Origin of the sequence: Rubritalea squalenifaciens DSM 18772 (assembly GCF_900141815.1) — a bacterium.
Classification (GTDB): domain Bacteria; phylum Verrucomicrobiota; class Verrucomicrobiia; order Verrucomicrobiales; family Akkermansiaceae; genus Rubritalea; species Rubritalea squalenifaciens.
On record NZ_FQYR01000003.1, the window covers coordinates 115,344 to 230,686 of the forward strand.

Here is a 115,343-nt window from a genome sequence, read left to right on the forward strand (position 1 = left end):
TCACTCATACTAGGGGTGCGTTGGTTGTTGCCTTTGTTACCGCAGAGAGCGCTATATAAGTTAGACAACGGTTTTTATTAGGTTCAGGTGGTTTAAAAACTCCCACTTCAAGTCGAACCAGAGCCCCGAAGGTGGCCTCCGGGGTGTTCGTAAGATCGAGCAAGCACGATCCGCGCACACCTTTACCACTGGGGCTCTTGTATGCGAGTGCGCCACCCCAAGAGACCGCATGGTCTTGGAGTGCCGTTTATCGACTGGCACAGTCGACTTGCTCGACAGACTTACGAAGGTCTGGCTCTCTATTTGGTGAGAGCGGAATTAATGTAAGACGGCATGGACGATATGAAAAGCTCAAACCATGTCGCCGATGTCGTGTTGTGGTCGTAACTGGGGAAATCCGCGTTTTTTTGGGGCAAAATGAGCTGGTTTATCCTACTACGGGGAGACGGAGCTTAGATTTGTTTGCGGACAACATTAGGAATGTGCGGCTCGTGATAAATTTGAGAGACTTTTTTCAGGATGGTCTTCAGGTAGTAGAGTTGTTGTGTTGTTGGCGTGAAGTCAGGGCGACCTGATAGGAGTACGTCTTCCAGTGTGATGTCGGCTTGTTTAACTGTGTTGCTCGCCCATTTTTCCTTTGGGCACCAACCGCTGACCATGAAAGTTAGGTCGTTGGTATAGTGGGCGTAGCCAAGGCCGATGACATCGTCTTGAAATTTCTGAATGAGGGGTTGGCGGGAAACCGTATGAGCTTTCCCCGCGTAATGCCTCCAGCGAGGGTCAACGGTTTCGACTAGGGATGGGATATGTAGCAGTGAGTTATGGTCTTTCATGCTTTGTGTGGAGTATTAGGTCTATTAGTTGCTTGAACGAGGGGCTGACGGTGGATCACGTGTCATTCTCGCTTATAAGGTTCTGAGATTGTGAGACGCAGGTGGGGCAGGGTAGGCTAGAAAGCCGCCTACCCGCCCCAGCCCCAATGCAACGAGACGTTTGAGACTGGTGATTTGAGACGCTACAAGCCTTGATAGATATAGCTTTGCGGCTTTTGTCTCAAAATCTCGTTGCATGAGGGGTGATTATGAGACGTTGTCTTTAGGCGGGACGTCATCCAACCTTTCGGCGATCTTCAGAAGCCCGTCTTCGGATTCTTCAATGTGTCCTGTTTCTGTGGCTGAAGTGACCGCCCTGTATGCGGTAGACTTACTGATACCTAATGCGCTCTGAAGCTCTTTGCTGAAGTCTGAGAGTTTCATTTCGCCGTGCTCTTCCATAATGCGCAGAATGTCTTCTGTGGTCGCTTTCTTTGGAGCTCCGCTAGCGCCTTTGAGGTCGCTGGGATCTTCGTCTACTTGGACGAAGGCGGGGAAGTCGAAACGCCAGACTGTGCTGTCGGGCTTTGGGTAATGGCGCAGTGTTGATTCTAGGGTGTAGTGGCGCTCGGTCTTGTGCTCCGTGAGCGTAAGAAGTGCGTCTGGGTCGCGAGCCCACGCTCCCGCACCTGAAGCCCTGTCGATCTGCGCGGTGTTCGCCTTTGAGCCTTTCGAGAAGTGATGGGCAAAGGCAACCAAGGCGTTAGTCGTGCGTGCGATCTCGGAGATATTGAGGAGCATGTCTGCTACCTGACCGTTAGAGTTCTCGTCGACGTCACCAAGCATCCTGTAGATGGGGTCTAGAATAATGAGGTCGTAGTCGCCAAGACCTTGAATGTGGGTGGAGAGGTCTTTCCAGTTGAGACGGTGGCCAGCAAGGTTCAGGAAGTCGATGTTAGGTGACGTTGCCTTGGAGATCCGGCAACGGTCACGCATGCGCCAGTCGCTAATCTCCATATTTACGATCAGCACTTTTCCCTTTTTGCAGCGGAAGTTGAACCAAAAGCCGCCCTCGGCGACGGCGATTGCCAACTGAAGCATAGCCCACGTTTTACCAGCCTTGCTCCCACCGGAAAGCATTAGCTTTTCACCTCTTGCCGCGACATTCTCGATTACGTCCTCCGCGTGCTCGGGCTGTGACCTAAGCATTTCGGCATAAGTCACAGGTTGAGGAAGTGTCGCCCGGGGCTTCAGCTTCCTACTGGGGTCTGGGGTGTAGTTGGCAAGGGTGCGAGCGTAATAAAGCACAGTGCCGAAGCTGTGCTGCTCGGTGCGATGTCTTGCCTTATCCGTGTATTCTCCTGGGCTTTGTTCAGGAAGGTGCTCGTGAAGTAGCTCCCGTCCTTGTTCCCCGTAGGAATTAAGCATGCCGGATGTGATGACGAGCCAGACAGGGTAGTCTAACTGTGTACCTCCTGCTGTTGCTTCGGAGATCGCTTGAAGTGCCTCATTGCCTACACTCAGCGGGTACTCTGGTGGATGCGTGATGGAGAGCAGGGCTGCTGCGGGCTGTGAATCCTGCTGTGGGGCTTCTGTTGCCAAGGTTGGGTCAATCTTTAATGCGGGGAGAGACTGGTCAATCCAAGCATCAGGGTCGTGGGCGAGAAACCTAAGTCGCGTGGGCTCACTGGTGCAGCTTTTGTCTGTGACGATTCCAACCTCTTGCAAGAGAGCTTCTGCTGTGCCGTGGGCTGCCCTATGGTTGCGGTCTGAGTTTACCTCAGGGCAATAAAAAAGCACCGCAACACCTTCACCACCCACAGAGCGGAAACTTCCGCAACACTGAGGCATGCTGCGTACCTTCGCTTTGATCTCTTCGACTGTTAGGTCTGGGTTGTCCTTTCCGTCTACGTCCAAGCAGATGATGCCTGTGTACGCAACGATATCACCTTTTTTGTTGAGGTGAACGGCGGGCGTAATAGCTGGCATTGCCTTTTTCTTGAGAGTTTTGCGTTCGTCATCTGAAAGGCTCTTATTGCGGACTTTCCGGGTTTTTCTCTCCAAAGGTTCAGAGGTGCGAATCTCATGAATGGAGTCGGCTAGCGTGTACGTTTTAGGCGTCCTGTTATTCGCGGACGGAAAGCGGGTGACTTTGAATTCTGATAGATTATTATTCGTTTTCACTTTAGGTAAATAGATGTGAAAACGCCTCTTGCCTGTTGAGGGTGAATGTACTACGCTACGGTTATATTGAGACTAACCAAAAAGCGCGTTCGCCTTCACGGGCAAGCGCGTTTTCGGTTGTTAGGCATTTGAACCAAAGCGTTTGATAAGAGCTTTGCGGACTGCTTGAGGGTCTAGGAAGACGCGCCTACCCACTGTGATTTGTGGGATGAAGCCACGAGAGCGCCACTCGTCAAAAGTACGGCGACAAGGGCGGCCTTCCTTGTCAGGGAAAACGGCTTCGATACAGGCGTTGATGCCTAGCAATACAGGCTCATGTGATTGATTATAATTTTGGTCATTGTTCATTTTGTAAGTGCTCTACGGAATGATGTAGTGAACAGTGCACTTACCCTAGAGTGTCTTAAGAGATACTGGACCTCAGCACTTTTGGCTGGCGTGTAACCAACTTGATGACCTTTCAAGCCTGCGGATGTTGCAACAAACTTCTAACTGTTCGGTTTTGAAGTGTGCGAGATGCTGACGAATACATCACATCTCTCAACGGATGCTTGAGGTTGCATGTAAAAGCAAAATCAGTCAACATTTATATTTGTAACTGGCTTATATTTAGTTGACTATGCAAAATCTGCATTATTTTTAAAGGATTGTGAGTTAGCAAGTTGTACCTTTGATGGATGAGTAGGCGATAGACCGCATTTTTTTAGATAGCTCTGTACCTAAAGTTGTCTAGACGCAGATTTGACTGAATGGCCGAGTTGGTTTTTGAACATGGAATTAGTGAGAAGAATTCATTGCCGTCTTCTGCGGGACTGTGCCTGAGATAGTGCTTCTTCACGATACTCTCTGAATTGCCCGCTTGTAATGCTGCGTCACCTGCTGAGCGGTGTACGGCCACATGGTATGATATGAAGCTGTGTCTGGTTTCGTCGTGCTGGAGTTTGAACTTGGCTCTTACGGCTTTGTTCATCCTGTCGAAATTTTTTGGAATGATAGGGTACTCGGCAAAAGCAGTAAGCCACTGGGCAAGGTTCTCTGAAATGTGGACTTTGCGCTCTTCCTTGGTTTTCGAGATCTTGGCGGTGATATTGATCGTTCTGGTTTTCAGGTCGATTAAGCCATCTTCCTCGGCGTACTGATCGAGGGCTTTCATTTCTCCAGATGGGCGGATACCTGCAAAATAGGCTAGGGCATAGTATTTCACGAGTTCGGGGCAATCTTCCATCAGGTGGGTGAACAAGGCGGCTACCTGCTTAGGATCGGTTGTAGCAATGGGTTTGCGCTGTTCCGCTACCTGCTTGGCTGTAAAGATGCGGACGCCCTCAACGGGATTTACGAATAGCCACGGGCGATTAGTGCTCATGTCCTTTTCTCCTGACCATGCGAAAAAGTGGTTCAAGTCGTTTCGGTAGTTGTTCCATGTCTTACGGGAGGCCTTAGAGATGCCGTCTTTAGCTCTGAGAGCTTTAAGGAAGCTAAGAACTTTTTGCTGGGTGCATTCGTGCACAGGAACATCACCTACGTGTTCATAGAAGAGTTTAAGGGAACTGCGCTTCTGGATGAGCGTACGCGGGCGCAGTGTCTCGGCTTGGTCTTCGAGATAGATTTCAATGGCTTCAGTCAAGGGGAGGGCGAACTCTGGCGGGCGGTGGTTGTCTAGAAAGAAGGATACGACCTCGGAGAGGTTATATGTTGAGCCTAGAGCTTTGAATGCCTTCTCGGCTTCGTCGAGCTGCTCTTCTGTTAGCGTGGTTTGACGTGATCGCTTGGCGGCTTGGTCGTTGTTCAATTCAAGTGTCTTGTCGGCGATGAATACGTCGGCGTCTTTCTCGCTCTTAAACTGTTTGCGCTGCCACTTGCCGTTCTCTTTCCAGCCCTGAACGATAAAGGTGGTGTAGTACTTACCGTTGGCCGCTTGGTATTGATAAGGACGTTTCTTAAGGGTTATTTTGGAGGCTTCGCTCATGCTTGCAGGCTATTGCATTTTACACCATTTACAAGCATTCATTGCATGAATAACTACATGAAGTTCTGTGATCCCTTTAAGTTGTGTTTATGATGTCAGGCTCATAACCTGAAGGTCGTAGGTTCAAATCCTACTCCCGTAACCAATTTAAAACGCTGTAACTCTAAGGGTTGCAGCGTTTTTCTTTGCCCGTCTTGCTTGGTTGGCAAGTGGCCCAATCTGGTCTGAAATGCACCAAAATGCAGGTTTTTGGCGTTTCTATTGCCCCCCTATAAACATGGGATTTTAACCCGCTATTCTGTCAGAAGATTCCCTCACGCGCGTAGGCGCGTTCGGTTTTGGGATGCTGATAATGGGGCAAAAGGCCTGTTCACTCTCGTGAAGCAAACTCAATTCGGGCTCTATAACTGCTCTAGAATAGGGCCGATGAGACTGTCAGAATGGGCTGGGGTAGCTCTTAAGCTTGGCTCCGAAGCTGTCTAGTTTCGCCTTTCTCTCTTTCCAGTCGGGTTGGATCTTGTCCATGAGCTGATAGAATGACTTGCTGTGGTTTGGGTGCTTCAGGTGGCAGAGTTCATGCACGATGACATAGTCGATCAAATCTGATGCAGCCAATACCAGCAACGGGTTGAGAGTAATGGTGCCACTCGCAGTGCAGCTGCCCCACCTTGTTTTCATCAAGGTGACACGTAGGTGTACCTCAGGTAATTTGAGGTGCTGGTGATTGCTGAGCACTTTCTCAAAGCGCTTGCTTAGATAGTCTTTGGCCCTGGTGCGGTACCACTCGGTGATTCTTATCCGAGCGATTTCGTGTTCCTTGGCATCTGGTACTGGCACCTGCAGGTATCGACCTTGTAGGCTGGCATGGCGGTCTTGGTCGCATGGATAGATCTTTATCCGGTATTGCTTGCCCAAGTAGAATGTCTCGGCTCCATTGAGGCTAAGTTGTGGCTCCGCCAGAGATTGAAGCTTCTTGAAGTAGGCCTGTTGCCTGAGGATCCATCTACGCCTTTTCAGAATCTTCTCGACGATGTCGCCAGTACTGCTGGCTAAGGGCGATATGGCTTCGACGCTCAAATCCGGATAAACTGAAATGGCCAGAGTCTTTCTCTTGGAGCGCACTAAGCTCACCTGCAGCGGGGCAGGTGTGAACTCTTTGATATATAATGTATCCGCTTCAGGCATGGTGGGATTTCATGATCGTGACACATTCATGGCAGACACGGTCCATTTGCTCCGTCGTTAGATCGAGGCCATTATCGTCATTGAGTTGGTAGAGCACGTCGTCCACCACATTGAACATCGCCTTCTGGATGTCCGGGTTGTTGGTGAAATTGACGATGGCCAATGCTATCAGGCGTTCATCGATTTCCGTGACTGCCGACACTAGCTTATCGGTCTCCAGCTCGGCTCCGTTCAGAGTGTCCTGGATCGTATTAAAAATGGGCCCAGCAGAGGCCGTGGAGGGCAGGTCTGGTGGTAACTGGTCTTTTCCTTTATGGAGCACTTGCTTGTAGGCATCCTTGACCTTGGCCAGATATTCTGTGTCCGAGATTCTTTTCTGTCTAAATGCCGCGATGGCTTCCTCGAGGATTTTAGAGAATTTCCGGTAGAAGGTCGGATCCTCTTCCATTCTCTCGGTAATTGTCCTTTTGGTACGGTGTGCAATGGTATCGGCTTTGGCTGCAGGTGTGATTTGCTTGTCCACCTCTTCCTCGAAGGCCTGGGTGTCGAAGATGTCCACTGGCTCGGTAATCTGGATGACTTCGTGAGAGGTGACGTGCTCGTGGAGGAGCTTCTGCACCTTGGATTCGTATTCCGAGAAATCAATCGCCTCTGCATAGCGGATTTTTACAGCAGCTCGTAGTTTGAGATAGAAGGCCAGATCGCCTTTGTAGCGGTCGATGAGTTCGGGCTTGGTGTCGGTCGAGAACTTGAAGCTGGAGAGCGCCACGGCAAGGCAGCGATGATACTGGTTCAGAGCATCGTAGAAGTCCTTTCGGATATCTTCGTCTGCAAGGTGCTGTTCATAGGCTTCCTCGTCCTGCTTGTTCGGAAGTGTCTTGAAAATATCCAGCAGGGCGCTGTGGTGCTGAGGGAGAGCTTTTAGCTCCTCTGATATATCTATCAGTGCTCCCTCGATATCAGCCGCATCGTAATCGGAAAATGAACCGTAAAGGTCCATGGCTTCGTTGAGCTGCTTGAGTACGCCATAGTAGTCCACGATGTACCCAAAGTCCTTGCCGTCTGCGATACGGTTCACTCGGGCAATCGCCTGCAGGAGTGTGTGCTCCTTCAGCGGTCTGGTGATGTAAAGGACGGTATTGTTCGGTGCGTCGAACCCAGTCAGGAGTTTGTCGACTACGATAATGATCTGAGGGTGGGGGGAGTGCTGGAATTTGGCGATGAGCTGTTTGTTGTATTCCCGCTCATTGCCGTAGCGGTCCATCATCTCTTCCCAGAAGGTTTCGATTTCCTTCTGCCCGGCCTTGTAGTTGCTTTCTCCTTCGCCCTCAGATTCCGAGGGGCCGGAAATGAGGACTGCTGAGCTTACCAGCCCTAGCTCCTGTAAAAACTCATGATACTGGAGTGCCGCAAGTTTGCTCGGGGCGGTCAGCTGGGCCTTGTATGGGGTGCCGCTCCAGTTCTTTTTGTAGTGCTGGCTGATATCGAGGGCGATCTCCTTGATCGTGCCTCTCACCTTGTTGAGCTGACCGGTTGAGGAGAATTTTCGTTTCAGGTCCGCCTTTTGCTTTTCCTCAAGCCCTTCGGAAACGACGTTGAACCACTTGTCGATAGCGGTGGTATTCACATCTTGCTCTGCCAAGCGGCTTTCATAGAGCAGGCGCACCACAGCCTTGTCTTCGACAGCTTCATTGATGGTGTAGGAGTCGATCAGCCCTCCGAAGCGCTGGGCTGTATTTTTGTCCTGCTTCATCAGAGGCGTACCCGTGAAGCCGAGATAGCAAGCGTTGGGAAGAATGCGCTGCATCGCGATGTTCGCCTCCCCGTACTGGCTGCGGTGGCCTTCATCCACGAGCACGAAGATGTTGTCGTCCTCGTTCTTGAAATCGGTTTTCTTGATGGCAGCGGCGAACTTGTTGATCAGTGAGGTGATCACTGGTGTGTCAGAGTCGATTAGCTCTAGCAGGTGCTTGCCTGTTTTCGCCTGGACTGGCTCAAGTCCGCAATGCTTGAAGGTTTTCTTGATCTGCTCGTCAAGATCCACTCGATCTGTCACTAGCACTACGCGGGAGTTCAGTAGGCCTGGCATCATAGCCAGATTCTTGGCGGTCATCACCATGGTCAGTGACTTGCCTGATCCCTGGGTATGCCAGATCACACCACCCTGGCGGCGTTGACTGCCGTTATCTCTGTCTTGCACTCTCTGGAGAATCTTTTTGACGGCGAAATACTGCTGATAGCGGGCAATCTTTTTAACACCGGCATCAAAGATGATGTAGCCACGGATGATGTCCAGCAGGCGCTCTGGGGAGCAGAGTGAGATTAGAGTATTGTCCTGGCTGGTGGGGAGTCGGTCTCCTTCGGCTTCGAGCTGGTCAAAGTACTTCCGAGTGTAGGCGTAGTTACTGGCGAAGAGCTGCTGCTTATCCGCAGTCTCCATCGGGCGGTTCACCAGCTGATCAATATCCACCTCGGGCATGCTCTTTTCTCGCCACTTGGCCCAGAAGGAATAAGGGGTCTTGGTCGTGGCGTAGCGAGCCTCGTTCTTGTTGATGGCTAACAGCAGTTGGCTATAGGCAAACAGGGAAGGGATCTCTCCGGGCTTCTGGTTGCGCAGGAACTGCTTGTCGATGGCCTTACGCGCCCAGTCCTTGTCGTCTGGCCTCTTGCATTCAATGACGACCAGCGGGATGCCATTGACGAAGAGTACGATGTCAGGACGCCGTGTCTGCGCACCTTTCAAGCTTGCCGTATTCTCGCAGCTCACACTGAACTCGTCAGTGACATGAAAGACGTTGTTCTGTGGGTTATTCCAGTCGATGAACTGCAGTTGCGGGCTGGTGAGGTTACCGTCCAGATTCTCTTTAAAGCTCTCTCCTAGGTTGAGCAGGTTATAGAGCCATTCACTTTGCTGCACGAGTCCTACGTCCCTAGGATAGTCTCTCAGCAAGCGTATGGCCTTTTGGATGTTATCTTCGGAAAACTGATAGATTTTCCCTTTGTAGTTGATCGTATTGATCTTCCGAAGCTGAGTCTCAAGCACCTCATCCAATAAGACGTTCGATAGCTTGCCTCCGCGTAATCGAAGAGCCTCTGCTGGTGGCAGATAGCGATACCCCATCTTCACCAGCAACTGGAGTGCCGGGATCTGGGAGATGTGGTTCTCGAGGAAGGATGGGGTCATCGAATGTTGCAGGCTATGTTATCGGGAGGCTTGACCGGATCTCTTTTTAATCTCTTCAAAGATCGAGGCTTGAATTTTCGATGCCATGTCACGAATTTCTTCCTGAAGCAGGGGCTCGGAATAGAGTCGTGTGTCCATTACAGAGTTTTGGTGATGTATACTGTATTCGAACTGAGTGAAGTTGAAGATTAATTGATGCTGTAAGTCAAAGGGAGTTGGAGCTTCTCCTTTAAAACCATTCATACGCATGATCACGGTAAAATTATTTTTAGCTCCTTGGCTGATCCAATAGCGCATTGCTTTTTCAAGATCTCCATTTTCTCCAGGAGTGGGCGGGTTAGAGGTGATCATAGTACTAACAAAGATAGGAGAAAATTTCTCCAGCTTGTCAGTCAGGAGATTTAAAAATGGGATCAGACTGGTTTCAGCCAGTGTTTCGATAGCTTCTTTACTGCGGGGGACGACGTCTTTTGCTGTGTCGGTTTGGTTTTTGACGAAGATGGCGATTTCCTTGTCTAGATCGTCTTCGTCTGCGATGCTTGCTCCTTTGGCAGCCTTAATGGATACGTCGAGAGACCAGTCCAGTTCTTTGGCCAGAAACTCGATAAGCCGGGCAGGTTCTCCGGCGTCGGCGAGCTGAAGGGCGGCGAGGTATTCAGGTTTTGTCTCAGTTTTAACGATGACTGGTGGGTATCCTGAGCGAAGTAGTATGTAGTTCATCAGGAGCCTCGCTGTACGTCCATTTCCGTCATCGAAGGGGTGGATGAGGACGAAACGGTGGTGGGCGAGAGCTGCTGCCTCGATTGGGTGAAATTGAGGGTTCTCCAGCTCCTCGCGAATCCATGTGATTAGTTCATGGATTTTTTCCGGTACTTCTGCTGGAGGTGCAAATTCAAAGATACTGCCGTCCTTTTGGATGACGTTGTTCGGTGTGGTCTTATATTCTCCAGGATCAATGCGTTTCTTTGTGGGTTTGCCATCTGCAGTCATCGCGTCCTTATAAAAAGGTTCCTTGAGCAAGGTTGCGTTCAGCTGCCGAATATCGCTTTCAGTGATTGGCCGCTCATCTGTAGCGAGGGTTCTTAGTTGGCCGATGGCGACATCGTGCGCTTTCATTTCCTCGATGTCCCGGAGACTATGTGTGCCTGTCACCTTGTCGTGATTGAAAAGAAGCTCGGTCTCTCCGTAGGTTAGAGTATTGCCTTCAATGTGGTTCGAGTGGTAATTCCATTCGAGCTGAAATTTTTTCCAGAGTCGCTTCTCGTCGGCAGGACTCATCTCAAGGGTCTGAAGTTCGGCGAGTTTGTCAGTAAGGTCGGAGGTTTTCATGTTATAGGTGAAATTTGGTTGAGAGTCTCGGCATGCGTCTGATTTTTTTGTATGTTCACATGCAGTGATTTCTGGGGGAGGCTTATCGTCATGATACGGTTACTCGGGTTTTTCCTGTTAGGAGTTGTTGCATGAGGCCGCGTTTTTGTTGGCGGAGTTGGTCTAGGTATTGGGATTGGAGGGTGATTTCCTGGTCGGCGGCGGTGAGGACCTTGGCGATGGCTTGTTGCTCTTCTACTGTCTTGGGAATTTGTATTTTTTCTTTTAAATAAACTTTGGGATCGAAGATTAGCTTCTCGATATGTACGCCAGTGCTGGCAACTCTGGCTCTATGAATTAGTCTGGGGGTTTGAGCCAATCTCGCAAAGAATGGCATGTGGAGAAGGTTTGGGGCTTGGTTTTCGAATATTGCATATTCCTTGGAAACATGACCTCCAGCATGTTCGGGGGTCACAAGTGCGAGGGCTCCATGAGCCACTTGACGTTTTGATACTAGAAAGTCGCCAGCACAAATTTCATGTAGATCCTTGGTTTTGTATTCAGAACCTAGAAGAGGGGGGCGAAGAAAAACTCCTCCGCATCGGCGTCTTAGACTGACAAGTGTCAGCTCGATAGTTGGGCTCCAGTCAATAGGGCGGAATACTCTTCTAAGAGCTTGATTTATCCTAATAGTTTGCCATTTGCCTTCAAACTCTGGCAGTCTGGTTTTTCCTGTGAGGAGTTGTTGGGCGAGGGCTTGCTTGCGGCGGGTGAGGGCCTTGACGAGCTTGTCTTGGGTCTCGATGGCCCTATCCCAAGTGCCGAGGATCTCAGCAATCTTCCGCTGCTCGGGGATTGGGGGGGTTACGATTGGTAAACTATCTAGAAATTCTACGTTAATGTTCTTTTGCGCTCCTTCAGGTGCTATGTAACGAAAGACTGCTTTTCTGTCGTTGAGATAATAATTAAAGAAATTAGCATCATGATTAGCCCTTGGCGTAATTCCCACTACGCTATCCGTGCACGCGCAGTCATATTGAAGGATAGCGCAATCCCCAATGTTGGCAGCAATAGCCATCATGATCGTTCCTGCAGGAAAGACCTTACTTACTGATACACCCAGATCATTGAGGCTTTGGCTGTGATGAGTTACTTTTCCATTTCCAGAGACGATGTCGCCAGTTTGGATAAATGGAGTCTCTCCTCCGAAAAACTTAGGGTCATTTCTTGGCCTATGAGAAAATTTTCCTCTTTTGATAGAGGTAACGTCTCCAAGTTTTTTAGATTGCCAGCCAGCAGGGAGTGTATTGTGGTGTCTGGTAAGAAGTTTCTCAGTTAGTGTTATTACTTTCATTTAGAACCTCCTTTCTCTCTGTTTTCAAGAGCCTTGATAGAGGCTCGTTCTGCTTCGGCTTCTAGTAGTCGACGGCGTTGTTCGGCGTAGATCTCGTACTGGGCTTCGGCATGGTTCTTGGCCTGGGTGTGGCTGCGCTTGCCGGGGGATTGGAGCACATTGCGCTCGTTGAACTCGAGGAAGCCGTCGAGTTTTTCCAGCCAGTTTTTGAGAAAGACTTGCTTGCGGCGTTTGGCCTGATCCTCAGCGTAGTCCAGCCACATGGTGACGATGCGGTTGAGACCGTTGATTTCCTCTTCGCTGAGGTAGTTTTTGGCGGTCGCCACATCGGATTTGTTGATGCGCCCATCCGGGGCATTCTTCCAAGTGGTGAGGCCCATGTTCGGCTGGCTGGCATCTGCCCTGCCGAGGATGATCTCGGCGGCGGTGAGGCCTGTGGAGGCGAAGTGGAGCTTGTTCTGGATCGTCTTGAAGAAGACATTGGTTTCCTTGGTGGACGGTGTGTAGTCCGCCGCGAGGGCGAAGATCTCCCTGACGCGAAGATAGACGCGCCTCTCGCTGGAGCGGATGTCACGGATGCGCTCTAGAAGCTCGTCAAAGTAGTCCGGGATGCCGGAGCCCTCGACGGGTGGGTTCTTCAGCCTATCGTCGTCCATGGTGAAGCCCTTCACGAGGTATTCCTGCAGGCGGGTATTCGCCCATTTACGGAACTGGGTGCCCCGTGGTGATTTCACCCGGAAACCAACGGCCAGAATCGCCTCGAGGTTGTAGTGTAGAGTATCGTAGGTTTTGCCGTCGGCGGCAGTTGTCCGGAAATTCCGGACAACTGAATCCGGGGCAAGCTCACCCTCCGTAAAGAGGTTGGTCAGGTGCTCGCTGATGGTTTTTTTGGATCGATCAAAGAGTTCTCCCATCAGGGCCTGTGATAGCCAGATGGTCTCGTCTTCAAATCGGCACTCTACGCGGCTTCGTCCATCCTCTGTGGTGTAGAGGATGAATTCGCCGACTGATTTTCCAGAATCAGGGAGGTTGTTGTCAGGTTGTTCAGTCATCAAATCTAATTGGGTGGATGATCGTTTCCGGGGGAGGCGGGTATGATCTGGGGATTAGGCTAAGTTGAGTTCTTTGAGGTGCTGGGCCATTTCTTCCCGGACATTGGAGAGCTTGGTTTCCAGTGCGTCGATTTCCTTCTGCACCTCAGCGATGTTGATGTCTTCCTCTTCTTCGAAGGTGTCGACGTAGCGGGGGATATTGAGGTTGAAGTCGTTTTCCCTCAGTTCGTCCACCGTGGCGCGGTAGGCGTACTTCTCGACGGTCTTGAAGTCCTTGAAAGTTGAGACGATGCGGTCGAGGTGCCCTGGATCGAGACGGTTCTGATTGGTGCCCTTGGTGAACTCCTTGGAGGCATCAATGAAGAGCGTGTCGGTGTGCTCCTTGCCCTTGTTGAAGATGAGGATGGCTGCAGGAATCCCGGTGCCGTAGAAGAGGTTCGCTGGTAGGCCGATCACAGCTTCCAGCATGTTTTCCTCGATCAGCCGCTGCCTGATCTTTCCTTCACCGGCACCACGGAAGAGAACGCCGTGGGGTACGATGACTCCTACCTTACCCGTGCCTTCGACTGTGGTCTCGATCATGTGGGAGATGAAGGCGTAGTCGGCTTTGGACTTGGGTGGAACGCCCCTGTGGAAGCGCTGGAAGGAATCGGTAGCCGCATCTTCCGCTCCCCATTTATCCAGAGAGAAGGGTGGGTTTGCCACGACGATATCGAACTTACGTAAGCGTTCTTCGTGGAGGAGTTTCGGGTTGTTGATCGTGTCGCCCCATTCGATCTGGGCGCCATCCATGCCGTGAAGGAAGCAGTTCATGCGACCGAGCGCCCATGTGGAGCCGTTGCTCTCCTGGCCGAAGAGGGCGAAGTTGCGGTCGCCCACTTGCTCGCCTGCCTTGATGAGGAGGGAGCAGGATCCGCATGCTGGATCGCAGATGGTTGCACCTGGCTGTGGATCTACCAGACGGGCGAGGAGGATGGATACTTCCTCCGGGGTGTAGAACTCTCCACCTTTCTTGCCTGAGTCTCCGGCAAAGCGCTTGATCAGGTATTGGTAGGTGTTGCCGATGATGTCTTCCGATTTCACTCTGCTAGGGGAGAGGTCCAGCTCAGGCTTAGCGAAGTCTTCTAGCAGGTTCTTCAGGCGGCGGTTGCGGTCCTTGGTCTGGCCGAGGGCGGATTCGGAGTTGAAGTCGATATTGCGGAAGACGCCGTTGAGCTTGCCCTTGTTCTCTTCCTCGATGTGGTCGAGCACGATGTTGATGAGTTCGCCGATGTTAGAAGCATTGCGGCGATCATAGAGGGCGTAGAAATCTGCAGTGAAGGAATCGAGGATCTTGCCTTCTTCATCCTTCAGCTCCACGTGGGGCAGGATGAAACGCTCCCTGGAGAGGCGTCGGTTGACGCGGGTTTCGTCTCCGTTGAATTCCTTCATGAAGGCTTCGCGGTGCTCCTTCCAGACATCGGACATGTACTTGAGGAAGAGTGTAACGAGAATGTAGTTCTTGTACTCGGAAGGGTCGACGACTCCACGGAAAGTGTCGCAGGCGGCCCACGCCGCGCGGTTGATGTCTTCTTGTCTAATGCTCATGGCGATGAATCTTTTTGGGTGGTGATTAAAGTTTGTTGAAGCACTGCTGCACCTGGAGTTCGTGGAGCTGGTGAATGCGGTTTTGAAGGTCTTTCTCGGTTTCGAGTAGCTGGTGGAGTCTGATCAGCCTGGCTTGTGTCTCCAGTGAAGGGAGGGAAATGGGGAGCTCCCCCAGTGATTTCTTGGTGATCAAGGGGACAGCGCTGCCTCGGCGCTTTTCATGGAAGTAGCGTTGAGATGGTTCCGAGAGTAGGTAAATGGCGAGATACTCAGGAAGTAGTTTCTCCCGGTCATTCGGAGTCAGGATGCAAAGGTGGGAGGGGGCGACGAAGGTCTCCGGGTGCTCCGGCATGACGGAGGCTTTGAGGTGGGTGCCCCTGACTGAGAACAGGACATCGTTCGGTTGCGCTACGTAGCGGTCGATCTTGGTGGTGAAACGTTGCGGGAATCTTGTGGAAGGAGTGAGATGGATAAAATCCATGTCGGCCACACTCAGAAGGTGGGTATGCCCGTCTTCGGACGGCTCGCAGCTGTCCTTGCGCAGAGTGATCCCGCTTTGGATCGTGCAGACTTGTTGCAGTGTTTGACTCACGAATACGAATCATGCATAAAATTTAGCTCAGTACAAGCCAAAGTTGCATGAAATGCATTCGTGATTAATTTATTACACATTCCGGCCTCTTTCAGCAGCTCGCTGGGACTGGTGCCCAGAGCCTCTGCAAAGAGCTTGAGGGTGTAGAAGATGATGTCTCGCGCAGTGTTGGCTGAGGATTTAAATCGTGTTCTTTTCTGTACCTGCATTCGGATCGTATCTATGCGTTTCAGGTGGTATTGACCCGGAAGTAGGAATGGGTTATACTATCTCTCCTTCTAGAGGATTCTAGATGAGTGTTTTACTGGCTTATGAAGTGCATCATGGTCATGGCTATGCCGCTGTTGTTGGTTGCTTGTTCAAGTACAAGTGAGCCGGTGGATGTGGCTACCCTGCCAGTACATGAGGTGACGGTGAAGGTGGATGGTGTGGAGCGGGGAAGTCCGGACTCACGATTCACGCTGGATCATCAGGATGCCAGGGTGGTGCGTCTGGTCTTGGCGGGTACACAGCACCAGAATGGAGATGTGGCCACTGTGGAGAGGACGGATAAGCCGAATGCCGCCGGTCTCTCGGTGGTGGATTTTGGCAGGGACAAGTTCTACGTTTACCAGAATCTCCATGTCCATGGACTTGATGTGGGGAATGAAGACAAAGAGGTGCTGTACGGAGTGTTCTCCAAATACACCGCGCATTTCGTTCAGCCCAGGTAATGGTCTGAAAAAGGGTTTTTAGAGATCGTGGATGACTTTTGGCGGGACTGCTGCGCGCAGGGCATTGAGAATCGCAAGGACATCGATGACTTCCTGGATGATGGCGCCCTGTACCGGGCTGAGGCAGCCGGCTGCCGCAAAGGCCATGCCGATGAGGCTGAGAGCCATGCCGCCGACGGCGCTCTGGAGCGCGATGGTACGCATCCGTCGGCTGATGTGCATGAACTCATCCACACGGGTAAGCGAGTTGTCCATGATGACGACGCTGGCGGCTTCGGTAGTGACTTCACTGTTTTGACCTATGGCGATACCTACCGTGGCGGCCATCATGGCTGGAGCATCATTGATGCCGTCGCCAACATAGAGTGTTTTGGCTTCGGAGGTGAGCCGGGTCACGATATCGAGTTTCTCCTCCGGGCTTTGCTGGGCGTGTACTTCAGTGATGCCAACCTGCTTGGCGAGGTAGCTGACCTCGGAATTCCGGTCGCCCGAGACGATCATGAGGCGCTTGAACTGGTGCTTGGAGCCCAGGTGGCTGATAAAGGGTTCCGAGTCAGCCCGTGGTGCATCATGGAACCTGAGGGTGGCGGCGTATTGGTTATCGATGGCGACGATGCACTCCAGTCCGCTGCTGATAGGCGGGATGTTTTCTAGGCCGGAGAATTGGGCCTGCTGGGCTATCTTGTTTCTGCTAGAGATGAGTATCTGATGGCCGTCGATGGTGCCGCGCAGGCCTTTGCCGGGTTGCTCGCTAAGTTCTTTGACCTCAGGGATGGCCAGTGAGTGCTCATTGGCAGCTTGCAAAACGGCGTGAGCTAACGGGTGCTTGGAATAGGTTTCCAAGCCAGCGACCAATGCTAGGATCCTGTCATGGTCAAAGGAAGGTGAGGGGAGTAGCTCAGTTAGGGTAGGTTCCCCATAGGTGAGTGTGCCAGTTTTATCGAAGATAGCAGTCTGGCAGGAGCTTATTTGCTCCAGTGCCGTGGTTTTCTTTACGATGATGGATCTGCGAGCGCAGAGGGAAATGGATCCAATGACGGCGATCGGTATCCCTATCAGCAGTGGGCAGGGCGTGGCGATGACGAGGACTGAGAGAAAGCGCAGGGATTCTCCGCTGATGAACCAGGCCAGAAGTGCAATGGTGAGGGCGACCGGGGTATAGAGGGCGCCCAGCTTGTCGCCCAGTCTTCTGATGTGTGGGCGTTTTTCCTCAGAGGCACGTATTACCTCCATGATTTTTGCGTAGCGTGAATCGGCTGGGATTTTGGTGGCTTTGATGGTGAGGGCGGATTCTCCATTTACCGCACCTGAAATCACGTCTGAACCGATAGTTTTGGTGATGAGGAAGGGTTCTCCTGTTAGGTAGGACTCATCCATGACTCCGTGGCCTTCGGTGACAGTGCCGTCTGCCGGGCATATTTCGTGGGGATAGATGACCAGCAGGTCGCCGATCTGGATGTCTTCTAGATTTGCCTCGTGAATCTTATTTCCCACCTTCCGGTGAGCCTTGGACGGCATGCGCTTGGCGAGAGCCTCAAGCACAGAAGAGGCGCTGCGCAGAGCATAGCTCTCCAGGGCTTCTCCACCGGAGAGCATGAGGACAATGATGGAGCCCGCCAGATACTCGCCGAGAAAGATCGAAGTGATGATGGATATCCCACCTAGCAGGTCTGAGCCGAATTCCCCTTTGAGAGCTTTCACCAGTAACTCGAGAATCAAGGGAATGCCGCCGATCACGATCACTGCATAGAGCGGGGCGAGTACGCTGGACTCTGGTAGGGTGGTGGCAAATTTAAAGATCAGGTGAAGGGCGATACCTGCTATGGCCAAGGCAACAATGATGGTGGACTTCCTTTGCCAGAGTTTCTGCGGCAGGGAAATCTCAGGAGCCTTGTCTTGGGGCGGGGCTGGAATAGCGGGGTGGGGTTTGTATCAAGAGAGTGGGAACTTACTTGGGTTGTAGATCGGTTACTTTCTCGATGATGATATGCGCCAGGTGGTGCTTGTCAGCTTTCGGGATGGATTCTGTTGTCTGAGGGTACACGAGAAGTAGTTCGTTCTCGTTGGAGTCAAAACCGATGTCCTTGCGAGACACGTCATTCGCGATCACGAGGTCACATTGCTTGCGCATGAGTTTCGCGCGGGCATTGGATTCTACGTTTTCAGTCTCTGCGGCAAAACCGACGAGAACGCCCTGATAAGAAAATTTCGAACGAGCTGAGCCCAGGATGTCCGGATTCTTGATGAGCTTCAGCGTGAGAGTGTCCTCTGTTTTTTTGATTTTCTGCTCGGCGATGGATGCAGGGCGATAGTCGGAGACTGCCGCCGCGAAAATGGCGGCGTCCATTTTGCCGATGTAGTTTTGCACTGCCTGGTACATTTCCTCGGCGGTTTCTACCGGGATGTAGTCTATCCCATCTGGGACCTCTTCGTTAGAAGGACCTGAGATGAGTGTGACGTGATGGTTTGCCACCGCAGCGGCATCCGCAATGGCGTAACCCATTTTGCCTGAAGATCGGTTAGTCAGGTAGCGAACTGGATCCAATGGTTCGCGGGTAGGGCCGGCGGTGATCAAGATTTTCATGAAAAGCGGAGAGAAAGTACTGCTGATGTTAGAGGATGGCCCTGATTGCATCAAGGATGGAATCAACGGGCATCAGGCGGCCCTTGCCCTCGTATCCGCAGGCCAGCATGCCCTCGGAGTCCGGGCCATGGAAGGTACAGCCATCACCTTTGAGGATCTCTACGTTCCTCTGTGTGGCGGGGTGATCCCACATCTTGCCGTTCATGGCGGGTGCGATGAGTACCTTGGCTTTTGTGGCCAAATATATGCTAGAGAGTGGATCTGGTGCTAGACCGTTGGCAAAGTTACCAAGGGTGTTCGCGCTGGCAGGAGCGATGACCAGCAGATCTGCCCGGTCTGCTAGATCGATGTGACCCGGTTTCCAAGATTGCTTTTCATCCTCCAGGGTGACGAGCACGGGATTACGTGAGAGTACCTGCAAGGTCAGGGGGGTAATGAACTCGGTGGCCGCCTGGGTCATCACGCAGTGAACTTCGTGTCCCTCCTTGACCAGTTGGGATGTCAAATCAGCCGCTTTGTAAGCGGCAATAGAGCCTGAGATGCCTATGACGATGGTTGCCATGGCTGGATCTTAACCTCAGTGTTGAGCAGCTTAGAAGCTCATTTTTTTATCCGTGAGGTGTTTTTTTGAACATGGGTTGTTTTTGGTGTTGTGACTGCTAATATTGTGCTATTAATAGGATCTAGTCGGCACAAAAATAAAACATAAGCAAATCCCCTATAGCATAAGTGTAGCGCAATTTTAAACGGTTGTTTGTTACTCAACTACGATAAATAACAAATCTCTACACTCAATGTCCCCCTTGAAAAAGCTGCTGGAGAAAGGCTCTGGCAGCTTTTTATTTTGCAGAATAATGGGCGCAGGACGAATGCTAGTTTGACGTTGGGGCTGTTAGTTTTTAGATTGGGTGCATGAATTGGGAAGATGCGTCAGAAAAGATACTCGTGACTATGCTAGGTCAGTTAGGCTTTTCGATTGAGGTTGAGAGAGAGAATACGGAAGACGGCCTATGTCTTCAGATCAAATCTGAGCACAATAAAACGATCATTGGGCGCAATGGAGACCGCCTGGAAGATCTCCAGTATCTAGTCAACCGGGTGCTGAACAAGCACTTCCCTGATGCCCCACGAGTCAAAGTGGATTGTGCTCACTACCGTGATGAGCAGGAGAAGAAGCTCGTGGAGAAAGCTCGTGTGCTTGCTGATAGAGTGAGGGCTGACGGCAGATCGATCAGAACTCGCCCTCTTAATGCATACTATCGCCGAATCGTTCACAATGCTCTGATGGATGTAGAGGGCGTAAGTACAGTTTCTCCTAAAGGTGATTCCCGTTTCAAGAGAATCGAGATCAAACCTGCCTAGGTGCCATGGAAACTCATCGTCTGGTATTTACTGAAGACCTGAATCCCTATGGCTTCCTATTTGGTGGACGGCTGTTAAGCTGGGCTGATGAGGCCAGCTATATCGCTGCCAATCAGGATTATCCCAAGTGCCGGTTCGTGACCATCGGCATGGACAAGGTGGAGTTCCGGCATTCTGTGAAGAATGGGGCGATACTCACGATTGTCAGTGAACAGGTGAGAAAGGGGACTACCTCGATCACCTACAGTGTGACTATCTACTCCAGCCACGAGTCGCCTGATATGCCCATATTCACGACGAATGTGACCTTCGTGAACGTGGATGAGTCCGGGAATAAGAGACCGCTTTAAAGCTCGCTTCCTATTACAGGATAAGAAAATCGGCTGAAATTTCTGTATGACAGGATAGTTGCCGATCTGAGTTGACCAAGGCGATTTCTGTGGAAATGATCGTGCTCATGATCAAGCTGGCAAAGTGCGGTTTATTGGTATTGGGTGCTCTTCTGGGCAGCCCGTTATTGGCTGAGACAGGGACCTTTTCCTCGGAGGCGAGACTGGATGCGATTGAGAAGGTGACTGAAGCGGTCGCACGCTGGCAGCTAGCGAACCAGCCCAAGCCGACACGTCTGCATGACTACTTGCCGACCGACTGGACCATGGGGGTGATGTATACAGGTTATGTGGCGCATGCACACACCATGGGAAGTGAAGAATGGTATGAATACCTGCGTGATGTCGCCAAGAAGTGCCAGTACAAGTTGGGAGAGCGAGAAGCGTTTGGGGATGACCATGTGGTAGGGCAGCTGTATCTCTCCCTTTATTTGCGCGATGAGATGCCCAAGTACTTGCAGCCCAGCTATGAGGTACTGGAGCATTTCGTGGAGAGACCTCATGATGAGTCTCTTGACTGGACCAGCAAGGTGCACCTACGTGAGTGGGCCTGGTGTGACTCCCTTTACATGTCACCACCTACCTTGGCGATGATGTACGCCGCGACTGGTGAGAAGCGCTTTCTTGATACCATGGATGAGCTGTGGTGGAAGACCACGGATTATCTCTACAACAAGGATGAGAAGCTGTACGCAAGAGATCAGCGCTACCTGACGAGGAAGGAAAAGAATGGTGAGCTTGTCTTCTGGGCGAGAGGAAACGGCTGGGTATTCGGGGGACTGTGCAACTTACTCAAGTACATGCCTGCGGATTATCCTAGCCGGGCGAAGTACGAGCAGTTGTTTCAGGATATGGCTGGCCGTCTCAAAGAGATTCAGCAGGAAGACGGTACCTGGCATGCGGCACTGCTGGATCCAGAGACCTACTCAGCTCCAGAGAGCAGTGGAACGGGTTTCTATGTGTATGGGATGCTCTGGGGGATCAATAATGGTCTGTTAGAACGCGAGGTCTATTTGCCTGTGGCGATGAAAGGCTGGAATAGGCTGGTCCATAACGTCCATGAGAATGGCAAGCTGGGCTTCGTGCAGGCGATTGGCAAGGATCCGCAGCAAGTCTCGGCTGATGAGACGGATGTCTATGGCACTGCCAGTTTCCTTCTTGCAGGGCATGAGCTGCATAAGATGGTCACGATGGAGGGCGCCAAGAAGTCTGAACTGAGTGTGGTAAATCCGGGTAAGCTGAATAGGCTGAATGAAGTTATTGAGCTAGACTGGAATCATGTGGCGAAATCCCTGCCTGGCCTGACGATCGAGAATGCCGCCGTGCGTGACGGGGTGACCGGGATGTTTCTGCCAACGCATGCATGGGATGAGGACAAGGATGGTAAGATAGATCATCTGCTGGTGCAGGTGAGCCTGCGCCCGAAAGAGAAGAGAAAGCTCGAAGTAATGGCTCTTGCTGAGGGCAAGAAGGTAGCCCAGTTCCCATCACGTTTGCAGGCCCGCTTCGTGCCAGAGCGGAAGGATGACTTCGCCTGGGAGAATGACCGCATGGCTTTCAGGGCTTACGGTCCGGCCTTGGCTGCTGAAAATGCCACAGGAGGTCTCGATGTCTGGACCAAGAAAGTGCGCTATCCTGTGGTAGACAAGTGGTATGCCAAGGGGCCCGAGTTTTACCATGAGGATCATGGGGAGGGCATGGATGCCTATAAAGTGGGTCAATCGCTTGGGCTGGGTGGCACTGGCTATCTGGACAAAGAGGGGAAACTCTCATTCAGCCCGGAATACGCCAAGTGGGAGGTGATGGATCTCGGACCGCTGCGTTTGAGATTCAAGCTAAGCTACCGGCCGATTGAAGTCGGGGCTGCTCAAGTAGCGGAGGAGAGAGTCATTAGCATGGATGCTGGCAGTTACTTTTTTGATGTGCATTCCAGCTTCCAGACGACAGGGGATGCAGAGGGTGTGCGCCCGGTGACTGGTATCCATTTCCACAGCAAGGAGAATAATGAGCATGAGCCGCTGTTTGAGTATGAGCAGCAAGTATTTCAGACCAGCCATGCTGTCGGAGGCTGGGAGATGCTGGGCAAGCCAGAGGATCAATCTGGACACATAGGCCTGGCTCTGGTGTTCCCGGAAGGTGGGCTGTTCCGTAGGGAATTTGATTTTAAAGAGGATTTAGAGGATTTCGTTGCCAAGGGGGAACCCCAAAGGGGGACCAAGGAGGTATTCAAGCGTGATGGGCACACACTCTTTGCGGTAGCTGAAGACCTGTCTAAGCCAGTCTCTTGGCAGGCGGGAGCTGCTTGGGATCAATGCGATATACCTCATTATCGCGACTTTCAGGATGAAATTTTACGACAAGCTCATGAGACGATTTTCAAGCCAATCAAGGTCCTCTACTAGTGGACGATGAAGCCAAGCTTTTCTAGGTAAGTAAGTAAAGCCCGTGAGGATTCGTCCTTGCGGGCTTTTGCCATAGCGTGTCATACTAGTTGTGGCAAAAATTTTTGCATGGACGCGTGTAAGTTTTCTGCTTCGATGCAAGTAAAGTAAGCAATCATGTCAAAAGAACCATACTGTTTCCGCTCACTGCAAAAGAAGTTCTATCTTCCGGTTCTCATAGCCGGGGTGATAGCCATCATCCTGACATCCATCATGCCCACGATTGGCGAGGTGGGAATGGCTAGTGAGAAAGCCCAGACGGTGATCGGGCAATGGGTTGCCTTTTTCGGTGAATTTCACCCACTTTTCCTGCACCTTCCGATTGGTGCGCTGATGCTGGTCTTTTTGATGGAAGCAGCCGGGTTGGCTAGTCGCGGGCGTTATAAGCCGAATACAACGCTCGGTCTGTTCTTTGCCTCCGTGACTGGTTTGTTTGCGGTACTCTTCGGTTACTGCCTCTATTTGACGGGTGAGTTCAGTGGTGAGCTTGTCGAAAGCCACAAGCGTGACGGTATCATCTTTACGGTTCTATTGATTGGCAGCTTCTTGCTTCGCTACACCACTGACGTGAAGGGCAGTGGCGGACTCTGGAGACCTGCCTACTACATGGCTCTCGGGGCTACTGGCGTGATGATGATGAGTGCCGGTCACCACGGTGGTGAAATGACTCACGGTGATCCCATGGACAAAGCTCCTTGGAATAAGGAGGAAGAAGACAAGCCTTCTCAGGAAGAGCTTGCTGACCCTGTAGTCTATACACACATCATTCACCCGATTCTCGATGCGAAGTGCATTTCCTGCCATGGTGAGAACAAGCAAAAGGGCGGCCTGAGAATGGACAGCTATGCTGCTCTTCTTGACGGTGGCAATGATGAGGTTTGTCTTGAGCCTGGTGACTTGAAGAAGAGTGCTATGATTTCATTCCTCCATCTTCCGATGGAAGATGATCTGCACATGCCACCAGAAGGAAAGACCCAGCTCACCAAAGAGGAGATTCAGATCCTGGAATGGTGGGTAGCCATGGGTGCGCCTGAGAAGGCGAAGCGTAGTGAGGTGGAGGTGACTCCTGAGATTGCCAAGGCTCTGGAGAGTCTGATGACACCTGAGGAGATTGCTGCCATGGAGAAGGCCCAAGAGGAAGCAAGACTCAAGAAAGAGAAGGAGCTCGCGGCGACTCGTGAGCGCTTGGCTAAGGGGCTTGAGAAGGTGAACCACAAGTATCCAGGTTCCCTGAAGTACATTTCCCAGGAAGGTACGGATCTCAGTTTCTCTGTCGTCAGCTACCGCAAGACTTTCAATGATGATAACATGGAGATTATCAACTCCGTTGCTAGCGAGATTGCTGAGCTGGATCTGGGGGCCTCTATGGTGACTGACAAAGGCTTGTCCAAGATTGATCAATTCACCAAGCTGAAAGTCCTTAAGCTGAATGAGACTGGTATCACGGATGCTGTCCTACCTCAGCTAGCCAAGCTCAAGAATCTCGAGGTGCTCAACCTCTATGGTACGCCAGTTACTGACAAGGGTATCAAAGTGCTTCATGGTCACACAGGTCTCAAGAAGGTTTACCTCTGGAATACTAAAGTGAGTGAAGCCGCTGCCAAGGAGCTGGAGAAATCCCTGCGAGAGGCATTTTCTAAGAACCCTGAAGGGGGGATTGAGCCTGAAGTGATTCTCGGAATCACCGGTAAGGAGTAAGTTCAGCTTCAAGTGTAAAACAGATCTAATGAAAAGGCCGTGCAGTGATGCGCGGCCTTTTTGTTTATCGTCCCATGCATGGCCCGGCATACGGTCAGGAAATGCTCACGCTGTGGTTGGGTATTCAGATAAAAAATCCCCGCAATCTCAAATTGCGGGGACCGTAAAGAATAGCTCTTAGTGGGGACTAGGAGGCGGTGACGGCGCTGCGGTCGTCGTTGAGTCCGGACTTCTCGAGGAAGTAGTCGTAACCTCCGGCGTACTTAGTGAGTGTGCCGTTGTTTACGTGGATGGTGGTCTCAGCGAGGTTGCGGATGAAGTGAACGTCGTGAGAAATGAAGAGGAGAGTGCCCTTGTACTGCTTGAGGGCTTGTACCAGAGCCTCGATAGATAGAATGTCGAGGTGGGTGGTAGGCTCGTCCATGAGCAGGAGGTTTGGCGGGTTCACGAGGAACTTCACCAGGTTTAGGCGGGACTTCTCGCCACCGGAGAGAACGCGTACGCGCTTCATGACGTCGTTTCTGCGGAAGAGGAAGGAACCGAGAATGGAGCGGGCCTCATCTTCACGTAGGTCAGGAGCGGACTCCATGACTTCATCAAGCACGGTGTTACTCTCATTGAGGGAGAGGGCGCGGTGCTGTGAGAAGTAGCCCATCTTGGTGGCGTAGCCTAGCTCACAGGAGCCACCCTGAATGTCTACATAGCCAGCAATGATCTTCATGAGTGTAGATTTACCGGCACCATTTGGTCCGACGAGGACAGTGCGGTCGCCACGCTCGATGATGAGGTCGATGCCGTCATAGATCACTTTCTCGCCGTAGGCTTGCTTGACTTGCTTCAGCTCTGCAACGATCTGGTTGGAACGAGGTGGATCAGGGATGTTGAACTTGAAGATCTTGCGTGGGGCCTGAGGTTTGACCAGCTTGGCTTTGAGCTTTTCGATCATCTTCATGCGCTCATTGACCTGAGAGGCCTTGGAGCCCACGTTGCGGAACTTGTCCACGAATTCCTGGATTCGCTCGATCTCCTTCTGCTGGGAGCGGTATTTGGCCACTTTTTGCTCGTAGCGCTTCTCTCGCTCGACTTCGTAGGCGGAGTAGTTGCCTGTGTAGTTGATGAACTTCTGCTCGTCGATTTCGTAGACGGTCTCGATGATCTCGTCCATGAAGTCACGGTCGTGGGAAATCACGAAGAGAGCGCCTGGATAGTTCTGCAGGTAACGCTGCAGCCAGATGAGGGAGAGGAGGTCAAGGTGGTTGGTAGGCTCGTCAAGCATCAGGAGATCTGGCTCCTGGACAAGCAGGCGGGCGAGATTCGCACGCATGATCCAGCCACCAGAGAATTCCTTGGCTGGCTTGTTAAATTCTTCTTCCTTGTAGCCGAGGCCAGCGAGGATCTTTTTGGCCTTAGGTTCGAGAGCGTAGCCATTGGCTGCGTCGAAGGTATCCTGGGCATCGGCAAATTCCTTGGAAGTGTGGTCTCCCTTAGCTTCGCACTCGCGCATGACCTTCATGGCATTGGCGACTTCTGGAGTAATGCCGGTAGCGAGCTCCATGATGGTTTCTTCACCTGGATCGCCGGATTCCTGGGAGAGGTAACCTACGATGCCGTACTCATCCATCTCGATGGTGCCAGCGTCTGGCTCGTCCTGTCCGAGGATGAGGCGGAAGAGGGTCGACTTGCCTGCACCGTTGGGACCGACGAGAGCGACGCGCTCACCCCAGTTTACTGTAAGCTTGGCGTCTTCAAAGAGGGTGCGGCCGCCGACTGTTTTGGTGAGTTGGTGGATGTTTAGCATGCGGTTTGTTTGGAGGTAAGTGCTTTAAGTTTCAAGTGCTAAGTTGCTTGTTTTCTGTCTCCTAAGATACAACGGAAAAATCCGCATCCCAGTAGAGATGCGGATTTTTTGAAAAGGAACCAGTGGTCGTTCCAATGTTCTCTGAGGCGGATTAACGCTTGGAGAACTGGAAGCGCTTGCGTGCGCCTGGCTGACCGTACTTCTTACGCTCTTTCATGCGTGGGTCGCGGCGAAGAAGGAGAGCTGCCTTAAGTGCTGGGCGAAGCTCTGCGTCGTGCTTGATAAGTGCACGAGCGATAGCGAGTTTGATAGCGCCTACCTGGCCTGTGACACCACCACCCTTAACAGTGACTTTAACGTCGAACTTGTTGAGGAGTTTGGTTACTTGGAATGGCTCGAGTACTCCGTTCTGAAGGGAAAGAGTAGGAAGGTAGTCTTCGAAAGCACGCTTGTTGATGGTGATTTGGCCGGTGCCCTCTTGTACCCAAGCGTGGGCGATAGCGTTTTTACGACGGCCTGTAGCACTGTTGGTTGTTGCTGCGCTCATAATATAAAATCTTCTGTGTTAGGACTAAACTTCGTAGTTTTCTGGGTTCTGAGCAGTGTGTGGATGCTCGGCACCGTTGTACACGTGAAGCTTCTTGTAAACTGCGTTACCGAGCTTGTTGTGTGGAATCATGCCACGAACTGCGCGCTCAACGAGGAGCTCTGGCTTGCGGGCTCGAACCATCTTAGGGTTCTCGACTTTCTGATTACCTACGTAGCCTGTGTAGTGTGTGTAGATCTTCTGTACTTCTTTGTTGCCTGTGAGGCGAACTTTCTCAGCGTTGATGATGATGACGTTGTCACCAGTGTCTACGTGAGGAGTGAAGATTGGCTTGTGCTTGCCACGAAGAAGAACTGCAGCTTCGCGAGCGACCTGACCGAGCACCTTGTCAGCTGCGTCGATCACATACCATTTGCGCTCTACGTCCTGAGCTTTAGCGGAGAATGTTTTCATTGTTCCTAAATCTGGTTCCTTGTTTTCCTAGGTTGTAGGCACAGGAGAACGAATTCCCTATGCCGTGAAAGGGCGGGCAAACTAGGAGCGAGAACGCCGAGTGTCAATCGAAATCTCGCCGACTTTTTGGTTTTTTCAGCTTTGTTAAGTATTCCGAAGGAATATCAAGCGTTTGCGGCGTTTTGCTAGCTTGTCAGAAAGCTGTCTAGCAGGCTAAATGGGCTTTGTGAAGATGGATATTGAGTGGACGAAGCTAATTCCGAACGGTGGACGTGTCTTTATTGGTGGGGGAGCCAGTGTTCCCTTGAAGTTGGTGGAGGATTTGCTGGCTCAGCATGAGAGTTTTCAGGATGTGGAGCTCATCCATATTCATACTCTGGGGGAGATGCCATGGGTGGATGAAAAGTATGAGGGCAGTTTCCGGCCTAATAGTTTCTTTCTTTCCCGGAAGATGTTTGATGCTGTGGACCAAGGCAGGGCGGATTATACCCCTTGCCCGATGTCTGAGATTCCCCGCTTGTTCAGTACTGGCGTGCTGCCTCTGGACGTAGTCTTGGTGCAGGTGAGTCCTCCGGACGAGGAGGGGATGGTTTCACTGGGGGTCAGTGCCGATGTGGTCTGTGCTGCGGTGAAAGGAGCCAAAAAAGTGGTGGCTCAGGTAAACAAGCATGTGCCGCGCACCTTCGGGGATACTCGTATTCCACTGAAGAAGCTTCACAAGATGATCGAGCATGACGCCCCGTTACCAGAGATTGAGCAATGGGAGTATAAAGAGCATCACCGCAAGATCGGGGAGTATGCTGCCCAACTCATCGATGACGGTTCCATTATTCAGGCGAGTATGGGAAATAGCCCTCAGGCGGTGTTGCATTCGCTCAAGAATCATCGGAATCTGGGTATTCACACAGGTTGCTTCACAGATGCGATGATGGAGCTGACCAAGTCTGGTGCCGTAGATAATAGTCTGAAACTGGCACAGAAGGGGCTCAGTGTGGCGTCTCATTGCCTGGGATCCCAGGCTCTTTATGATTTTGTCAGGGATAATAAGGAACTGGCGCTCTATCGCAGTGATTGGGTGAATAATCCTCATCGTATCGGGAAGCTTAAAGGGATGGTAGCCATCAACGGTGCGCGAGAGATCGACCTTACCGGGCAGGTGGTTCGTGATTCCAGAGGGCATCGCTTCTATGGGGGGATCGGAGCTACTCAGGACTTTATTCGTGGGGCGGGTATGAGTAAGGGCGGCTGCCCGATTATTGCACTAGCTTCTACAGATGATGATGGTGCCTCTCGCATCGTGACCGGTCTGACATCTGGTAGTGGGGTCTGCAGCTCCCGGGGGGACGTGCATTATGTTGTCACCGAGTACGGGGTGGCTAACCTAGTAGGGCAGACGATTCGTCAACGGGTGCTGCGCCTGGTGGAGATTGCTCATCCCAGTGCTCGCGAAGGGCTCTTGGAAGGGGCCAGGATGCAGGGCTGGATTCCCAAGATCTATGGATTTAATCCGAAGGGAATCAATGATGCTACCCAGGAGATCGATAGTAAGAGGATCACCTTTGATAATCTGACTTATATTCTGAGGCCTCTTCACCCGAGTGATGTGCGTTCGCTGCAGATGTTCCTGTTTGCTCAGGACGAAGAAACGATCCGCCTTCGCTACGGCTATGCAGCTCCTGCGCTTGATGAGCGTTCCGCCTACCGAATGGCGTCAGTGGATCAATCTAGGGATCTGGCTCTGGGGATTTTTTACAAGATCGGCCACAGGGAAGAGCTTCGGGCGGTCGGACGTTTCTACTTGGATCGGGACAAGACCTCGGCTGAAGTGGCCTTTCTCGTGCACGAGAAGGCAAGGCGTAAAGGAATCGCCAACTACCTTTTGTCTGAGATGTCGGTGATCGCAAAGGCGAGGGGAGTGAAGCGTTTCTGGGCCAGTGTGCTCAGAGAAAATAAACCCATGGCTCAGTTGTTTTTCAGCCGTGGCGCGGAGAGGGAGAGGATTCCTGAGGATGACAGTGATGAGTATGTCATGAGCGTCGCTGAATTGGTGCGTCAGTATCAGAAGTGGCAGGCGAGGCAGGAGCTCAAGGGGCAGACGGTGGCGAGTATTGCCATGGAACTTCAGTCAAAGAAGAAGGCACCTGCTCGTGTCAAGGATCGTGGATTGGGGATTTATAAGTCCGAGTTTCTACTCAAGCACCAGCCTGGGCCTGAGCACCCGGAGTCTCCGGAGCGATACCAAGCCGTGCTTGAGGCAATCGGAGAGGTCGAAGGGGATGTGACTTGGATTGCTGAGCGTAAGGCGGAGGTGAAGGAGGTTCTCTTGGCGCATTCTGCCAGCTACCATGATCTGGCGAAATACGACATCGAGCACTTTGCCGATCAATTAAGAACGGGGGATACGATGGTATGCATGGATTCTTATGATGTGGTGATGGCCGCGGTGGGTGGAGTCCTTAATGCGGTGGATGAGGTGATGGAGAACAGAGTCAGCCGTGCTTTCTGCGCTGTGAGGCCGCCCGGACATCACGCCACGGAAGACAGAGGAATGGGGTTCTGCATCTTTAATCATGCCGCGATAGCTGCCAGGTATGCACAAAGCCGCCACGATGCGGATAGAGTGGCGATACTCGATTGGGATGTGCACCATGGTAACGGGACCCAGGATATCTTCTATGAAGATGGGACGGTCTTCTATTTTTCAACGCATCAAGACGGAGTGTTTCCATTCAGTGGCAGCGCCAATGAGACAGGCATTGAGGATGGGGCTGGATCTAACTGGAATGTTCCCTTGCCTGCTAGCTCTGGTGATGATGCCTATGGTGAAGCTTGGGGCAAAGCTCTCGAAGCACGGCTGAAAGAGTTTGCCCCTGATTTGATTATTATTTCCGCTGGTTTTGATGCCTCCGCGTCTGACCCTTTGGCGGACATGTCTGTCACTCCCTCTGGATTTGCCAAGCTCACCAATCTGGTGAGGGGTTATGCTGACCAGTTTTGCGGAGGAAAATTGATCAGTGTGCTTGAGGGGGGGTATGACCCGAAGTCTCTGAAAGAGTGTGTCCAGCAGCATCTGGTCTCTCTGAAATGACATTAAAGTGAAAAAAGATTCATTTTATGCTTGTCGAATCTGAAATTTCGGGGTATTTCATTAATCACCATTTGGGGGGTATAAGGGGCTGTAGATGATCTCGATCGTCTGCAGCCCTTTAATTTTATAGCATAGGAGTGCGTTCTCCTGATTGGGAGAGACTGTGTGGTTAAAATTAATTCATCAAACTAGAGTGTGGAAATGTGGAGCCTCTGTCTGATACGGTTCAGAGTTTTAAGCTGTCTACGGCTGAATCTTCTGTGATTGTGAAGATGATTCTAGCTAGTGAGAGAATGTACATGAAAATTATTTCATTTAATTCTTGTCATGTGCCAGGAATGCGCTATTACTTCGTTTAACCATTTGGGGGGTTAACGAGCTGTAGGATGATTCATTTCACCTGCAGCTCTTTTTTTACAGGGGAGGCACCCATACTTTTGGGGTGTTTTTGCGCTTTATCGATTAGATTTACAAAAATGAAAATAAATTCATTTATTGGGTTGACGGATCGCGTTTTCTGACTACAAACAGAGTCACCATTTGGGGGGTATTGGGGCTGTGGATGGAATGAATCCGTCTGCAGCCCTATTTTTTTGGAGTTTTTTGACAGGTTGTTTGAATGAGGGTCGATGAGAAATAAAATGAGCAAATAATGAAAATAAATTCATTTAATGATTGACGAATTGCATTTTCTGAGTAAAAACAGAATCACCATTTGGGGGGTATTTAAGGGCTGTGGACGCACAATGTGTCTGCAGCCCTTATTCTTTTTCTGTATTCGTTCAGCGGCGTAGACGGTGCCAGGCCGATGTGTCAGGTGAGATCAAGCTGCTAAGTGGAGAATGGTGGAGCTCGAAGGTGTTGATGATGTGCTCGAGCAAGACGATAGAAGCAGCGGCGTCATAGAGGGCATCGTGCCAGGTTCTGTCTGGAACGATTTTACCCACGCTATGGTGAAGGTTGTGAGTTTGGCAAATGGCCCCCAGTGAGTGGTCGGAAATTTCGGGCCAAGCAGCACGAGAAAGTTGCAGTGTATCGATCCAGGGGCCAAACCCGTGTCCCGGGAAGGCGTTAAGAAAGCGTTTCTCGGTGCCATGCCCATGAGCGACGACTGCTCTGGAAGCCAGTCGGCGTTTCAGGTGAGGCCAGAGCAGCATGAGTTTAGGGGCATCCTTCAGATCATCCCGAGTGATGCCGTGTACCTTCTGAGCCGACCAAGTGATATCCTGATCCGTATGAATGTAGGAAGTCCAGGTGTCTGAGATTCCATCATCCAGTGACCAGGAGGTGGTGCCTACTTGCACGGGGGCGTCAGTCTTTCCGCTGGCAGTACCTGCGGATTCAAAATCAATAGCCGTGAATATCGTCTCTCGGATCACCGTTCGAGTCATGCCTGTTGCACAGTCAGTGATCAACCTGGAAATCTCTGAGAGTGCAAAATTTAAGCTCGCAGATCTAGTGGGAGATTAGAGGTCTGCTCATTGGAGTCTGCTGGGATGCGGGGAATCATCTTGCTGAGATTGGTGGAGAAATGCTCAATGCCAGATGCTAGCTTGGATATTTGCTTGGATCGTTCGTTGATCAGCTCCGTGCCAGACTCACTAATAGTGTGAAGTGAGATGGAAATTTTCTCCTGATTGATAGGCAGGCTGTTGATAGCAAGTTTGACTTGAGAAAGGTCTTTGGGCGTAGCTTGCTGTTGATGACTAGTCTGAGTCTCTTGAGTATATGCGGTTGGAGATTGAGCGTGTGGCTGCGTTTCTGGCTGAATGGCGATGAGTAGCCCGATGCAGGCCGCGACAGCGAGTGGTATCCAGATTTTTAGGATACTAGTCTTGTCTGATGGCTTCGGCTCAGTCTGGCGTGTGTTGATCTCAGCCATGATTGTGTCTGCCAAGTCTGCAGGCGTTTCCGCAAATTGCGTGATGCTGGCTAGTTCGGAGAGTGAGCCAGCAGGTCCCCACTGTTGATGGAACTCGGCACATTCCGGGCAGGCGGAGATATGTTGCACAAGGTCACTTGTCAGCGTATTCCCTTCATCGTAATGATCTGAGAGGCGCATCATAGTTTGTTCACAGGTGTCTTTCATGGTGGGAATAGTTTAGTGGTTCACAGTGGCAGCTAGCTCGTGCTGTTCAGCAAGAAGGCTGGATTGAGCGAGCGCTTTGCGGCCGCGGAATAGGTGGATTTTTACATTGGAGGGACTTTGCTTCATAGTCTCGCTGATCATTTTGACCGGCATCTCTTGCTGGTAGTGGAGCCAGAGAGCTGTGAATTGGTCGTCTGATAGGAGGCGTCTGGCTTCGTCCCAGAACACTTCTGCTTGCTCATTGGAGTCCAGATCGGTTCTAGGGGTTGTGCTAAGAATGTCTGAGGCATTGGCAGGTTCGGGGAGAGGCTTGAGCTTACGAAAATGGTCGTTGGCTTTGTTGCGGGCTATTCCGTAGATCCAGGCGCTAAAAGACTTCTCCGTGTCAAAGGACTCCAGATTGCGATAGATTGCGATGAAGGTCTCTTGGCATACGTCTTGGGCATCAGACCTCTCATTCAGGCGCTTGAGGAGGAAGGCCATGAGCTTGTTCTCATAGCGTGCAATAATGGAGCGATATGAGTTTGTGCAGCCAGCCAGAACCATGCGGACGAGTTCTTCGTCTGTGGTTTCGGTGGGGAGACTCATGTGGTGTATGTCGCTCATGGTGAGATTGTGCATGGCACTTGGCGAAGCCGGAGGTGCCATGCACAGGGTGATCTAGTCTATAGGAGGTTTATTCTTCGTGAGAGTCCTTGTCCTTCTCGCATTTTTCTTTCTGGAATTTCTCGATGATAGGCATGGCGGACTGGAGGTAGCGGCCATACTTGGATGGGAATGCTGTTTTGTTGGCGAGATGGATGCCGCTGCCGTCATTACCAAAAGCGAAGACGTAACCAGTTTTTGGTTTGGTAAGATCTTGGATCAGTCGGTCGATGAGAGGTTTGGCTTTCTGGAAGTCCTCATCATTCAGAAGGCCTTCTTTCTCAGCTGTTTTATAAAGTGTTTCCAGTTGGTTGACGAGTTCCTTCGAGATGTATGCCATGGAATTGCCTGTGGCGGGCATGCCTGCCCAAGCTGCTTTGAAGGCAGGGTCGTCTGCGAGTTGCTGGCCTGAGGTTTGAGACTTGGCCAAGAAATCGGCTGAGCTCGCTACCCAGATTTGATCCTTGTTCTTATCGACGACCAGTAGCGGGGCGTAACCTTGGAGAGCTGGGGCCATATCTTCCGGAACAGCGTAAGTGATGACTCCATCTTTTTCGGTTTTTTTCAGAGGCATTCCTTGGCTTTGAATTAGTTCATCGCCAAATTTGTCCCAGAGCCAGACTAGGCCGTCTGCACGGGCTACGAGATTGGGTCTCGGCATTTTGTTCTCGCCGAGAGCGATGGTCTTGGTGGGATCCAAGTCGATGGCGAGGTTGAGGACGGTGTGAGATTTCTTGAGGCTGTCCTCGATGGAGAGTCCCAAGTCTGGGAGCTCCATGGTGATCTGGGATTCCAATGTGTCTTTCTTGCCTACCGACTCGGCTACCTTACGAGCAATTTCTGGTGCCTTTCTCAGGTCCAGGGTCAGCTGGAGGGCGAGGTCTGTGCCGGCAGGGCACATGGTAGGGGCGGTGTACTGTTTGTTGGTTTCACCGACGATAGAAAAGATACCGCTACCATCAGTCTGGAGGTAAGCTTGGTTCAGCCAGATGTCACCTTGTTTGGTGTTGCTCATGGCTGTGGCCTTGAGGGAATCCAGTCCAGTCGCCGTCATGAGTTTGGCGATATCAAAATTCTCTGGTATGTCCTCGCCGTTCTTGCGGGCGACTTCGACTATGAGTTGCAGGTACTCAGTGAGAAGTTGGATGTCGCCATCGACTCGGTTTAGCTCCACATAGCTGCCGGAGAGGTCTACCTTGCTGGCCGCCTGATTAAGGTCGGGGTTGACGGATTGGGCATTGAGTGTGCTGCCTGCGATGAGGGCGGCTGCTGGGAATGCGATAAGGTGTCTTTTTTTCATGGTTGTCTAAGAGGGATTGTAATTGGTGAACACGAGCGAGAGTGGTTCTCTGAAGTGTTATTCTGCAGAGGATTCTCCAAATACAGAGTCTAGGTTACACAAATCTCAGTATAATTGAAAATGTGCCTGTGTATGCCGCGAATTCGATCTTGCATGTTAAGCGAGGTGAATCATTGTCTCTGGCGTGAACGGATGTCCGGTAAAACCGAGTATTGAAGAGTTTCGCAGCCTCGCGATGCAGGGCAATGTTGTCCCTGTCTACGCGCAGCTTGCTGCGGATTTCGAGACACCTATGTCCGCCTATGTCAAAGTGGCGGATGAGACGGGTGCGTTTTTGCTAGAGAGCGCCGAAAGTACAGACGCAGGCGGTCGTTATTCCTTTGTGGGTAGCAGACCAAAGGCTGTATTTCAGGCAAATGGTAAGGAAATCAGCTGGCGAGAGGGCAGCGATACTCAGTTCATTACCGCAGAGACAGACGTGCTTGCTGAGCTGGAGAAGCTGATGGCGAAGTACAAGCCGGTCACGCACGGCGATGCTCCTCCATTTTATGGCGGCATGGTCGGTTATCTTTCCTATGATGCGGTCCAGCAGTTCGAGCCATCCATCACGCAGACACCAGAGGATGATCTCGGTCTGCCGGATGCGGTCTTCATGCTGGCGGATACGCTAATCGTCTTTGACCAGAAGCTGCGCCGCATGCTGGTGGTGGCGAATGCCTTCATTGATGAAGCTGAGAGTGTGGACGCTGCCTATGAGCAGGCTGTCGCCAATATCGAATCGATGATTGCCAAGATCGATGAGCCGCTTCATGTGGAAGCTCTCAATGGTCTGGCTGATTACGACCAGCCGGAGCTGAAGAGTAATACTTCCCAAGCTGAGTATGAGCAGATGGTTCTTAAGGCGAAGGAATACATCGCCGCTGGAGATGCCTTCCAGGTTGTTCCCAGCCAGAGGTTTGAGGCGGATTACCATGGTAGCCCGGTAGATCTCTACCGTGCTCTGCGCCATGTGAATCCGTCTCCCTACATGTTTATTTTGCAGCTGGAAGGCTTCTCCCTGGTGGGGAGTTCTCCGGAAGTGCACGTGCGTTCCATCGGTGGTCGTATCGATATCCGCCCGATTGCGGGCACGCGCTGGAGGGGCAAGACCAAGGAAGAGGATGATGCTCTTGCTGCGGATTTGCTGGCCGACCAGAAGGAGTGCGCCGAGCACCTGATGCTGGTGGATCTGGCTCGTAACGACGTAGGTCGCATTGCCAAGCACGCCAGCGTGCGGGTGGATGACTTCATGATCGTGGAACGCTACAGCCACGTGATGCACATTGTGAGTAACGTGCATGGTGATCTAGCCGATGGCTACAGCGCCTATGATGTGCTACGCTCGACTTTCCCGGCAGGTACCGTGAGTGGTGCGCCGAAGATTCGCGCTATGCAGATCATCAACGAGCTGGAGAAGAACAAGCGCTGCACCTACAGTGGTGCGGTTGGTTACTTCGGCTGGGATGGGGGACATGATTCCTGCATTACTCTGAGAACCTGTTTGGTGAAGGACGGCAAAGTCTATGTCCAGGCTGGTGCCGGAGTCGTGGCGGATAGTAATCCCACCTACGAGTACAACGAAACCTGCAACAAGGCCAAAGGGATGCTCCGTGCAGTGGGGCTTGCTAAGACAATTACCCCGGCTCAGTCCAAGTAGAACCCTAGTAGTAGAAGCAAATTTACCATGTTGTTAGTCATCGATAATTACGACTCCTTTACCTACAACTTGGTCCAGTACTTTGGTGAGCTGGGTCAGGAAATGAAAGTTGTCCGCAATGACAAGATCTCACTGGAGGAAATCTCTGAGCTGGCTCCAGACCACATCTGTATTTCTCCGGGACCATGTACGCCGAACGAGGCGGGCGTGAGCTGTGATGTTATCCGTGAGTTCGGAGGGAAGATTCCAATTTTTGGAGTCTGCCTCGGTCATCAGAGCATTGGCCAAGTCTATGGCGGAGACGTCATTCGCGCTGAGCAGTTGATGCACGGAAAGACCAGTAAGGTCTTCCATGAAGGAAAAAGTGTATTCCGCGGCTTGCCAAACCCTCTAACAGCGACACGTTATCACTCACTTATCGTGAAGCGTGACACTCTGCCTGACTGTCTTGAAATTACAGCCGAGACTGAAGACGGGGTGATCATGGGGCTGAGACACAAAGAGCTGGAAGTGCACGGAGTGCAGTTCCACCCGGAGTCCATCCTCACGGAAAGAGGGAGAGAGATGCTCCAGAACTTTCTGGATATCAAAATCTCCTAACGAACGAGTTAGATTACATTTTGGAACTTCAAGAAATCAAAGCCGCGATACCGGAATATGGCCTGAGGCAAGGAGCTGACTGGCTGTATTCTCCCGAGCCCTTCAAGCTTACCAAGCGTGAAGCACGCATGGTGAAAAGTCTTGGGCATCCGCTGGCGCAGTTCCAAAAAGCTTCGGATAATATTTATCAGCGCTCCGCAATGGGGCGCTTGCCCAAATGGATCTCTGGGGTTCTTGACGCCGGCAAGCCGGAATGGATGGTTCAGCACCAGCAGCAGGTTGGAATGCGCGAGGTGGTGCCGCGCGTGATCCGGCCGGACTTGATTCTTACTGAGGATGGCTTCGCCCTTACCGAGCTGGACAGCGTGCCTGGTGGTATGGGGATTACGACTTGGCTCAGCCAGATGTATTCTGATGCTGGCTTTGAGATCTTTGGTGGTCGCGATGGTGTGCCCCAGGGCTTCCGTAGCCTGATGCCTGACGGTGGCCGTATCCTCGTGAGTGAGGAAAGTGCGGATTACCGTCCGGAGATGGAATGGCTGGCTCAGCAAGTGGGGAACGATATCTTTGTAGAGACAGCTGAAACGGCGACTTCTAGCGAAGCGGATACCTACCGGTTCTTTGAGTGGTTTGACTGGGAGAATATTTCCCATGCCAAAGACCTGGCGGGTATGTTGAATCTCACAAGTCCGTGTAAGCCGCACCTTGAAGAGAAACTCTGGCTGGCTCTGCTCTGGACGCCAGCTTTGCAGGGACTCTGGCAAGAGGTGATGCGCGGCAAGCATCTCCAGCGAGTAAAAGACGTCGTGCCATTCGGCTGGATGATGGATCCTCAGGAGCTTCCGCCGCATGCCGCACTGCCGAGCCTCGGAGTACATTCTTGGAATGAGGTGAAGAAATTCAGCCAGACTGAGCGTCGCCTAGTCGTGAAGATCAGCGGATTCAGTGAGCTCGCCTGGGGATCGAAGAGTGTGCAGATTGGACACGATATGCCCAGGGACGAGTGGGCTTCTGCCATCGAGACGGCAGTTTCCCAGTTTAATACCCAGCCATGGGTCATGCAGGAGTATCATGCTGGCCGTATTGTGGAGCATCCGTACTACGATCCTGAGTCTGGAGAGCTTCGCATGATGAAGGGGCGCGTGCGTCTCTGCCCATACTACTTTGTAGATGGCAAAGGGCAGACCTCGCTAGGGGGGACTCTGGCGACGATCGTACCTGCGGATAAGAAAAAGATCCATGGTATGAAAGACGGTATTCTTTTGCCCTGTGTGGTAGAGGAATAGAACTGCCAAAAGCTAAAAAAGCGGAAGCAATGGTTTGCTTCCGCTCCTGAGATTAAAAGGTAAGAGTGCTGCTGTCTTACTTGCGGCGTCTCATGATGAGTGCCAGTCCACCTAAGCCGAGTAGAGCGGATGAAGAAGGCTCAGGAATGGCGCTTAACGTGCCAGTTCCATTCACCGTGAAGTAGTCGTCGAAGTTGGAATCATTGATCTGGACGCCGCCCACAGTGAGGGTAGTGGATTCGATTTCAGTAACCCATTCCGTTCTGCCCCAAGCTTCATTGGTCATGCTGCCTGTCCAGTCAGCTGCGATGGTCCATTCGGAAGCTGTAAAGAAGTTGTTGTTGTTGCCTACAGCTGTGCTGGCCATGCCATTGATGGAGAAGTCACCGCCGATGTTCAAGATGCCGCCATTGTAGGTTCTTATTACGGTATTGCTGACCAAGTTATCGATAGTTCCACCGAGAAGGTTGATGGTGCTGCCGTCGGCCCAGAATCCCATGCCGGAGAATGTGCCGCCAGTGATGTTTGCGACTGCACCAGAGGCGACTTGGAGCCGAGTACCGCCAGTACCTGATCCTGCAAGGATGCCATCGGTGACGTTCAGGGTGACGCCCGAACCGACCGTGAAGACGCGGAATTCAGCGTAGTTTCCTCCATCCACCTGCCAGGTGAGTGAACCGCCGCCAGAGGTACTGATGGAGAAATCCCTGTAGTTGGTAATTTCATCATTTGGGTCCCCAATGGTTCCACTGGAATGAGTGACGGTGACACTGGAGCCTCCGTTGGCGATGGAGATGTTGCCGAGTTCTCCGTCAGTGGAGATGGAGCCATCGTTGCCTGATCCAGGAAGGCCATTGTCCCAGTTGCTGGCTATACCAAGGCTGTCATCGGTTCCTATTGGGTCTCCAATGAAGCTGGTGGCAGCGTGTGCATGGATTGCAGTGAGGGTGATTATGGGTATGAATTTTAGTGCTTTCATTTTTGCGTGTTGGGTTATGCGTGTCCCGAAATAGAGAGATGATCTGTCTTTCAGCCTTTTAGGACTGGATAGAAATTTCAGGATGCTAGAAACACTAGTTACTGCTGAGTAAGGAGGTAAGGCCTAAACGTGCATAATTGTACGCGCATTTGTGTACTTGAGATCCAAAAAGTCAGAGAGCACTGAACGGAACCACTTCAAGAAGAGGTGCACCGCAATAGGAGGACTGGAATAGGCCGGATTCTTATTGGCCGGACTGACGATGTTTCTTGATAGCCCGCCATTTGGCGTAGGTCTGATACTGTACCGTATTCAGTTTAAAAGCCCGGTCAAAAATTTTAGCCATCAAGAGAGAGAAGGCCTGCCAGAGTAATCATGAGCTGCGGATCCAGAGCGATACCGAAGGCAAAAATCCCAATGGATGTTCCAAAGGCGATGACTGTGGAAATGATGGTAATGGAGCCCCAAAGGTAACGTCTAGCTCTCAGGGCTTTGACGTAATCTTTCTCGCTGACACCTTTTGCCAGATGATAGATGTGTGGAATTTCCTCCTCTTCGCTCATCTCTAACATATAGCGAAATGGCGAAGAGGGGGATAGTGCAAACACAGAATGCAAATTATTTGTCGAGGCCGGGCAGCTTCCAGATCGGGTGGGAGGTGTGCTCCTTGGCCATAATCTCCTCGATCTTCTTCACGATATCAGGATGCTCCGCAGCGAGGTCTTTGGTTTCCCCGATATCAGTATCTAGATTGTAGAGTTCGGTTTTCCCTTTGAGCCCGTCTCGTCGGTAGCCTTTCCATTTGCCCATACGGACTGATTGCTGTCTGCCAGTCTCGTAAAACTCGAAGTAGATGTAATCTCGATTGGTTTGCTTGTTAGGCTCACCGGCGAGTGTGGGGAAGATAGAAATGCCGTCCATCTCTTTGGTGACATGGTTTCCTCCGGCTTCGGCCACGGTGGGTATGACGTCGACCTGGGTCGTGATGAGTGCTGAGCTGCTACCTGGCTTGATTTTATCTGGCCACACAGCGATCATCGGGGCTCGGATGCCTCCCTCGTAGAGGGAGCGTTTCATGGCGCGGAAAGGCCCATTGCCGTCGAAGGTTTTGGTGCGTCTGTAATAGGAGTTTTCGTCGCCATTGTCAGATGTCCAGATGATGATGGTGTTGTCGGCGATTCCAAGCTCGTCCAGCTTGGCGCGGATCTTGCCAAGGCTGCGGTCATGCCAAGTAAGCAGGGCGCAGTAGAGTTTTTCGTACTTGGTGAGCTTCGGGTTGTCTTTGTAGTCCAAAAGGTCTGGAACGCGCATGCCGCCGGGAGGACCTCCATGCGGGACGACTGAGGCGAAGTAGATAAAGAAGGGTTCCTCTTTGTTTTCGGTCATGAATTCGCAGATCTTATCTGCGTAAAGTTCCTCGATGAAGGTGCCTTTTCCCATGCCGACAACTCCGGATCCTTTAGGCTTTTCCAGAGTGCTGGTACCTTTCAGCAGTTCAGGAGCATTCGCTGGCAGAGTGATCTTCTTGCCGTTCTCCCAGATGTAGCTGGAGTAGTAGTCTCTGCAGTCAATGTGACCCAGGAATCCCATCCAGTAGTCCCATCCTGTGGCGGTGATTTCCTCAGGTGTAGAAGTTCCTCCGTGGCAGAGCTTGCCAAATGCGGCTGTTTTGTATCCTGCCTGTCTGGCGACTTCTCCTAGCATCGGGGTGTCGATGGGCCAGACGGAGCTTGGAAGAGTCTTACGATTGGCTCTCCAAGCGGCATTGCCTGGGTGTTTACCAGTGAGAAGGGTGCAGCGGGAGGGACCACAGACCGCATTACCAGCATAGGCATTGGTGAATGTCATGCCATCGGCCTTCAGCTTATCAAGGTTTGGAGTCTTGATGATGCTTTGACTGGCAGGATCCATCTCAAGGGACGGGACTTTGCCGATGCCCCAGTCATCTGTGTTGATGTAGATAATGTTTGGCTGCTTGGCTTGGGCATGTGTGAAGGCCAGCTCTGCTGAAAAAACGCTTAGGGCGAGAATGGAAGTCTTTAATAGCGAACGCTTCATTGGATGATTATAGATGATAAATGACTTTGTTGGAATGATGGGAGAGAAAAATTGGGGGCTGGGTTTTTATTGGTAGAGGGTGTTGCCTGATGAGAGGCAGAGATGTGGAGGCTGAAATCTAGCGTCTGCGTCTGAGGATCAATGCTAGGCCTGATAGACCAAGTAGAGCGGTTGAGCTAGGCTCAGGTACAGCGGTAAGGCCACCATTCATCGCGATCAAGTGACCGCTATCCAGGCTGGCTTTGTCTGTGCGGAAGTGCAGGTTGGTGCCTTCTGTGCCAGCGTCAGCCGCGTCCCAGTAGCCATACAGTCTGTAAGTGACATTTCCGGTGAGGTTGGACTGATTGATGTCGAAAGTGATGACTCCCAAGTCGCCGGAGCTCGTGCCCTGTTGTATAGTCCCGAGGGTGGATGCGAAACCATCTACACTTGAGCGCAGCTCGAGTTTGAGGGTGTCAGCTGTATTCAGGTTCGCCGTAGCGATTTCCAGATTGGTGACATCCATAAGGAAGCCTCCGGCTACAGTGACACTCCATTCGAAGTATTCGCTCTCTGTCTCAGAAACGGCTTGGGTAGTTGTCGTGGTAGCAAAACCTTCGTATTTCATGGCGACAGTGTTTCCGGGGCCACCACCTGGGCCGGCTACGAGACCATCGCTCATATCGATGCTGCCGCCGCTTAGACTGGCATCCAGATAAGTCGCTGCCCAAGGATCATCTCCTGCGGTAGCTGTGTTGTTATCCCAGCCGACCAGTACTGCGGCTTGGCTTGTGCAGAGTAGACATGCAATGGTGCCGGACACCACGCCAAGGGATTTGAGTTTAGTGTTTATCATGTTTTCTTACGTTTTGATCGAGACTTTGGTCTAAGAGTGATTGGAAGACCTCAGTACTTTCATCCTAAGTCTGCTGGCTACACTGGATAATACGTTAACGTGCATAATTGTGTGAATTATCGTGTACTTTGAGCTGGGCGTGCTTATGCTTACAACATGTCTCGAAAGAATGTCCTTCTATCGCTGCTGTGGTATCACCCCAAGATTCACGAGGGGGTGGCGCACTATGCTGGTGAGCAGCATTGGAACCTTCACTTTCAGCGGGTCTCAGCAGGTGGGCATATCCCTGCTTCATGGACAGGAGATGGGGTGATTACAGGAGGGCAGTTGGTGGATGATGTCATCCAGAACATTCCGCGGTTGAAAGGGAAGGTGGTACAGTTGGGGCATGCCTCAAATGAGGATATGAAAGTGCCCAGTGTCTCAGATGATCATGAGGGGGTAGTGGATGCCGCGATTGACTATTTCCTGGAGAATGGATTTCGCACATTTGCGAGTTTCAGTCCCTTGGCAGACAGTGAGTCGGTGAGGATGAGACATTTTAGGAAGCGAATATCCGAGCTAGGTCATGATAGCATCTGCTTGGTTTGCGAGTACGAAGACTGGAGAGAGAGGCATGATTGGCTGGTAGAGGGGGTGAGGGGATTACCCAGCTCAACCGCTGTATTCTGCCAGAACGATGAATATGCCTCAGAAGTTCTTCAGGCAGCTATGGATGGCGGGGTGCCAGTGCCTAGTCAGATCTCTGTGATGGGAGTGCGGAATGATGCACTCATCTGTGAATACCTGAGGCCCAAACTCAGTAGTGTGGATAATAATCTCTTCGGAGTCGGCTACAAAGCCGCATCTTTGTTAGATCAGTTGATGAATGGGGAAGAGGTGAGTTGCGAACCTCATGTCATTAAACCTTTGGGGGTGGTGGAGCGGGAGAGTACCTCGATGTCTGTGGCTGAGCAGAAAGACCCGGCCTATCACCGTGCTATGCTTGAACTTAAGGCGAACTACCTGGATCAAAACTTTAGCTGCAATGCCTTGGCGGATTTGGCAGGAATGAGTCTGAGGAATCTCTATAAAGTGTTTGAGCGGCATGCGGTGGCTAGCCCGGCCACAGAGATCCAGTTGATGAGATTACGTGAGGCCAAGCGTTTGTTAGAAAAAGGAGGCCTGACGATGGAAATCGTGGCCGAACGCTCAGGCTTTGGCAGTGCACGAGCCCTCTATAAAGTCTTTCGCCAGCATGAGGGGATGTCTCCAGGGGAATATCGGAAAAGGCTGAAGCTTTGAGAAACCCAGTCTTAGGACTTGAGTATTTCTTCGAAGTCGGAGTTCAGTAGATCAAAGAGGTTGCCGTCAGGATCGGCAATGGTGACTTGCCTGCCGCCCCATGGCTCATCCCGGACTTCTCCGCTGAACTTCACTCCCTGGGATTTGAGTTCAGCATGCAATTGGTCCACATCATCGACATAGATTTGAAGACCAGTATGAGCGCGGTTGAATGGCTTCGTCCATTCGTAAACATGGATGCCGAATCCGGAGCAGTCGAAGTGAGCGAACCTCGAAAAGTCATCCTTCCCTTCCTTTACAAGAGGAAGCCCAAGTAGATCACGGTAGAATCTGAGCGAGACTTCAAAATCAGATGCCGGGAATGCGATGAAAGCAGCTTTCTGTAGTTTCATGAGGAAGGTGTATCAGGTCAGGTTAAACTGGGCTAATGGAATACACTCCAAGGTATCGTTGTTCAATTCAAGAAATCTGATGGAGGTAATAAGAAAGGACTCTTGAGGAAAAGGGGTGCTATCAATGGAGTGCAGTGCTTCCTGCGACCAAGGGCTCCCAATGGTGCAATGAGGCTTGTAAGGAAATTCAATCGGGAAAAGGGAGTCGTGGACTCCTTGGATTTTTCATGCAGTGTGTCGAACATGAGCCGGCACCTTGGTTCAAGGTAGGCGAGGGTCGTATTGGGGAACACCTGCCACTCTTTGAAGCTCACAGATAGCGGGTTTTTCTTAAACGCGTCAGTTAAGCCCCCCCCTGTACTCTATGTCCTGTCGCACATGGTCGATCTAGTCGGTATTGATGAGTTAATTTGCAGGAGATTTTATAGGAGTCATTTTACTCAAACTAGAATATCTATGAAGAAAGCCATACTACAGCGATGAGTACCCCCGATGGGGCCTTTGTTGATCCCTTTAGTTTATCACTCCGCATAGTCGACTGAAGCTTCAACGCTGAAGAAGCGAGGAGTGGATTGGAGTGGGAAGGTTAGGCTCACCCGTTGGTAGCCATCGCCGAGGTCTTCGGTGGTGGTGTTGGTGGGGAGTTCACCGAGTTCGGTGGGTGTTTGCCAGGTGCTGAGCTCGGTGGAGGTGACGGGGGTAACGCTGATGCCAGTGCCAGTGGCGATGGGTTCGATGTAGCTGAAGGCGAAGTTGTCGCTCTCTTTCGAGCCTGCGGGCAGACGGCTGCGGTCGATGTTGGCGTTGTTAGGATCGCCGAGGCCGAAGGCGTAGTAGAGGATGTTTTTTATCCCATTGTTCGACCAATCGAGGAAGTCATCGGAGCCGTCGACAGCCATTCCGTAAGTGCTGCGGAATTCATCGAGGGCGGGTTCTTCACGGTTGGTGACGGTGATGAGGAAGGTCTCGATGATACTGGAGCTGTTGTCGGTGATGCGAATGGCAATCTCGTAGATGTTGTCGCCATCGCTGTCGGTTGGGGCCTCAAAATCTGGTGCGTAACGGAAGCTTAGGACGCCGGTGGTGTAGTTGACCGTGAAGAGCGAGCTATCGGCACCACCGGCGCCAGTGTAGAAGACGCGACTGCCTTCGGGGTCGCTGGCGGTGATGGTGCCGACGGTGGTCAGACCTTCCTCAATGCTGGTGCTGCTGAGCTGGATGTCGGTGGGGCTTTCGTTCTCGTCGAGGACAGTGATGGTGAAGTTTTTCTGTATACGCGTTTCGGAGTTTTCGACAAGGATGGCTATCTCATAGGCCCCATCACGATTGGAGTCGTGCGGATTCTCGAAATCCGGTGCGTTCCGAAAGCTGAGGACACCAGTGTTGCTGTCTAGAGTGAATAGGTCATTGTCGGCTGTGTAGAAGATTGAATACCTGAGTCCTCCGCCAGATGGATCCTCTGCACTGACGGTGCCGATGGCAGTGGTGTTCTCGAGAACCTGATTGTAGCTGAGCGTGACGTTCCGTGGGGCCTCCAGCTGGTTGTAGACTTCGATGGTATAGCGCTCGAAGACGTGGCCTTCGTCGCCTGTGATGCGGATGGTGATCTCGTAGTGGTTGTCGCCATCGCTATCGGCGGGAGATTCGAAATCTGGTGCTGAGATGAAGGAGAGGGCACCAGATTCTTCATCGAGTGTGAATAGGGAGCGGTCGTCGCCGCCTGCAAGTGTGAAGCGGGGTGTGCCGCCTGCTGGATCAGTGGCGGTGATGGTGCCAATGGCGGTTTTTCCCTCGGCGACGTAGTCTTTGCTCAGTTCAATGTCCGTAGGACCTTCGGAGCGATCCACCACAGTGATGGCGAAGAGAGCTGAGGTGGTGTTTTCGCCATCGGAGACTGAAAGAGTCACTAGATAGATGTTGTCGGTATCGGCGTCGCTCGGGTTTTCAAAATCCGCAGCGGTGATGAAACTGAGCGCGCCAGATGAGGGATCAATGGCGAACCGGGCGGAGTCGCTCCCAGGGGTAATGCTAAAGGTGAGGCCGAAACTTTCTGGATCGGTGGCGCTGAGCGTGCCGATGGAGGTTTCATTCTCGGCGATGCTTTGATTGCTGAGGGCGAGGTTGACGGGGGCTTCGTCAACATTGGTAACAGCGATGCCGGAGCTGCGGGTGGTGGTGCCGTCCGTATTGGTGACTGCGACGACTACTTCGTAAGTGTTGTCGGCATCCGCTCCGCCGACATCCCTTGGATCTTCGAAATCTGGGGCCTGAAGGAAGCTTAGAGCGCCGGTGGCGGGGTCGATCAGGAACAAGGCATTGTCCTCGCTGCCCTCGGGGAGCGAGTAGGTGAGCGTGCCGCCCAGCGGATCATTGGCGATGACCGTTGTGGCGGTGGTGGTATTCTCGGCGATGGAAGCGGTGAAATCCCTGATGAAAGGAAGATCTGGGACGTTGAGGATGGTGATGGTGAAAATGCGGGCCTCGGAGGCTCCGTAGTCTGGGAGGTTCTCGTCGTCGATGCCGATGACGGTTACCTTTGCCGTGCCGTGGGCATCGTCCCTGGTCTCAAAGGTGAGCTGACCGCTGGCATCGATCCATGGTTGGATCTCGAAGAGGTCGTTGTTGTCGTTGGTGACGTCGTAGCGGACGAAGGATTGGCCTTGGTCATGCGTGTTGAAGTTGGTGGCGAAGTTGTGAATGCGGGACTTCCCGGAGTCTTCGTAGGCTGTTTGGTTGCCCGCGATCCTGAAGGTGGGTTTGGTCGGCGCGAGCAGGGTGATGGTCTGGCCGACGATGACGGAGCTGCCGAACTGGTCGGTGGCGCCGTAGGAGGCTCCGTAGCTGCCAGGGATGCCGCTGAGCATCTGGGTGTTGTAGCCGGGCGTGACCGTCACCGAATTTCCATAAACATCGGTGGCCGAGAATTCTGGCAGGGCCGCGCTGAAGTCGGCGAGATATTGCGAGTAGGCAATCTCGACCGTGGTGCTCGGGCTGAGGGTGATCACGGGGGCGGCCAGTGAGGTGTTTTCCGAGCCGGGGAAGCGCTTGCTAGTCATGAGGATGAAGCCCTGCTGGTTGTCGCCGTTGCGGGTGAAGAGGGCGCGCACGATCGCGCGTGAGTCGACGTAGCTGCCGCCGCCTCCGCCTCCGGCCAGGCTGCTGTTGCCGGTGTGACTGCCCGCGCCGCCGCCGGAGTATCCTCCTCCTCCGCCACCACCGGAGCCGTAGATGCCATTGCCGTCGTAGCGGTAGCCGGCCCCTCCGCCTCCGCAGCCGTGGCCACCGTCGGAACCAGTCTCGATGGGAGCGCCGCCGAAGCCCCCTATGGGGTTCTCAACATCGTTACGGCCGGCATTTCCTTCGACTGTGCCGGTGATGCCATTCAGCCAACCACCACCGCCTCCCGCGCCGTCGCTCACTCTGGTGGCGGAGTTGACGTAGCTGCCGCCGGAGGTGCCGTTGTCGCCGCCATTGAGTGAGGAATCATCGCCAGAGATCTCGAGGTTAGCATTGCCCCCGTCCTTGCCGAAATTGGATGAGGCGCCGACTTTTGTGACCGCTGCCGCACCGCCGCCACCTCCGGCGATGATGAGTGGCTCCCATTGTGCATTTTCCAATGGAGCGCGGTAGAAGACGCCGCTGCCGCCGCCCCCGCCCCCGGCAGCGATCTCGGATTTGTTCTGAGTTTCGCCCTTGCTGCCGGGGATGAAGCGCAGCTGCCCTCCTGGCCTTAGGGCTCCTTCGTCTGCGGGGTCGATGTTGAAGCTCACCTGGAAATGTGCCCCGCCACCGCCAGCGCCTGATTTGTCCGGTGTGTCGTTGTTGGTGGCCTTGGCGCGGCCGCCGTCGGCCCCTTGGACGGTGAGGGTGATGCGATCAGGCCAGTCGGTGATGGGGATGTTGTAGGTCTCCACGACTCCCTCGGTGCGCGAACCTGCCCCGGTCACGGCCACATTGCTCGGTAGGTCGTCCTGGGAGCTATCGAAGGGAAAGGCGGAGGCAGCGGTTGCGGTCAGCAGCAGGGTGAGAAGTGAGCGGAGTTCCATATTGCCGTTTTAGTCAGTGGAGTGTTAAGAAACCGTTAAGATTGGGAAAATTCTTTAAATTTGCCTTTTTGTACTCGTCTTAAGAAAAGATTAATCTTCATCTTGCTAGGGTGTTGGGCATGCTGCTGGAGAAGACCATGAAAGTGCTAGTTATTGAAGATGATGCAGATGTGCGCCAAAGTTTGGTGCAAACCTTGGAGGAGGAACTATTCGTCGTCGATGCAGCGGTGGATGGAGCAGAGGGGCTCTATCGGGCGAGTGAGTGGCAATACGATGTGATCGTGCTGGATGTCATGTTGCCTGAGTTGGATGGCTGGAAAGTGATCGAACGCCTGCGTGTAAAGGGGATATTAACGCCTGTGCTAATGTTGACAGCGCTGGGCGAGATCAATCATCGTATCCGCGGGCTGGACAGCGGGGCGGATGATTTCCTAAGTAAGCCCTTTGATGAGCGCGAGCTGGTGGCGCGGCTGTATGCGCTTCACCGGCGGGCGACGGGGCGAGCGGCGCATTGCATCGAGCTGGGCCAAATAGTAGTAAATACGGTGGACCAGACGGTTTCCCTGCGGGGCGAGCAAATATCTCTGACAGCTTCGCAATATCGGATTGTGGCGCATTTGGCCACGCGGGCTGGGCAAGTCATTTCGCGTGAAGAGCTTGCGGAAGCGATCATCAGCGAGGATAATGACCGGCTTTCGAACGTGATAGACGTGCAGATTCATCATATCCGGCGCAAGCTGGGCAAGGATTTCATCGTGAGCCGACGTGGGCTCGGCTACGTCATACCTGTGGAGTAAGTGTTCATGAAATTGACTTTAAAAGCGAGCATCCAGGTCTGGCACGGACTGATTTTGTTCTTGGTATTGCTGGCGCTGGGGCTGGGATTTTATTTTTATGAGAAGGATCACCGGTTGACCCAGTTGGACACGCAGATTGACCAATTCGCGCCGATGATTGTCGGGGCCAAGCTGCACGAGGAGCGCTTGCACGAAAGGCGGGGTCCGCGCGGGAGAGTCGGTCGGGAAGGAGGGCCGCCGCCGGCAGCGGAGGAACCGCTTGATGAGCACGGGGAGGTAGATGGCTGGGTGCGGCGCGAGAGCTTATCCGGTTCGCCGGTGACCGAGCTGGATGGGCCGCAGGCGACTGCACGAGGATTTGAAATCTTCGAGGAGGTGCTGGTACCGCAGGGTTACTACTATAGAGTGGCGAATTATCGAAATCCGGAGGACGTGCAGGAGTCGTCGAACTTTCCAGCAGTGGGTTTCCCGGAGGGTCTGGGGGTCGGGTATTTTGTGCGGTTTCGGGAGGTGGATGTGAATGAGTTTCGCGAGCTGTATCATGGGACCTCACGGTTCCGAGTGTTGATCGGGCGTGATATGGAAGGGTTTTATAAGGGTTTGAATTTACTTAGGTTGCAGATAGTTGGAGGGGTTGTTGGTGTGTTTTTACTTGGGACGGGTGTGGGCTGGCTGATGGTCTCACGCTGCCTGAGTCCGCTACGGGAGATCGAACGAGCCTCCTCTGAAATAGCCGACGGCAAGCTCGGAGTCAGAATTTCGCCGATGGCGATGGGTAGAGTCTCGGAGTTGGGTGAGCTGGCGGAGAATCTGAACGAAACCTTCGGTAAGCTCGAGGGGGCATTTCAGCGGCAGATCCGCTTCACGGCGGATGCTTCTCACGAGCTGCGAACTCCTCTAACATCGCTAATGGCGCAGCTAGCTTTGGGGTTGAAGCGTGAGCGCAGCGTGAAGGAATATGACCAGATTCTAACGATCAGTCAGCGTTCAGGTAGGCGAATTCAACGCATCACCGAGCAGCTGATCGAGCTCACGCTTTATGATTCCGGTGCGGTAGATCTGGATTATGAGATTGTCGAGCTGCGAACCCTCCTGACGGCACTACAAGAGGAGCTAACGCCCTACGTGTTAGAGCAAGAGTGCACACTTAAGGTCCAACTTGGGGGGGGCGATATCGAATGTGATCCCTTCCGCTTGGAGCAGGTGGTGACGAACCTGATCAATAATGCGATCCAGCACAATGGGGGAGGGATTGCCATCCTATTGCGGTGTGAGGTAAGGGAGCAAGAAGCGATCATCGAGGTGAGCGACAACGGCAAAGGAATTCAGCCGGGTAATCTGGATCGTTTGTTCGACCGTTTTTTCCAAGAGAGCAGTTCCCGCAGCAATGAAGACGGGCGGCAAAATGTGGGGCTAGGGCTCTCGGTTAGCCAAGCCATTGTGCAAGCACACGGCGGCAGCTTTGAAGTGTGTAGTAAGCCTAGTGTGGAGACGGTATTTCGGGTGATATTACCGGTGGAAAGGATTTTAGGTCGGTGTCGTTCGTAAATTGCTGATAATCAATAGGTGTTATTTTCTGGTGACTTCGATTTTGATCGTGAAGAAGCGAGGAGTGGATTGGAGTGGGAAGATTAGGGTGTGGCGTTGGTAGCCGTCGCCGAGGTCTTCGGTGGTGGTGTTGGTGGGGAGTTCACCGAGTTCGGTGGGTGTCTGCCATTGGTCTAGGTTGGCGGAGACGACAGGGGTGATGGTGACGCCGGATGCGCTGTTGGTAGGTTCGAGGTAGGTGAAGACGAAACTATCAGCATCTTGTTCTCCGCTAGGCAGGCGGGAGCGGTCGATACTGGCGTTGTTCGGGTCACCGAGTCCGAAGGCGAAGTAGAGGATGTTTGCGATACCATTGTTGGACCAATCGAGGAAGTCGTCGGAGCCGTCTGGGTTGAGGCCGTATCTGGCTCGGAATCCGTCTAGGTCATCGGTGAAGTCTATGGTAAGGGTGATGCTGGTTGCAGTTTCCGTGACTTCCCATTCCAGCCAGCTGTTAGGGAGTGCGGGTAGATTGATGGTGTAGCCGTTGTCGGTGAGAGTGTTGGCGGAGAGGATGGTGAAGGATTCGCCGCCGCTGGGGGAGTAGTCATCTAGGTAGGTGACGTCGATGGTTCCGGCGAGGCTGGCGTTTCCTGAAATATCGAGGAAATCGTATTCGGATCCTTGGGTGGTGCCGGCGAGTTCGATTTCGAGAGTTCCGGCGGCAAGTTGGGTGTAGTCGCCGGTGATGGTGGTGTGGGCGGGGGAGTTACCAGGGGAGAAGGTGCCGGAGGTGTTGGTGAGATTACCACTGATTGCCGCAACCTCCAGTGTAGCTCCAGTGAGCAGATTGAAGGTGTCGTCGTTGCCGATCTGGAGGGTTCCGGCGATGCTCATCGTGGCCTGATTCTGGAGGGTGGCGGTATTGAGACCGGCATTGTTGAGGTCGAAGTTTCCGCCGATGTGGACGCTTGTGTCGGCGTCCTCGGCAAGCATGGTGCAGCCATTGCCCACTTCGAGCAATCCAGCAGTGCTGAAGTGTGCGCCCTGACGCACCTTTAGGCTGGAACCGGCGGCGGTGGCGGTGCTGCCTACTTCCACATCTCCGGCAAACTGGCTGGTGCTGCCAGCCCCTGTTACCGTGTAGTGACCGATTCCGCGTTCGCCGATTCTCACGTTGTTTGTGTTGAGCTCCTGGAAGAGATGGGTGGCTCCGTTCTGGACGGTCACACTGCCCGATCCACCTTCCTCCAGAGCGATTCTCAATTGGCTGAAGTTGTCGTAATGCGTGAAGGTTGTGGCTGCGCCGTCAATGATCATGGTGGCAGTTCCTTGTTCACCTACCCACACGCGTTCGATCGCCACTGTGGAGCCATTTCTGACCGTCATGGTGCCGCTGGCGGTATCATCGTTACCTATGTAAAGCCGGGCAATGTCACCGTTTTCTGTGACCCACGTGCTGTTGTCCAGGGTCAGGCTTCCGATGCCGTAGTCTCCGACGGAAATTGATCCGGGGCAGTCGAGGGCGCTTCCGTTTGTTAGGGTAACAAATCCTTCTCCATCTTGCGTGGCACTCCCGTCTCCGACATCCATGCCTGTAACCCCGAGGGTGGAAGCGTCGACGTTGATTCGACCAACTGATTCATCGTCGCCTAGCACTAGGAAGCCCATGTCTATTGAGCTGCCGGAGAACAGGTCGATGGTGGCCTGGCCTGAGCCGTCGCCGACAAACATGCTCTTGCCGCCAGAGAGTTTCGCTCCGTTTTGCAGGGTCATGGCAACGGTGCCTGTTTGGTCGGCGAAATCAATGTATTCGTGGGTGATCCATTGCGCGCCGTTGTCCAGGCTGACATTAGCATTGCCATTCTCCCCTAGTCGCGCGCCTAGGCGAGTGGTGAGGACGGTGCCGCTTCCATCGAGAATGATATTTCCCGTCTCGCCCGCATTCCATCCGGCGAGAAGCTGGCCGTTGAAATCCGTGCTGACCGGCTCGCCGTCGCCCGCCAGTGTCAGAAAGCTGCCTTCGCCAGACGTGTCAGACACGAGATTGTAACCGCCGAAAGTGATGGTGCTTGTGTCGCCATTGCCGATGCGCACGACACTCTTGAGGTCAGTGATCCAGCTGCCGTGATCTCCGAGCCGTGCGTTGCCAGTGATATCCAGGGAACTTGGGTTCTGAGAGCTGGATGAGGTCAGGTTCAGAACTCCGGACTCATCGCTTGCAAGATTGTTGCCGACAATGAGGTCCCCGGCGATGCTGACCTGGGCACCGTCTAATAAGTTTGCCTTGCCATTGCTCAGGTGTCCCACCGTTAGGTCACTGCCCGTTTGAAAGGATCCGCCGACGATATTCATGTGACCAAAGTCACCGGCTGAAGTTGACCCGCTATGGCCCAAGGTGACTTCTTCTGTAAGCATCACGTTTGAATGTGTGCAATTGACTGTTCCCTGACCATTTAAGCCAATCAATAGGTTCGATCCTGTGATTTGGCTGTTGGTCGCGCTGAACGCGCCATTCGACCCTCCAACCCTGATAGGGCCAGCATCGAGGCTGGCATCCTGCATGGCGAAGACTCCAGAGCTCCCAGAGAAGTAAGAGACACGCAGCAAATCGATATCCAAGGTATCACCTGCGGCCATGCTCAGGTATCCATCACCATTAAACCCTACATAGAGGTTTCGGAGCGAGCCGTTGGCTCCGGTCCAAGTACCCGTGGAACCGCTGGAGTTTGCTAAATACATATGTCCAATACTGGTGCGCAGGGCCAGTTCGGCATTGCCTTCCATCGTTAAGGTGCCATGCCCTTGGTCACCGATGTAGATAGTCTCGCTAGCTGTGAGGGTAGAGCCGTCGCCCATTGAAATAGTTCCGTATTCCCCTTCATAGTAGCCAACAAATAAGCGTGTTCTGCTGCTGTCTAGATCCAGATCGGCACCCCCTTGAAGTGTGAGGACTCCACCGTCATTAGTGCTATTCGAAAGAATCATCCAGTTTTTCCTGCTGTCTCTATCGCTCAAGAAATCGGCGTCTCCGACACCGATGAAAGCTCCATCATAATATGAATTTCCATGATCGAAGTATTGGATGTCGAGGATCCCCGTGCCTCGGGCAGAAGACTCATCCCCAAGGGTGATGTTGTCAGATAGAAGGCGTGGTGTGGTCGTGGTTCCGAGCCTCCCACCAATTTCGATCACTCCGTAACCGCCATCGCCTGAGCCTAGGTAGAGATCTCCGGTGCGAAAGATCGTGCTTTGGTTCAAGACCAGCTTGCCGTTGCCAGTTTCGCCGATGGTCATGCTTTGGGAGCTGTGGTCGATGGTGCTTCCCGTGTATTCCATGATGGCATTGCCTGTGCTATCGGCGGATTCCAGCAGCCAGGGTGCGGTGTTTTCGTAGTCCCAGTTTCCACCGGTGAGGTGGATAGAGCCGTCGTTGAAGACCAGGCTGCCGCCACCCGCGCTGGTGGAGAGACTGGGGGTGGTGAGGCTTCCGCCGTCGATGGTGATCCGGGCCGAGTTGGCGGCGATCACTCCGGTTGTGGCCGTGAAGGTTCCGCCGTTCAGAGCAAGTTTTCCTCCATTATCGACGGTGGCAGTAGTGCCGACTTTTACGGTGCCCCCGGACTGGGTGAATGTACCGGAGTTGTTCAGGCTGTTGGTTTCGAAGTTCCCGCTAGTGAGATCGAAATCAGCCCCACTGTTGAAGGTGGATGTTGTGGTTGTGGTGAGAGTTCCTCCCTGCTGGTCGATCCGGCCGGAGCTGGTCAGGCTGTTTGTCGTGAAGTTTCCGTTGCCGAGACCGAAGACCGTGGCTCCTCCGAAGGAGGATGCGGTGGAGACAGTGAATGTCCCGCCGCTTTGAGCCATGTTGCCGGTGGCGGAAAGGCTTTTTGTGGTGAAAGAACCGTCTCTCAGGTCGAAGTTGGAGTGTCCTGTTAGAGTAGAAATGCCGTTCGCGGAGAAGCTGCCACCGGACTGGTCGTAAATGCCGGAGCTAGTGAAGTCGGTCGTGTTGAATACACCACCATCCAGGTCGAAGCTTCCGTTCTGGTGGACGACTGTTCCGTTCGTGATGGTCGTTGTACCCGAACTCTGCGTAAAGGAGCCGTTTCCACCGCCTGCTGCGGAAGATCCAGCGATTGCAAAATTCGCAGCATTGAGCGTGCCGTTAGAGAGTGTCAGAGTGCCGGTCGATCCTGGATTCCGCGCGACTTCCAGTTTGTTGGCCACGCTGAGGCTGGAGCCGCTGCCCGTGACCGTCAGCGTGCCTCCTCCGTTGAAGCCGACGAACAGGTTGTCACCCACTGTCGCCGGGCTAGCGTTGACCTGCCAGGTGCCATGACCCGTGCTGACATGCCCCATATAGACCTCATCGGTGACGTTCAGCGTCGCGCCAGCGCTTTGGTTGATCCATCCCGTGCCAGCTCCGAAAAGGAGATCGTCGAGCACAGCGATTCCGGTTCCTGCGCCGAGGTTCAGTGTTCCCGTCGACCCGCTGTTGTGGCCGACCCGCAGATCGGTCCCGACCGATCCGGTGGCGTTGTTACTGAAGGTCAGTGTACCTTCGCCGTCCAGACCGAGGTTGATGACACTGGTTGTGGACAGGCTGCTATCCGCCCCATCCACCAGCAAGGTTCCGATTCCTGAACTATCGTCGCCGAGGGTAAGATAGGAACCGGTACTGAGAGAACTCCCACCTTTCACTTCCATCTCGCCAGTCCCCGGGCCTCCCAAAATTATTGAGCCAGAAGTAAACTCGCTGTCATTGTTTAGGTAAACGCGTGTTGTCCCGTCTTTCTCGTTCCCCAGCAGGGATTGGCCAGACACCGTGACGTTTCCGGGTGAACTTTGGCCGATGCTCAGAACTTGTGCCGGGCCTCTCGCACCCATTTCGAGCTTGGCGATATCGATGGGAAGAAACACTTGCGTTGAGCTGCTATGGAATAGGAATGAAGCAGTGTCGTTAGGTCCCGGTCTCTGATTGTTCACCCAGTTGAATGGCAGACTCCACGTATTGTTGGTCCCACCGCCGCCACTCCAAATCGCCGTCGCAGCCTGAGCACTGATCGGACTGGTGAGAGTTAGCAAAATGAATGTTTTATAAAGTCTCGGTTTCAAGTTTAGTAATGGCGGGTGAGGTTATGGGGGCAACTTGAGTTCTCATTCGGCGTTCGGAGCCGAGGGCGGTGGGGGGTGTCAGTTTGTTAGCGCCTGCGGCGAAAGATGAGAGTGAGGCTGGCGAGACCGATGAGGGTGGTGGATGTGGGTTCCGGGACCGAGGTGGTCTGGATGAGTTGGAAGGCAAAGGAGCCATTCGGTTCGATCCTCCAATTTTCAAGATTTACTTCGTCGGGTTCAACGGCGTAGTTGCCAGAGGAAGATGAGAATGCCCAGAAGGCATTGCTGCCGTCACCAGTTTGGCCAATTGCATTTTCGTGAATTTGGAGCCAGTAATTCCCAGCGTTTAGGTCGACAGATCCTGTATCGATGTCCACCTGCAGATAGTTTCTTCCGGAGTTGAATTCGATGCCTGAGTCGGAAGAGGTGGGGGCATTGTCGGCCCCTGAGTGGAGGATGGATCCTGGCAGTCCGGTGTCGTCTGTCCAGATTGCCCAGCCGAGGTCACCGGAGAACCCACCGTCGGAGATATCGCCAATCCAGACGCGAATGGTGTTGAAGCTTAACGCTTGGTTGAGGGTGAAGTAATCAGCATGTGCAACACCGGCGATGTTTCCATAGAAATTGTTGGGAGTGCCGTTGTTATAAACAATGGCTGCAGGTGCGATGCTGGTGAGGGCGAGAGCCAAGGTGGCTGTTAGGATGCTGTGTTTCATGAGTGTGTTTGGGTAAGAATGGTCGGGTCTTTAGCGGCTTAGTCACCGACGGTGACTTCGACGGTGAAGAAGCGAGGGCTGGTTTTTATCGGGAAGGTGAGGGTGTGGCGCTGGTAGCCGTCGCCGAGGTCTTCGGTGATGGTGGAGGTGGGGAGTTCGCCGAGGGCGGGGGGTGTTTGCCAGGCGGTTAGGTTGGTGGAGATGACGGGCGTTATACTGATTCCTGTGGTCGTGGCGATGGGTTCGAGGTAGGTGAAGGCGAAACTATCGCCATCTTGTTCTCCGCTAGGAAGACGAGAGCGGTTTATGCTGGCGTTGTTCGGGTCGCCGAGGCCGAAGGCGTGGTAGAGGATGTTTTTTGTCCCATTGTTGGACCAATCGAGGAAGTCGTCTGAGCCGTCTGGGTTGAGGCCGTATTGAGCGCGGAAGCCCTCAATGTTGTCGGTGAATTCGACGCTGAGGGTGAGGCTGGTGGCGGTGGTTCCTACTTTCCATTCCAGTCCGCTGTTGGCGAGGTCTGGGAGGTTGAGGGTGTAACCGTTGTTAGTGAGGGTGCCTGCGGAGAGGATGGTGAAGGATTCGCCGCCGCTGGGGGAGTAGTCGCCTAGGAAGGTGACGTTGATGTTACCGGCGAGGTTGGCGGTGCCTGAGATGTCAAGGAAGTCGTATTCGCTGCCCTGAGTGGGGCCGGCGAGTTCGATTTCGAGGGTGCCAGCGGCTTGCTGGGTGTAGTCACCGCTGATGGTGGTGTGGGCAGGGGAGTTGCCTGGGGAGAAGGTTCCCGAGGTGTTGGTGAGGCTGCCTGAGAGATTGTCGGTTTTCAGCGTGCCCGCTTCAATGATCGTGGTGCCCGTGTAGCTGTTGTTGCCCGCTAGGATGACGGTGCTATTGCCGGTCTTAGTGACGGAGCCAGGCCCGCTGGTGTGATCAACGATGGTTCCGGCAAAGGTGCTGAGGCCGCTATTCTTGCCGATTGTTAGTGCGGTGCCGTCAGTCGGGTCGGTGATGGCGATGGTTCCTTCGCCATTACTGAAATTTGCAAACGTGAAGGAGGCCTCGTCAACTATGATAGCGGCTCCAGACCTCTGGAATAACCCCCCTGTCACCGTGATACTCGCACCGGAGCTAATTCTCACCTGGTCTTCATTGTATAAGTCACCCTGTATCGTTAGCCCGGTGTTAGAGCCAGTGACCGTTAAGGTCTTAAAGTTGCTAATATCACTAATCCCGAGGTTAGAGTCCACATTCCGGAATGTGATACTTCCTTTTACGGATCGAATTGAGCCAAACTCACCGCTAGTTCCATCGAAGATCACTTCACCTCCGAAGCTTTCTAATCCACCGACCAAATGTCCCGAACCAGTCAGAGTTAATGCGCCGCTGCCGCGCTTCTCCATACGCCCTGAGCCGTTCAAGGTTTCATGCGTGAAGCTCCCATCGAATAGGGTCGATGAGTTATCGGATCCGACTTGAAGCTCACCCACTCGGTAATTCACCGTGCCACCACCTGCGATTGAACCCATCTGGTATTGGGCTCCAAAATCGTCATCATCAAAAGTCAGGGTGGCTCCCGAGGCTACAATCACAGAACTCTTGCTCAGGGCTGTGGTGTTACCTTCGCTGATGATGAGGTTGCCCGCCTCAATCGTCGTGGCCCCGCTATAGGTGTTCGCTCCGCTTAAAGTGATGGAGTTGCTGCCCGTCTTAGTGACCGAGCCTGGGCCGCTGGTGTGGTCGACGATGGTACCGGCGAAGGTGCTGTTGCCACTGTTGGAGCCGATCGTTAGGGCGGTGCCATTGGTCGGATCGCTGATCGCGATGGTGCCCTTATTCGTAAAGCCAAATTTCGGGACGACGAGGCTCGCCCGATCCACGGTAGTGGTGGCTCCGCTGTCATGGATGAACTCATTCAGTGGGCGGACGGTAGCTCCATCTTCGACCAGGAGCGTATTGAAGTTCTCCACATTTCCCGTGGTTTCGACCAGCGTCCCGGCGCCCGTGATCGTCAAGGTGTTAAAGCTGCGCAGTTGACCAACAACAAACGCGTTGTCGGTATTTCGAATGGTGGTGGAGGCCAGGGCATCGACCCGATCAAAGCTCCCCACCGCCCCGTCAAGGGTCACGCTTCCAGATTGAACTTCCAGCAATCCCACATCATGGCCGGAACCGGTCAGGGTCAGCATGCCGCTGCCGTTCTTTTCGACTTGTCCACTGGTCGTGGTCTCAGTCAAACGAAAGGCCCCGGAGAAGGTCGTGGAGGCATTGTCCCGGCCAATGTCCAAAGTGCCAGTGCCCACATCAATCACCCCGGCACCCGCTACGGAGCCGATTCGGTATTCCCATTGGTCGACATCATCAAAGGTGAGCTGCGCGCCCGAGGCCACAGTCACGGCGGAATTTGCAAGGGTAGTCACGTTTCCGTTGCTGATAGCCAAGGTCCCCTCACTGATCATCGTCGCCCCGCTATAGGTGTTCGCCCCGGAAAAGATGACAGTGCTATTGCCGGTCTTGGTGACAGAGCCCGGGCCGTTGGTATGGTCTTTGATGATTCCGCTGAAGGTGCTGGTGCCGTTGCTTGAGCCTACTGTTAGGGCGGATCCAGCATTGGGATCCGGGTCGCTGATGGCGATGGTGCCTGCAGTGTTATCAAACTTGGCAAAGGTGAAGGACGCTCTATCAACCGTGAGTGTATCTCCCGTAGATTGAAAGAAATCACCGCTTGTGACGACTCGGGATCCTGATGAGATCGTTAGCTGATTTTCATTGGTGAAATCACCCGTAGAGATGACTTCGGTTCCACCTCCAATGATGTTGAGAGTTCCAAAGTTTAGCAAAGAGTTCACTTGAAAAGTCTCATCAACATCTTGAATGGTCATTGTTGAATTTGAACTTTGTATTTTAAGTGCGCCAAAGTTGCCACTCGCACCGTCGATCAAGATGCCTCCCTCAAAGACCTCAAGCTCCCCAATCGAATGATTTGAACCATTTAGTGTGAGCGTACCGCCGCCACGTTTTTCAATTTCGCCAGGGCTGTTAAGAGTATCATAGGTAAACGCTCCTGAAAATGTGGTTGAAGTGTTGTTAAGGCCTACGTCGAGTTCGCCAAGCCTAAAGTCGACCGTGCCCCCTCCAGCAAGCGAACCGATCTGATAGGATGATCCAACCCCATCATCATCAAAAAGTAGCGTGGCTCCCGAGGCCACGGTCACCGCACTGTTGCGTAAGGCGGTGGTGTTTCCCTCGCTGATGATGAGTGTGCCATCACTGACCGTCGTTGTGCCGCTGTAGGTATTGGCTCCGGAAAAGATGACGGTGCTATCTCCGGCCTTGGTGATGGAACCTGGGCCGCTGGTGTGGTCGACGATCACTCCACTAAAGGTGCTCGTGCCGCTGTTGGTACCGATGGTGAGAGCGGTGCCGTCTGCCGGGTCACTGATGGCGATGGTTCCTAGTGCATTGCCATATCGAGCTAGGGTCAGCGATGCCCGGTCGATGGTGGTAGTGTCTGAGGCATTTTGCTCGAAGACGCCAGTTGCTGTTAGGCGTGCTCCGTTCGATAGGGTGAATTGGTTAAAGTTTCTCAAATTCCCCTGAACGGTCAGGTCTGTGCCTGCTCCCGTAACTAACAAGGAACTCGCATTGTAGATTGAATCTATGCTGAGAGTGCTGACATTCTGGAGCGTAAGTTGGCTGCTTTCAGGGTGGTTCTGAATATCCCCTAAGTATCCTGCTGCGCCATCTATGATAAGCGAGCCATCTTTGATTTGCAGCTCTGATATGGAATGCCCGGAGCCGGTCAGAGTGAGTGTGCCCGAACCAAACTTTTTCACGACCCCCCCACCGAGATGAGGGGCGTCAACCAGAGCACCTGCAAAGGTGGTGGAGCTGTTGTCGAAACCAAGTTTCAATTCACCACCACTGAAATCCACCGTGCCACCCCCTGCTAGAGAACCGATGTTATAGTCAAATCCATCTCCCTGATCGTCAAATTTTAGAGTCGCTCCTGCGGCCACGGTCACCGCACTGTGATGCAGGGCACTGGTATTCCCCTTACTGATGATGATCTTGCCAGCTTCGATCTTGGTCGGTCCGCTGTAGGTATTGGCTCCAGTGAGGGTGAGAGAACCTGTGCCTTTTTTGATCAGCCCACCAGTTCCGCTGATGATTCCTGCAAAGGTAGAATCGCCATCGCCATTTCCGAGCGTGAGCGTGGAGGTGCCGAGGGCGAGATTTCCGACGCCTGATAGACTCGCGAATGTGGGGTTGAAGCCGTTGATGTCCAGGATGCCATTGGCACCTACGATGACGTGCGCGTTTTGTAGGGCAAGAGGATGACCCAGACGCACAATACCCTCCTCGATGCGGATGGTTCCGCTAAAAGTATTGGCTGCGGATAGGATGATGGTGCTATTGCCGGTTTTGATGATTGAACCAGATCCGCTGGTGTGATCGACGATGGTTCCGGCAAAGGTGCTGGTGTCGCTGTCGGTGCCGATGGTGAGCGCGGTGCCGCCTGCGGGGTCACTGATAGCGATGGTGCCTTGGGCATTGCCAAATCGAGCGAGAGTCAGCGATGCCTGGTCGATGATCGTAGTATCTGAGTCACTTTGCTCGAAGACGTCAGTCGCTGTGAGGCTGGCACCGTTCGACATGGAGAATTGGTTGAAATTTCTCAAGCTGCCCTCAATGGTGAAATCTGTGCTCGATCCCGTGACTAACAAAGTTCCCACGTTATAGAGTGAAGCTATGCTGGGGGTACTGCCATTTTGGATCGTGAAATGATTTTCAGAGTTGATCTGGATCTCCCCAAAATCTCCCGCGGCTCCGTCCAGGATAAGCGAGCCATCTCTGATTTGCAGAACTGTCACGTGATGCCCGGAGCCTGTCAGGGTGAGTGTGCCGGAACCAAACTTTTTGATCCCATCCCCATTAAAGTTAGGGTCATCCACAAGAGCGCCTGCAAAGGTGGTGGAGCTATTGTCCCAACCAATCCCCAGATCTCCTCCGTTAATATCTACTGTGCCGGCCCCAGCAAGAGAACCGATCGAGTAAACAAAGCCATCCCCCTGATCGTCAAATCTCAGAGTTGCCCCCGAAGCCACCGTCACCGCACTGTTAAGCAGGGCATTGGAATTACCCTGACTGATAGTGAGGCTGCCTGCTTCGATCGATGTCGCACCTGAGTAGGTATTGGCTCCGGAGAAAATGACCGTGCTGTTGCCTGTTTTTTTGACCGAGCCAGAACTGCTGGTGTGGTCGACAATGGCCCCGGCGAAAGTGCTGGTTCCGCTGCTAGAGCCGATGCTGAGTGCAGTTCCGCCCGTCGGGTCACTGATGGCAATGGTTCCCTGAGCGTCGCCAAATCGAGCGATCGTGAGCGACGCCTGGTCGATGGTGGTGCTGTCTGACGCACCTTGCTCAAAGCTGCCTGTCGCTGTTAGGAGGGCTCCGTTTGAAAGGGTAAATTGGTTTTTATTATCGAAGTCTCCCTCTGTCGTGAGGTTCATGTTTGCTCCTGTGACTAGCAAGGTTCCTTCATTGTAGAGTGACTCTGCGCTGAGGGCATTGACGTTGCGGAGGGTGAGTTGCGTATTACCAGCCAAGTTTTGGATATCCCCCAAGTCACCCGCAGTCCCGTCCAAGGTGAGCGAGCCTTCTCTGAGCTGCAGGCCATCTACCGAGTGGCCAGAGCCGGTGAGTGTGAAGGTGCCGGAACCATATTTGGCGATGACTCCAGCACTGAACGCAGCATCCTCAATAAAGGCACCAGCAAAGGTGGTGGAGCTGTTGTCGAAACCGAGTTCCAAACGGCTACCCTCAATGTCTACCGTGCCGCCTCCGGCAAGCGAGGCAAGACGGTATTCTGAGCCATCACCATTATCGTCAAATCTAAGAGTCGCTCCTGCGGCCATGGTCACCGCGCTGTTTTGCAAGGCATTGGTATTCCCCTGGCCGATCACGAGGCTGCCTGCCTGAACCGATGTTGAGCCTGTGTAGCTATTGGCTCCGGTGAACGTGAGTGAGCCGGAACCCGTTTTCACGACCTTGCCCGTGCCGCTGATCACGCCGGCAAATGATTTATTTTGATTGCCGGCTGCTATGGTGAGCGTTGCTGAGCCGAGGCCGAGGCCGCCACTACCGGAGATGCTGGTCAGGTTGGTATTGAAGTTATTGAGGTCGAGTGTGCCTGCCGAGCCGATCGAGACATCTGCATTTTGCAGAGCCGACGCATGAGCCAGCCGGAGCGTTCCCGCATTGACCGTGGTGTTGCCGCTGTAGGTGTTAGATCCAGCAAGGGTAAATACGCCGCTGCCGATTTTTGTGAGCTTGCCGCTGCCGCTGAGGGTCCCCGAGTAGGATGTGTTGGCGTTGTTGTTTCCTACGGTGAGTGTGGAGGAACCTAAGCTGAGGTTGCCATTGCCGCTGAGGCCGCCGAGTGTTGCGCTGAGGTTATTGAGGTTGAGTCCATTGTGGGTATTGATAGCGACCGTGGAATTCTGCAGAGCCATGGTGTGGTATAGTCGCAGGTTGCCAGAATTAATGATCGTCGCTCCCGTGTAGGTGTGCGCTCCGCCAAGGTTAAGGGTGCCGCTGCCGTCCTGGGTGAGTGAGCCTGTGCCCGAGATGAGGTTTCCTACGGTAATCGTGTTCGACCGATCAAAGATAAGGCTGCCGTTATTATTGACATTGCCACTGCCGAGGCTGCCGCTGGTCGAGTTATTACCAATCCTCAAACTCCCCAGAGAGATGCTCGTGGCTCCTTGGTAGGTGTTGTTCGCGGTGAGAATCAACTCGCCGGCCCCAGCTTTGGTAATCGAACCACCTCCATAAATGATACCGCTTTGAGTCGCGATGCCAGATGGTAGGTTTAAGAGAGCGTTATTGCTGGTTGAGACCGGTGCCTGGCGGTTCTCGCCGTCCCTGTAGCTGATGATCTGCCCCCAGCCGGATGTGGTAAGTAAGCCAGTGATTAATAAGGCTGCGGGCGAGAGACGTAGATGCCGAGAGGCAATCCATGAGAATTTGAGATTTGAGCTGTTTAACTCCATAGCATCTTCGGTTGTCGTTGAATGATTCGAGAGACGAGCGAAGCTTTATTCCGCGATTGGAGTCGTGGCGGTCACACTGGCAGTATAGAAGCCAGGGATGCCGGAGATGGCAGCTAAAGTGCTGGTCGCGGTGAATGAGGATTGCATCGTTTCTCGGGAATGGGTAGGTCGAGAAACGGGCAGGGGTTTTGATGATCGGAGCTGTCCTGACGTTATTCGACAGCGCGATTGGAGTAAAAGAGTTTGAACCTAAGTTGAACGGCGGGATTATTTCTGAATAAAATCAGTTTTGGTCCGTTGGAGGAAGGGGCAGCAGCACTGTGACGGTGGTGACTTCATTCGCGCTTTCAGCGGAAATGCGGCCGCCGTGGGCTTCGACGATGGACTTGGTGATGGCGAGGCCAAGACCAGCGCTGCCTTCGCGAGACTTGGTGCGGGATTTGTCAACCCGGTAGAAGCGGTCGAAGAGATGGGGCAGGTCGATAGCCGGAATGGTTTTGCCAGAGTTCGTGCAGGAGAAGTGGTAGTGATTCGCTTCAACTCTTCCTGTCACTTCTATCCAGCCATTGGTTGGCTGGTTATATTTGATGGCGTTGCTGAGGATATTAATAAAGACTTGGCGGATGCGCTGCTGGTCGAAGTCACTTGGAGCGCTCGTCAATTTCGCCCGCACTTTTATATTTTTTTCTTCAGCAAGGGGATGAATAAAATCGATGGCAGCCTGTGCCATTTCCGCGAGGTCTCCGGGGGTGGTGAGCAGTTCGAATACCCCGGAGTCCAGGCGTGATAGATCGAGCAGGGATTCAATCAGGTCTCGCATGTGTTTAGCTGCGGTTTCACAAGTGGCTAGCGCTTCGGTCCGGCTTTGCGGATCGGTGTAATGCTGGCCGAGGTGTGCTTTGGCGAGAATGATCGCAAGGGGAGTCCTAAGTTCGTGTGAGGCGTCTGCTAAGAACTGCACTTGTTGGTCGAAGGCGGCGTCCTGGCGTTCGAAGCTCTCGTTGAGCACTATGGCCAGGGAGCCGAGTTCGTTTTTCGTTTCGTCGACGTTGATGCGCTGGCCGCGCTTGCCTGAGGAAATCGAGCGGGCAGTTTGTGAAATAGTTTTGAGAGGGCGAAGGGCTCGGAGTGTGATGATGTATCCCACAGTCCAGCCCATGAAGATGAGACCTGCACCTAGGCCAAAGAGCTGCCATCGCAATGTGTTGAGCTGATGTGACAATGCTTCACAACTACTGCCGAGAGCGACAACATAGGATTGCGGCGTATGTTGGATGGCCTCGCGGTATTCTCCCGTGGTGTAAATGTTAGTTCCCTTGTGTGGGGACTGGACGTCTGGATTCGGTAAATCAGGCGCTCCGTCCGATTTCCATAGCAGTCTGTTATCGCTGGAAAAGATACGGACGTATAGGCCAGCGTCCAAGGCCTCGGCAACAGGGGCATCCGGGGTGACCGTGAGTTGTGTTTGGGGCGAGGTGGGGCTTTCTCCGGCCTCAGCTGAGTTTTCGTGATCCAAAGAAGCAACCACTTGATGCGCGAATGGCAAGATGCCTGAAATGCGAGACTTGAGCTCAATATCAATATTTTCTGTGAGAGCTTTCTCCTGATTTTGATAAAAAAGAATGAGTAAGAGATTCAGGAGCAGCGAAGGCACTGCACAGTGCCAGAGCTGTAGTTGGGTTGCTATTGAGCGAAAAATCATAAGATCCTACTGTTTTGATTCCAACTTACCTCAATGGTTCAGGCCAGCCATTGCGTTTTGAGATATTAAAACCAGAGTCATACTTGCGATTGTTTCAGATCAAGAGCTGGGTTGTGAATACTGGTCAACTTGCTACTGGTGAGAAAATTTAGGGAGTTCGAAACCAAGTCCACGCCTTGTTTTAATGGTGTTTGAACCGAGTTTTTTCCTCAGACGGTAGATGAGTACACTGAGCACGTCACTTTCGGCATCAGAATAGTCGATAAATCTCTCGTCTATCATGGTTCTAGTAAGTGTTCTTCCTTGATTTTGAATGAAATACTCTAATAGCGCGAGTTCCCTGCTAGTAAGGCTGACCTCCTCTCCATCTTTGGTTACTTTACGTTCTTTTTGGCAGAAGGTTAGTCTTGGTGCGAACTCGATCTTGGTTGTCGATGAACCAGTCTTTCGCCGGAGAAGCGCTCTGACACGTGCCTGGAGTTCCTCGACTTCAAATGGTTTTGTTTGGTAGTCATCAGCACCAAGGTCCAGCCCGCGTACGCGATCTTGTGTGGCGTCCATTGCTGTTAGCATGAGTACGGGGACATCGCTTTTGCGGCGCAGGGCCTTTAGAACCTCCCAACCGTTCAACTCAGGAAGCATGACGTCAATGAGGACAAGGTCCGGCTGGGCGTGAAGTGCCAGATTAAGGCCGTCACGTCCATTGGTCATCAGTTCTACGTGATGGCCCTCCATTTCGAGGATCTCCTTTAAAATGGATCCTAGATCTGGTTCGTCTTCGATGACTACGATGTGCATGAAATACAGATATCAGATAACCTTGAAAGTGCCTATCACATCTCACTTTGGTGTAGACCAAAAAAAGGCCTGAGTTCTAGTTGAGAAACTCAGGCCGTATTGGACCAAAATGGCAGAGGGGGTGGGATTCGAACCCACGAAGCCTTTCGGCTTGCCGGTTTTCAAGACCGGTGCATTCAACCGCTCTGCCACCCCTCCGTGTTGCAATTTGGTTGCTGGGAGGGAAGAAAGCGTGGTGACGAGATATTTGCAAGAAAACAGTGGAGTTTTTTTCGGATTTTTTCAGATTGGTACCATGAGAATTCTAGTTGCGTGTGATAAGTTTAAAGGCTCGCTGACTGCGACGGAGGTTTGTGAGGCGATTGCTCAGGGGCTATGGGAGGCCAATCCGGGGATGGTGGTGGATCGAGTGCCCATAGCGGATGGAGGTGAAGGGTTTTCTGAGACAATGATGCAGGCCCTTGGCGGTGAGTGGGTAGAGTGTGTGGCGAGTGATGCACTGGGGAAGATCAGAGAAGTAAAGTATGCTCTGTGTGGTCATGTGGCGGTGATTGAGATAGCGGCGGCTGCCGGGCTGGCGATGCTGGAGGAAGGGGATCGGGATATCTGGGCAGCGTCCACCTTCGGTGTGGGGATGATGATGCGGCATGCCGTGCGTGAAATGGGCGCTACGAAACTCGTGATTGGCCTCGGAGGTAGTGCCACCAATGATGGTGGAGTGGGGATGGCGGCGGCGCTCGGGATCAAATTTTTAGATTCAGATGGTAATGAGCTTGAGCCGAATCCGCGTGAGCTTTTGAGGTTGGATCGTATCGATGAGAGTGGAGTGATCGATCTACCTGAAGTGTTGGTAGCTTGTGATGTGGAGAATCCTCTTCTCGGGGCCCGCGGGGCCAGTGCCGTCTACGGGCCTCAGAAAGGAGCCAGTCCGGAGGATGTGGTGCAGCTGGATGAAGCGCTGGCCCAGTTGGTCTATGCCGCGGATGCTGGCAAATTGAGTACAATTCCGGGAGTGGGAGCGGCAGGAGGCATGGGCTTTGGGCTGATGCGCTTTGCTGGCGGCAAGCTGGTGAAGGGATTTGAGTTGGTAGCCAAGGAACTTAGGCTGGAGGAAAGAATAAAGGAAGCTGATCTGGTGATCACTGGAGAAGGTAGCCTAGATGCCCAGACTGAGGAAGGAAAGGGGCCGGCTGGTATTGCCAAGTTAGCCAAAGAGGCTGGCAAGCCAGTGATTGCGATTGCTGGTAGGGTGGAAGACGGGGCTGAAAAGATGTTCGATCAGTGTCTCAGCCTATGCAGTCTGGGGCTTGGTCCTTCCGAGTGCATGGCGCGTGCCGCAGAATTGGTCCGCGGCAGGGCCAGGGAATTGGCTGGCATGTAGTGGTGATGAGGGCTTGCCCTCAGGGGTACTTGAGGTTAGGAACGGCGCATGAGTAAAAAAGTAGTCATTCTTTTCTCAGGACAAGGTGCCCAGAAAGTGGGCATGGGTAAGGATCTCGTGGAAGCGTATTCGGTAGCCAAGGAGTTGTTCAGCAAGGCTGATGAAGCTCTCGGTTTTTCTCTTTCCGAGATCATGTTCGATGGTCCGGATGAGGAACTCACCAAGACATCCCGCTGCCAGCCTGCGCTGTATCTCCACGGTTTGGCTTGCTTGGCTGTTCTCAAGGAGAAAGTGGCAGACCTCAAGGTGACTGCAGCGGCTGGCCTTTCCCTTGGCGAGTTTACCGCCCATGCAGCAGCTGGGACTTTCAGTTTTGAAGACGGACTGAACGTAGTCGCCCAGCGCGGCCAGTTCATGGAAGAAGCTTGCGAAAGCACCGAAGGTAGCATGGCTGCCATGATCGGTGGTGATGAGGAAGCGGTGAAGCAATTGGCTGCCGATAGTGATGTGGATGTAGCCAATTTCAATGCGCCAGGTCAGATCGTACTTTCAGGTACTGTGGAAGGTATCGACAAGGCGGTTGCTGGTGCCAAGGAGCGCGGTATCCGCATGGCGAAGAAGCTTAATGTTGCTGGTGCCTACCACTCCCGCTTGATGCAGAGTGCTCAGGACAAGCTTTCTGCTGTTTTGGCCGATACTGAGATCGCTACTCCAAACGTGCCTGTGTACTGTAACTTCAAGGCAACTCAAGTGGCTGATGCCGCCGAGATCCGTGAGACTCTGGAGAAGCAGGTGACTGGTTCCGTACGCTGGACGGAGAGCATGCAGGCTCTGATCGCTGAGGGTAACACGACATTCGTGGAGCTTGGCCCAGGCAAGGTGCTTGCTGGTCTGATGGGACGTATCGACAAGAGTGTCGAGGTGATCTCAATCGAGGATGCCGCTTCACTTGAAGAGGCTATCCAGAAGCTTGCATAAGCTCAGGGAATCCCCATTTTTTTGATAACGGCACATCTTCGGAGGTGCCGTTATTTTTTTGGAAGGTGAGGGGAGTGATTGAAGTTTTTCGAGGTGAATGCCAGAAAGACAAAGACCCAAAAACAGATGATACCGTAGCTCAGTCCGAGCACGACTCCCACATCAATGATACCTCTCCAGGGTTGTGGGCAGTAGTTGCGCATCAAGAAGATGACGCCGAGGATGAGCAGTGAAATCGAGATCGCGATGATCTTGGTTTTCTTGTCCGCGTGGAAATAGCCCATGCAGAAAAAGGGAGCGAGAATGACGTGTAGCGGACGAGGGTTATCGTAGAGATACTTTACACGAGCTGCGGTACGCGGGCAGAATTTCTTCTGGAAGCCCCGGTAGCCCTCGCAAACGAGCATGAAAATGGAATAAAGGATCAAGAAAACCCACTGAAAGGTACTTAGTTCATAATCAAGAGCTTCTTTGGCATAGCCTGAGAGGGTGGTGATGGATTTACCGATAAGGTAAGTTACCCCAATTGTTCCCCAGATGGCGCCGATCAACTTCATCGCGGAGACATTGTACGAATCTCGACAAATGTAAAGGGGGAGATCCGTATGTGACTTGGAAGTTGAATGCTGGAGGATTGGATGCCAGTTTGTCCGTAATGAGTAAGGCTGATTCCCACATTATCGAACCACCACGCCTGATGGCGGGGGCCGCGGTAGTTTTCTGGGGGGCCTTGAGTGGGAATGCGCTGGCTGGTTTTGTGATCGCTGTGTTGCTGGAGGCGAGGAATTGGGTAAAGATCCGATGGGATTTTGGGGAGAAAGGGCATGTGAAAGCCTATCAAGTCAGCCTGTTTCTCTTGTTGATCGGCATGGTGATGATCTGGATGGATGGGGCGGGGCATTACGCCTTACTGAAGATCGTGCAATGGATGCCACTCTATGCCCTGCCGGTGGAGCTGGCTCAGCGCTATGGGCGTCAAGATAGCATGTATTTGAATACCTTCTTCTATTTCAGCAGGAGACGCATGATTCAGGACCGCAGGGAGGGCAGAGAGGTTTCCCCCTTGGAGATCAATACAGGCTATCCCTATATCGGGCTGGTCTTACTGGCAGCTGCATGTGCCACGCAAGCCAGCTGGACCTATATGGCTGGAATTATTCTGTTTACGCTAGCTGTTTTTATGGCTGTTGGCAGGCAGAGGGGGATGAGGTCACTCGGGGTTCTTTATCTTGCGCCCTTGGTGATCATTCTGAGTGCCTTGTTTCAGTGGGGGCTGGTGAGACTGAACAATTATTTTCGTAATCCTGGAGCTCAAAATGCTGAGAATCTGGAGGCAGGTGGCGGTGCCATCAATGCGCAGTATGCGCGGCTCGGTGGCCTAGGGAAAGTGAAGCAGAGTAAGGAGGTGATGTGGCGTGTCTGGACAAGTATGACTCCCGGGTATTTGAGGGTAGCGAGCTACGATACTTATTGGGATGGCTTATGGACCTACAACTACCGGGCGGATGGTTTTGAGGATGCCGTGGAAGCCTTTGAGCAGGATGGCTCTATTACGGTGGGTGATGTAGATCACTTAGCTGAGGTCTATAGAGAAGAAGATCAGGCTCGCGGCGCCGATCTGCGTGACGAGCAGGGGGCGAGAATTCGTGGGACCGTGGAAAACGGGAGCCCTACGACGATTGTACCTTCCTTGCCGGGCTACTTTGCGGTAAGTAGAATGTTTGGCACGAATGTGACCTCGGAAAATAACCCGTTGGGAACTCTGCGTTTGATCAACCGTGATGTGATCATTGATTACATGCTGTGGGCCGAGACGGGGAATGTGGTGCAAGATGCATTACCAAGAGACAAGGATCTTGCTGTCGATGTGAAAGAGGCGCCAGTCATTAAAAATATCGCCAGAGATCTCAAGTTGCATGAACTCTCATCGGCCCGAGCCAAGGTGACAGCTCTTCAGCGGTTTTTTATCAGTGAATTTGAATACGCGACCCATTTTGAGGCCGACTATGACTACAGGGAAAAATCTGAATTGGAGATTTTCCTGACGGAGGCGAAGAAGGGCCACTGCGAATACTTTGCATCAGCAGCTGTTTTGTTGCTGAGGGAGAGTGGCGTCCCTGCCCGCTATACCATCGGTTATGCCGTAGAAGAGAAGGAAGATGATGTGTGGCTGATCCGGGGGACTCATGGCCATGCTTGGTGTAGGGTCTTTCTGGATGGTAAGTGGGAGGATGTTGATTTTACTCCTCCAGGTTGGCTCGATGCCGATATGGCTCAGGTAGATATGAGTCTGGCAGAGCGATTTCAGGAATGGCTCAAACTTCTGAGAGAGGATTTCCAGATTTGGCGTCAGGACGAGGCGAATCAGGGCAAGTTCTGGATGGCCTTCAGTGGACTAGGCCTCTTGTTAGGGGGCTGGTTGGTCTTCCGTCTTTGGCAGTCACGTTTGTCGATAGATGCAGAGGGGGCTCATGTCTACTGGACAGGAGACAAGGTCGAGACGCCTTTGCTGCAGTTAGAAAAATATGCACGCAATTTGCTTGGGCCGAGGCCGATAGGCATGCCTTACGGAGAATGGATGAGCGGGCTATATGATGTGGAGGGAGTGAATCGCGCTGAGCTGAATAAAGCGATTACCTTACATCAGAAAATGAGGTTCGATCCGGCTGCTGAGATGGACGAGGCAGAGCTGGTCTCTCTAGTAGCGAAGGTGAAATCGGCTCTCAAGCAGGCTCCGCGCTCGCAGTAATGGTGAGTAAGTGAGCGTTCGGGTGTAGCATTCCGGGGTCAAGGTCGGTAATGACATTTTCGAGATGCCATCCGCTCTTTTCGAGCAAGAGTGTCAGTTCCGGAAGTCCGTAGTAGCGAATGACCTGCTCAGATTTATGAGTGCGGGTATCCATGCCATTGCTGCTGGTGAGGGAGTAGCGATGGCGACGGTGCAGAGTCTGGTTTAGTCTGTCGATGGTGTGAAGAGTTTCACAGCGAGCAGCAGAGTGGTTGGGGAGGGTGATCTCTTTATCCAGATGCCATTCGTCCTCCTCTAGTTCGCCGGTGATTTCTGCCCAGGGGATGAATGTGGTTAGATATAGGCTGGCCGATTTTTCTGCTGAGTCGTGCAAGCGCTTGAGTAGGTCATGCGCTTGCCCTCTGCTGAAGAGCTGGATGGTGAAGGCTGGGATGAGAAAGGAATGAAACTTATGCTCGAAGTCGAAGATTTCTAAAGCATCAGCGTGGTGTACTTTCGGGGTAAGTAGTTGTTCTTTGGCGCTAGTTTCTAGCAATTGAATCATATCCTGAGAGAACTCCATGCCCTCTACGTCAAATCCCTCTGCGATCAGGGGGAGAAGTAGTCTGCCTGAGCCGCATCCTATTTCCAGAGTTTTACCGGGATGTTCTTTGAGGAATGTTTGGAGTAGAGGGAGTTCGCTGGTGTTGTCCTCTTCTGAGTTCCAGAAGTGGTCGTGCAGTTCAGCTTCAAGTGACTGGTACATGGGGAGGAGTGTTAGGGGAGGTAGATTTCCTTTTGTTCGTCGAAGGGAATGGAGACATCCACCTCGGATCCAGCATTGTAGTTCTCGCTTGGGAAAGTGAGGAAATAAATGGTAGAGCCAAGATTTGGCTTTTTCATGTCATTGGCTGCCGGGCGGAGACCGCGATCTTCAGAGTGAATAAAGAGCGGAATGGCATCTGGATTGATGTTGAGAAAGTCCTCATACGTGAATTGTTCAGTCAGTGAGGTCTTCTTCACGATCATTCCATCAGCGCTCATGTTGGCCAGCTCCTTGTGATTGGGGCGGCCAGGGAATAGGATGCGTCCTCTCATGTGAGCGGCGACGGCTGTGGTGTGATGGCTCTTGTCATCCCGTGGAGCTACTTGCCAGACATCCGCTGAGCTGAAAATGTGAGTGAACTCATGAGCGGCCAAGCTGTTAACCTCGTCGTTGTGGGTGCAGGCGACAAGTTGCCCAAGTCCGCTGAAGTCAAGCTCCTCCTCCACATATTCGGAGAGGATATTGGCTCTTTTCGCGGGAATGCCATCCATGGTGGCTGCGGCCACATTCGAGTAGTTGGTATCAAGCATGAGGACGTCATGGCCGTCTTCTCTGAGAGCAAAGGCAATCTTACGAGCCCAGCTATCGGCACCAGCAAAGAGCACACCGCGAGGGTTTCGGGAGGCGAGCTTCAGTTTGTTAGCCAGTGGGGCTGCCAGGAGACCATAAAATGCCACGGTTCCGATGATGACGATAAAGACGACAGGAACCATAGTCTCTGCCTGAGAGGCTACTTCGATTGGAAGATTTGACTCTGGCTTGCTGGCTGAGTGCTCCAGCTCGAGCGCAAAGATGGCGGTCACCGCAGCCGCAACAATACCCCTTGGAGCCAAGAAGGCTAGGAAGAGCCTCTCTTTGAAGGAGGTCTGCTTGGTGAAAATATTGGCGATAAAGATGGAGGCTGGACGGATGAGGATGATCAGGAAGGCCAGGAACGCCAGACCAACGGGCAGAGCGTTGATGAGGCTTTCTGATTTCACTCGCCCAGAGAGGACGATGAAGAGAATGGAGATGATCAAGGTGCGTAGCGTTTCCTTGAATTCCAGGATGTGCTTCACGGATACTGATTTCTGGTTGGCCAGAGCGATACCCATCACTGTCACAGTGAGAAGGCCTGCTTCCTTTTGGATAGCATTAGAGGCTACGAAGGCGATGCAGACCACAGACAGAAGGAAGACTGAGTGAAGGAAGTCCGGGATGAGATGGTTGCGCAGGAGGATCTCAATGAGTTTCGCAATGATGAAAGCAAGGACGATACCCACTAAAAGTGTGACGCCTAGGGAATAAAGGATAGCGGACTTTGCGGCTTCAACATCTCCAGCCAAGGCTGCCTGGAATACAAAAACCGCCATAATGGCACCAATAGGGTCCACCACAATACCTTCCCATTTTACAATGGAAGCCATCTTGCGAGATGGCTTGATGTGGCGAATTAGCGGGGCAATCACGGTTGGACCGGTGACCACCAGGATAGAGCCGAGGATGGCTGCAATTCTCCAGTTCCATTCAAAGATGTAGACTCCTACCGCTGTCGTGATGAGGAAGGAGACCGCCACACCTATCGTGCATAGGCGGATTACGGGGGCTCCGCTCTGTTTGAGTTCGGAGAACTTGAGGGTGAGGCCGCCTTCAAACAGAATGATGGCTACGCAGATACCTACTGCTGAGAGTAGCATACTCTCACCTGAGGCTCCCGGTAGGAAGTGATCAATATTGACACCCAGCAATTGCCCGGCCCCGAAACCGAAGGCTAAGAGCAGAAGGATGGATGGGAGCTTGAATCTCCATGCCAGCCACTGGGCCAGAATTCCGAGACCAAGCACCATGGTAACAAAACCGGAGAAATTGATATTTTCGAATTCGAACATAGAATATGAGAAGCGAGGAGAGGTTGAACGAGGGTAGTCCTATCGCACAAGAGCTATTTTGGGGCAGAGAGGTGATGAATCATCAATCCATGGTAGGCATAGCAAGTGGGATGCCTAGTAAAGAGTGCCAAGTAGGGAGGGGTGATATTTTGGAGGTAAAGGTGTCCATGTCTATGGGCTGCATAGTGGTGCAAGAACTAGCAGATGGCTACGGGAAATTTTCAGATCTGCCGAAATGTATTTCGTTTGTATACGCAAAGTCATGAGTTTGTGAGGTTTGTTCAAAAAAGTTACACTTAATGAAAATAAATGATGCATGGTTGCTTGACGTGGGTGGGTGACTTAGACAGTCTGCTAGGGCGTTAGCTATGTCTGTCATAATATGAGAGTCTTAGCGTACCCAAAACCCATCACATCCACTGGAGCAGATACTAGAAACCCGTGTATTCCAACGAAGATTATCTACTAGAGCTGATCGCCGAGTCTGGGCTGATCAGTCCCGATGAAATTGCCGAGACGAGAGCCAGTCTGACTGGTTCTCAGAGTGCAATTGAGAAGTTAATTAGCGACCATCGCCTTAACGAGGAGCAAGTAGCACAAGTCTGTGCACAGAGTTCTAGCATGGACTTTGTAGACTTGAGTTCTCACTCATTTAGCCCTGATATTTTTGAGGCTGTCAGTGAGGATGTAGCGAGACGCTTTAATGCGGTGCCTGTTTATGATGACGGCATGAGCCTTATGGTGGCGATTGCTGATCCACTCAATTTTGAGGTGCTGGATACTTTGCCGCATGTCATTGGTAGAGAGATTACTCCGGTATGTGCTACTCCATCGGCCATTACGAATGCGATCAATGCACATTATGGCGGACCTACTGATTATGGTGGGGACATTGCCCAAGGGGTCAGTTTGGTTGGAGAAGGGGAAAATGTAGATCCTGATGAGGCTCCTGTGATCAAGCTTGTGTCCAGTATCTTGACTGAAGCCCTTCAGATGAGAACGAGTGATATTCACATCGAACCGCTGGAGACAACCTTGCGTGTACGCTACCGCGTTGATGGTAAGCTCGTCGAGGTGGCGAATCATCCTAAGAAGCTTTTGCCTGCGATTATTGCACGTCTCAAAGTGATGAGTGGTACCATGAGTATCGCGGAGAAGCGCTTACCGCAGGATGGTCGTATCCAGTTGAGCGTGGGAGACAAAGAGGTGGACCTTCGTGTGTCCAGTGTTCCGAGTAACCACGGTGAAAGTATCGTTATGCGTATTCTGGATAAGTCAGCCTTGATGCTGGGTCTTCCGGAATTGGGCTTCCTCTCTGACGATCAGGAGGTTTTCCAGAATTACATCACGCTTCCAGACGGTATCATTCTAGTTACTGGTCCGACGGGTTCTGGTAAGACAACAACTCTCTATGGCTGCTTGAACTACATCAACAAGCCTGACCGCAAGATCATTACCGTAGAGGATCCGGTGGAATATGAAATGCCGGGTATTAACCAGGTCATGGTGAAGACGGATATCGGGATGACTTTCGCGGCAGCACTTCGTGCCATGCTTCGTCAGGCGCCTAACATCATCATGGTGGGTGAGATTCGAGATGCTGAGACTGCGAATATTGCGATCAACGCGTCACTTACCGGTCACTTGGTGCTCTCCACACTGCACACCAATGATGCTCCAAGTGCGGTAGCGCGTTTGGCGGATATCGGTGTGAAGCGCTTCCTGATTGCCTCTGCTTTACGAGCTGTATTGGCACAACGTCTGGTGCGTAAGCTTTGCCAGAACTGTAAGCAGCCGATGCCGCTAACAGATAAGGAGATGCGTCTACTGAATATTGATGCTAGTCGTGCTTTCGATAGCACAATCTGTGGTCCTCAGGGCTGTGATCAGTGCCGTAACTTGGGTTACAGAGGTCGAGCCGGTATCTTCGAGATCTTTGCTGTAGATGAAGAAGTAGGTAATATGATCAATGATAACCTGACCTCTCCACAGCTGCGTAAGCGGGCTCGAGAGTTGGGTATGCGCACGATGCGTGAGGATGGAATCCGTAAGGTGCTTGCTGGTATGACCTCTGCACAGGAAGTACTTGCAGTAAGTAATGCGGACTAATTTGAAGAGGGAAGACACTAGATAAAACTCAAAAGCCTAATTTCATGGACAATCAGCAAGTAATTGACCTTTTCAGCTCTCGCGGCATGGTGGACAAATTTTTGGCCCAGGACATGCTGCAATCAATCGAGGTAACCGGTAAAACTATTGCCGAGACTCTCAAAGATTTCGACATCATCGGCCACAAAGATGAGATCTGGCCAGTCATCGCCAGTGAACTCGGCGCGGAGATGGTGGATCTCTCAGACTGGACTCCTCCTCAGGAGCTCCTAGCTCTCCTTCCTAGCGGGATGGCTCGTCTGCACGGGGCTCTGCCTGTCAACGTTGGCCCGGAAGGGTTACACGTATGTCTCGTAGATCCTCTTAATCCTCAGGCAGCGGAAGACCTTCGCTTCGCGCTGGGTAGAGAAATTATCCTCGCCGTGGCACCGGACTACATTGTCGAGGAAAAGATTAACGAATGTTATGGTGGTGAGAGCCAAGCCATGGATGACCTGTTAGGTCAGCTGGATGATGCCAGCTCTGGGAATCCTCAGGATGCTCAATCCGAAGCGAATTCTGCTCCAATCATCCGTTATGTAGACCTCGTTCTCTATCAGGCGATTAAGGAGAAGGCATCTGATATTCACTTCGAGCCGTTTGAGAAGGATTTCAAGATTCGTTATCGTGTGGATGGATCTCTCTTTGAGATGGCTCCGCCTCCGTCACATCTGGCCAAAGCTATCATCTCTCGTGTGAAGGTGATGTCTAACATGAACATTGCGGAGACTCGCGTTCCTCAGGATGGCAGGATTGTGAAGCAGATCGGTGAGCGCCAGGTCGATATGCGTGTATCATCCTTGCCGACACAGCATGGTGAGTCCGTCGTACTTCGTGTTCTTGACCGTAGTAACGTAAACCTTGATATTGAGAGTGTTGGTCTACCAGAAAATATCTATGAGTATGTGGTCGATACCATTGAGAAGCCTAACGGCATCTTCATTGTTACTGGGCCTACTGGTGCCGGTAAAACAACCACGCTCTATGCGGCTCTTAGGAAGATCAATACCATTGATTCCAAGCTGCTAACAGCTGAGGATCCTGTGGAATATGATATCGATGGTATTATTCAGGTTCCTGTGAATGAAGCGATTGGTCTAGATTTCGCGAGAGTTCTTCGAGCCTTCCTTCGTCAAGACCCCGACCGTATTTTGGTGGGTGAGATTCGAGATAAAGAAACTGCGCAAATTGCCATTCAGGCCTCCCTGACTGGTCACTTGGTTCTCTCTACTCTGCACACGAATGATGCGCCGGGTGCGGTAACGCGTTTGGTGGATATGGGTACTGAGCCCTTCCTGGTAGCAGCCTCTCTAGAAGGTGTGCTAGCCCAGCGATTGGTGCGTACCATCTGTAGTAGCTGTCGTGCACCGTATGATCCAAGTGAGGCGATTCTGTCTCAGTTGGGGCTCTCTCCACACGAGTTGGGGGACAAAGAGTTCTACACCGGTAAGGGGTGTGATGTCTGTGGTACTAGTGGTTATAAGGGGCGAAAAGGTCTCTTCGAACTCTTGGATATTACGGATCCAATTCGTGAAATGATCACGGACAGAGCTCCGACCGTTGTACTGAAACAAAAGGCAATTGAGTTGGGAATGCGTACTCTTCGTGAGGATGGTCTGCGTAATATTTACGATGGGTCAACCACTATTGAAGAGGTGCTGAAATACACTTAAGCAGATAAACGCTGTAGTATTCATGTTTTCTCTTTCCACCTCGCAATAATTTATTCACATTCCATCAAAATCCAAAAACCATCATTTGATACATGGCTAATTTTCAATACATAGCTCTAGATGCCAAAGGTGATCAGACCACTGGCACCGTTCAAGCCGGCAATGAGGCCGAAGCTATCGCCCAGCTCCGTGCCAACGGACTCTATCCAACTCAAGTTGTTGAGGAAGGTAAGGGTTCACTTGGTACAGCAGCCAAAGGTAAAGCGAAGAAGGCACCGGCAGTTGCCACTAAGGGTAAAGGTAAAGCCCGTCCACGTAAGGCTAAAGGCGGTAAACTAAAGCCCAAAGTGCTGATGATCTTCACTCGTCAGCTCGCGACGCTAATTGACTCTGGTCTTCCGCTTCTTCGAAGCTTGACCGTGCTTGGTAAGCAGGAGCCAAACCCAGTCCTGAAAAATACTTTGAACTCTCTTGCCGACTCCGTGCAGGGTGGTTCTACATTCTCCGAGAGTCTTGCTCAGCACCCGAAGATTTTCAACAAGCTCTTCGTAAACATGGTGAAAGCCGGTGAGCTGGGTGGTGTTCTCGAAGTTGTACTGACACGTCTTGCTGAGTACATGGAGAAAGCCAACAAGCTGAAGAACAAGATTGTATCAGCGATGGTTTATCCGCTGATCGTTCTTTTCATTGCGGTAGCGATTCTTGTGTTCCTGATGTTGGTCATCGTTCCTAAGTTCAAGGAAATGTTTGCTGATCAGGATAATGCTGAGCTGCCAATGATCTCTCAAATGGTCTTTGGTTTCTCTGATAAGATGATTGCTGCTACCTTTGGTATACCAAATGCCGTCTGGATCTTCCTCTTTGTCGCAGCCGTATTTGGTGTCTTCAAGGCCTGGTCCAACACAGACGGTGGACGTAAGTCAGTCGATGCTTTCAAGCTGAAGATGCCACTGTTCGGTGACATCCAGCGTAAGAGCGCTATTGCTCGATTCAGTCGTACACTGGGTACCCTGGTGACCTCTGGTGTGCCTATTCTGCAGGCCCTGAGCATTACTCGTGAGACAGCAGGTAATGTGATTGTGTCTGATGCGATCGACAAGGTGCATGATGCGGTTAAAGAGGGTGAGTCCATTGTGGCTCCTCTTCAGGCAAGTAAGGTATTCCCTGCAATGGTGATCAGTATGGTCGACGTTGGTGAGGAGACTGGTCAGCTTCCAGAAATGCTTCTGAAGATTGCTGACGTTTATGATGATGAGGTGGATAACTCCGTTACCGCTCTGACGTCCATTCTTGAGCCGTTGATGATTGTCTTCTTGGCCTTGGTCGTGGGTTCGATTGTATTTGCATTGTTCCTACCATTGATTAAGATGATTCAGGCCATGGGTCAGTAAAATCAACGAGTTAACAACTTTCAAAACTGCGGTCTCGGTTGGTTCTGGTCCGCAGTTTTTTTCTGAAAATTTAAAACAATAGAGACAATGAAAACCCAAAAGAAATTGTTAAAGAAGGGCTTCACCTTGGTCGAAATCATGGCCGTTATTGCCATCATTGCGATTCTGGCTGGCGTTGGCTTTGGAACCTTCGTTCTGGTGAACCAGAACGCTGCCGAAAAAGAGACCAAAATTATTATAGAGAACGTTAGTTCTCAGCTAGAAGTTCTGAAAAATGAAGGAATAGCTCTTCCGGATGGTGATGGTGGGGAAAATAGCACTCGTGAGCTTGTTGAGCTTCTCAATGAGGGAATTGACGGCACTCCAATGATCGCCCAGCTTGATCCAGACTACAGTGGTAAAGGGAAGCTGGTGGACGATAATGGCATCCTCTTGGACGCTTGGGGGAATCCTGTGCGCTACCGCTATCCCGGCACCATGAATAACATGGAGGATGGATTTGATCTCTGGTCAGAAGGCAAAGAGGCCGATGAAGACAAGGATGATGTGAAAAACTGGTAAACTCAGTTCAGAACATCTTTTCAATTTTGTTAAAAGGCGGCTGAAAAGCCGCCTTTTCTTGTGGTGGTTTTCCGTGAATCTTCTTTACATATGAGTTAGTATGGAGTTTCTCACTTTCAGGATTTTTTGTTGATAGCGTCTCCCCAGTCGTGAAGACGCGCAGAAATTCCGCCAGTTCTATAATATGTGTCCCAATTCAAGTGCTGCGTAACGCGCCTTATTCGGATGCCAGATAGAGATAACGATTAAGCCCAGCACAGCATCGAAAGATGGATGTGCCCCTATTCAATGAGTAATTCAGAGGAAACTGCGCCAACAGCCGCAGAGAAAAAAGAGACATCTCAAACCGTAACTGCTGATAACGCTCCAAAGTCTACTTCTGAGACTAAGCCAGCAGAGAAGGTGGAAAAGTCTGAGTCTGTAAAAGGAGATGCTGAAAAGCCTGCTCCAAAGACAAAAAAGAAAACAGCAAAGAAAGCTTCCAGAAAAAAGGCTCAGCGAGCTAAAGAGGGTGCCGATACACAATCTGAAGCGAAAGCCGAAGAGGCCTCCAAGGCACCAGCTTCTGAAGCCTCAGCTGAGCGCAAGGAGCCTATCCAGGGTGTCAGAGACACCCGCACTAAGAAGGAAGAGTCCGAAGCCAGACCTGAGGCTCGTCAGTCCAATGACGAGCAGCGAGATTCCAGAGATCAGGATGGTGATGTTTCCCAGCAAGGAGCCAAGCGTAACCGCCGTGGACGCCGTGGTCGTAAATCTGCTGATCAGCCAGTTCAGCAGCCGAAGCCAGTGGTCAAGGTGGATCACAAGAAGATGAGCAAGAAGGCTTGGAAGATCTTCCTCGGAGAAGTGAATGAGGAAGGTCTTGCCCTGATCGGGGATAAGGAGGCCAAAGAGCTTGCCAAGAGAAGTTTCCGATTGGCTGAGCTATTCCTCGAGGAGGAATCCCGACGTTTGCCAAATGCCGAGCCTAAGCGTGACAATGATTCTCGCAGGGAGAATGAGTCCAGAAGGGAAAGGTCATCCAAGGAGAAAACCGAGCCTGTAAAGCCTGAAAAGAAAGCTGAGCCTGCAGAGGCCGAGTCAAAACAGGAGCAGCCGGTAGACAAGGTGGAGAAAGCTGTTTTAGAAGCTCCTGAAAAAGACCAGGCTCCGGCCGTGGTTGAGAGTGGAGACAAGCAGGAAGCTCCTGCTGAGTAGTCTTTTCCATACTAGATTTATAAGTAAGCTGGAGTTGGCGAGTAGCCACTTCAGCTTTTTTATGTACTTGGGGGAGCATGAAGGCCAATTTTTCTTAATAAATGTGCAACTTCACCCTCAGTTGTGTGTTGCATAGCGGGCGTAACTCGCTAGAAATTTATTTACGATGGCTGAAGTAATGGAAATAGACCGTCAATCCCGTTGGCTCATTGAGGCCGTGATGGCGGCAGGGGGGACTGATGAAGCGCAGGTTTCTGAGGTGGTGCTGGATGCCAAGAAGAAGGGCTTGTCGCTCATTGACGCCGTTTTGGATGCGGGTGTCGTCGGGGAAGAAGAATTTTTGAGGGAGGTGTCAGCCAGATTAGCGCTGCCATGGCATGAAGGGGATTTGCTGGGCGAAAATGTCAAGGAGCTCAAGGCTGCCTGTGGACCTGCACTCGCGATTAGGCATCGTGTGGTGCCATTAGAGCTTAACAAGGATCAGATCACGCTAGCTTGCTATGATCCTCTAGCGCTAGAAGCCAGGCAGATTCTCAGTCGCAGATTGCCATACAGCATCAAGTGGGTGATGAGTGAACGGCGTAAGATACGCACCACGCTCGGAGCCATTTATGGTGTGGGGGCTGATACTTTCGAGAAGCTGCTCGAGGGCCGTGACGTGGACTTCGAGAACATGGCTGACAAGGATGAAGCCAGCGTTCTTGACGAGGATGATTCTGACGAGGCCAGCGTGTTGAGATTTGTAAACCAGATTATCCGTGAGGGTCTGCTGCAGAAAGCGACCGATATCCACATCGAGCCTCAGCATGATATTCTACGTATTCGTTATCGTGTGGATGGTCATTTGATGGACGTGCCTGTACCGGAACGCATCAATGCCTTGCAGTCCTCTGTGATTGCTCGTCTTAAAATCATGTCTCGCCTAGATGTGGCGGAGCGCAGGGTGCCTCAGGATGGCCGTATCAACCTGAAGCTGGAAGGGAAGTCGATCGATGTTCGTGTTGCCACGATTCCATCGGTGGAAGGTGAGACGGTTAGTCTACGCTTGCTCAACCAGGAGCGCTACTCGCTCGATCAACTCGGGATGGAAAATTCCGTCAGAAAGGTGATTGATGAAGTTCTAAGTTTGAGTAACGGAGTGATTCTCGCCACAGGTCCTACGGGTTCTGGTAAGTCGACGAGCCTCTATTGCTTTTTGGACCACCTGAATAAGCCGGAAACACGCACGGTGACTATCGAGGATCCTGTGGAAAACAAGCTACCCGGGATCGTCCAGATTGCGGTGAAGCCGGAGGTCGGCTTGACCTTTGCCAAAGGTTTGAGATCCATCCTTCGTGCGGATCCAAACATTGTGATGGTAGGTGAGATTCGTGATACGGAAACTGCGGAGATTGCTATCCGAGCATCACTCACAGGTCACTTGGTATTCAGTACACTGCATACCAATACAGCCATTGGCGGCATCAGTCGTCTGCTGGATATGGATATTGAGCCATTCCTCGTAGCAGCGTCTGTTCGAGCCTTCTTGGCTCAGCGCCTGGTGAGAAAGCTATGTCCGAAGTGCAAGGTGCCGATGGATAATTTTGGTGAGGAAGATAAGGTAGCTCTGGGAATTCCCCTCGAGCTGGATGGTCAGCCATACCGAGCTGTCGGCTGTGGTGATTGCCGCCAGACTGGCTACAGTGGCCGAATCGCCATTTATGAGATTTGTCAGGTTTCTGATGCGATCCAGGACATGATCACTCACGGCGCCGACGAGAACAAGATTCTGCGTCAGGCAACCAAAGAGGGATTTGAGCCGATGCGTACCTACGGGTGGAGGAAAGTCATGAAGGGAGTGACGAGTATTGAAGAAGTTTTGTCTTCTACTCAGACAGGTTTGGGCGCCAGAGCCGTTGAATAAGGTAAGCAATTGGATTGATGTCTAAGATCTTCAAGTACATCGCTATTGATGGCTCAGGTCAGAAACAGACCGGGGACCTGACTGCGGCTAGCCGTGGTGAGGCCATGCGTCTGCTTCAAGGGCGAGGCTTTCAGCCGACACAGATCAAGGATGCAGGTGAAGCAAAGGTAAAGAAGGTCAAGGCTAGTACAGCTGACGAGCCATCCAGCGGCCCTCTGACCCTGAAAAAGCAGGAGATCATCGCTTTTACCGAGGAGCTTAGTGAATTGCTTGAGGCTGGGCTGCCACTAGAACCCGCCTTGGCTTCGATGGAAGCCAGGGAGGAAAAAGGTCAGATCAAGTATTTGTCTGGTAGGCTCAGGAAGTGGGTGACCGAAGGTACTCCTCTCTATGAGGCGATGAAGCGAGTATCGCCTGATTTCGACCAGCTTTATTGTAACCTGGTGAGGGCTGGTGAAGCGAGTGGTAGTCTACAAACGATCTTGCGCCAGCATGGTACCTACATGAAGGAACAGCAGGAGCTGAAATCACGCCTGAAGTTGGCTTTGATTTACCCAACCTGCCTGACTTTGGCCTGTGTTGCCTTGGCCTTGGTATTCATCTTCTTCTTATTGCCTCGCATTACAGTCCTTCTGGAAGGGATGCCTGGCTCAGAGATGCCAATCGGTGTAAAGATTTCCACCTTTATTGGAGACTTCCTCAGAGCTCACTGGCTGAAAACGATCCTGTTTTTCTGTGCCATAGCCGTGGGGATCAAAGTCTGGCTCACCAAGGAAGAGAATTTAAGAAAGTGGGACGAGTGGAAGTTAAGCATTCCGCTCTATGGCAATGTGATCCGCTATGGTTTCTATGTTCAGTGGTTGCAGACTTTGGCAAACTTGGTTTCTAACGGAGTACCTTTGGTTCAGGCTCTTAAGTTGACAGAGCAAACGGTGACTAACCGCTATTACAAGGAGAGGCTGACAAGTATTACCGAGCGAGTGAGTGATGGTTACAAACTCACGCGATCCATGCAAGCGACCGCAATGTTTGCGCCCAATATGATCGACTTGATCGGAGTGGGGGAGAATACAGGTAAGCTGTCTCGTGCCTTGGAGCGTGCCTCGGCTTACTACGACAAGCACCTCAGTGCACTATTGGCTAGTCTGCTAGGGACGATCACTCCAGTGGTGCTCGTTCTGATGGCTGTTCTTGTAGGAGGATTCTCCTACACGATGATTCAGGCGATTTACCAAACCATCAATAACATCAAGAGCTAGTACCTATGATGCAAAAAAATACCCCACATCAGCAGAGAGGATTCGCCCTAGTGGCGGTCCTGTGGGTTATTTTGATTTTATCGGGTATCATGGTGGCCACGCTAAGTCTTGTTAAGGTGGAAGCCGACACGGTGTCTAACGAAGTGAACTCCTATCAAGCTCTGATGGAGGCACACACTGGACTCAGTTATGCTGTTCATCCTGGTATTGAGCGTGATGATCCTATCCTGGCTGCCGAGAATCCGGAGTATGATGCTGCATACAAGGTTCTGATTTCGCCGGAGGCCGTTCGTTTTAATATCAATACCATTCTACAGCGCCGTGATAAGGCTCTGATGCGAAATATATTCAAACATTGGGGGATGGAGGAGAACGAGGCGTCTTCGCTCACGGATGCTCTCATTGACTGGGTGGATCGTGGCGACACAGCAGAGCTAAATGGTGCCGAAAAAAGTTGGTACGAGGAGCAGGGCTTTACTGACCGCCCCTACAACGGACCGTTTACGGATATTGAGGATATGAGGCTGGTCAAGGGGTTTTGGGCTGCAGAAAAGTTGCGCTCAGACTGGCGTGATTGGTTTACCCTGCGAAGTGAAGGTGGCTTGGACATTCATGAGGCTAAGCCGGAGCTCATAGCTGTAGCGGCTGAGATTAATGTTTCTGAAGCAGAAGATTATCAAGCAGAAGTAAAAGGTGATGACGGTCTATTTGCTACCGAAGATGACCGTAATTATCCAAGTGTAGATGCCGCACTAACCGCTATGGCATCTCCTGGGGGAAATAGAAGAGCTGCGATTGCTGCCAGATTCGTCACCAAGGGGAACATATTAAGAATTGAGAGCGTAGGGCGCTCGGGTAATTTTCAGGCCAGCATTATTGCGACAGTACAGCGCCAGGGGGCCAAGCCTAACATTTTAGACTATCAAGAACGCATTTCAGAGAGTGAGTAAAACAACGACAACAATCATTCTTCCAGCCGAGGATTCGGGCTGGGAAGTATGGCAAGACCAGCAAGGTGTCCTCCAGAAGGTACGCACGCTTAAAGCTGTGCTATCCAAAGACCAGACGTCCTCGGGAGAGAGGCTGGCTCTGCCTGTCCGTGCTGTGGCAACCATGCCGATCAGAGTAGCTTCGAGCGATGAGGCTCTCTACCGTGGTGCCGCCCAGCTGGAGTTGGAGAAGGCTGGATTGCTGATCAATGCCGAGGGAGAGAGCTGGGATTGTACCATGATTGCCGATCAGGGGGCAGGCTCTATTGTTGCAGGTTATGCCTTGTTAGAGGATATGCTGGATCCTGAGTCTGTGATCCAAGATGTGGTATTGGATTACTCTCCTCGCTGTTATCCCGTCGATACCGCAGATCTGATTGTTTGTCTCAAGGAGCAGGGCGAGTGGGCTCTTGTCTGCTACAGCCAGGGTAAGCCGTTTTACACAGAGCCGCTAGGGAAAGATTTTATCGGCGCTTTGGAGCCAGCGGTGAAACAGCTCGAAGTACAGCTGATGCTGTCAGGAGTTGAGTTTGAGCCTCAGAGTATCCAGATTTGGACTAGTGATGCTCCGCAGCTTGATGAGTCAGTAAGTGTGCAGTTGACTGCTGAGACGGGACTTCCGGTGGTCATTGACCAAAGGCCTGTACCAGCTGTCTCTGAGCAGGGACTTAAGATCAGAACGGAAGGGATGATCGGGTGGAAGCAGAAGCAGCAAGCTGGATCCCGTGCTCGTGTCTGGTTCTTGGGGGTCGCCTTGATGTACTTGGTTGCTGCAGGCTATGTCTTCCTGAAGTGGAAGAATCTGAACGACCAGATTGCAGACCAAGACCACATCATCAAAACCTATCAGGGGTCATACGGGGAGAAAACTCTTCACGATGATAAGTGGGAAGAATTGCACAATCTGGTCAGGCAAGACTGGCCGTTGGCCGTCTATCAGCGATGCAAGGAGCTCTTGCCTCCAGGTAACCGCATCAAATTTGATATGGTGGAGATGCAGGATGGTAGGGTGATTTTATCCGGATCATCAGCGGAGCTGGATCCAATCAATGATTACATCCCGAAGCTTAAGGCTGACGAGATGTTCAAAGAATTGGAGTGGCTCACACCCATGCCAGCAAGAAACCGCGGTAATGACCAGCGTTGGTATTTTAAGTTTGAAGCGAAGAAGGAGGAGGTACTCTAATGGCTGGTTTAAGTGATAGAGAGCGAAAGATGGGCGTGGCGGTTATCGCGATCATCGTCGTATTTGGGCACGTCTTTGGTAGTAAGAAGCTGGTGGATGCTTTTAATACGAAAAAGGCAGAATTAGCGAAACTTGAGCAGGAAGCGCGTGTTCTAGTTGAGGGTGGCGACACCGAGGGCATCCTAGAAGATAAACAATGGCTGGCTGAGCATGAACCCGAACCTCAGACTTATGAAGATGTACAGACCGAGCTGCAGAAGTTTTTAGAGACTTCCTGCACTCAGGCTGGCTTGACGCCATTTGGGGTAGAGCTGAAGAAGGATATTGATGCCGAGCTGGGGCTTTTCGGAAACTACCGCAGGGTGCGCATCCAGATTTCCGCCAAGGGAGATCAACAGCAAATTGTCCAGTGGCTTGTCAAAATACATCAACCTGAAAACTTCAGGGCCCTGACCTATCTGAAGCTTGAGGCTGACAAGAAAGAGGAGGGTGTGGTTATTTGTCATATTATTGCAGATCAATGGCTTGTGCCTGAATTTTAAGAGTGCTAGGTATAACTATGAGAAAAATATTTAATCTAATCATGATATCTGCTTTTTGTGGGTATCAGGCTAAAGCGGACTTGCCGCCGAAGCCCAGCTACAAGGATTTCGCGAAGCTGACGCAGAACTCTCCGTTTGGCGTGAAAAAGTCGGCGCCGGTGCAGGCTCCGGTGGTGGCTCCTCCAGCGAATACAACACTGATGCTGACTGGAGTCACGAAATTGGCTGATGGCTGGAGTGTTGGTGTGTCAGACAAGAAAAACCCTACCCGGGGAGTGATTTCTCTTAGCAGCAATCAGTCTGTTGAGGGCATCTCTATCGTCAATGTGGAGCAAGATCCTGACAACTATCGTAATACCAAAGTAACGGTGAAGCAGGGTGGTGCCACCTACACACTGAAATTTGATTCCGCTGAAGTGGAAAAAGGGATCCAAGAATCCGCCAAACAGAGTCAGCAAGCAGTCCAGAAACTTGAGCAACAGGCAGCAGCCCCACAAGCCCAGCCTCAGCCAGTCCAGGGAGATCAGGGCAGTGAGGAATACAAGCGTGCCAGAGAGGAAATGATGCGTGAAGCTGCTGAGCTACGCAAGATGCGTGAGAGCGGTAATACTGGTGATGATTACCAGAAACGCAGACAGGCCTTGATGGAAAAAGCGAATGAGCTGCGTCGTGACTGGCGTAGCAGACGCCGAGGAGGGGATCAAGCCAGCCCCGGTGGTAACGATGGCGGAGATAGAAGACGCCGATAGACTCAAGCAGGCCTTTACACCTTTTTAAGAATAGAATTTTTAATCAACCCATAGATTTATGAGATACACATTGATGATGTTTGCGCTGGCAGGAGCACTGCAGGCTCAGCAACCCGGCGGAGGACAGCCTCCCGTGGTGCCGGAGCAACCTCCAGCCGTGGATGAGCCAGCTCAGCCTCAGCCTCCAGCCCCAGCTGCTCAAGGTCAACAGCCTGCGAGACCGGGTGGGCAAGCAGCTGCCGCGGGAGTCAACGTTGATCCCGGGGACCAGATTCTCGAGAATGGCATGCAGGAGATTCTCATTCCTGGTGACCGCATCGCTGAGTTGTATCGGAAGTTTACTGGTAAGCGAGTGATCTTTACTCAGGCGGCGATCGCTAAGAAGATCACGGTCAATCAGCCAGGGCGTATGACCTACCGTGAAGCGGCTCAAATCCTGGAAAAAACGGCTTTGCTTGAAGGTTTGGTATTTGTGCCGAGTGGTGAGCATGAAGTGAAGCTGGTGATGCCTCAGAATGGTAAAGCGTTTAAGGTGTACACAGAACTAGCTGACTTGCCGGTAGGGGATGAGATCGTGACCTATGTGATGAGCTTCAAGCACATTGCAACGGATGAGGCGATGAATGTGTTCCAGACTGTAGTGAAGCAGTTTCACCCCAATGGCTCCATTGTTCCAGTTGCCAATACAGCCACCCTCTTGATTACGGAGAATACTGCGATTATCCGCACTCTGATTAAGTTGAAGCAGCAGATTGATATTCCGCAGGAAATCTTTAAGCGCCAGACCATTTACCTCGAAAATGGTGATGCCGAGCAAGTCGCTGAAGAGGTTCAGACGATTCTTGATTTCAGTGCCCAGTTTAACGTGGGGAAGGAAGGGGTGGTAAACAATGCTCCTCAAGGAGGCAACAACGCGAACAACCGTAATAACAACAATAATAACCGCCGTAACAACGGGAGAAATGCCAGCACCGCTGGTGAGAACGGTGTGTTGGTGAAGCCGATTGCGCGTACCAATAGTATTCTCATTATCGCGAGACCTATCGACATCGAGTACGCGAAAGGGATTATCGAGGAATTTGACCGCCCATCTCGTAGTCAGAACTACTACAAGCGCCGTCTGCATTTCCTCTCCGTGTCTGAGTTTCTAGAGGTTGCTAGAAATGCCATTCAGCGTGGTAACAACAGTGTTTCCGATGAGGGAAGCGGCGGTGGTGGCCGTGGTAACACGGGCCGTAATAGTGGTGGCCTTACTACCGGCGGTGGTCAAGGTGGACAGGGGCAGGGTGGTGCCAGTCTATCAGAAAACGATCTGCGCAGTGAAACTCCAGAGGATGATCTGATTGGTAAGACGCACATCATCGCGCACAACTCGATAAATACAATCATCGTGAATGGTCCGCCGCAGAGCATCAAGATCATTGATGACTTGATCAATGAGATGGATATTTCCTCTGAGCAAGTTCAGATTACAGCTATCTTTGGTCGCTATAATCTCAATGGGGATTTGGATTTCGGTGTGGATTTTGCCCGCACCTATCAGACGACTCGTGGAGCTGATAGTGGTTTTGCGATCAACAACCGTACAGGTTATCCTGTACTGCTGGATCCTTCCACCTTGACCGATGCTGCGGCTCTCAATACCGCCGCTGTAGGAGGCTTGTCTATCTATGGGCAAATTGGGGAACACTTCTTCCCGACCCTCAGGGCGATGGAGAGTACCGGCCGTTTCAAGGTGTTGGCAAAACCGACAGTCTTCACGACCAATAACAAGAAAGCTACTCTGTCATCCGGTCAGCGCATTGCGGTACCTACGAATACGCTGTCTCAGAACGTAGGGGTGGGTGGCAACGTGTCTCAGAGTACCAATATCGAGTATGAGGATGTGGTGCTGAAGCTTGAAGTCATTCCTTTGGTCAATTCCGAAAACGAGGTGACCCTGACGATTGCGTTCAAAAACGATACGGTGTCCGGCTCACAATTGATCGACGGAAACGAAGTCCCGACTATTAGTACCGAAGAATTGGTGACTTCTGTGACCGTACCGAATAAAGGTACCGTGGTGCTTGGTGGTCTCATTACCGAGACTAATAGTACGGCTGTCTCCGGTATTCCGATTCTCAGCCGCATACCGGGTCTCGGTAGGCTGTTCTCATCAGAGAGGACATCCGAATCCAGAGATGAACTCGTGATCTTCATTCAACCACGCATCGTGAGTGGTCCAGGTTCTCTGGGAGAGCTCCAGGATTTCAACCGTTCCCAGTCACGTTTGGCTGATGAGCTGATGCCGGAGTCTGGAGTGTTGCCTCCACTTCCAGATAAGCAGCCTGTGCAGATGGCTCCACAGCCAGTGAAGAAGAGCAGCAACTCTTCCTCTCGTTTCAGAGGTTTGAGACGATAAGAGTTCTCTTTCTAGATTAACGATTCTGCAAACGGCCCGGTGCATCATGCATCGGGCCGTTTTCATTGGAGATAGAATGTGATTCCTTTGGTCTCTTGAGTGATGGGGAAGTAACGCTTTAAGCGAGAGAATCCGTGAAGTATGGCAAGAAGCCCTTTATGGGGAACGTGCTCCTGAAGGGTTTTCAGGCGATCAAAAGAGAGCTAGCGGCGGTTACTCCGGCCGCCATTTTGGTTGCCTCCACTGATTCTACTTGGATCAGGGCGAGGAGGAGCCCAGAAGGTGGCGCTTAGTGGAGCCGTAGTATCGTTGCCGTCTACGTCATTGTTGAGGCGTACAATCGTAGGGCGGCCTGTTTGCCATTCGTTGACCCAATCTTGTTCGGTGGGGGAGTAGACTTGCCAATAAAGCTCCCCGAGCGTGTTGATGAGCTCATGGCTGCTGAAGGTGACGTCGTCTGAGTCAGAGCTTGCTGGAGCTGTCTCGAAATGGGCAATCAGGCGTGAAGTGTTGTCTGAGTTGTTGACCACTTCCAGTCTGAGCAAGGCTGCTTTCTGTTCTCTACCTAGGGCGGTGAAGTAGACACCTGGATTTTCTATGTAGAGTTCTAGATTTCCGTCCTCAGACTCCTGTAGGGCAAACTGAGCGTCCGAGGGGAGATTCATGAAGAGCTTCTCAATGAAGCTGGTGGCTGCCTCCTTGTGTCTGGCCTCTTTCTGCGTGATGGAAATAGCCTCACTGAGGCCCATGCAGGTGTTGATAATCATGAAGATGATCCCAATCAGAACAGATGCGATTGCAAGTGAGAGCAGAGTCTCAAAAAGGGTGAAACCGCGTGATCTGTTATGGTGAAGAATAATCAAAATCTGCTGCTACTGGGTAAGAGGGTAATAATGAATGGTCTCAAGCTCGTTTGTGGTTTGCTCACTACTAAGGGAGTCTTCCAGCGTTATTCTGATTTTGTAGAGACGGGGAAGAATGTGCTCATCAGCATCGGTTGCTTCAAATTCAGTGACTTGAATGCGAGCTCTGGTGTGATCGTTAATTTCAACTACCTCATCTCGTACGAACTCGCTTTCAGGGACTGGTGTGGTGAGAGTCTGAGTCATTAGGTTACGCAGTGTCCTTGTAGAATCCAGTTCTTGAGTCATTGTCTGGGACAGCTCTGCAGTCCTGTTGAGTGCAATGACGATACTGGTGACCGCAATCGAGAAAATGGCAAATGCGAGAAGCACTTCCATGAGCATGAAGCCTGCGGGTTGCGTCCTATTGATTTGCTTCTTCATCAAGATCGATAAAATTGCCAGTTATGGGGTTCACGGTCATTTCAAATGAGGATCCGCCATCTTCTAAACGAAACGAAAAAACTTCACAAATGCCAGATCGTGCAAAAACCCAGATGACAGGGTCCTCGCGTTCAGTCATGGTTACCCATTCTCCATTTTCGCGTTTACAGGAGAGAATGGTGCCTTCGGGAATGTCCACGAGAGCAATGTCTGAGCTGGGCTGAATGCGAGACAGGTCCGCGGTCTGATCAATCAATTCAGTGACCCAAATGGCATCATGCCTGATGATGGCATAGTGTGGACGCCCGAGAGTAGACGAACGCCTCAGTGTGGAGGTAGCCGTGGCTTCAATTGCCCCCTGAGTCTCAATGATCTCATCGGAGGTATTCGCCGAGAATGCAAAAAAAGCGGAACCCATAAGCACCGAGATAAGAGCCAAGGTGATAATGAGTTCCAGTAAGGTGAAGCCTGAATGGGCTTTTTTGATAGGGAGGCGATTAGTCCTCAGAGCTGATGTCATCATCTGTGCCTTCCTTGCCGTCTTGGCCAACGCTGATTAGTTCGTAAGAATTAGGGCCGCCAGCTCCAGGCATTTTGTAGATGTATGGGTTCTTCCAAGGGTCAAGGGGAACCTCCTTGAGCATGCCCTCATTTGGATAGCGTTTTGGGACTGGAGGCTTGGTTGGCTTGTTCACCAGAGCCTCGAGGCCCTGATCTGTAGTCGGGTAGCGCCCGGAGAGAGTCTTGTATTGGGTAAGTGCCGCACCGATAGCTTTGATGTCATTGTCGGCCTGTTGGATTTTAGCACTTTCGTCGAAGCCCTTCATGAGTCCAATGACACCGCCGGCCAAAACGGCAATGATGGCCATGACCATGACCATTTCCATGAGAGTGAAGCCGCGGGAGAGATTCTGAGGTTTTGTAAGGAGTGGTGAGTTTTTTCTCATAGGTATGAATTAATCGATTGTGGAACGTATTGTCAAACGTCTGATGACGTATGGCGCACACGGGGTGGGTAGGCCAACTCGCGTATCTATTAAACGTCGCAGAGGGGGGATAGTTGCGCAAAGATTTTTCCTAGTTTATACTAATAATTTCCCAAATAAGTATTGCGAATTACGGGGAAATAAAGAAGATGCGCGGCCAGCACCTTATCCTTAAGGATGTAGTGCGGATTCAACGAACCAACAAAGGAGAATAGTTATCGCAGGAAAACCAAGAAAAGGGGGCGGAGGACGCCCAGGAGGACGCGGCGGCCGTGGTGGCCGTGGTGCAGGACGTCGTTTCAAGAAGAAGGAAGACGACGGACGCGAGGACAAATCTGTGGAGATCGAAGGTACGATCAAAACAGTACTTGCAGGTACTATGTTCAAGGTAGAGCTTGCATCTGGGCACGAGGTTCTTGCCCACATTTCTGGTAAAATGCGTAAGCGTTTCATCCGTTTGGTTGTCGGTGACCGCGTGAAGATGGAGATGTCTCCATACGATACCTCTAAGGCTCGTATCACTTACCGTATCGGGTAATTTTTATGATTCGCATCTACGGATATCAAGGTTGCGGAACTTGTCGTAAGGCCTACAAGTGGCTTGAAGAGCAAGGTCTTGAGTTCGAAAAAGTTGCTATTCGGGAAACTCCTCCGAGCCGTGAGGAGTTCGCTATGGCGCTATCCAAGTATGAGAGTATTCGCAAGCTCTTCAATACATCCGGCATGGACTATCGTTCCATGGGGCTCAAGGATAGTTTGCCAGGTATGAGTGACGAGGACGCGCTTGATTTGCTGGGTTCTAACGGGAATCTCGTGAAGAGGCCGTTTGTTATCTCAGGAAGTACGGCTTTAGTCGGTTTCAATGAGGGGGATTGGTCCTCGGCTCTGCTTTAAGGGCAGAAAACTGGTGCACGGGTCGTTTTGATCTGGTAGAACATGGCGATGTTTGAAACTTGGCAGCAAATCTTTTTGGCCGTTCTAACGGTTCTTGTGTTTGGTGCCTTTGTGAAAGAATGGCTCTCGGCGGAGCTTGTAGCTCTAGTGGCCTTAGTTGCCTGTGTTTTTGCGGGTGTTCTCAGCGTGAAGCCGGGTGAGACCAATAACGCGCTGCTGGTATTTGCACATCCAGCCCCCATTACGGTAGCGTGCATGTTTATTCTCAGTGCTGCCTTGGAGAGGACTGGAGTGATTGAGTCTCTGGGGGTGTGGTTTGAAAAGGTGGCGGGTTCTAGCCCAATGCGCATGCTGGTCATGCTGATGCTGATTGTGGTTGGTCTATCCGGATTCGTGAATAACACTCCGGTGGTGGTGGTTTTCATGCCAATCATCATGGGGATTTGCCGGCGCAAGAATTATAAGGCCTCGAGGTTCCTGATTCCCTTGTCCTATGCGGCGGTGGCTGGTGGAACGATGACGATTATTGGTACCTCAACCAATTTGGTGGCTGCTGGAATAGCCAGTAAGTCCATGACCCCATTTACCATGTTTGAAATCACCCCGATGGGCTTGATTTTTGCAGGGATTACGATGGTGTACATGCTGACTCTTGGCCGTAAGCTGTTGCCGGACAGGGTGACTCTGGCTGCACTGATCGATAGTGATACTGGTAGAGAGTTCATCACGCATGCATTTGTTAAAGAAGGCTCACCACTTGCTGGTAAGTTGTTTCCAGATACGGAAATCTCGAAGCTGAAGAAGGCCAGGGTGTTGGAGGTGGTCCGTGATGGAGAGCGTCTGCGATGCCCTCTGCCTGAAGTGAAGTTTGAAGTAGGTGATGAGATTATCTTCAAGGGTGTCATTGAGGGCTTGATGGGGATCTCTGATACCGAAGGGATTGATATCCGGGGGAACGAGAAGTTTGGTCTGGGTGATATCCGTACGGAGTCAGCTGTATTGATGGAAGGTATCCTGGGGCCGGAGTCTTCTCTGGCTGGAAAGAATCTCAAGGAGTTGAATTTTCGTCAGCGATTTGGGGTGATCATCCTGGCGGTTCACAGACGTGGGCGAAACCTGAGGGAGAAGTTTGAGGATGAGCGTCTTGCCTTTGGTGATACCTTACTAGTTCAAGGTCCTAGGGAGAGAATGCGTCGTCTGTTCCAGCAAAAGGATTTCATTAACTTGAGTGAGCCAAAGCATCAGGTTCTGCGGACTCGGAAAGCTCCAATCGTATTGGCTGCATTAGGTTTGTTTGTGATCATGGGGGCTCTTGGGGGGAATTTTGGAATTCCTCAGTTGCCAACGGTTCAGTTGGCCTTGGCTAGTGCCTTGCTTGTTTTGGTAACCCGCTGTCTGGATCCTCATGAGGCGTTCCAGTCTATCGAGTGGAAAGTCATCTTCATGATTTGTGGTATGCTGGGGCTGGGAATGGCGATGGACCAGAGTGGCTTGGCTGCAAATATCGCGAAGTGCACAGTTGGGGTGATCGGACATGATAATCCTTACCTCATGCTCTCGGTCTTTTATCTTCTCTCGGCGATTTTGACCGAACTGATTTCCAATAATGCGGTAGCAGCTCTGCTTACGCCCCTGGGGATGTATGTGGCCTCTCAGATGGGGGTGGATGCCCGGCCATTTGTTGTAGCAGTCATGTTTGGTGCCTCTGCCAGTTTCTCAACGCCGATTGGTTACCAGACTAATACTTTTGTTTATGGTGCAGGTGGTTACAAGTTTGGTGATTTCTTCCGCGTAGGCTTCCCTCTTGCGGTGATTTTGTGGCTGACAGCTAGTTTGGTCATCCCGATTCTTTGGCCGTTTTAAAGCGTTGTGCGTACTTAGGCTCTCTTGATAATCTGGGTTTTGGCTTTACCCGAATCACTCTTCACGTTAGAAAGGGGGTATTGTCGATTTATGTTGTTACATGATTCTCAATGAGATAGCGGCTGAGTTGATCGTTTTCTTGAGGTGCTGTGACATTCAGTAAATGGCAATTCTTTGCTACAGGATGAAAGGAAAGAAGAAAAAGATCCCAAGTATCAGTGAGCGGGAATTGGCGGAGCTCAGGGCCTCTTATGAGAAGGTGCTGAAGGAGAGGGATGTGGCTACGAGTAAGCTTGAGGAGACGAAGGAGGCTATCGAGGCGCTCAAGAAAAAGCATGGTAACCTGGAGCATGTATTGGGAGATCTCGTTTCTGGCTTGCAGCAGGAAGTTGATAGGCGTGATGCCAGAATTCACAAGCTGGAGGATCATGGGGAGGAAGCTGAGCATGATGAGGGCGGTGATCTGGTGGGGGCTCAGTCAAGTTATCTGGGGGTGGGGCAGCAAACGCCTGAGCAGGCATTTCAGGATCTCTTGGCTGAGTCTGGACTGGTGCGTTCCAGGGGGGAAGGAGCTCGTTCCCTTGGAGATACGTGGGAGGATGAAGAGGACGAAGTGAGAGGTTCATCGGGTATGAAGTGGCTGCTTATTCTTGGAGGTGTGGCGGTGTTAGGTGTGGGGGTTGCAGCGGCACAGTTGTGGTTGGGTGAAGGGGGGAAAGAGAGTGATAACTCAAATGTGTCAGGCGCCGTGTTTGGTGATGCCAGTGGGGAAGAGATTGAACGGCTTATCGAGGAGCAGCTGAAGGCCAGTAAGAATAGGGCTGAAACTGTCCAAAAGTTGTTTAAGAGCTTTTTTGAGGAACAGGATTTGGAAGCAAAGTCAGCCATGTGTGTGAATCCACGAAGAACCATGCAGCACATGAGAGATCTAGTTGATAGGGGTGTGGCGGCTATTCCTGCTGAAACTGAGATTGAGGAGCTCAAAGTGGCGGAAAATCAGATCATTTTGCCAGACGGAAACAAGGCCTGGAAGGTGAGTCTCAGGCTACAGGGCGAGACAGATCAGCGTGTGACTTATGTGTACGAGCTGGAGGACGGGGAGCTGATGATAGATTGGGAGACGTTCGTGAGGTATCAAAGTATCCCATGGGAAGAGTTTATTGATGCCAAGCCTTCTGGGGTACATGAGATGCATGTTCTTGTGGGGACTGGGGGAGATGAGAGTTCGGAGTACCCGCTAGGGAAATATTTTGGGGTTCGCCTGAGGGGGTGGGATCACGGAGCAGCTAGATGGGTGCAGGCCTACATGCCGAGGGATCACCCGGACGCAGCCTCATTCACCAGTAAGCTGAGTAATCTAAGTGAGAGTGCGGACGCTTATGGCTTGCCCTATCAGTATGCTCACTATGTTTTACGAGTCAGATATAGCTCCGATGAGCAGAATTCTCTCAAAACATTGATGATTGATAGTGTGGTTTCAGACTCATTCACTTATCAGAGTGATCTTGAGGAATGAGGAAATCCTGAGCACAAAAAAAGCTCCCTGAAGTTCAGGGAGCTTTTTTGGATAAATCGTATGGATTGAGGCAGATTAGACAATGATGGTCTGCTCGCGGCCAGGGCCGTTACCAATGTACTTGATTGGTGCGTCTACGAGTTCGCTGAGGCGGTTGAGGTATGCCTTGGCGTTCTCAGGAAGCTCATCCCAAGAGCGTGCTTTGCTGGTGTCTTCCAGCCAGCCCGGCATTTCTTCATAGATGGCGGTAGCCTTATCCCACTGGTCGCGGTTTGCAGGTGGGAATTCGTGGCGCTCACCGTCGATGTCATAGGCGACACAGATTTTCAGGGTTTCGCGCTCATCGAGACCATCAAGGATAGTAACGGCAAGATCAGTCACGCCGTTTACCATGACGGCAAAACGGAGTAGTACTGTATCGAGCCAGCCGCAGCGGCGTGGGCGGCCAGTCGTGGCGCCGAATTCCATGCCTTTGTTGTGGAAGTAGTCAGAGATTTCCTGGTTTTCGGTAGGCATTGGTCCGGAACCAACACGGGTGGTGTAAGCCTTGCATACACCGACAACGCGCTGGATGGCGTGTGGTGGAAGGCCGGAGCCAGTGCAGGCGCCGCCGGCGGTGGTGTTGGAGGAAGTGACGAACGGGTAGGTACCGAAGTCAACATCAAGGAAGGAGCCTTGGGCGCCTTCGAAAAGGATGGTCTTACCTTCTTTCCAGGCCTTGTGAAGCGTTGGGATGGTGTTGGTGACGTGTGGGCGCAGGCGTTCGATCGCCGGGCGAACTTCGTCGAGAACCTGATCCACGGTGAAGGTTGGCAGGTCGAATTTTTTGAGGCGCTCGTTGACGTTTTCAAGGCGCACTGCGAGGAGGTCGCGTGCAGTCTTTTCACAGAGCATATCGGCGAGGCGGAGACCGCAGCGGTTGGCCTTGTCAGCATAGGTTGGACCGATGCCGCGCTTGGTGGTTCCGATCTTGTTGTTGCCGAGTGCCGCTTCACGGGCCGCATCAAGCTCACGGTGGTAGGGAAGTACTACGTGTGCGCGATCTGAGATGAGGAGCTTCTCAGGAGAAACTACAATGCCTTGCTCTTCTAGTGTGGTGATCTCTTTGCAGAGGCCCACTGGATCCATAACGACACCGTTGCCGATGACGCATGTCTTGTCTCCCCAGAGAATGCCGGATGGGACCAGGTGAAGGATGTATTTCTTGTTGTTCGCGATGACGGTGTGACCAGCGTTGTTGCCGCCTTGGCCACGGGCTACGATGTCAGCTGTTTCCGTAAGGTAATCAACGATCTTGCCTTTCCCTTCGTCTCCCCACTGGAGACCGCAGATGATAGTATTCATGTTCTACTCGTTTTGAAATGGTGTGGCGTCTGAAACGCAATAAATGCCGTTCCATGAGGCAACGGCACTTATGTGATAGTTCTGAAGAGTTTCCAGTTACTTGGCTGAGAAGTTTTCGATCATCTCAGCGAATTCGTCGAAGAAGTACTTCGCGTCGTTCGGTCCGGGAGCTGCTTCAGGGTGATACTGTACGGAGAAGGCTGGATAAGTCTTGTGACGGAAGCCTTCAACCGTGTCGTCGTTGAGGTTGATGTGGGTGATTTCCACGTCGTCCGGCAGGCTGTCTGGGTCAGTAGCAAAGCCGTGGTTCTGAGCGGTAATGGAAATCTTGCCGGTTCGGAGATCCTTGACCGGTTGGTTGCCGCCACGGTGGCCGAACTTCAGTTTGTAGGTCGTGCCGCCGAAGGCGTGGGTGAGGATCTGGTGGCCGAGGCAAATGCCAAAGATTGGCTTCTTGCCGAGGAGCTTCTTCACCTCTGCGTGAATGTAATCGAGAGCGGCCGGGTCGCCTGGGCCGTTGGAGAGGAAGATTCCGTCCGGGTTAAGAGCGAGCACTTCTTCAGCGGTGGCGCGGGAGTTGACGACTTCGATGTCGAAGCCTGCCTGGCGCATGCTGCGGAGAATGTTGTATTTGATACCAAAGTCGAATGCTACCAGCTTGTATTTTGCCTCAGGAAGTTCTTCGTAGTAGCCCTCGCGGTCTTGAGATGGGCTAGGGATATTCCAGAGGCGTGATTCTTTGTCCCAGTGGTAGTTGGACTCGGTGGAGACTTCTTTCACAAAGTCTGAGCCTTCCATTGGTGGGGCATCATTGGCAGCTTTGACTGCTTCTTCGGCTGAAAGCTCTGTGGAGATACAGCAGCGCATGGCGCCTGCTGTACGCAGGTGCTTGGTGAGCGCGCGAGTGTCTACACCCTCGATACCGATGATTTGGTGCTCTGCAAAATACTCTGGGAGTGTCTGGCGTGATCGGAAGTTGGAGGCGATTGGTGAAAGTTCACCGATGACCAGACCTCGGACATGAGGAGAGGAGGACTCGGCGTCCTCAGGATTAACTCCGTAGTTGCCGATCAGTGGGTAGGTCATTGTAACTACCTGACCACGATAGGATGGATCGGTGATGATCTCCTGGTATCCGGTCATGGAGGTATTGAAGCAGATCTCCCCGGTTGTGGTTCCGGTGTGTCCAAATGCTTCACCTTCAAAGGTTCGGCCGTCTTCTAATGCGAGTATGGCTTTGGTAGTAGCTTTCATAGGCGCCGTAGCGGGCGCAGGTTAGGGATGCTTACTTGTGTGTGCAAGCGGGAAAAGGTACGATTTTAAGTCAGTAAAAAAGAAGCCCCAAAAATCAAAGCTTTTAGGGTTGTTTCTGACTTAATTTCAGTAGGTTGGGTTCCTAGAGGGCGCTGCTGATTTCCTTATAAATCCACAGGGAAACGAAAATGATCGCTGCCGCAAGCATGATGAAGAGCACTGCACTGCGTGCTTGGTGTCTGCGCTCATTGCGAATCTCGCCTTTAGTGAGGCGATCAATAAAGTCTTTTTCCCGCTGCATGTGTGCCAGTTCGTCTGGCGCGGGCAAGGTTTGCATGCGTTCCTCTTCTTCGCGCTGAAGCTTCTCCGGGGCTTCTTTGATGAAGCCCTGGATTTCCTCGATCTTGGCCCTGAGCTCAGCTTCCTGGCGGGCGTATTCCTCGAGTTCTTCTTGCTTGGATGATTTACGAAACGGCATGGGGAAGTGTTACTTCATCCAGTACGCGGCAAGTGCCAAAAGTCCAAGAATAATTAGAGGCAAGTTGAATGCCAGACCTTGTTTGAAGGAGGCGCCAAATTCGCTTGATCCTGAGGAAGAGATGGAAGTTTTCTTTTTGGCGGAGAATACACCTGCGCGGCGGCTGCCGGCAAAATGCTGCATCGCTTCTTCGTACTCGTCCTCGGCGTGGTCGAGCATGGAGATCGCACGGTCCAGCTGGTTCTTGAGTTCTTCGCGGGTCCAGTTGTTGGGGCTGATCTCATCGATCTTCTTTTGATGCTCGGCAAAGCATTGACGAGTCTGCTCCAGATCCTGCATCTCCTGGCGCATTTCGAAGAGCTCGCGGTCGATGGCGGTCAGGGCAGAGGTAAGTCTATCGCTGATATCATTCTGGCCGTGGATGAACTCTTCTTTGCGCTCATTGAGCTCTTGGAGTTCGAGCTTCTGACGCTCGATTGACTCTTGCTGCTGGCGCAGTTTCTCGAGTTCGATCTGGGCGGCATGGAGTTTGCCTTCGAAATCTTCGGAAAGCGGAGACTGGCCAGATGCGGAATCGGTGCGCATCTCCATTTGTGTCTCGGCGATTTTCAATCGTTGGGGGCGTGTTTCCGTGAGTCTGGACATATTGGGAAAAGGTTATACTGCTGCTAGGAGAAAATATATCAGCAAGTATAGGGGTTTGGCCAGCGAATATTTAATTTTTCTTGACTATTTTTTGGAGGTAGAATGCAGTCAGAGAATCGGGAGCTTGTCTAGTGATGGTGAGTTGCTAGAAAATTATGTTAGAGTGAGTTCTGGATAGAGTCAGGAAAGTGGCGTAATTTTTTGTGATCGCTTCTTGCGGAAAGGCGTTAGTAGCTTAGTTTTGATACATGTTGCTACCTGATTACCTTCATGAAGACGTGATGTTAAATCCCGAGACTCGCAAGTTTCCAGAGTTCTCCGTGGTGAAGCTGATGAACACGGTATTTGAGCCTACTCAGGGCTGTAAGGTTTGTATCTTAACGGATTTTGATGAGCCTCAGAAGTGGATGAAGGGATTTGCCTTCTTGGAAAACGAGGAGTTTAGCGTCCAGCGTAAAGCTTATGAAGAGTTCTACGAGGCTTTCAAGAATGGAGCGATGGAGGAACTGGGAATGACCGGGGGTGAGATGTATGCTTATTACTGCACCCATGGCTCTAACTTGGATCTTCGAGACGAGGTGTTCGATGTGGAGGGGAATCAGCTGTCCTTGGACAAAGATATCTACTCTAACTACGATATCGTCCTCTGTATCTCCACCTGGAGTGCAACTGCTCCACTCACAGCCAAGTGCAAGGAATTTGGGTTCCGAGGAGCCACGATGCACGGGATGAATGATGTGATTTTGTCCTCAGGCTTGGCGGTGGATTATAATGAAGTTTCCGCCGATGCGGAGAAAATCCGCCTGGCGATGACTAAGGCTGACTCTATCGAGATTGATTTTACCCTAGAAGATGGCCGTGTATTGACCGCATGGCTTGGACTTGGTCAGCAAGAGGCGCAGAAGTCCCACGGCCTTTGCAAGGGGAAGACGCCAGATGTGGCTAACCTGCCAGCTGGAGAGATTTACTATGTGCCGGAGGATGCCCACGGCGAGTTCCCAATGAAGTACGAAGACGGTACTCTTGGAGTTTTGACGGTGAAAGACCGCAATATCATCAAGTCCACACTGATCGAGGGGGATCAGGCGACGATTGATGCCCACAACGAACGCCTTAAGGATGACCCTATGACTGGAACACTGGGCGAACTTGGTTTTGGGACTCAGGTCTTGCCCGTCTCAGGCCAAGATATCCAAGATGAGAAGGTGCTCGGTACTTGTCATTTAGCCACTGGACGAGACGATCATTTGGGCGGTGACATTGTGCCAGAGATGTTCAAGAAGCATGAGAATAGCACTCATGACGATATACTCTTTGCTCCGCACAAGACGCCGAATTTTGACATCAGCGAAGTGCGAATGAAACGCGGAGATCAGGAAGAGGTGATTATTCAGCATTTCCGTCCAAGTGCGTACATTATGAATGCCCTGACCAAGTAGAGGGTCTGTAGCATCAGTTTTTAGAAAGGGCTTCGGGTTTTGGACTCGGAGCCCTTTTTGTATTCGGGGAGCAGATTGCTAGAACTGAGGATTCTGATAGTTCATGCTTTTCTGAGAGCTGTAAGTCTGTTTATTATAATGCGCTAGGTCTGTTTTGTAGCGGATGTATTATGCTGAAATCAGGAAAGAACATCATCCAGCTCGTTATCGCTCTCGCTGTGTTGTCAGTGTTTGTGCTCTTTGTCTTGTCCAATGAGGAAAGGTTTCAGCGAAATGGTGAGAAGGATACGGAGAGTTACGGTCAGCAGCTGGCCCCATATTTGTGGGACGTGAACGTCGAGACGGCCCAGGAGTATGTAGAAGCGGTTGGGAAGCAGAACAACTTTCATTACGTCGAGGTGCATCACAGTGACGGGGAGCTCTTTGTGAAGAATGCAATGGTCGAAGCCGACGAGGGGCTAGATGGTTTGATGAGGGCCATGGGCTTGATGCGTGAGAGCCATTTCCTGAGTCCCATAGAGTATCAGGGGAGAGAGATCGGAGTGATCAAGACAGCCCGCGATAACAAGAATATCTACACCTATATGTACATGCTGCCGGTCGCAGTACTTCTTTTCACGGTCATTCTGCTGTTCAGAACTTTGGTGAAAGACAGGAACATGAGGACGGATATGGAGCTCGATCTGAACGAGAGTAGGCATCGGCTCCATGCGGTGATGGCCGGTACCCCGGTGATCGTTTTTTCAATGGATCAGAGTGGTGTCTTTCTCAAATGTGATGGCAAAGGGCTGTCCAAAATCGGGCATGAAAGCAGTCAGTTCACCGGCAAATCCGTTGAAGAGTGCCAAGGTGAGCTACCTATTACCCTGGAGGATTTTAAGAAAGCCATGGACGGAAAGATTTTTTCCCGGGTGCGTAAAGCTGGCAGCCATTCCTTTGAGACGTGTTACTTCCCGCTCATGCGCGAGGAGCGCCAGATTGGAGTCACTGGTGTATCTACGGATATCACCACGATACTGGATGCGGTTGCTCAACTGAGAGAGAAGGATAGTGAGCTGGATCAGGAAATGCAGTTGGCGAGGGAGGCCCACCAGTCGATCATGTCAACTGAGGTTCCTAGTGTAGACGGCTTGGAGATTGGGATGCTATTCAGGCCTTCACTGGCTGTGGGGGGAGATGTGGTGCGTTTTCACACAGGGGGGGGAAGTTCCATTGGGGTGACTATCTGCGATATTCGCGGTCATGGGGTGGCGGCTGCTTTGGTGTCCGCCGCATTTATTTATAAGCTGGATGAATTGCTAGGGGACTACCGTGACGATTTTGGAGCGCTGTATACTGAGCTGAACCAGCATGTGAACCGTTATTTTCCTGCTGACCGTTATGCGGCGGCTGCCACCGTGAGGGTGGATGTGGAGGCAAAACAATTGCATTACGTCACTGGATCCAAGGAGCCTGTGGTTCTGATTCGAGCCAATGGCAAGGTGGAGCGTTTACTGGAGCCAACCTCGGTCTTGGGCAGTGTCATGAATAGCGACTATGAAGAGAAATGTGTCTCTCTGGAATCCGGAGATCACATCCTGCTCTATACTGACGGGCTTTACGATGTGCAGGATGCGCAGGGCTTGGAGCTGAACCGTCAACAAATGATCAAGTGGGTGCAGGCTGGATTAGGAGCAGAGCCTCAGGAGGTGGTGGATCAAGTCTATCGCAGGGCGGCTGAGTTTTCGGTGAATGGTAAGTTCCGCGACGATGTGGCGGCGGTTTTAATCAAAATTCAATAAGTCGATGAGGAGTTATGTTAAGGCAGAGAGGCTGGCAGGCCGGGTTTCATGGTCCTTCCTGTTTGTCATTTTGCTGGGCATGTGCCTGCGTGTTTCAGCCAAGGAAATCAAGATGGTGACGGTGGATTGGGCTCCATACTATTCACAGTCATTACCTCAAAAAGGCGTGATTTCTGAAATCGTGGATGAGGCCTTCAAGCGGGTAGGCCATACCACGCAGCTAGAGTTTCTTCCCTGGGAACGGGCGATGCGGTCAGCCCTGAGAGGGGACTACGATGTTTTGATGGGGGCCTACTATTCTGAAATGCGTGAAGTGAAGCTGGAGTACAGCGACCCTATGTATGAGGTCGAGGTGGGGATCATTGCCCGCAAAGATCTGGAGGTGACCCATTACAAGAAGCTGGAAGATCTGACTTCGTATCGTTTTGGTATCGGGCTGGGTTGGGTAAATAGTCCGGAATTCGATACGGCCCATTTCTTGAGGAAGGAGGCGGTGTCTCGGCCGATCCTCAATCTCCGTAAAATGGAGAAGAGGCACATTGATATGACGGTCATGTCTACCAAGGTCTTTGAGTATGAGCTGGCTCAGTCAGAGCTTGAGGGAAAGCTGGAGACCGTGGTGCTTCAGCCTCTGCTGGCCAAGAATCCTCTCTATGTCTGCGTGCCGCGAATCCACCCCAAATCCCACTCCATCATTGCTGATTTTAACCGAGGATTGAGGCTGCTCAAAAAAGATGGAAGCTATGCAAAAATACTTAAGAAACATGGGTTTGATACTGAGCATTAATAAATGATGGAAATTTAGACAGAATTCCTTAGCTATGCGCTTATATTTGCATCATGCACATACCTGTATCAAAAATTATCATGTCCTTGGTTTTTGCGCTGAGCCTTCCACTCGTCGCGGAGCCACCTGTCATTGACGACCATAAGTTGACCTCGGATCTTGGTGACAAGATTGGGAAGCTGGTGGAAGAGGAAAAGACGACACCGGGCGAAGACCTCTTCAAGCAGCTGGAGCGTACCAAGGCAGATCTTCAACTCAAGCAACCGAGCACCCAGGAATGCAAAAACGTTTATTCCGAGTGTGTGGATGGAGTGGGAATCATCGCCTCTGTCTACAAGTGTGGTAAGTGCGATAAGTGGCACCGCTCCGCTTGTGCGACTTGCTGGACGCTGACTGAAGACGGAATCATGGTGACCAACTACCACGTGTTTAAAAACAAGGATCATTCTGGTTTCGGCGTGTTGAGTCGCGATGGTCGCGTCGCTCCCGTTGTAGAAGTGCTGGCCGCTGACAAAGAGACGGACATTGCGATCTTCCGAGTGAAGGGTGAGGGCTTCAAAGCCCTCAAGTTGGGTGACTCCGAGGAAGTTGGGAATGACGTGCATATCATTGCTCACCCGGACGGCCGTTTCTTCACCTACACCGCCGGCAATGTATCCCGATACTATCAGCCACGAGGTAAATCAAATACCGTGTGGATGGCTGTGACTGCAGAGTTTGCCAAGGGCTCTAGTGGTGGTCCAGTTCTGGACTCGGAGGGGAATGTGGTGGGCATGGTGGCGAACACGCAGTCCATTTATTATCACGGAATGGAGAAGAATGGAGAAGGCAAAGGACCCTTCCAGATGGTGATTCGCAATTGCGTTCCTGTTAGTTCCATCCGCAAATTGATCAAAGAATAGGCATCTCTCTTTGACTTGGGCAGCTTCGCGGGGTAGTTCTGGGGCACTATGGTGCAGGACTACGAATCTGAGAAGCTGCTGAATGAATACCTCCTCATGCATTACGGCACGCATGAGGAGCTGATGCCCTGGGGCGTGGGCAGTCTGGCAGCCCATGATTTTGTGAGCCGTACCGTGACGTATTTTTCGCCCAAGCCTGTTAGGCTAAGCCTAGATTTGGGTTGTGCGGTAGGGAAGACAAGCTTCCTGCTCAGCCAGAGTTCGCAGAAGGTGATCGGGATTGATTTTTCCCAGAACTTCATCGATGCGGCGAATGTCATGAAGGAGAAGGGAAGCATGCCTTTCCGTTATCAAGAGGAGGGGGATATTTACACCGAGTCTGTGGCTCGCCTGCCAGAGAATGTGATGCCAGAGCGAGTGAGCTTTGCGCAAGGGGATGCTCTTAATCTGCCGGAAGGCTTCAAAGGCTTTGACCGTGTCCATGCCTCAAACCTGCTGTGCCGCCTGCCTGATCCAGAGAAGCTGCTAGAGCGGCTACCCTCTCTGCTTGCAGATAGTGGCGAAGTGGTTTTTGCGACGCCATTTTCCTGGTTGGAGCAGTACACTCCCAAGGAAAAATGGCCACAAGGAGACAGCTGGGAATGGCTGAAGGGCATCATGGAGAAGAATTTTACGCTTATACAGGATGCGGACGAACCCTTCCTGATCCGTGAGCACGCCCGAAAGTTCCAGCTCGGTATTTCCAAGATCAGTGCCTGGAAGAAGAAGTGATCAGATAAGTCTCGCTCCGAGTGGTGCATCAGCATCTGGGGTGGTCAAGATGATGTGGCCATCCTCGTCAGCAAAGCCAGTGACGAGGCACTCAGACATGAATTTGCCGATCTGTTTCTTCGGGAAATTGACCACGGCGACGATGCGTTTGCCGATGAGCTTCTCCGGTGTGTAGTGATGGGTGATCTGGGCGCTGGACTTGCGCTCGCCAATCTCTGGTCCGAAGTCGATCCAGAGTTTGTAAGCTGGATTGCGGGCTTCGGGGTAAAGCTGGGCGTCGATGATCTTGCCCACTCTCATGTCTACCTTGGTGAAGTCCTGCCAGTTGATGGTCTCGTTCGATTCGGTCATGCGGCCAATGGAGCATAAAAAAAGCCCACGCGCCAGTGGCGCATGGGCTGAAAGTGATTTCGGAATTTCCGGCTACTTACTTGGAGAGGTAGGAGGAAACGCCTTCGTGGTTGGCTTGCATAGCGTCGGCACCTTTTTCCCAGTCCATTGGGCAGACTTCACCGTGCTGCTCGAAGTGCTGGAGAGCGTCGATTACGCGGAGGCACTCACGGATGGAGCGGCCGAGTGGCATGTCGTTCACCACCTGGTGGCGAACGATGCCTTCTTTGTCGATGAGGAAGAGACCACGGTAGGCAACGAGTTCGCCTTCGATCTCTACGTTGTCGTCTTCGTCGATGAATGTCTCACCAGCAAGAACGTCGTAGTCTTCTGAGATGGTCTTGTTGATGTCGGCTACGAGTGGGTAGGAAACGCCCTGGATGCCACCCTTGTTCTTAGGAGTGTTGAGCCATGCCCAGTGGGAGAACTCAGAGTCTGTGGAGCAGCCGATTACCTGGACGTCGCGAGCTTCGAACTCAGCGATCTCTTCCTGGAAGCGGTGAAGCTCAGTAGGGCATACGAAAGTGAAGTCTTTCGGGTAGAAGAAGAGTACCACGTACTTCTTGCCAATGAACTGCTCGAGGGAGAAGTTCTCGATGATTGTTTCACCCTTAACAGCTTTTGCTGAGAAGGCCGGTGCTTTTTTACCTACAAGTACTGCCATAGTCTTAGTTTGTTGAAATTGATACTCAGCGTTTTACCGCCAAGACGCGGAGGACTTAGGACGAAACCACGGAATGTGCAAATAGTTTTTTAGAACAATTCTAAAATGAGAGGGGAATGTGCGCAGGGGATAAAAAGCTGGAACCAAATCTGCACAAATACGTAGTGTGAAGTATGATGATGCGTCTCGTTGTGATATTCTCTCTGGTTCTAAGTACCATGCTATCAGCCTATGAACCGGATGATGTGAATGGAGTGGTTTCGGTATCTGTCGAAGATCGAGATCAACTGGTGTGGAAAGTCTCAGTGCATAACTTAAGCAAGCAGGACCTCACCTTTGAAATGATGGAAAATGTACCGAGAGGCTTGGCAATTGAATTCTGGGATGACGAAGAGGGGCTCGAGGTTCATGCAGATAATCTTGCGAAATTTCTGAATTTGGATGGGTTTCCAGCAAATTTACGTGAGATCAAAGCCCAAGAAAAAGTTACTTTTACATTAGATCTAAGACTAGTTTCTGCGACCAAAGAAGAGTACCTGGCAAAATGGAAACAGCAATGGAAGTCGGGGTATTTTAAATGCAGAGTCGTCTTTGGAAGGTATTCCTCAAGGATGTATGAGGTAGAGATCGATAGAAAAGTTTTGGAGAAAGAGGAGATCAAGCTGAAGGATTATGTGATCCCTATAGATGAAGATGCAGATACCGTCCTAAGGTCGGTGCAAACAGAGCAGATGAATCTGCAAACGTTTTTAGAAAGTCAGGGTATTTGCTTTGCTGAGGGAGCTAGTATCTCTTTGGATTCAGAGCAAAATGTATTAAAAATGCATAATAGCTACATGGCATCAGTGCATACGACGCAATTAGTAGCTTACCTCATGTTGGAGTTAACAAAGGAAGAGGTGACTGTTGAGAAAATGGTAGAGGAGCTGACTGGCGGGGATGAGAATAGTGAATGTTTTCCGATCAAGTAATATGAGAAAATTTACAGCTGTAGTTTTATTCTATCTCTTAAGTTTCGCTAATCAGGTGATCGCTGATACCAAGGAGGGACTGATGGAGACGCGGAGCTGGAAGGTGCCTGCGGATTTCATGAGTCATTTGTTTGTTGGGCCGCCTGAAGAACAAAAAGAGAGAGAAAAGGAAAATCAGCTAGGGGGGGTACGGTGCAAGTTCTATAGTCCTCTGGTTACGATGTTTGAAGGGGCTTACAATATCGATTTTCCTGTAGGGTCCAGTATTCAATTTTCTCCAAACAGAGGTCTCATTACAGTGAGAAATACCAAAGAGCGTTTGGTGGAGATAGATAGGCTTATTAAGTCTCTGCAAATCAAGGAGTATTTTATTCTGGATGATAAGCTTTTTAAACCACTGGACAGACTCGTGTCAAATGGGCGTGCGGAGTCGAGGAAGATCGAGAAGCTGCGATGGTATGTGTCTCCTGAAGTGGTAGATTACTATCTCAAATTTATTGAGGAATCGGAGAAAAAGGAAGGTAAGATAAGTTCGGATGATCCATTTGGTACTGTAGAGCAGAAGAAGGAACCAAGAGTAATCAAGCTGATTTCAAGTAACGATCCAGTTTTTCGTGATTGGCTTGAACGAGAGGGAGTGGGGTTTTCTGAGGGAGCCTCATTGCTCTATGAGAGAAAGAATGGAATTCTGACAAGTATCAATACAGAGCAAAGTGCATTCACGATAGAGCACACGTTCCTGAGTTTGGCAATAAAGTGGCAACAGGAACAGAAGAGGAGAGAAAAATAAAAAAACGCTCCGTTGTTAGGCGGAGCGTTTTGATTGGTGTTATGGAACTAAATGGTTCTTTGCCGGGATCCCTTAGTGGGAATGAGTGGTGCCGTCGGCGTGGGTGTGCGGCTTGACTTCCGCCTTGGCGGAGGCTTTGCCAACGTAGACGGCCTGAAACTCATCAAGGGCGGCGTGAAGCTTCTTGGCATTCTCCAGATCGGTGGTCTGCTTGCACTTCATGGCAAGGACGGTAATCTTGTGGAGAAGGGTGAGCTTCTTCGTGTAGGTAGCTGCGTCTTTTTCAGCTTCGTCCAGCTTGACGCGCTGGGCGAGGAAGTACTTCGCGACAGTGTCCTGGATGTTCTGGGCGTGCTGTTCCTTGTTGTTGACCCAGCGTGTGAGCTGGTTGGCATTTTTTCCTGCGTCCTTGGAGAGCTCATTGATCTGGTTCATGGCCTTTTCAATGGTTTCCTGGTCCTTGTGCATGGTGACGAAGACGTTGTCGTCTGCGTAGATGCCGCAAGGAATCTGGCAATGGGCGGAGGCGAGTGGAGCAGCCGCTACGGATAACAAGGCGGAGCTCAGTGCGAATACTGTTTTTTTCATCATAGATTTTTTTTAGTGGCTCAATAAACGAGCAATGACTGCACGATTTAGGTAGGAGTTTCCCTTAGTTCGTTAGATTTACCAGAACTTAATCCTATTCCCAATTTTTGACAATTCGGTGGGTAATTCTTGCGCATGGCTTCTGACATACCTGCCGGCTCTGCCTGCACGGTCTACGGCGGAGTCATAACTGTCATGGATTTGTTCTGCGATACGTGCGAGTTCCTCACGCCTGGTAGTGGCGAGGAAGATTCCGATGCCTACGCCAGCGACAAATGCGCCGAGGGTGAAGGCGAGAGCGTTGTCTTGAACATAGTTGTTTTTGCTCTTTTTCTCCTCATTTTGGGGGACCATCCTTGGATTGCCCCTGAAGTTGGAATGAGGGATCATTGTTTCTTGTTCAATCGAATGCATAGCACCCTACTATGGGGGATTGGGGGCGAGATGCAAATAGAAATCTGGTTAGATAAATGACACTCAGGTTAATATTCAGCTTGTGGTCAGTTTCTGTTGGCGGCGGGGCCGGATGAGGTTACAAATAGAGGCATATGCTTGATGTGCTCGCAGCAGGCGGTGCGGTACCGCCCTTTTTCATTCTCCTGACCCTGGTGCTCAGCTCAGTGGTCGTCGTTTCTTTGGTCTTCAGCCGGATGAGCCAGTCGCTGCTGGTGGGTTATTTCCTCTGTGGATTGATTCTAGCTAACAGCGGAGCTCTGGAATGGGCCGGGGTGGCGGATACGGGGGTGATCGGGGCCCTGTCCGAGATCGGTGTGGTGCTGCTGCTCTTTACGCTGGGGATTGAATTTTCTCTGGGCGAGCTGAAGTCCCTGAAAAAGCCGGCCTTGCTGGGGGGAGGTGTGCAGGTGGGGTTGACGATCATCGTGACGCTCGGGATAGCGATGCTGCTGGGGCTGCCCTTCAAGCATGCGTTGATGGTGGGCTTCGCGGTTTCGCTTTCTTCCACGGCGGTGAGTTTGAAAACCTTCCAGGATATGGGCTTGCCGGATAGTCCGCAGGGCAGGACGGCACTCGGTATTGCCATTTTCCAGGATCTGGCTGCGATTGTTTTCATGGTGCTGCTTCCCGCTCTGGGCGGTACGGATGAGGAAAGCGGCGGACTGATGATGGCGCTGGTCAAAGGAGGAGCCTTTATGCTGGGCATTGTGGTGCTGAGTAGGCATGGCTTCCCACAGATGCTGGATGCGGTGGCACGTACCCGCAGCCGGGAGCTTTTTACCGTGACCGTTGTCGGCATGTGTGCGGCGGTGGCACTGGTGAGCGGCTTGCTGGGGCTGAGTCCCGCCCTCGGAGCTTTTGCCGCGGGGGTAGTGGTGAGTGAGTCCATTTACTCGCATCGGGTGTTGAGTGACATTCTGCCCTTCAAGGATCTCTTCCTGACGGTGTTCTTCGTTTCGGTAGGGCTTTTGATCGATCTGGATGAGGTAAAGGATCATTGGGCTCTGATTGCTGCGGCCACGGTAGGCATTCTCGTGCTGAAGGGTGCCATTGTGGCCTTTGCGGCAAAGCTGAGCGGGCTGCGGATGGGGAGCTGGCTGACCACGGCAGCTGCGCTGGCGAGCACGGGGGAATTCTCCATCGTGCTGCTCAACCGCGCGAGTGATTTTGAGATTCTGAGTTCCCAGTGGGAGCAGGTACTGTTAGCGAGTACCGCCATTTCCATGGGCCTGGTGCCCACTCTGATGAAGTCCAGCATCGGCATCGTGCAAAAGATGCGCAAGCACCAGACTGCCGAGGCCTGCCGCAAAGATGTGGAAATGGGACTCGGTGGGCAGATCGAAGGTGTTTCCGATCACATCATCATCTGCGGCTATGGGCCAGTGGGGCGCAACCTACACGCCAACCTGCATCGGGCAAACGTGCGTGTGATCGTGCTGGAGATGAACCCGCTGACCGTCAAGGAACTCATGCAGAAGGGAGTGAAGTGTCTCTTTGCCGACGCTCGTGACCGTGAGGCGCTGGAGGTGGCTCATGTGGAGCGCGCTAGAGGCATCGCGATTACTTTCCCGGATAAAGAGGCGGCAATCGCCGCATTGCATACCGCACGTGAGATGAATCCAGGTATCGTGGTCTACGCGCGCTCCAAGTTCGCCCCTGAGGTCGAGGAGCTAGAGAGGGCCGGTGTGGATCACGTCCTCTACGACGAGGAACAGAGCGGTCTCGCCCTGACGAGAGCCGTCATGCGCTGTTACTCAGCGGATATCGAGCCGGACTGGGAGATTTGATCTTTCTAACAGAATATGGTTGCCACACGATGATTTTTTGGGCAAAGGTGTAGTATGGATAGAATAACAAGTTCTCTAGTAAAAGAATTTCTCAGTACTCAAGAGATGAAGACTTCAGGTGATGCTGTTGATTTTGAAAATTTTGCTAATTATGCCATTGTCGCGAATGAATATCACAAAACATTTGATGTATTTAATGTGACTATCGGTGCTGGAGACGATACAGGCATTGATGGATTAGCTATTCTAGTGAATGGTCATTTGGTTGAGGATAAAAATGAAATTGATGAGTTGGAGAAAATTAACGGTTCTCTGGATGTTACATATATTTTTATACAAGCTAAGACATCAACTTCATTTTCCTCTGCGGAGATGAGAACGTTTTACCACGGTGTAACAGATTTCTTCTCTGAGGATCCAAGGCTCAGGCGAAATGCAGATGTTAAAAAATTTGCGGAGATTTCAGATTATCTTTTGTCCAAAGCTGCTAACTTTAAATCTAATCCTGTTTGTAAGGCCTTTTTTGTGACAACAGGTAAATTCAGAGAGGATCAAAATCTCTTAGCAGTAATCAACAAAGCTCAGATTGAATTAGAAGATTACAATTTATTCAGTAGAATCGATTTGATTCCAATAGGTGCTGATGATTTAGCAAAACTTTATCGGAAGACGATTAATCCCATTTCAAGAACTTTCACATTTTCTAATAAGGTGTCTCTGCCATCAATTGATGGTATAGATCAATCATACTTTGGGGTTGTGCCTTTTTCAGAATTTAAGAAATTGATAATGGATGACAATGATAGTCTTTTCAATGTCTTTGATGATAATGTTCGAGATTTCCAAGGTGAATCTAATCAAGTAAATAAAAAAATAGCTGAAACTCTAGGTGGAGATAACCCCAATCTCTTTAGCGTGTTAAATAATGGAGTAACTATTGTTGCGAATAAGTTGAAAACGTCTGTAAATTCGTTTTCTGTTGAGGATTACCAAATTGTTAACGGGTGTCAGACTAGTAACGTACTTTATGAACATAGGCATTTGGCTGCTCTGGATGGCGTTGATATTCCTGTTAGGCTGATTGTGACTACAGATGATGATGTGAAGTCTGAGATTACAATTTCTACAAACAGCCAGACAGCTATCAAAAAAGAGCAGCTGACTTCGATGACAGATTTTCAACGTAAATTAGAGGCGTATTACAAAACTATCAAAGGCGATGGGCAGCTATATTATGAGAGGAGGGCAAAGCAATATAATTCAGACAAGTCAGTCGTTAAAAGGCGAGTTATAACTATTGCTAACCAGATAAAGAGTTTTTCATCGATTTTTTATAAAAATCCGCATATCGTCACTACATACTTTGGTTCATTAGTGACTAAGATCAGAGATGAAAAAGCTGGTATATTTGAAGAGGATCATGCTTGTTCTCCTTATTACTTAGCTGGCTTGGCATACTACAGATTGGATTCTTTATTTAGCTCAGGTGAAGTAGATAAAAAATACCGAAAGGTTAAGTTTTATCTCATAATGCTAGTTCCAATGTTGACTTCTAAAGATAATATCCCCCAACTTAATTCGTATAAGAAGATTGATCAGTATTGCGACGCAATAATTAAAAAACTAAATGACGATGCAGCTTGCAAAGAGGTTTTTAGATTGGCTGTCAAAATCGTAGAAAATTCAGGAGTGGATGTTGAGGATAAACAGGCTCTGAAATCTCAAGGTATGACGAATGATATACTTAAGGCTTATAATGGAGAGAAGGTGTCAGGCATGGTTGTAAGTTAAATTGGATCGCAGTTAGATGCGTTCGTTGTTGGTACAAATTGTAAGTTTTTTTTAATGAGATAAAAAAATCCCGCGGCCAGATGGACGCGGGATTTGTTTTGAATAGTTTGCGCTGGGCTGTGATTAGCCAAGCTTGGCGAGGATGCCGTTGAGGGTAGCGCTTGGGCGCATGGCTGGGCCTGCCTTGTCGTCAGCTGGCTGGTAGTAGCCGCCGATTTCGACAGGGGAGCCTTGGACCTCGTTGAGTTCGGTCACGATCTTGTCCTCGTTGGCTGCGAGCTCTTCGGCGATTGGTGCGAAGGCTGCGGCAAGGGCTGTGTCCTCAGTCTGGGCTGCAAGAGCCTCTGCCCAGTAGAGCGCGAGGAAGAAGTGGGAGCCGCGGTTGTCGAGCTCACCAGCCTTGCGGAGTGGGGACTTGCCGTTGATGAGGAGCTTGCCTGTAGCTGCGTCGAGAGCGTCACCTAGGATCTTGGCCTGTGGGTTGTCGAACTTCTCAGAGAGGTGCTCGAGGGAGACTGCGAGGGCAAGGAACTCACCGAGGGAATCCCAGCGGAGGTGGTTTTCCTCGACGAACTGCTGGACGTGCTTAGGAGCGGAACCGCCTGCACCGGTCTCGAAGAGGCCGCCGCCGTTCATGAGAGGAACGATGGAGAGCATCTTGGCGGAGGTGCCGAGCTCAAGGATCGGGAAGAGGTCTGTGAGGTAGTCACGGAGTACGTTACCTGTCACGGAGATGGTGTCTTCGCCGTTCTTGACGCGCTCGAGGGTGAACTCGGTAGCTTCAGCAGGAGCGAGGATGCGGATGTCGAGACCGTCGGTATCGTGGTCGCCGAGGTACTGGCCGACTTTGTTGATGAGCTGTGCGTCGTGGGCACGGTTTTCATCGAGCCAGAAGATCGCAGGCCAGCCAGTGGCGCGGGCACGGGATACGGCGAGCTTTACCCAGTCCTGGATAGGAGCGTCCTTGGTCTGGCAAGCGCGCCAGATGTCGCCTTCTTCTACTGTGTGCTCGCTGAGAACGTTGCCAGCAGCGTCTACCACGCGGACGGTACCGTCTGCTGGGATTTCGAAAGTCTTGTCGTGTGAGCCATATTCCTCAGCCTTCTGAGCCATGAGACCTACGTTTGGCACAGTACCCATGGTGGTAGGATCGAATGCGCCGTTCTTCTTGCAGAAGTCGATGGTCGCGCCGTAGACGCTAGCGTAGGAGGCGTCAGGGATAACAGCGAGGGTGTCCTGCTGCTTGCCTTCGGCATTCCACATCTGGCCGGAAGTACGGATCATCGCAGGCATGGAAGCGTCGATGATCACGTCGGATGGGACGTGGAGGTTGGTGATGCCTTTGTCGGAATCCACCATGGCGATGGCTGGGCCGTTTGCGTAGGCAGCCTCGATGTCAGCTTCGATCTCGCTGCGCTTATCGGCTGGGAGCTGCTCAAGCTTGGAGACGAGGTCGCCGAAGCCGTTGGTGGTATCTACGCCGAGCTCGGCGATGGTGTCAGCGTGCTTGGTGAATACGTCCTTAAAGAATGCCTTCACCGCGTGGCCGAAGATGATCGGGTCAGAGACCTTCATCATGGTGGCCTTCATGTGGAGGGAGAAGAGGATGTCCTGAGCCTTGGCAGATGCAACCTGCTCGTCGAGGAAGGCAACGAGGGCCTTCTTGCTCATGAAGGTGGAGTCGAAGACTTCACCAGCGAGGAGAGGAGTGGACTCCTTGAGAACGACAGTGGAGCCGTCCTTCTTGACGAGCTCGATCTTCACGTCGGTGGCTTCTTCCACGGTGACGGACTTCTCGTTGGAGAAGAAGTCGCCGGAAGTCATGTTGGAAACGCTGGTTTTGGAATCAGCAGACCAAGCGCCCATGCGGTGTGGGTTTGCCTTGGCGTATTCCTTGACGGCCTTTGGTGCACGGCGGTCGGAGTTACCTTCACGGAGAACCGGGTTCACAGCGGAGCCTTTGATCTTGGCGTAGCGCTCTTCAGCGTCTTCGTAGTTAGGAAGCTTGTAGCCCTTGGCCTGAAGCTCTGTGATGGCGGCTTTCATCTGTGGCACGGAGGCAGAGATGTTTGGAAGCTTGATGATGTTTGCCTCTGGAGTCTTGGCGAGCTCGCCGAGTTCAGCGAGGGCGTCGCCGATCTGCTGCTCTGGAGTGAGGCATTCTGGGAAATTGGCGATGATGCGGCCTGCGAGGGAGATGTCGCGTGTTTCCACGTTTACACCGGCAGTCTTGGTGTAGGCCTCGATGATCGGCAGCAGGGAGTAGGTGGCGAGGGCTGGAGCCTCGTCTGTCTTTGTATAGATGATAGTAGACATAAAAACTGGTTCTTGGTGATTTGTTATTGGTTAAGGGAAAAATTTGCGGTTCTGCTGAACCGTAAAGGTTTGATGCGGGGGGTTTAGGGGAAAATGAGGGGCGGGACAAGGATTTTAGGAGGGTCAATCTTGTACGGGAGTGTCAGTATTGGCAGATGGGTGATTTTTTTGGAAATCGTGCTTGGAGATTCTTGGTTTTCTGGGGCATTTAATAGTCATGGAAAGCGTGACTCCTAACAAATCCATGATCCCTAAAACGTGGGACGTGCCGGCTATTTTCCGCAATCGCTTGGGCGAGGATGTGGGTAGGCAGAGATTGATGAAGGAGGAGGGGCACCTGCTGGTGGTTCTGCACGAGGTTCCGAAGGCCGAGGACAAGGGGAACCGCCAGGGCGTGATTTTCTGGGTAGACGGGATGGGGGAGTGGAAGTCCACGCCTTCCTCCGGGGGACGCAGTGAGCTGCGTGAGCTGGTGGAGCGCTACCGGGCGCGTATCAAGGCTCTGGATGACGAGCTGGAGAAGACCGAGAGCCCGAGTGAGATCCATGATGTGATCGATCAGGCTACGCCGGTGCTGCGTGCGGCTCGCAATATGCTGGTAGTCGTGCAGGAGCTGCGCCAGACGCTGAAGGACGATCTCAAGGTACTGG

General features: G+C 51.8%; 90 protein-coding genes, 1 tRNA gene and 1 pseudogene (2 of these 92 cut by a window edge). 41 read left to right on the forward strand and 51 right to left on the reverse strand.

All coding sequences use genetic code 11. The features are described 5' to 3' along the window. The 12 genes from BUB27_RS05910 to BUB27_RS05970 form a co-directional block, all read right to left on the reverse strand. Nucleotides 1-8 carry the 5' portion of a hypothetical protein gene (locus BUB27_RS05910; protein WP_143158651.1) on the reverse strand. It extends 313 nt beyond the left edge of the window, so 8 of the gene's 321 nt are visible here — the first part of the coding sequence; it begins with the start codon at nt 6-8; its stop codon lies off the left edge, out of view. A gap of 444 nt (nt 9-452) precedes the next feature. Continuing rightward, nucleotides 453-833 (reverse strand): hypothetical protein, encoded by a 381-nt coding sequence (locus tag BUB27_RS05915; RefSeq protein ID WP_143158652.1) that lies wholly within the window; start codon nt 831-833, stop codon nt 453-455. 246 nt (nt 834-1,079) lie between these two features. Further along, nucleotides 1,080-2,996 carry an AAA family ATPase gene (locus BUB27_RS05920; protein ID WP_143158653.1) on the reverse strand — a complete coding sequence of 639 codons (1,917 nt, stop codon included), beginning with the start codon at nt 2,994-2,996 and terminating at the stop codon, nt 1,080-1,082. A gap of 120 nt (nt 2,997-3,116) precedes the next feature. Beyond that, nucleotides 3,117-3,344, reverse strand: a complete 228-nt coding sequence (locus BUB27_RS05925; protein ID WP_143158654.1) for a hypothetical protein — start codon at nt 3,342-3,344, stop codon at nt 3,117-3,119. Nucleotides 3,345-3,699: 355 nt separating this feature from the next. Then, entirely contained in the window at nt 3,700-4,962 is a 1,263-nt protein-coding gene (locus BUB27_RS05930) for a tyrosine-type recombinase/integrase (protein WP_143158655.1), read from the reverse strand. A 435-nt stretch (nt 4,963-5,397) separates the two neighbouring features. Next, nucleotides 5,398-6,147, reverse strand: coding sequence for a M48 family metallopeptidase (locus BUB27_RS05940; RefSeq protein WP_143158656.1), 750 nt, complete (start codon nt 6,145-6,147; stop codon nt 5,398-5,400). Further along, nucleotides 6,140-9,331 carry a type I restriction endonuclease subunit R gene (locus BUB27_RS05945; RefSeq protein ID WP_143158657.1) on the reverse strand — a complete coding sequence of 1,064 codons (3,192 nt, stop codon included), beginning with the start codon at nt 9,329-9,331 and terminating at the stop codon, nt 6,140-6,142. Before BUB27_RS05945 ends, BUB27_RS05940 begins: the two co-directional genes overlap by 8 nt. 18 nt (nt 9,332-9,349) lie before the next feature. Next, nucleotides 9,350-10,660: a Fic family protein gene (locus tag BUB27_RS05950; RefSeq protein WP_143158658.1), complete on the reverse strand. Its 1,311-nt coding sequence runs from the start codon at nt 10,658-10,660 to the stop codon at nt 9,350-9,352. Between the two features lie 88 nt (nt 10,661-10,748). Then, nucleotides 10,749-11,993, reverse strand: a complete 1,245-nt coding sequence (locus BUB27_RS05955) for a restriction endonuclease subunit S (protein WP_143158659.1) — start codon at nt 11,991-11,993, stop codon at nt 10,749-10,751. Then, complete coding sequence (locus BUB27_RS05960) at nt 11,990-13,045, reverse strand: virulence RhuM family protein (protein WP_143158660.1); 1,056 nt, start codon at nt 13,043-13,045, stop codon at nt 11,990-11,992. Before BUB27_RS05960 ends, BUB27_RS05955 begins: the two co-directional genes overlap by 4 nt. A 54-nt stretch (nt 13,046-13,099) precedes the next feature. Then, nucleotides 13,100-14,632 carry a type I restriction-modification system subunit M gene (locus BUB27_RS05965; RefSeq protein ID WP_143158661.1) on the reverse strand — a complete coding sequence of 511 codons (1,533 nt, stop codon included), beginning with the start codon at nt 14,630-14,632 and terminating at the stop codon, nt 13,100-13,102. Between the two features lie 25 nt (nt 14,633-14,657). Then, nucleotides 14,658-15,224 carry a restriction endonuclease subunit S gene (locus tag BUB27_RS05970; RefSeq protein ID WP_143158662.1) on the reverse strand — a complete coding sequence of 189 codons (567 nt, stop codon included), beginning with the start codon at nt 15,222-15,224 and terminating at the stop codon, nt 14,658-14,660. A 311-nt stretch (nt 15,225-15,535) separates the two neighbouring features. Here BUB27_RS05970 and BUB27_RS05975 point away from each other — a divergent pair, with 311 nt between their 5' ends. Then, the gene (locus BUB27_RS05975) at nt 15,536-15,937 is read left to right on the forward strand and encodes a hypothetical protein (protein ID WP_143158663.1); all 402 of its coding nucleotides are present in this window, start codon (nt 15,536-15,538) and stop codon (nt 15,935-15,937) included. Between the two features lie 18 nt (nt 15,938-15,955). Here BUB27_RS05975 and BUB27_RS05980 read toward each other — a convergent pair whose 3' ends face one another. The 3 genes from BUB27_RS05980 to BUB27_RS05990 all read right to left on the reverse strand — a co-directional run bounded on the left by BUB27_RS05980 (nt 15,956) and on the right by BUB27_RS05990 (nt 19,083). After that, nucleotides 15,956-17,776 (reverse strand): heavy metal translocating P-type ATPase, encoded by a 1,821-nt coding sequence (locus BUB27_RS05980; protein WP_425500471.1) that lies wholly within the window; start codon nt 17,774-17,776, stop codon nt 15,956-15,958. Between the two features lie 109 nt (nt 17,777-17,885). Beyond that, on the reverse strand, nt 17,886-18,521 hold the full coding sequence (locus tag BUB27_RS05985; RefSeq protein WP_143158665.1) for a phosphopantothenoylcysteine decarboxylase domain-containing protein: 636 nt from the start codon (nt 18,519-18,521) through the stop codon (nt 17,886-17,888). 28 nt (nt 18,522-18,549) lie between these two features. Continuing rightward, nucleotides 18,550-19,083: a flavoprotein gene (locus tag BUB27_RS05990; RefSeq protein WP_143158666.1), complete on the reverse strand. Its 534-nt coding sequence runs from the start codon at nt 19,081-19,083 to the stop codon at nt 18,550-18,552. A gap of 350 nt (nt 19,084-19,433) precedes the next feature. Here BUB27_RS05990 and BUB27_RS05995 point away from each other — a divergent pair, with 350 nt between their 5' ends. The 4 genes from BUB27_RS05995 to BUB27_RS06010 all read left to right on the forward strand — a co-directional run bounded on the left by BUB27_RS05995 (nt 19,434) and on the right by BUB27_RS06010 (nt 24,411). Further along, nucleotides 19,434-19,883: a Jag family protein gene (locus BUB27_RS05995; protein ID WP_143158667.1), complete on the forward strand. Its 450-nt coding sequence runs from the start codon at nt 19,434-19,436 to the stop codon at nt 19,881-19,883. A gap of 5 nt (nt 19,884-19,888) precedes the next feature. After that, entirely contained in the window at nt 19,889-20,233 is a 345-nt protein-coding gene (locus BUB27_RS06000) for an acyl-CoA thioesterase (protein WP_143158668.1), read from the forward strand. A 71-nt stretch (nt 20,234-20,304) separates the two neighbouring features. Next, nucleotides 20,305-22,674 carry a glycoside hydrolase family 88 protein gene (locus tag BUB27_RS06005; protein WP_143158669.1) on the forward strand — a complete coding sequence of 790 codons (2,370 nt, stop codon included), beginning with the start codon at nt 20,305-20,307 and terminating at the stop codon, nt 22,672-22,674. 156 nt (nt 22,675-22,830) lie between these two features. Further along, entirely contained in the window at nt 22,831-24,411 is a 1,581-nt protein-coding gene (locus tag BUB27_RS06010) for a c-type cytochrome domain-containing protein (RefSeq protein WP_143158670.1), read from the forward strand. Nucleotides 24,412-24,598: 187 nt separating this feature from the next. Here BUB27_RS06010 and BUB27_RS06015 read toward each other — a convergent pair whose 3' ends face one another. From BUB27_RS06015 to rplM, 3 genes are all read right to left on the reverse strand, one after another. Next, nucleotides 24,599-26,209 (reverse strand): ABC-F family ATP-binding cassette domain-containing protein, encoded by a 1,611-nt coding sequence (locus tag BUB27_RS06015; RefSeq protein WP_143158671.1) that lies wholly within the window; start codon nt 26,207-26,209, stop codon nt 24,599-24,601. A gap of 151 nt (nt 26,210-26,360) precedes the next feature. Continuing rightward, the gene (rpsI, locus tag BUB27_RS06020; RefSeq protein ID WP_143158672.1) at nt 26,361-26,756 is read right to left on the reverse strand and encodes a 30S ribosomal protein S9; all 396 of its coding nucleotides are present in this window, start codon (nt 26,754-26,756) and stop codon (nt 26,361-26,363) included. Between the two features lie 24 nt (nt 26,757-26,780). Further along, on the reverse strand, nt 26,781-27,209 hold the full coding sequence (gene rplM, locus BUB27_RS06025; RefSeq protein WP_143158673.1) for a 50S ribosomal protein L13: 429 nt from the start codon (nt 27,207-27,209) through the stop codon (nt 26,781-26,783). 232 nt (nt 27,210-27,441) lie between these two features. Here rplM and BUB27_RS06030 point away from each other — a divergent pair, with 232 nt between their 5' ends. Beyond that, nucleotides 27,442-30,297: a GNAT family N-acetyltransferase gene (locus BUB27_RS06030; RefSeq protein WP_234991728.1), complete on the forward strand. Its 2,856-nt coding sequence runs from the start codon at nt 27,442-27,444 to the stop codon at nt 30,295-30,297. A 782-nt stretch (nt 30,298-31,079) separates the two neighbouring features. On the opposite strand, the gene BUB27_RS06035 is transcribed toward BUB27_RS06030, so the two are convergent. The 4 genes from BUB27_RS06035 to BUB27_RS06050 all read right to left on the reverse strand — a co-directional run bounded on the left by BUB27_RS06035 (nt 31,080) and on the right by BUB27_RS06050 (nt 34,331). Then, a complete protein-coding gene (locus BUB27_RS06035) occupies nt 31,080-31,688 on the reverse strand; it encodes a 3'-5' exonuclease (protein WP_143158675.1) in 609 nt (202 codons plus the stop codon). A gap of 50 nt (nt 31,689-31,738) precedes the next feature. Next, nucleotides 31,739-32,386 carry a hypothetical protein gene (locus BUB27_RS06040; RefSeq protein WP_143158676.1) on the reverse strand — a complete coding sequence of 216 codons (648 nt, stop codon included), beginning with the start codon at nt 32,384-32,386 and terminating at the stop codon, nt 31,739-31,741. A 12-nt stretch (nt 32,387-32,398) separates the two neighbouring features. After that, nucleotides 32,399-32,992 carry an RNA polymerase sigma factor gene (locus BUB27_RS06045; RefSeq protein ID WP_159434826.1) on the reverse strand — a complete coding sequence of 198 codons (594 nt, stop codon included), beginning with the start codon at nt 32,990-32,992 and terminating at the stop codon, nt 32,399-32,401. A gap of 70 nt (nt 32,993-33,062) precedes the next feature. Next, a complete protein-coding gene (locus BUB27_RS06050; RefSeq protein ID WP_143158678.1) occupies nt 33,063-34,331 on the reverse strand; it encodes a hypothetical protein in 1,269 nt (422 codons plus the stop codon). A 235-nt stretch (nt 34,332-34,566) separates the two neighbouring features. On the opposite strand from BUB27_RS06050, the gene trpE reads away from it, so the two are divergent. The 3 genes from trpE to BUB27_RS06065 are packed head-to-tail and all read left to right on the forward strand — an operon-like array spanning nt 34,567 to nt 37,913. After that, nucleotides 34,567-36,027: an anthranilate synthase component I gene (gene trpE / locus BUB27_RS06055; RefSeq protein WP_200797104.1), complete on the forward strand. Its 1,461-nt coding sequence runs from the start codon at nt 34,567-34,569 to the stop codon at nt 36,025-36,027. Nucleotides 36,028-36,054: 27 nt separating this feature from the next. Beyond that, nucleotides 36,055-36,627 (forward strand): aminodeoxychorismate/anthranilate synthase component II, encoded by a 573-nt coding sequence (gene pabA / locus BUB27_RS06060; protein WP_143158680.1) that lies wholly within the window; start codon nt 36,055-36,057, stop codon nt 36,625-36,627. A 20-nt stretch (nt 36,628-36,647) separates the two neighbouring features. Further along, a complete protein-coding gene (locus BUB27_RS06065; protein WP_143158681.1) occupies nt 36,648-37,913 on the forward strand; it encodes a hypothetical protein in 1,266 nt (421 codons plus the stop codon). Nucleotides 37,914-37,989: 76 nt separating this feature from the next. Here BUB27_RS06065 and BUB27_RS06070 read toward each other — a convergent pair whose 3' ends face one another. From BUB27_RS06070 to BUB27_RS06085, 4 genes are all read right to left on the reverse strand, one after another. Then, entirely contained in the window at nt 37,990-38,892 is a 903-nt protein-coding gene (locus BUB27_RS06070) for a PEP-CTERM sorting domain-containing protein (RefSeq protein ID WP_143158682.1), read from the reverse strand. Between the two features lie 338 nt (nt 38,893-39,230). Further along, nucleotides 39,231-39,455, reverse strand: a complete 225-nt coding sequence (locus tag BUB27_RS06075; RefSeq protein ID WP_143158683.1) for a hypothetical protein — start codon at nt 39,453-39,455, stop codon at nt 39,231-39,233. Between the two features lie 55 nt (nt 39,456-39,510). Further along, on the reverse strand, nt 39,511-40,950 hold the full coding sequence (locus BUB27_RS06080) for an arylsulfatase (RefSeq protein ID WP_143158684.1): 1,440 nt from the start codon (nt 40,948-40,950) through the stop codon (nt 39,511-39,513). Nucleotides 40,951-41,068: 118 nt separating this feature from the next. After that, complete coding sequence (locus BUB27_RS06085; RefSeq protein ID WP_143158685.1) at nt 41,069-41,785, reverse strand: PEP-CTERM sorting domain-containing protein; 717 nt, start codon at nt 41,783-41,785, stop codon at nt 41,069-41,071. A gap of 156 nt (nt 41,786-41,941) precedes the next feature. Here BUB27_RS06085 and BUB27_RS06090 point away from each other — a divergent pair, with 156 nt between their 5' ends. Further along, nucleotides 41,942-43,069 carry an AraC family transcriptional regulator gene (locus tag BUB27_RS06090; RefSeq protein WP_143158686.1) on the forward strand — a complete coding sequence of 376 codons (1,128 nt, stop codon included), beginning with the start codon at nt 41,942-41,944 and terminating at the stop codon, nt 43,067-43,069. An 11-nt stretch (nt 43,070-43,080) separates the two neighbouring features. On the opposite strand, the gene BUB27_RS06095 is transcribed toward BUB27_RS06090, so the two are convergent. After that, nucleotides 43,081-43,461, reverse strand: coding sequence for a VOC family protein (locus BUB27_RS06095; RefSeq protein ID WP_143158687.1), 381 nt, complete (start codon nt 43,459-43,461; stop codon nt 43,081-43,083). A 521-nt stretch (nt 43,462-43,982) separates the two neighbouring features. Next, nucleotides 43,983-47,507, reverse strand: a complete 3,525-nt coding sequence (locus BUB27_RS18885) for a cadherin repeat domain-containing protein (RefSeq protein WP_159434827.1) — start codon at nt 47,505-47,507, stop codon at nt 43,983-43,985. Nucleotides 47,508-47,626: 119 nt separating this feature from the next. Between BUB27_RS18885 and BUB27_RS06105 the strand changes: the two genes are divergently transcribed. After that, entirely contained in the window at nt 47,627-48,304 is a 678-nt protein-coding gene (locus tag BUB27_RS06105; RefSeq protein ID WP_200797078.1) for a response regulator transcription factor, read from the forward strand. A gap of 6 nt (nt 48,305-48,310) precedes the next feature. Further along, complete coding sequence (locus BUB27_RS06110) at nt 48,311-49,852, forward strand: ATP-binding protein (RefSeq protein WP_143158688.1); 1,542 nt, start codon at nt 48,311-48,313, stop codon at nt 49,850-49,852. A 21-nt stretch (nt 49,853-49,873) separates the two neighbouring features. Here the strand turns inward: BUB27_RS06110 and BUB27_RS06115 are convergent, their stop codons facing one another. The 6 genes from BUB27_RS06115 to BUB27_RS06140 form a co-directional block, all read right to left on the reverse strand. After that, complete coding sequence (locus BUB27_RS06115) at nt 49,874-54,949, reverse strand: beta strand repeat-containing protein (RefSeq protein ID WP_143158689.1); 5,076 nt, start codon at nt 54,947-54,949, stop codon at nt 49,874-49,876. 86 nt (nt 54,950-55,035) lie between these two features. Beyond that, nucleotides 55,036-55,665, reverse strand: a complete 630-nt coding sequence (locus tag BUB27_RS06120; protein ID WP_143158690.1) for a PEP-CTERM sorting domain-containing protein — start codon at nt 55,663-55,665, stop codon at nt 55,036-55,038. 38 nt (nt 55,666-55,703) lie between these two features. Then, nucleotides 55,704-62,714 carry an autotransporter-associated beta strand repeat-containing protein gene (locus tag BUB27_RS06125; RefSeq protein ID WP_143158691.1) on the reverse strand — a complete coding sequence of 2,337 codons (7,011 nt, stop codon included), beginning with the start codon at nt 62,712-62,714 and terminating at the stop codon, nt 55,704-55,706. Between the two features lie 283 nt (nt 62,715-62,997). Beyond that, complete coding sequence (locus BUB27_RS06130; protein WP_143158692.1) at nt 62,998-64,416, reverse strand: sensor histidine kinase; 1,419 nt, start codon at nt 64,414-64,416, stop codon at nt 62,998-63,000. A gap of 132 nt (nt 64,417-64,548) precedes the next feature. After that, on the reverse strand, nt 64,549-65,214 hold the full coding sequence (locus tag BUB27_RS06135) for a response regulator transcription factor (protein ID WP_143158693.1): 666 nt from the start codon (nt 65,212-65,214) through the stop codon (nt 64,549-64,551). A 110-nt stretch (nt 65,215-65,324) separates the two neighbouring features. Then, nucleotides 65,325-65,412: transfer RNA gene (locus BUB27_RS06140), tRNA-Ser, on the reverse strand. Nucleotides 65,413-65,509: 97 nt separating this feature from the next. On the opposite strand from BUB27_RS06140, the gene BUB27_RS06145 reads away from it, so the two are divergent. Both BUB27_RS06145 and fabD read left to right on the forward strand, forming a co-directional pair. Continuing rightward, nucleotides 65,510-66,595 (forward strand): glycerate kinase, encoded by a 1,086-nt coding sequence (locus BUB27_RS06145; protein ID WP_143158694.1) that lies wholly within the window; start codon nt 65,510-65,512, stop codon nt 66,593-66,595. A 48-nt stretch (nt 66,596-66,643) separates the two neighbouring features. Next, nucleotides 66,644-67,573 carry an ACP S-malonyltransferase gene (fabD, locus tag BUB27_RS06150; RefSeq protein ID WP_143158695.1) on the forward strand — a complete coding sequence of 310 codons (930 nt, stop codon included), beginning with the start codon at nt 66,644-66,646 and terminating at the stop codon, nt 67,571-67,573. Nucleotides 67,574-67,623: 50 nt separating this feature from the next. On the opposite strand, the gene BUB27_RS06155 is transcribed toward fabD, so the two are convergent. Further along, on the reverse strand, nt 67,624-68,130 hold the full coding sequence (locus BUB27_RS06155; RefSeq protein WP_234991689.1) for a hypothetical protein: 507 nt from the start codon (nt 68,128-68,130) through the stop codon (nt 67,624-67,626). 50 nt (nt 68,131-68,180) lie between these two features. Here BUB27_RS06155 and BUB27_RS06160 point away from each other — a divergent pair, with 50 nt between their 5' ends. Then, nucleotides 68,181-70,322, forward strand: a complete 2,142-nt coding sequence (locus BUB27_RS06160; RefSeq protein ID WP_143158696.1) for a transglutaminase-like domain-containing protein — start codon at nt 68,181-68,183, stop codon at nt 70,320-70,322. Here BUB27_RS06160 and BUB27_RS06165 read toward each other — a convergent pair. Together BUB27_RS06165 and BUB27_RS06170 are read right to left on the reverse strand one after the other, a co-directional pair. Next, nucleotides 70,297-71,067 carry a class I SAM-dependent methyltransferase gene (locus tag BUB27_RS06165; RefSeq protein WP_143158697.1) on the reverse strand — a complete coding sequence of 257 codons (771 nt, stop codon included), beginning with the start codon at nt 71,065-71,067 and terminating at the stop codon, nt 70,297-70,299. The two genes, BUB27_RS06160 and BUB27_RS06165, sit on opposite strands and share 26 nt — an antisense overlap. Nucleotides 71,068-71,078: 11 nt before the next feature. Continuing rightward, a complete protein-coding gene (locus BUB27_RS06170) occupies nt 71,079-72,995 on the reverse strand; it encodes a cation:proton antiporter (protein WP_143158698.1) in 1,917 nt (638 codons plus the stop codon). A 441-nt stretch (nt 72,996-73,436) separates the two neighbouring features. On the opposite strand from BUB27_RS06170, the gene BUB27_RS06175 reads away from it, so the two are divergent. The 12 genes from BUB27_RS06175 (at nt 73,437) to BUB27_RS06230 (ending at nt 88,994) form a co-directional block, all read left to right on the forward strand. After that, nucleotides 73,437-75,104 carry a GspE/PulE family protein gene (locus BUB27_RS06175; protein ID WP_143158699.1) on the forward strand — a complete coding sequence of 556 codons (1,668 nt, stop codon included), beginning with the start codon at nt 73,437-73,439 and terminating at the stop codon, nt 75,102-75,104. A 44-nt stretch (nt 75,105-75,148) separates the two neighbouring features. Next, nucleotides 75,149-76,816: a GspE/PulE family protein gene (locus BUB27_RS06180; protein WP_143158700.1), complete on the forward strand. Its 1,668-nt coding sequence runs from the start codon at nt 75,149-75,151 to the stop codon at nt 76,814-76,816. A 92-nt stretch (nt 76,817-76,908) separates the two neighbouring features. Continuing rightward, nucleotides 76,909-78,207 carry a type II secretion system F family protein gene (locus BUB27_RS06185; RefSeq protein ID WP_143158701.1) on the forward strand — a complete coding sequence of 433 codons (1,299 nt, stop codon included), beginning with the start codon at nt 76,909-76,911 and terminating at the stop codon, nt 78,205-78,207. An 87-nt stretch (nt 78,208-78,294) separates the two neighbouring features. Continuing rightward, nucleotides 78,295-78,768: a prepilin-type N-terminal cleavage/methylation domain-containing protein gene (locus BUB27_RS06190; protein WP_143158702.1), complete on the forward strand. Its 474-nt coding sequence runs from the start codon at nt 78,295-78,297 to the stop codon at nt 78,766-78,768. Nucleotides 78,769-79,056: 288 nt separating this feature from the next. Further along, nucleotides 79,057-79,965: a hypothetical protein gene (locus BUB27_RS06195; RefSeq protein WP_143158703.1), complete on the forward strand. Its 909-nt coding sequence runs from the start codon at nt 79,057-79,059 to the stop codon at nt 79,963-79,965. 166 nt (nt 79,966-80,131) lie between these two features. Further along, nucleotides 80,132-81,868: a GspE/PulE family protein gene (locus BUB27_RS06200; RefSeq protein ID WP_234991690.1), complete on the forward strand. Its 1,737-nt coding sequence runs from the start codon at nt 80,132-80,134 to the stop codon at nt 81,866-81,868. Nucleotides 81,869-81,885: 17 nt separating this feature from the next. Continuing rightward, a complete protein-coding gene (locus BUB27_RS06205; protein WP_143158704.1) occupies nt 81,886-83,127 on the forward strand; it encodes a type II secretion system F family protein in 1,242 nt (413 codons plus the stop codon). Between the two features lie 5 nt (nt 83,128-83,132). After that, nucleotides 83,133-84,077 (forward strand): type II secretion system minor pseudopilin, encoded by a 945-nt coding sequence (locus tag BUB27_RS06210; protein ID WP_143158705.1) that lies wholly within the window; start codon nt 83,133-83,135, stop codon nt 84,075-84,077. After that, nucleotides 84,070-85,302, forward strand: coding sequence for a hypothetical protein (locus BUB27_RS06215; protein WP_143158706.1), 1,233 nt, complete (start codon nt 84,070-84,072; stop codon nt 85,300-85,302). Before BUB27_RS06210 ends, BUB27_RS06215 begins: the two co-directional genes overlap by 8 nt. Further along, entirely contained in the window at nt 85,302-85,844 is a 543-nt protein-coding gene (locus BUB27_RS06220) for a hypothetical protein (RefSeq protein ID WP_143158707.1), read from the forward strand. The genes BUB27_RS06215 and BUB27_RS06220 overlap by 1 nt, the downstream gene beginning before the upstream one ends. A 41-nt stretch (nt 85,845-85,885) precedes the next feature. Continuing rightward, on the forward strand, nt 85,886-86,593 hold the full coding sequence (locus tag BUB27_RS06225) for a hypothetical protein (protein WP_143158708.1): 708 nt from the start codon (nt 85,886-85,888) through the stop codon (nt 86,591-86,593). A 58-nt stretch (nt 86,594-86,651) separates the two neighbouring features. Beyond that, complete coding sequence (locus BUB27_RS06230) at nt 86,652-88,994, forward strand: secretin N-terminal domain-containing protein (RefSeq protein ID WP_143158709.1); 2,343 nt, start codon at nt 86,652-86,654, stop codon at nt 88,992-88,994. Between the two features lie 203 nt (nt 88,995-89,197). Here BUB27_RS06230 and BUB27_RS06235 read toward each other — a convergent pair whose 3' ends face one another. From BUB27_RS06235 to gspG, 5 genes and pseudogenes are all read right to left on the reverse strand, one after another. Next, nucleotides 89,198-89,761, reverse strand: coding sequence for a hypothetical protein (locus BUB27_RS06235; protein WP_234991691.1), 564 nt, complete (start codon nt 89,759-89,761; stop codon nt 89,198-89,200). Between the two features lie 9 nt (nt 89,762-89,770). Beyond that, nucleotides 89,771-89,857 (reverse strand): annotated as a pseudogene (locus tag BUB27_RS19255) (type II secretion system protein); the annotation flags it as partial. Nucleotides 89,858-89,866: 9 nt separating this feature from the next. After that, on the reverse strand, nt 89,867-90,280 hold the full coding sequence (locus BUB27_RS06240) for a PulJ/GspJ family protein (protein ID WP_159434829.1): 414 nt from the start codon (nt 90,278-90,280) through the stop codon (nt 89,867-89,869). Next, nucleotides 90,261-90,803 carry a prepilin-type N-terminal cleavage/methylation domain-containing protein gene (locus tag BUB27_RS06245; RefSeq protein ID WP_143158711.1) on the reverse strand — a complete coding sequence of 181 codons (543 nt, stop codon included), beginning with the start codon at nt 90,801-90,803 and terminating at the stop codon, nt 90,261-90,263. Before BUB27_RS06245 ends, BUB27_RS06240 begins: the two co-directional genes overlap by 20 nt. Further along, the gene (gene gspG, locus BUB27_RS06250) at nt 90,778-91,227 is read right to left on the reverse strand and encodes a type II secretion system major pseudopilin GspG (protein WP_143158712.1); all 450 of its coding nucleotides are present in this window, start codon (nt 91,225-91,227) and stop codon (nt 90,778-90,780) included. Before gspG ends, BUB27_RS06245 begins: the two co-directional genes overlap by 26 nt. A gap of 376 nt (nt 91,228-91,603) precedes the next feature. On the opposite strand from gspG, the gene infA reads away from it, so the two are divergent. The 4 genes from infA (at nt 91,604) to BUB27_RS06270 (ending at nt 95,539) form a co-directional block, all read left to right on the forward strand. Beyond that, nucleotides 91,604-91,804, forward strand: coding sequence for a translation initiation factor IF-1 (gene infA, locus BUB27_RS06255; protein ID WP_200797079.1), 201 nt, complete (start codon nt 91,604-91,606; stop codon nt 91,802-91,804). A gap of 5 nt (nt 91,805-91,809) precedes the next feature. Continuing rightward, on the forward strand, nt 91,810-92,160 hold the full coding sequence (locus BUB27_RS06260) for an arsenate reductase family protein (protein ID WP_143158713.1): 351 nt from the start codon (nt 91,810-91,812) through the stop codon (nt 92,158-92,160). A 42-nt stretch (nt 92,161-92,202) separates the two neighbouring features. Beyond that, nucleotides 92,203-94,023: an SLC13 family permease gene (locus BUB27_RS06265; protein WP_234991692.1), complete on the forward strand. Its 1,821-nt coding sequence runs from the start codon at nt 92,203-92,205 to the stop codon at nt 94,021-94,023. Between the two features lie 184 nt (nt 94,024-94,207). Beyond that, nucleotides 94,208-95,539 (forward strand): hypothetical protein, encoded by a 1,332-nt coding sequence (locus BUB27_RS06270; RefSeq protein ID WP_143158714.1) that lies wholly within the window; start codon nt 94,208-94,210, stop codon nt 95,537-95,539. Nucleotides 95,540-95,614: 75 nt separating this feature from the next. On the opposite strand, the gene BUB27_RS06275 is transcribed toward BUB27_RS06270, so the two are convergent. The 4 genes from BUB27_RS06275 to BUB27_RS06290 form a co-directional block, all read right to left on the reverse strand. Next, nucleotides 95,615-96,883 carry an adenylosuccinate synthase gene (locus BUB27_RS06275; RefSeq protein ID WP_143158715.1) on the reverse strand — a complete coding sequence of 423 codons (1,269 nt, stop codon included), beginning with the start codon at nt 96,881-96,883 and terminating at the stop codon, nt 95,615-95,617. Nucleotides 96,884-96,979: 96 nt separating this feature from the next. Next, nucleotides 96,980-98,137 (reverse strand): glutamine-hydrolyzing carbamoyl-phosphate synthase small subunit, encoded by a 1,158-nt coding sequence (gene carA / locus BUB27_RS06280; protein WP_143158716.1) that lies wholly within the window; start codon nt 98,135-98,137, stop codon nt 96,980-96,982. Nucleotides 98,138-98,279: 142 nt separating this feature from the next. After that, the gene (locus tag BUB27_RS06285) at nt 98,280-98,615 is read right to left on the reverse strand and encodes a hypothetical protein (protein WP_143158717.1); all 336 of its coding nucleotides are present in this window, start codon (nt 98,613-98,615) and stop codon (nt 98,280-98,282) included. Nucleotides 98,616-98,624: 9 nt separating this feature from the next. Continuing rightward, nucleotides 98,625-99,260 (reverse strand): hypothetical protein, encoded by a 636-nt coding sequence (locus tag BUB27_RS06290; protein ID WP_143158718.1) that lies wholly within the window; start codon nt 99,258-99,260, stop codon nt 98,625-98,627. Nucleotides 99,261-99,508: 248 nt separating this feature from the next. On the opposite strand from BUB27_RS06290, the gene BUB27_RS06295 reads away from it, so the two are divergent. The 5 genes from BUB27_RS06295 (at nt 99,509) to BUB27_RS06315 (ending at nt 104,940) form a co-directional block, all read left to right on the forward strand. Beyond that, entirely contained in the window at nt 99,509-100,699 is a 1,191-nt protein-coding gene (locus BUB27_RS06295) for a M29 family metallopeptidase (protein WP_143158719.1), read from the forward strand. 170 nt (nt 100,700-100,869) lie between these two features. Then, nucleotides 100,870-102,480, forward strand: a complete 1,611-nt coding sequence (locus BUB27_RS06300) for a PP2C family protein-serine/threonine phosphatase (RefSeq protein WP_143158720.1) — start codon at nt 100,870-100,872, stop codon at nt 102,478-102,480. A 4-nt stretch (nt 102,481-102,484) separates the two neighbouring features. Beyond that, nucleotides 102,485-103,267: a substrate-binding periplasmic protein gene (locus tag BUB27_RS06305; RefSeq protein WP_143158721.1), complete on the forward strand. Its 783-nt coding sequence runs from the start codon at nt 102,485-102,487 to the stop codon at nt 103,265-103,267. An 80-nt stretch (nt 103,268-103,347) separates the two neighbouring features. After that, nucleotides 103,348-104,169 (forward strand): S1 family peptidase, encoded by an 822-nt coding sequence (locus BUB27_RS06310; protein ID WP_159434830.1) that lies wholly within the window; start codon nt 103,348-103,350, stop codon nt 104,167-104,169. 48 nt (nt 104,170-104,217) lie between these two features. Beyond that, nucleotides 104,218-104,940, forward strand: a complete 723-nt coding sequence (locus BUB27_RS06315; RefSeq protein ID WP_143158723.1) for a putative 4-mercaptohistidine N1-methyltransferase — start codon at nt 104,218-104,220, stop codon at nt 104,938-104,940. On the opposite strand, the gene BUB27_RS06320 is transcribed toward BUB27_RS06315, so the two are convergent. Continuing rightward, nucleotides 104,941-105,291: a tRNA-binding protein gene (locus BUB27_RS06320; RefSeq protein ID WP_143158724.1), complete on the reverse strand. Its 351-nt coding sequence runs from the start codon at nt 105,289-105,291 to the stop codon at nt 104,941-104,943. Nucleotides 105,292-105,367: 76 nt separating this feature from the next. Beyond that, nucleotides 105,368-105,994 (reverse strand): peroxiredoxin, encoded by a 627-nt coding sequence (locus BUB27_RS06325; protein ID WP_143158725.1) that lies wholly within the window; start codon nt 105,992-105,994, stop codon nt 105,368-105,370. Between the two features lie 218 nt (nt 105,995-106,212). Between BUB27_RS06325 and BUB27_RS06330 the strand changes: the two genes are divergently transcribed. Together BUB27_RS06330 and BUB27_RS06335 are read left to right on the forward strand one after the other, a co-directional pair. Then, nucleotides 106,213-106,965: a hypothetical protein gene (locus BUB27_RS06330; RefSeq protein WP_143158726.1), complete on the forward strand. Its 753-nt coding sequence runs from the start codon at nt 106,213-106,215 to the stop codon at nt 106,963-106,965. A 1-nt stretch (nt 106,966) separates the two neighbouring features. Continuing rightward, nucleotides 106,967-107,755 carry a hypothetical protein gene (locus BUB27_RS06335; RefSeq protein ID WP_143158727.1) on the forward strand — a complete coding sequence of 263 codons (789 nt, stop codon included), beginning with the start codon at nt 106,967-106,969 and terminating at the stop codon, nt 107,753-107,755. A gap of 72 nt (nt 107,756-107,827) precedes the next feature. On the opposite strand, the gene BUB27_RS06340 is transcribed toward BUB27_RS06335, so the two are convergent. Together BUB27_RS06340 and BUB27_RS06345 are read right to left on the reverse strand one after the other, a co-directional pair. After that, on the reverse strand, nt 107,828-108,346 hold the full coding sequence (locus BUB27_RS06340) for a superoxide dismutase [Ni] (protein ID WP_200797080.1): 519 nt from the start codon (nt 108,344-108,346) through the stop codon (nt 107,828-107,830). Between the two features lie 75 nt (nt 108,347-108,421). Continuing rightward, on the reverse strand, nt 108,422-108,697 hold the full coding sequence (locus BUB27_RS06345) for an iron-containing alcohol dehydrogenase (protein ID WP_143158728.1): 276 nt from the start codon (nt 108,695-108,697) through the stop codon (nt 108,422-108,424). A 194-nt stretch (nt 108,698-108,891) separates the two neighbouring features. Between BUB27_RS06345 and BUB27_RS06350 the strand changes: the two genes are divergently transcribed. Then, nucleotides 108,892-110,586, forward strand: coding sequence for a cation:proton antiporter (locus BUB27_RS06350; protein ID WP_143158729.1), 1,695 nt, complete (start codon nt 108,892-108,894; stop codon nt 110,584-110,586). 54 nt (nt 110,587-110,640) lie between these two features. Beyond that, a complete protein-coding gene (locus tag BUB27_RS06355; protein WP_200797081.1) occupies nt 110,641-112,377 on the forward strand; it encodes an AIPR family protein in 1,737 nt (578 codons plus the stop codon). Nucleotides 112,378-112,500: 123 nt separating this feature from the next. Here the strand turns inward: BUB27_RS06355 and BUB27_RS06360 are convergent, their stop codons facing one another. Further along, a complete protein-coding gene (locus tag BUB27_RS06360; protein WP_143158730.1) occupies nt 112,501-114,693 on the reverse strand; it encodes an NADP-dependent isocitrate dehydrogenase in 2,193 nt (730 codons plus the stop codon). Between the two features lie 244 nt (nt 114,694-114,937). Between BUB27_RS06360 and BUB27_RS06365 the strand changes: the two genes are divergently transcribed. Then, on the forward strand, nt 114,938-115,343 hold the 5' portion of the coding sequence (locus BUB27_RS06365; RefSeq protein ID WP_159434831.1) for a magnesium transporter CorA family protein. The gene runs 308 nt beyond the window's last position; only the first 406 of its 714 coding nucleotides appear in the window; it begins with the start codon at nt 114,938-114,940; the stop codon falls past the right edge of the window.

Bases quoted from the DNA above. Each gene is read 5' to 3' on its own strand.
- BUB27_RS06050 (WP_143158678.1), bottom strand. From the start codon at position 34,331: ATGAAAAAAAGACACCTTATCGCATTCCCAGCAGCCGCCCTCATCGCA.
- BUB27_RS05995 (WP_143158667.1), top strand. From the start codon at position 19,434: ATGAATTGGGAAGATGCGTCAGAAAAGATACTCGTGACTATGCTAGGT.
- BUB27_RS05940 (WP_143158656.1), bottom strand. From the start codon at position 6,147: ATGCCTGAAGCGGATACATTATATATCAAAGAGTTCACACCTGCCCCG.
- BUB27_RS06235 (WP_234991691.1), bottom strand. From the start codon at position 89,761: ATGATTATCAACACCTGCATGGGCCTCAGTGAGGCTATTTCCATCACG.
- BUB27_RS06340 (WP_200797080.1), bottom strand. From the start codon at position 108,346: ATGATGAAAAAAACAGTATTCGCACTGAGCTCCGCCTTGTTATCCGTA.
- BUB27_RS06335 (WP_143158727.1), top strand. From the start codon at position 106,967: ATGAGAAAATTTACAGCTGTAGTTTTATTCTATCTCTTAAGTTTCGCT.
- BUB27_RS06300 (WP_143158720.1), top strand. From the start codon at position 100,870: ATGCTGAAATCAGGAAAGAACATCATCCAGCTCGTTATCGCTCTCGCT.
- rpsI (WP_143158672.1), bottom strand. From the start codon at position 26,756: ATGAGCGCAGCAACAACCAACAGTGCTACAGGCCGTCGTAAAAACGCT.
- BUB27_RS06090 (WP_143158686.1), top strand. From the start codon at position 41,942: ATGTCTCGAAAGAATGTCCTTCTATCGCTGCTGTGGTATCACCCCAAG.
- BUB27_RS06180 (WP_143158700.1), top strand. From the start codon at position 75,149: ATGGACAATCAGCAAGTAATTGACCTTTTCAGCTCTCGCGGCATGGTG.
- BUB27_RS06135 (WP_143158693.1), bottom strand. From the start codon at position 65,214: ATGCACATCGTAGTCATCGAAGACGAACCAGATCTAGGATCCATTTTA.
- BUB27_RS06080 (WP_143158684.1), bottom strand. From the start codon at position 40,950: ATGAAGCGTTCGCTATTAAAGACTTCCATTCTCGCCCTAAGCGTTTTT.
- BUB27_RS06350 (WP_143158729.1), top strand. From the start codon at position 108,892: ATGCTTGATGTGCTCGCAGCAGGCGGTGCGGTACCGCCCTTTTTCATT.
- BUB27_RS06030 (WP_234991728.1), top strand. From the start codon at position 27,442: ATGGATATTGAGTGGACGAAGCTAATTCCGAACGGTGGACGTGTCTTT.
- BUB27_RS06015 (WP_143158671.1), bottom strand. From the start codon at position 26,209: ATGCTAAACATCCACCAACTCACCAAAACAGTCGGCGGCCGCACCCTC.
- BUB27_RS06010 (WP_143158670.1), top strand. From the start codon at position 22,831: ATGTCAAAAGAACCATACTGTTTCCGCTCACTGCAAAAGAAGTTCTAT.
- BUB27_RS05990 (WP_143158666.1), bottom strand. From the start codon at position 19,083: ATGGCAACCATCGTCATAGGCATCTCAGGCTCTATTGCCGCTTACAAA.
- BUB27_RS06200 (WP_234991690.1), top strand. From the start codon at position 80,132: ATGGCTGAAGTAATGGAAATAGACCGTCAATCCCGTTGGCTCATTGAG.
- BUB27_RS06045 (WP_159434826.1), bottom strand. From the start codon at position 32,992: ATGAGCGACATACACCACATGAGTCTCCCCACCGAAACCACAGACGAA.
- BUB27_RS06325 (WP_143158725.1), bottom strand. From the start codon at position 105,994: ATGGCAGTACTTGTAGGTAAAAAAGCACCGGCCTTCTCAGCAAAAGCT.
- BUB27_RS06195 (WP_143158703.1), top strand. From the start codon at position 79,057: ATGAGTAATTCAGAGGAAACTGCGCCAACAGCCGCAGAGAAAAAAGAG.
- BUB27_RS06275 (WP_143158715.1), bottom strand. From the start codon at position 96,883: ATGAATACTATCATCTGCGGTCTCCAGTGGGGAGACGAAGGGAAAGGC.
- BUB27_RS06110 (WP_143158688.1), top strand. From the start codon at position 48,311: ATGAAATTGACTTTAAAAGCGAGCATCCAGGTCTGGCACGGACTGATT.
- BUB27_RS06190 (WP_143158702.1), top strand. From the start codon at position 78,295: ATGAAAACCCAAAAGAAATTGTTAAAGAAGGGCTTCACCTTGGTCGAA.
- BUB27_RS06205 (WP_143158704.1), top strand. From the start codon at position 81,886: ATGTCTAAGATCTTCAAGTACATCGCTATTGATGGCTCAGGTCAGAAA.
- BUB27_RS06265 (WP_234991692.1), top strand. From the start codon at position 92,203: ATGGCGATGTTTGAAACTTGGCAGCAAATCTTTTTGGCCGTTCTAACG.
- BUB27_RS06230 (WP_143158709.1), top strand. From the start codon at position 86,652: ATGAGATACACATTGATGATGTTTGCGCTGGCAGGAGCACTGCAGGCT.
- BUB27_RS06145 (WP_143158694.1), top strand. From the start codon at position 65,510: ATGAGAATTCTAGTTGCGTGTGATAAGTTTAAAGGCTCGCTGACTGCG.
- BUB27_RS06220 (WP_143158707.1), top strand. From the start codon at position 85,302: ATGGCTGGTTTAAGTGATAGAGAGCGAAAGATGGGCGTGGCGGTTATC.
- BUB27_RS06345 (WP_143158728.1), bottom strand. From the start codon at position 108,697: ATGGTCCCCCAAAATGAGGAGAAAAAGAGCAAAAACAACTATGTTCAA.
- BUB27_RS05925 (WP_143158654.1), bottom strand. From the start codon at position 3,344: ATGAACAATGACCAAAATTATAATCAATCACATGAGCCTGTATTGCTA.
- BUB27_RS05965 (WP_143158661.1), bottom strand. From the start codon at position 14,632: ATGAGCATTAGACAAGAAGACATCAACCGCGCGGCGTGGGCCGCCTGC.
- BUB27_RS05930 (WP_143158655.1), bottom strand. From the start codon at position 4,962: ATGAGCGAAGCCTCCAAAATAACCCTTAAGAAACGTCCTTATCAATAC.
- BUB27_RS05975 (WP_143158663.1), top strand. From the start codon at position 15,536: ATGAAGTGCATCATGGTCATGGCTATGCCGCTGTTGTTGGTTGCTTGT.
- BUB27_RS06290 (WP_143158718.1), bottom strand. From the start codon at position 99,260: ATGTCCAGACTCACGGAAACACGCCCCCAACGATTGAAAATCGCCGAG.
- BUB27_RS06155 (WP_234991689.1), bottom strand. From the start codon at position 68,130: ATGAAGTTGATCGGCGCCATCTGGGGAACAATTGGGGTAACTTACCTT.
- BUB27_RS05915 (WP_143158652.1), bottom strand. From the start codon at position 833: ATGAAAGACCATAACTCACTGCTACATATCCCATCCCTAGTCGAAACC.
- BUB27_RS06095 (WP_143158687.1), bottom strand. From the start codon at position 43,461: ATGAAACTACAGAAAGCTGCTTTCATCGCATTCCCGGCATCTGATTTT.
- pabA (WP_143158680.1), top strand. From the start codon at position 36,055: ATGTTGTTAGTCATCGATAATTACGACTCCTTTACCTACAACTTGGTC.
- BUB27_RS06315 (WP_143158723.1), top strand. From the start codon at position 104,218: ATGGTGCAGGACTACGAATCTGAGAAGCTGCTGAATGAATACCTCCTC.
- BUB27_RS06360 (WP_143158730.1), bottom strand. From the start codon at position 114,693: ATGTCTACTATCATCTATACAAAGACAGACGAGGCTCCAGCCCTCGCC.
- BUB27_RS06185 (WP_143158701.1), top strand. From the start codon at position 76,909: ATGGCTAATTTTCAATACATAGCTCTAGATGCCAAAGGTGATCAGACC.
- BUB27_RS06240 (WP_159434829.1), bottom strand. From the start codon at position 90,280: ATGAAGAAGCAAATCAATAGGACGCAACCCGCAGGCTTCATGCTCATG.
- BUB27_RS06320 (WP_143158724.1), bottom strand. From the start codon at position 105,291: ATGACCGAATCGAACGAGACCATCAACTGGCAGGACTTCACCAAGGTA.
- BUB27_RS06040 (WP_143158676.1), bottom strand. From the start codon at position 32,386: ATGAAAGACACCTGTGAACAAACTATGATGCGCCTCTCAGATCATTAC.
- BUB27_RS05960 (WP_143158660.1), bottom strand. From the start codon at position 13,045: ATGACTGAACAACCTGACAACAACCTCCCTGATTCTGGAAAATCAGTC.
- BUB27_RS05950 (WP_143158658.1), bottom strand. From the start codon at position 10,660: ATGAAAACCTCCGACCTTACTGACAAACTCGCCGAACTTCAGACCCTT.
- BUB27_RS06245 (WP_143158711.1), bottom strand. From the start codon at position 90,803: ATGATGACATCAGCTCTGAGGACTAATCGCCTCCCTATCAAAAAAGCC.
- BUB27_RS06305 (WP_143158721.1), top strand. From the start codon at position 102,485: ATGAGGAGTTATGTTAAGGCAGAGAGGCTGGCAGGCCGGGTTTCATGG.
- BUB27_RS06295 (WP_143158719.1), top strand. From the start codon at position 99,509: ATGTTGCTACCTGATTACCTTCATGAAGACGTGATGTTAAATCCCGAG.
- BUB27_RS06310 (WP_159434830.1), top strand. From the start codon at position 103,348: ATGTCCTTGGTTTTTGCGCTGAGCCTTCCACTCGTCGCGGAGCCACCT.
- carA (WP_143158716.1), bottom strand. From the start codon at position 98,137: ATGAAAGCTACTACCAAAGCCATACTCGCATTAGAAGACGGCCGAACC.
- BUB27_RS06225 (WP_143158708.1), top strand. From the start codon at position 85,886: ATGATATCTGCTTTTTGTGGGTATCAGGCTAAAGCGGACTTGCCGCCG.
- BUB27_RS06170 (WP_143158698.1), bottom strand. From the start codon at position 72,995: ATGTTCGAATTCGAAAATATCAATTTCTCCGGTTTTGTTACCATGGTG.
- BUB27_RS05955 (WP_143158659.1), bottom strand. From the start codon at position 11,993: ATGAAAGTAATAACACTAACTGAGAAACTTCTTACCAGACACCACAAT.
- BUB27_RS06000 (WP_143158668.1), top strand. From the start codon at position 19,889: ATGGAAACTCATCGTCTGGTATTTACTGAAGACCTGAATCCCTATGGC.
- BUB27_RS06260 (WP_143158713.1), top strand. From the start codon at position 91,810: ATGATTCGCATCTACGGATATCAAGGTTGCGGAACTTGTCGTAAGGCC.
- fabD (WP_143158695.1), top strand. From the start codon at position 66,644: ATGAGTAAAAAAGTAGTCATTCTTTTCTCAGGACAAGGTGCCCAGAAA.
- BUB27_RS06075 (WP_143158683.1), bottom strand. From the start codon at position 39,455: ATGAGCGAAGAGGAGGAAATTCCACACATCTATCATCTGGCAAAAGGT.
- BUB27_RS06165 (WP_143158697.1), bottom strand. From the start codon at position 71,067: ATGTACCAGTCACTTGAAGCTGAACTGCACGACCACTTCTGGAACTCA.
- BUB27_RS06210 (WP_143158705.1), top strand. From the start codon at position 83,133: ATGATGCAAAAAAATACCCCACATCAGCAGAGAGGATTCGCCCTAGTG.
- BUB27_RS05945 (WP_143158657.1), bottom strand. From the start codon at position 9,331: ATGACCCCATCCTTCCTCGAGAACCACATCTCCCAGATCCCGGCACTC.
- trpE (WP_200797104.1), top strand. From the start codon at position 34,567: ATGCAGGGCAATGTTGTCCCTGTCTACGCGCAGCTTGCTGCGGATTTC.
- BUB27_RS06120 (WP_143158690.1), bottom strand. From the start codon at position 55,665: ATGAAACACAGCATCCTAACAGCCACCTTGGCTCTCGCCCTCACCAGC.
- BUB27_RS06285 (WP_143158717.1), bottom strand. From the start codon at position 98,615: ATGCCGTTTCGTAAATCATCCAAGCAAGAAGAACTCGAGGAATACGCC.
- BUB27_RS06070 (WP_143158682.1), bottom strand. From the start codon at position 38,892: ATGAAAGCACTAAAATTCATACCCATAATCACCCTCACTGCAATCCAT.
- BUB27_RS05985 (WP_143158665.1), bottom strand. From the start codon at position 18,521: ATGAAAATCTTGATCACCGCCGGCCCTACCCGCGAACCATTGGATCCA.
- BUB27_RS18885 (WP_159434827.1), bottom strand. From the start codon at position 47,507: ATGGAACTCCGCTCACTTCTCACCCTGCTGCTGACCGCAACCGCTGCC.
- BUB27_RS06105 (WP_200797078.1), top strand. From the start codon at position 47,627: ATGCTGCTGGAGAAGACCATGAAAGTGCTAGTTATTGAAGATGATGCA.
- BUB27_RS06125 (WP_143158691.1), bottom strand. From the start codon at position 62,714: ATGGAGTTAAACAGCTCAAATCTCAAATTCTCATGGATTGCCTCTCGG.
- BUB27_RS06330 (WP_143158726.1), top strand. From the start codon at position 106,213: ATGCTATCAGCCTATGAACCGGATGATGTGAATGGAGTGGTTTCGGTA.
- BUB27_RS06035 (WP_143158675.1), bottom strand. From the start codon at position 31,688: ATGACTCGAACGGTGATCCGAGAGACGATATTCACGGCTATTGATTTT.
- BUB27_RS06355 (WP_200797081.1), top strand. From the start codon at position 110,641: ATGGATAGAATAACAAGTTCTCTAGTAAAAGAATTTCTCAGTACTCAA.
- rplM (WP_143158673.1), bottom strand. From the start codon at position 27,209: ATGAAAACATTCTCCGCTAAAGCTCAGGACGTAGAGCGCAAATGGTAT.
- gspG (WP_143158712.1), bottom strand. From the start codon at position 91,227: ATGAGAAAAAACTCACCACTCCTTACAAAACCTCAGAATCTCTCCCGC.
- BUB27_RS06270 (WP_143158714.1), top strand. From the start codon at position 94,208: ATGAAAGGAAAGAAGAAAAAGATCCCAAGTATCAGTGAGCGGGAATTG.
- BUB27_RS06085 (WP_143158685.1), bottom strand. From the start codon at position 41,785: ATGATAAACACTAAACTCAAATCCCTTGGCGTGGTGTCCGGCACCATT.
- BUB27_RS06130 (WP_143158692.1), bottom strand. From the start codon at position 64,416: ATGATTTTTCGCTCAATAGCAACCCAACTACAGCTCTGGCACTGTGCA.